Here is an 85296-nt window from a genome sequence, read left to right as displayed (position 1 = left end):
TGAAGTATTAAATCAAAAATTAGCTGAAAACAATATTCGCGACGGAATGGAAGTAGCGCTAATTGCCATTCATCAAGATAAGATTAAGTTTTCAGGTGCCGGTCGACCGCTCTACTTAAAAAATGGAACATTAGAAATCATCAAAACCGACAAACGCGGCATTGCAGGTAGTACCAAAAATGATGAATACCAATTCAATTCTGTTGAAATCGAAAAATCAGAAAATATAACACTCTACCTCACCACCGACGGATTTGCCGACCAAATGAACGAAGACGGCAAAAAATTCAGCACCCGCCGCTTTTTGGCATTACTCGAATCAATTGCCGATAAGCCACTATCGGAACAATATAAAATATTAAACAATGAACTGATTGCTCACCAAGGCGACAAGCACCAAATTGATGACATAACAATAATAGGAGTGAGGATATGAGAAATATGATAATACTATCCGTAATATTTTTTGCTGTGAATACTTAGCAACAAACAAGCTACATATTTAAAACACCCAAAATCAGTAATCTAAGAAATAACTAAGGCTATGATGTTAAATAAATAGATTAAGCAACTTATAACTTTAATTTCTATAAATAATTATTTCAAGTGAAATGTTCTCATTTACTTAATTTAATCAATTTGTTCGAGAATAATATATTTTTGTCCATTTTGATTGTTAGAATATAAGCTCCCGATATCAATTTGCTTAGGTTTAGTTGCTCGTTTATTCTATTATGATAGTATTCTTTTTGTCTTGAAAAAACTCTATTGCCTAAAATATCAAAAACAGAAAATTCGTACTTACCGAATTGACTCGTGGATATATCAAATTCTACATTTACGAAGTCTTCAAAAGGATTGGGATAAATATTGATATTTGATTGATAAATTTTGTCATCATAATTATGGCTTGTATGCAGCGAAGTATGTTTAATTGGCAATCGCTTAATCCTGATTTTGCAAGCATCATAGATAGCATTACATAACGCAGGGCTAACTGAAGGAAAGCCAAGCTCGCCAATGCCCCCGGGAGATTCATTACTTGGGAAAATATGAACTTCAATATTTGGTGATTCACGCATAGTTAGCCATTGGAAATTGTGAAAACCGGACTGTTCAATCCGTCCATTTTTTATAGTAATTTCCGATTTTATTGCAGTTGATAACCCATCAATTGCAGAGCCGACAAATTGTGCTTCAATATTTCCCGGATTAATAGCAATGCCACAATCTAAAGCAGCTACTACTCTTTCAACTTTTAATATACCTAAATTCGAGACAGATACTTCTACAACGTGAGCAGCAAAGCTCCCATACGCAACATTACACGCAATACCCCGTCCCCAATTATCAGGTAGTTTTTTGCTCCACTCAGCTTTTTCTGCTACAAGTTCTATGACTCTTTTCAATCTTGAGTTTGTTGTAATATTTAGACGAAATTCCAAAGGGTCGGCATTAGCAAGTATAGCCAGTTCATCCATAAGAGATTCATTTACAAAAACTACCTGACTACTATTGACCGAGCGCCAAGGTCCGGTTGGTATTGAATAATTACGAGACGAGCTTAGATTTTGTATGTTCGGCACTTGAAAGCTTGGATTAGAGCCATTAACCGAACCTTGAGAGGCAACTTTGTGTATCCAGCCGGTAATTTTGCCGCTATTATCAATACCTGCTTTTACAGAGTGTATGCTCATACTACGATAGTAATCATTACGGATGCAGTCTGCTTTAGTGTAGAAAAGTTTAATTGGATAACCGGACAATTTTGAAATTCTTGCTGCCATTTCAACAAAGTCATTAATATGCCCTCTTCCAAAACCGCCGCCAGCAAGTAAAACATTCACTGTAACGTCGCTTTGAGCCAATCCAACTGCACCAGCTACCCTTGTTCTTGCATTTTGAGGATTCTGTGTAATTGTCCAAACGTCACATTTATCATCATGATAATGAGCAAATGAATTCATTGGTTCCATTGTCGCGTGAGCCAGCAACGGAACTTCATAAACGGACTCTACTGTTTTGGAAGTATTCAGAGGTAAAGACGGAAGATTGCCAATGGTATTAATTAACTCTTGGGTAATAATTCGGCTGTCTTTCGTTGAAATTGGTCCGGGATTCCATTCTGCATTGATTGAGTCTGATGCTGATAATGCAATATAAGTGCTTTCGGCAACAACAGCCAAGCCTTGTGGTATTTGATAGGACGCAATATATCCGTCAATGTTTTTTGCTTTAGTATCGTCAAACGACTTTAATGATCCGCCAATCTCAGTAGGTCTAAGCACAACAGCATATTTCATACCTTCCATTCTAAAGTCAGAACCAAAAATTGCTTTTCCGGTTACTATATCAGGATTATCAATGTGCCACTTAGTTTTACCAATTATTTTAAATTCAGATGGTTGCTTCAATTTGACTGAAGAGGCAGGAGGTACCGGTAAAGTTGAAGCTATATCAATCAACTCAGAGTATGGAACACTGCGCTGACCATCAATTTCATAAACATAACTTTTTTCGGTTCTACATTTATCAATCGGAATTTGCCAGAGCTGAGCTGCAGAAGCCAAAAGCAACATTCTTGCTTGCGCCCCCGCAGTTCTTAAAATATCCCAAAAAACTCTCATACTTGTGCTTCCCCCGGTTGATTGATTGCCATATTTGCTATCTCCAACAGCATTGACTGGCAATATCAAATCCCAGTCAGCATCTAACTCCTCTGCTGTTATCATCGAGAGGGAGGTTCTTACTCCTTGCCCAAGTTCAGAGCGAGGAATAGTGATGACTATTTTATTGTCTTCTCTAATTTCAAGCCAAATATTTGGTTCAATCGAGAATGCATTTTTCTCTTTATCGAAGTCCTTAATTTGGGAAAATAAACTTGTAGCTGTGAAAACGCCTGAAACAACTCCACCAATTCCCAAAGCAGTACCTAATGCAAATCTGCGTCTTCCATTATCAATATTTTTCATTTTTTACCCCTTTGCCGCTAAATGAATTGCCTGACGTATTTTATTATAAGTACCGCAGCGACAAATATTATTCGACATTGCAGTATCAATATCGTCATCCGTTGGATTAGGTTTTTGATTTAGTAAGTCTTGGGCTGTGATTATTTGCCCGGGTTGGCAATAGCCACATTGGGATACACCAATATCAACCCACGCTTGTTGCAATTTATTAAGCCCTTCAGGCGAAAGTCCTTCAATTGTGATAATCTTGCTATTTTCTAGACTTGAAACTGGAAAAATGCAACTACGCTCTGCTCTTCCATCTATTAAAACCGCACAGGTACCACAAACACCAATGCCACAGCCATACTTAGTTCCCAGCAGCCCGAGCTCATCGCGAAGCACCCATAATAGAGGTGTTTCAGTTGATGATTTCACATTATATTCTTGGTTGTTGATGTTTAGTATCATTTTTATTCCAAATTATATATATAATCAAAAATACAAAATAAGTTGGAAATCAAAATGAAAATTTATTGATGAATACCAATTCAATTCTGTTGAAATCGAAAAAGCAGAGAATATTACACTGTATCTTACTACCGACGGATTTGCCGACCAAATGAACGAAGACGGCAAAAAATTCAGCACACGCCGCTTTTTAGCTCTGCTTGAATCAATTGCCGATAACCCAATTTCCGAACAAAACGCGATACTAGAAAATGAATTCAACAATCATCGCTGCAATCGCGAACAAATTGATGATGTAACGATAGTTGGAGTGAAGATATGAAGTGATTGATAATACACTCAAAGGTATAGTTATAGTGTTACCTATAACTATACCTTTTGAGGTGATGAGATTCCATTTGCTTTAAAATATTAAAATTAAAGCGGCTTTACCGGTACACAAATTTCAATAAAATGCTTTTTTTCGGGATGAGATTCAGGGTCATTCAGATAATTCTCGAAACAAACACCTTCCGCACATTGATATCCACTCTGAGGAAGCCAACCGGCGAATACTGCATCCCATGCCGCACCGTATTGGTCAGGTGTAATTTCAAAATACGCCACCGCATACTTACCCTTGTCAATTACCATTTTACCAATTTCTCCATCCACTGTTGTATCCGGTGGGACTGTCAGGCACACGCTGAGGCGAAGTTTTTCCTCCTCTGTAATGTCGGGATTGTCATGATACACTGACATCATCTTAGTTTCAGGAAACCTAATTAGATTTCGCGGACCAGCCCAATTCATCAATTTCCCAAACAAGTTTCCAAATAGTTCGCTATTTCCGGCATAAGGTCCGATGTGCCTAATATAAGCAACGGTCATTTCGGGAAGCTCTTTTACTTCCACTTTAGCTTTCAATCCATTTTCATTAGACATTGCAATACTCCAAATATTTTTTGAAAAATCGTCATTTACGACCTTATAAAAGTAATCAGTTTCATCAACGACAATTTTGCTTTTCTTGCTTTTGATTTGACTTATCTTGCTAAAATTTTCATTCATTTTACCATTATTATTGGCTAAGGTTTGACGCCAATCGCTCGGACTTGTATTGAAATACTTACGAAATTCTCGCGAAAATTGTGATGCTCCACCAAATCCCGTTTCGAAAGCCACGTCAAGAATAGTTTTATGAGGGTGATTGATTAAAATGTCTGCCGCACGCTCTAATCGAATTCGTCGTATAAACTGATTCAGTGGCTCTTTGACAATTGATGCGAAAACTCTGTGGAAATGGAACTCTGAAAAATTAGCAACTGAAGCAAGTTTTTTGAGAGTTAGTTCCTCGTCTAAGTGCTTATCAATATAATCAATTACCCTGTTTATTCTCGAAATATATTCTTTTCTTAACTGTACTGATGATGACATATTTGTTTCTTACTATGTGAATCTATAATCAGTACAAAATTAGCTAAAATATTAAATATACACTTAAGAAATGTTCTCCATTTAATATTATTTGAACTTAAGCAATTTTTCAATAGCTGAATTTCCTTTTTCATCGCTGATTTTTATGAGATAAATGCTTTGTTCGGTATTTGAAATATCGAGACTTATTTGATTATTTCCAATGTTATAATCCTCGTAATCTTTTAGAGTGGCTATAAATTTGCCATCATAATTGTATAATTCGAATCTTAATCTACTATTGGCTTTTAATGCAAACCTAATGTGAAGTATATTATCTGTCATTGGGTTAGGATATAAACTGATTGATTTGAATAACTCATTGTAAAGTTTACAGATACCAAGATAAGAAGTCTCGCCCTTTAATGCCTCACAAGCATTTTCAGGTGATAAATAGCCATCTTCAACTTGTGAAATTATATCAAGCTCATGCAAAATTGGCGTTCTGTATCGTTCCGGTAATAACTGTGCGAATTTCTTACTCACATGATACCAAAAATCTACTTGGTTTTTAATTGTGTCACCGTCTTCATATTCCTCCCAACTGAAATGTACAGGTATCAAGTTCCCGTAAAGTGGTTTGTATTCGCCCAAGGAGTCCATTTTGATTAGATTATCCAATTCAATATATCCTCCAAAAGCAGAATCAAATTTCAATAATGGTGATTGAGATGTATGTGTAAACATGGCTTGTAATTTTTCGCCATCTTTATATTTTACTGATTGATATGTGATACATACAGCAGCTTTTTCTGACCAAACTTCGTAGTCCCAACCAGTATAAATCTCAGGTTCGATAACGATTCCACTTGGCTCGGGATCGAACATAATTAAATACGGTTTGGATTTAAGTAAGATATTTGCTTTAGTTGTATCGTAAGCAAACATTTCACTTATCATTTCCAAACCGCCGGGTGGAATATTGTCTTTGTTTACGTAATCCTCAAAATTGCATGATAATATATCGCCGCTACGGTTAATACCAATCTTTTCAGCCTCTTCAATAGTTAAAATCAGCTTTTCAATACCGGCAATTTGTTGGATTTCATCCACATCTTTATTTTGGAGCGATTCAATATTTGCAGGTGATTTTGCACAAACATTGCCAATTTCCTGAACAGCACTCTGGAATTGATTGTTAATTTTCACTAAATCAATTTCATCTTGCAAATCATTGAACAAGTGGTTATGATGATTGCGCTTGTATCTTTCAGGCAGCATTTTGATAAAATTATCAGTAGCAAGATAGGTCACAATTATATAGCCTGTAGTGTTTGAGGATTTAACTCTCAGACAAATAGGAATTGCTCCTTTCAAATCCCTGTTTTCCGTGGCATCGAAATATACTTTGATTGAATTCGCCTCTCCATCAGGTCCCAATTTTTGGCGCAAATCCGATTGAAGATTCCCGCCTATTACGGTATTATTCGCAATGATTTTGGGTAATTTAATCAAACTTGTACCAAATGATGTTGTGAAGAAGCTTAAATTTGCGCCATTACCTTTATGAATTTGTAAAACTTCCGGAAAAATCCCGGGTGATTTGGTCATATCCCAATCAGGATTGCTCAAAATACTTACTTGTGAAAATCCTGTATCATTCACTAAATGTATCAGTCTAACCATACCCTTCTTGGGGTATCCGAAATCACTTATGTTTTTGAATTTTCTTGGGTCGTAGCTGGGAAAGATTGATTCCGTCAAAAACAGGTAGCCGCAATCAACTTTTTTGATATTAATTCTCTCAAGTTCCTCATCTGTCAAAACGAGAACATCAATTGAATCAATATTTTCACTTTTTGTGTCTTCAGCATAATAGTGAAATCTAATGTCAGTCTTTTCTGTCAATGAATTGTTTGATGATGACAACATATCTGAAGTTCTTACGCTTGCTAAATCATCGCTCGTGCTTAAATTTGCTTGCGGTGAATTAGATTGCTTTTTTTCTATTGAGGTAGAATAATCAGCTGTTATCGAGCTTTCTTTGATATTTTCTGACTTTTGCATAAAAGTCAAGTTTAGAGCTATTATTATTAATGCAGCTATGATACTCATAGTAAGTATTCCCTTTTTATTTAAAAATTTGAATTTATTGCTTTTATCAATTTCAGTAAGTCGATTTCTGATATACGTATCCTCAAGTGGGAAAGGTGGAATTTCCGTTTTGGACATTTCCTCGAATAATTTATCTAATTTTTTCATTTGACCCTCTTTGAGTTATGATTTATGATTTCATCGCTTGTTTTGATTTCTAAACTCATCAACAATTTAAGCTGAATTTTCCCTCGATACAATCTTTGCTTCAAAGTTTCAAGTTTGGTATTCTGAATTTCCGAAGCGAGATTCTGAGAGTATCCCAAAATATTACATAGCACAATTGCTTCTTTTTGCTCAATCGGTAATTTGTCTAATGCTTTGTAAAGTAACTTTATCTCGTAAATACTGTCCGGTTGTAGTTCTTCAGATTCGATTAAATCAAAGTAATCATCTGATACTATTTCAGTTCTTTTTCTCTTCACAAATCTTGCATGATTGAGCCTCGAAGCTATCGAAAACATCCATGATAAAAATGTCCTACTTTCTTTTAGCTTGTCAAACTCCTTGTAAGCCGTTTCAATCGTATCCTGAAGCAAATCTTTCGCATCCTCATAAGTAGGGGAGACCGAGATACAAAACCTCCATAAATTTTTCTTTAGAGGTTCAAATTCACTTAAAAACTTGTCTTGTTTGCTTTTCATTTAAATTCGTTTTCGTATTACTAACAGTAAGAGTGTTAAAATAGAAAAAAGGTGACAATTCCGAATCACTTTTTTTATTTTTCTTTTTCACTAAGCAATTTTCAAATAGATTTATATGATTTTCTTGTTAATTCGTCATACTGTTTTTGTTTAACTATAAGGTACTATATATTATGATTAAAATATTTGCAATTATCTCAGCCGTGCTTTTTATGAACGTTCTTGTGAGCTTCTCGCAGGACACTCCCGTCAAGGGACCGCAATACGAAATTACTGTCAAACAAATATCTACTGAAAATGGCACAGCTACTGAATTGGGCAAAATTGTAATCGAACTCATGCCTGACGTAGCACCTTTGCATGTCAAGAATTTTGATAGCCTTGTGGCAGCGAAAGCTTATGACGGCACAGCTTTTCACCGTGTAATTCCAAATTTCATGATTCAAGGTGGCGACCCGAATTCAAAAAGTAAGCCACGTAACACTTGGGGAATGGGCGACCCGAGCCAAGCACGTGTAAAAGCTGAATTTAATTCGGTAAAACACGAACGCGGTATCGTCTCGATGGCTCGCAGCAACGACCCAAATAGTGCTTCTTCACAGTTTTTTATCATGCACGGCAACTCACCTCATCTTGATGGAAAATATACCGCTTTTGGCAAAACTGTCAGCGGCTTAGATGTAGTTGATAAAGTTGTTGCAGCTAAGAGAAACGGTGAAAGCCCAATTGATAAAATTGAAATGACTGTTAGGAAGTTGAAATAATGTCCGAAAATACGAATCCAAAATATATAATAAAAGTCGCTACTAAAGGCGAAGAACTCGGCACTATCACTGTTGAAACATTACCTGAGATTGCTCCTAAGCATTCTGCTAATTTTGAAGATTTGGTTACTTCCGGTGCTTATAATGGAACAGCATTTCACCGTGTTATACCGGGATTTATGATTCAAGGCGGCGACCCGAATTCGAAGGATAAAGCTCGTGATACTTGGGGTTATGGTGACCCGAATCAAAAGAAAGTTCCTGCTGAATTTAACAGCACTTCCCACAAACGCGGGATAATCTCAGCTGCAAGGTCACAAGACCCCAATAGCGCCTCATCTCAATTTTTCATTTGTGTCGCTGATGCAACTTTTCTTGATGGTCAATATACCGTATTCGGTCGCGTTACCGAAGGTATGGATATAGCCGACAAAATTGTTGATGCTCCGCGAGACCGAAGTGATAATCCTTATGACAAAATTGAAATGACTATTGAGAAATTATAATCGCAAAATTATAATCGCAAAAAGGCTGTCCAAATGGGCAGCCTTTTTTTTGATTTTCCGCAGAGATAGCTCAATCAAATCATCTATAAACAACAAATTTCTTGGAAATTTTACCGTATTGAATGAAGTAAATTCCCGAAGGTAAAGTTGAGATATCTATTCGTTGAGTGGACTGGTCAAGCATTGTCTCTACAGACATGATTTCAATCCCAAGCATATCAAATATCTGCACCTTTTCAGATGGACTCCACTTTGAAAGTGGAGTCCATCTTTCAAGTGTAATTGTGATGAAATCGCTTGCAGGACTTGGATAAACTGTCAAATTATCTGCCGAAAGATTGTCTTCGACGCTAGTAATTTTATTCAAGTCGAAGCTCCATCCCCCAAATCCTTCGGTTCCTGCTAATAGTGTAGAACCGGAAATATGCAAACTAACCACTTTGGCATCATTTAATTCCGTTCCTAAATTCGTCCAACTTTCACCGGAATCAGATGAAACAAATACGCCATTACCATAGTTCGCAGCAAAAACATAAGTATCATAAGATAAAAGTACCATAATATCATTATTCGTAAGACCGGAATTGACCTGAACCCAATTGTTACCATTGTCTGCAGAACGGAAAACTCCACTACTTGTTCCGATAAATATATCTGTGCCATGAGAACAAATACTTTTCACATTTAAATTTGTTAAACCAGTGTTAGATGTTTCCCAAGTTTGACCATCATCACTCGAAATAAATATTCCTGAAACGCTTGTTCCTGCAAAGATAAGATTATCAATCTTTGTTAAACAATAGATTCTTTGTCCGGTTAAAGTTGTTACAGTCCAAGTATCGCCGTTGTCTTCAGAAACATAAATTCCACCACCCCAAGTACCTGCAAACAATTTATCACCAATTTTTTTGATTGTAACGATGCTCATATGCACCAAACCTTCATTGTAACCACCGGCATCTTCCCAAGTTTCACCCTTGTCTGAAGAGCGGTAAACACCACCTTGGTCCCAAGTACCTGCATACATATTATCACCTGATGATTCCAAACATGTTACTGCATTATTATACTTGTGTGAAAAGAAGGATTCCCATTTAATATTATCCTTCTTGGAACGATAAATACCACCACCCCACATAGAGGCATAAATATACTCATCGTTAGATACGAATGAAGAAATATATGCATCACTTCCGTTGAAACTTGTTTGTTCCCAAGTTGTTCCTTCGTCCGATGAAACCCAAACTCCATTTCCACCTGTACCAACAAATATTTTACCATTCAAAAATCTTATTTTCCCAATAAAAAAACTCTTCAATCCCGTTTGAGCCCAAGTCATTCCATTATCGGTGGATACAAATACACCATCACCATTAGTACCGGCATACAGTTTTTCACCATAATATGCAATTGAATATATGCCAAGATTTGTTAATCCCGTATTCATTTCTGTCCATGTATCACCATTGTCAGTAGAACCAAATATTCCCAAGTTAAATGTACCAACATAAATATTTTGTCCGAATGATTCAAAGCACCTTACATTGAATTTATTAGTTAATCCATTTTCAACAGCACTCCAATTATCACCATTATTCGTAGAACGAAAAACCCCGCCAATTGTTCCTGCGAATATGTTTGAACCGCTAACTCCAATTCTAAAAACAAATGCATTTGTTAGTCCGTTGTTGACAGATTCCCATTTTAATCCGTTATCTGACGTACGATATACCCCGGATCTGGTAGCTAAATACATATATTCATCAACGAAAGCAATATCATTAATTGTTTTATCTACCAGCTCGGTAGGTACTTCATTCCAGTTTTCACCTTTATCCGATGATATGAATATACCTCCACCCGATACCCTTGCATAGATAAATGAATCATTTGAAAATAAACTCACCGATGTATTATCAGGCAAACCATTACCTGTTTTAACCCAACTATCACCATCATCGGTTGACGAAAGGATACCTTCCGTTGCCCCAGCCACTATTTTATTATCAACTATTACCATTGAACTTACATAGCCACCATTAGGACCATTCGTACTTACCCACTGCGAATATCCCTTTACCGGAAAAATTAAACCCAATCCGATTAAAATCACAGATGTAAATAATGTCGTCAAAAATCTCTTCATAACAAAATCTCCCTAAAAATTGAAAAAAAAACATAATGTGAATTTCATACTTTAATAATAGAATATAATTGATTAATATGTTCTGCAGATATGTGAATAATTATTAATATTTTGATAATATGTCATTTACAATCCCAAGAATCTCAAATAATAATTGAAAAACAGACTAATCACAAAAAGTACGGAGTATCAGAGTAAAAGCTGAATATTTTAAAGTACGAAGATGCAAGATTCGAAAAATAATACAATTCGGTTTAACTAACAATCAATCAGAAATTCATTAATTTTCTATATATTCGTTAATTCCAACTTTTTCAAACATATGAAAAAAAAATTAAACCGAACTACTTAAATATCAAAATACCAAATTTCACTATGTCTCTAAATGAATCTTAAATATCTTATCCGTCCGCAAAATATTATTATGTATGCCGAATAGCTTAGTATTGATGGAAGATTTATAGTTTTCGGTTGAGTTTTAATCGCAAAAAAGGCTGTCCAAATGGGCAGCCTTTGATTTTGAAGTGTACAGATTTAGCTGCTTATTTTTTGAAGATTTTATAATTGTCCAATACTTGATTTTCAATTCCAATCGCTTTTAAATCAATTGAATCTTTGCTTACTTCAATCAGCCAAACATGTAAATCTTTCGATGCGAAGCCACCTTTCAGGAACCATCTTGTTGTATCGGGTTCTCTCAGAGGTGCACCCAAACCGCCTTCGCCAATGTATGTAATCCCGGATTTATTATCAACTTTTCCGCTACGAATAGGTGCTGTGCGCTTAAGACTATGACCATCTGATTCAATAACTAAGTCCACATTATTCTTTTCAATAACGGGAACCCAATTTTCTCTAACGCGTTTAAACTTGTAATTTTCCGGGTCTTTTACAGCCGGAAAAGCAGGTTTGTGATAATTTACTAATAACCACCTTGATTCAGAACGCTTCTTCGGGAATTCCTCCTGCATCCATTCAAGCTGAACGCCTGTCAGGGAAATTTCGGTATTTAAAGTTATGAGCGAAATATCATTTGTAACTTTTGAACTGTAATAATAGCTGAAAGCTATTTGTTCATTGATATTATTCTCCCCAAGATAGAAGTTCTCAATAAAGCCAATTTCAGTATCATGATTACCCATAGAGACAAAATATGGTAGAAGTCTGTTATCTTCGGGTATGGAATATTTCATATCATCGAAGAACCAGTACAGATGTCGCCAGTCAGCCGTTGTACCGAAATCGGCACCGTGTATCATAGCATAAATATCAGGATTTGTCTTAATTAATCCTCCGATAAGTTTCATCACATTCTGACGGTCAATATGTGGAGTTCTGCCTGCATATCGGGGTTTGTCACCACCAAGTCGTGAATCGCCACCTGCGACAAATTTAATTGTTTCAATTTCATCAGGTGCTGTTATAAAATAATACTCATCGGAAAACTGTCCGTCATTTTCAAGTGAGAAATAATATTTTGTATTTGGCTTTAGCTCGTTTAGTTCAACATGATAATAATAAGCTTCGGGGACTCTTTCCTGAAAATCCATTTTTTTTATCGTAACTTTCCCAAATCTTGATGCATCGGTCACAATACTATATTTTGAATTGCTTCCTTTTCGGCTCACAGTATCATAATGTACTTTTCCATGCTCACTTTGCATGAGATTATTCCATGATATAACAGCATGGTTCATGGGATTTTCAACCCAAACTACTCTTGGGAAAATCGGCTTTTTGTTAGAATCATCAATTTTGCTTGCTTCCTTATTGCACGAAATTAACAAAATTGATAATAAAATTGATACATAGAATAAATACTGTATTTTATTGGGTGAATATTTCATATTTTTTACTTTAAAATTGTTCGTTTATAATTATTATATTGACATACTATTTTTCACGGTAGTAATTTAGTGTGACATTAAGCGATTCATAACCTTGAACTTCGCTTGTAGTGTAGTATCCGGAATTTCTAAAGTCAAAGCAAATTGCTTCACCTTGCGGTTCCGGAATTAGCGGAAGACAAAGCGGATTTCGTTGGAAAGTATATTTTAGATGCTCAGTTCCATTTCTCTGCCAGTAATAAACTTTGATATAAGTTCTAACTAAAATTTCTTTGCCATCAGAGCTTATATCCGCCGCAGTTGCAGTATTAAATGGTAGTGTAGCAACATGAACCAATTCATTTATTTCATCACTGTATGGATAATTTGAGGTGAAAACTCTCGAAAATCCATCACGTTTGCTGATTATAAATAAGTCCATAGATATTGGGTCAACTATCAGCGATTCGGCGTCTTTAGCTCCATCCGGATATGTGAAGAATATATCCCGCTTGTGTTGTAATTCAATAATTTCTAAAGAACCGAATGTGACAACTTTGGGCTCTTCAATTTCAATCACCTTAATATTTGGTCTAATTGCTAAATTATCGCCGAAATCACCTATGTAAATATAAGATTTGCCATCTTTTGGGTTTTTCACGCACGCAATATCTTCCCAATCACGATTACCGCTCGTAACTCTGAATGTAGCAACCAAGTTTCCTATCGAATCTAAAAGAAATAGATTCGGTGCGTTACCGCTGTCATTATGTACCCAGTAATAGCCGGGATTATTGATGCTTGCAGCAATGCCTGAGATTTCCTCAAGGGGTGGTGATTGAATCTGATTTAGCGACTCACCCGTATGAAATAATTCATTGTTTACTTCGGTGCAATTCTCGGCAATTATGATTGCAAATTCATCCTCAGGAGCATCAAATGGAGAATCATCACACATTGTAAAAAGTATGATAATGCAAATTGCTGTTAATATTTTAAGAATATATTTTAATTTCATATTCGATATTGTATTTAAAAGAAAAGACTCTGCTTTTGTGGGGCAGAGTCTTTTTTTATAAGAGGAAAAGGAATTAGAAAGGATTGCCGCCACCTGCTGATGGGTAGCATCCAATATCCTTGCTTGGAGCAGGTGCACTTGTACCGTTAGCTGCGCTTGTAGGAGTAAATCCTGTGAAACCTTTGCCTAAAGCAGGTGAACCCGGCTTCAGTCTGAAGTTTTGCTCACCTTTAACATTAAGTTTTGCAAGGATGCCTTCTCTGAGCTGTGCTTCAGTATAGTCAACTGTGTAATTTACAAACATAGGGTCCTTATCACCGGGAGTTGCACTGTTGATATCGGTTGATTGAGGAACAGTTACACCTGCTGTAGGATAGAACTCATCAAGTAAGCTTTGGAATGTAGCATAATTGTAGTTATAACCATAAACAGTATTAACAGCATCAAAACCTTCAACCATTCTTGGTCCGAAACGGCAATTAACCATTAAGTTATTATATATTTGACCTCTTGCGCCTTCTTCAACATTGATTGAACCGCCACGACCTGCTTGTGCTCTTCTGTAACCTGAAGTAACGATTGTATTGTTGTAAATATCAATGTTTGTTTGGATAGTTTTGTCGCCGCCGTTACCTGTCTTAAGACCGTTAGTAGCGCTACCGATTATTAAATTGTAAGCCAAAATACCTACTGTGCCACCTTTGGCATTTAAACAATCACCGCCGGTTTCACCTTGGAATTCAACTAAATTGTAGCAGAAAGAAATTCTGCCGCCAAGTGGACGCCATAAGTCATCGGCAATACCGAAGAAATGACAATATTCAACGATATAATCACCATCTTGGTTGTCGTTCATAATAGTGTAGCGTGTGCTACCCGGATTTCTTAATACATAATCAGGATTAATCAACTCACCTGCAGGACCACCTGTGTATTCGATATCACAATAACGCAATACCATTTTGTCGCAAGTTTGGTAGCATTGAATACCGCCCCAATATCCGCGAGCAAAATTGTCAATTCCTTTTTTGGAATCGTCAACAGTCATAATGATTCTTTTTTGTGGAGTTCCTTCGGCAATCAAACGACCGAATACAGCGATTTCAGGGCTTGAACCTTGAATACCGTCACCATCAAAAATCAATTTTACGCCCGGCTTAATTGTAAGAGTCTTTCCGATTGGAATAATCAGATTATCAGTTACAATATACGTTCCTTCTTCAAGTACGCCCTCGATATTACCACCTAAATTTTCAGGCTCTTTATTATCCGGACCGGTTGTCTTATTGTCATCGCCGCAAGATGTCAAAGCAACAAACAAAGTAAATGCTAAAAGCATGAGTATTTTCGATAACTTCATGTTATCTCCTATATAATTAATTGAACAAATATTTAATTCCAATTTGCATATTTCTGCCAAAAATATTTCTTCTGGCAAAAGTCTCTTCTCTCGGATTATCCTGAAAAGGCATATCTACTCCAAGGTCAACAAGAGGTCTTTTGACATAGAATTCTCTCGGTGTATCTAATAAATTCCTTGACTTAAAGTAAAGTGTGTATTTCCCGAATTGTTTCTCGGCAGAAAAATCTAAGTTAATCTGCGGACGCTGCCACCAGTCAAGCTTATACTCAGGTGCAACAAACACAATTCTTTCACCTTGATAATTTAAGTCAACTTGAGCATCAAGCCCAATCTCTTGATTTTTGTATAATATAGAAAAGTTGAACAAATGGTCTGTCTGACCTTGGAGTGGTCTTGTTTCATTTCTGATAATATTTGTCAAATCTCCAACTTTAACAGTTCCGGCTTCTATGTCTTGTCTCAATCTTCCTGATACATCCATATCTACAAGATACAAATTCTCTTCAGTTAATCTGAAGAAAAATCTTTTTTGTGATTCAATTTCTGAACTTGTATATGAATAGTTAATTCGGAAACCAATTTGGCTGATATATTTGGTGAATTCTAATTCTACACCATAATTATTGGCTTCATCAAAATTTTCAAAAGTAAATGTACCGCCTCCGATATATGCTCTCTCGATAGGATTTGTCAAATGTTTGTAAAACACACCAACAAAGATTTTATCCAATGCGGACGGGTAATATTCATATCTTAAATCAAAGTTATCGGCAACTGTGTTTTTGATATTAGGATTGCCCTGAAATTTTTCGCCGTCGGAGTTGATTTCAATCGCCGGAACAAATTCATAGAAGCTTGGACGAGCAAGTGCCTGATTATAGCTCAATCTCCAGTTCGTTTTCCTGTTTGGCATATATTTGATAAAAACACCCGGCAATATATTCAAATAATCCTGCGAACCTTTTGTATTTGCCGGTGACTGTGGACCACGGTAAGCCGCTGTTTCAAATGCAATATCAGTATATTCGGCTCTCACGCCGGCAGTTATTTCAAAATCACCGATTCTGCCTTTGCTTTGGAAAAATGCGGCACCAACAAGTTCATTAATCGTATATTCATTTGTACTGCCGGTAGAACCATTTGGATTGAAAAGTCTGAAAAATGTGTTACGTATATCACCATTTCGAACATCGCCCTGATAGACATATTCTTGATTTCCGGGATACTCATTCTGGGAATTATTCAAATATGGTCTGAAAGTATATTGGTCGTAGAAATTTTCACGGTTTTTGTATCTTACTAAAGCACCAATTTTGTTCTCAAGTCTGAGCTCTGCCGTTCCTAAGGAAATAAATGATAATTGCTTGAGATTTGTTAGGAAATTTATGTCCTGGTCGGAGTTATAAGTAAATTCGCGGACATATTGATAATCATAATCCACTTTAATGTCGCCATGAACATTCAAATCATTGACATCTTTTCTGTTTAATCGCATAGTTGCTCTGTCGGGCTGATTTCTCGTAGCCAAAGCATAAGACAAAGACCAGTCCAACACATGATTTTTACCGAAATAATGGTCGCCGCGAACTGTAGAATTGTATATGTTTTGGTCAATTTGCTGTGAGAATAATTCATAGTCAACCGTGCGGACAAATGAAAGCCTGAAATAACTTGAATCAATCAAATACCAAGCTTCATTTTGTGATAAGTGCATAAATGCGTTATAAAGACTTATTCTGTGATTTGGATTGATATTGTAATCCAATTTATTATGAACACCAATTCTTGTATCGTGAATCGAATTCTCTCTTACATAGACATTGTCAAGTGTTGTTAATCCGGATTCACGCTCAGGGTCAATGTTTGAAGATGCAGAGTTTTGTCCGCGTGTAATGCTCTGATAGCTTAGCGCCAAAATAGCACCAAACTGTTTATCTCTACCAAATCTATCACCTATAGTAAAACCTGCTATTGCATTTGGATGAGCAGTTCTGTTTTCGAAAACAGAAGCTTGGAGAGGGAAATATTTGTTGACAATGTCATATTTTTCTTGTTTACCCAGATTTTCATTCCAATCCGTGATGTTTCCCGGGGAGCGACTTGACTGAACACTCGTGTTGAACCATAAGTAATCGCGGTCTAAAAACAAATCATTGTAACCTACGGCTGCATTTGCTTGAACGAGAAAATCATTCGGAGCATTTTTCATAATTAAATTCACTGTACCGCCAATTGCATCAGCTTCCATATCCGGTGTTACTGATTTGAAAACTTCAAGGCGTCCGATTAAGTCTGAAGGGAAAATATCAAGCGGGACAAATCTATTTTTGGGGTCGGGTGAGGGGATTTTTATACCATTTACTAAAGTATTGTTATATCGCTTATCCATACCTCTGATAATTGCGTATGAGCCCTCATTCGAGCCTTCTTCTTCTATAGATACACCGGGCATCTTTTGGATTAAAGTTGAAACAGTAATATCAGGCGATACACTTATTACACTCGAAGTCATAATATTTGATACACCGATATTCATTTTTTCGCTGGCTCTTGCACCTTCTTCAGATGATATGTCTTTATCCGCAAAAACAAAAATTTCATCTCCTTCTACGCTTCTTTCTTCAAGTTCGAAGTCAATATTTGCCAACCCAACACCTTTTACAGTAATCTGTTGTGAGCCCGGCTCATATCCTACATATGTTACTTTTAACGTGTATTCTCCGGGTTTGAGGTCCCTAATTCTGTATGAACCATTCAACCCGGCTATAGCACCTAAATTTGTGCCTTCAACTCTTATGTTTGCTCCAACAAGTGGATGTTTTGTTTGTTTGGACCTAATACTTCCGGTAATATCAATAGAGAAAGCTGAATAATTTAAAAATAAGACAAAAAACAAAAATAATAATAACCATTTAGATGTAATCATTTATTAATGAAAGTTTAAATTTAACATAATGTAAATGTAACATTTAAGTGTTATTTTATTATTTGTTTTGTGTTTAGTTTAGGTTAAGAATGGAATTGCTTGCAACTAAATATTCACAATGTATTAAATTTAAACGAATCCTTACTTCCGCTTTAAAACTCCAAACTTAGCCCTATCGTTGGCAATATTCCGAAGGATTCCTGGTATTCGGACACCTGGTCACGTGCATTCCATCTGACACCCGATACATTTTTGCGGGCGTAAACATTTTGAATATCAATGTAGAAAATCAAATTTGTAGTGCTGAAATTCCAACGTCTGTCTGCCCTTATATCAAGACTGTGATATAACGGCAGCCTTTCGCCTTCGTTATACCGGATGAAATCCCGCGAACCGGTCGGCAAGAATGGCGTTGTAGGAACACCCGTTGCAAGTCTGAATTTGCTGCTAACTTCCCAATGTGAGTTGATTCGCCATCCCGCAGAGATATTGAAAATAAACCTGCTGTCATATGCTCCCGGGCGTTCCAATCCGTCTAAGGCGATAAAATCAGACTCTGAGTACGTAGCACTTAGCAATCCGTAAACCGGAATTTCGCTGAATTTCTTTTGTATGAATAATTCAATTCCTCGCGACCTACCCGTCGCGGAATTTGAAAGTGGCTCCAACCCGAAAGGAATGTCGGAAGTAACATCATCGAAACCTGATGGAGATAATACTGCTTGTGGTCTGTAAACTCTGCCCGGATAATTCGCATAATCTTTGTAGAATACCTCCAGTTGGACTTTCACATCTTGCAAAGGTGTGTGAGCGTATCCTATGACTACTTGGTCGGCACGAATTGCTTTCAATTTATTATTCGGGTCGCCCAAAAGCCAAATATATGACGGAGATTGATAAAATCTACCCACACTAAATACAAATGAAGAAAGCTCATTTAGCGTATAAATATATGATAATCGGGGCGAGAAATAAAGCTCTTCTTCGGTGAAATTGTAGTAATCCATTCTACCACCGATTGTGAAACGATGATGCCCGATGGCTGAACTCAACGAAAAGTATGTCCCATTTTTGACGGATGTGAAACTCGTATCAATAGCTAATGGCTGCTCGGTACCATTATTATCAACGCGAAGAAACCCGGGAATAAGAATGCTATAATCTAAGATTGCTCCATATTTAATTTGATTCCCGAATGTTAATTCAGTTTTGCTTCCAAGCTGAAAATCCACGTCAGTTTTCAAAATCAATTCGCCTTCCTTAGATTCATTTCGGAATATTTCCACCAAATTGGAATCATTTTGAAAAGTTGAAAATCGCGTATAAGCATTACCGAGTGTGACAGTCGCAAATCCATCCTTGAATAAATGCCGCCATGTCAATCCCGAAAAATTGCGATATTGGTCCGGAACAGCAACTTGGCTATTGCTGAATCGTTTGTCGTCGTCCTCATTGTTCAATTTGACATTATTCAATGCCGTTACAAATAGATAAGTCAACTGATTTTTTTCGTTCAGCCTGTAATTTGCTTTTCCTTGGAAATCCCAATATTGCGGGACAAATCCAAATCCTGCCGCTTGGAAAATGAAATCGAGATAGCTGCGACGAGCACTGAAAAACCAAGAACCGTCATCTGCGATTGGTCCCTCGAGATTCAAACCAAATTGCGAAGCTGAAATCGTTGCTTTACCGCCAAACTGTTCCTCGCTACCATTTCTGAGTGTAATATTGGTCAGCGACGAGGTTTTATCGCCATATTTCGCTCCGAATCCACCGGACGAGAAATCTACATTCCGAACAAAATCAAGATTTATCATGGACAAAGGACCGCCTGTAGAACCTTGCGAACCGAAGTGATTGATATTGTCCACTTCGATGTTATCCACTATGAAAAGATTCTCGAACGGTGCCCCGCCACGCACGATTAAATCATTTCGTCCGGCTCCGGTTACATTCACACCGGGCAATAATGCAGTCGCCCTGATTACATCTTCTTGCACACCCGGCGAGCGCCTGATTTCTTCAAAGCTGAAACTCTGAGTACTCGTCACAGATTCAATTCGTTTAACAAAATAAGATGCACGAACTTCTGCACCTTCAAGCTCTATTACTTTTTCTACCATTTCGATTTCTAAGAAAATCGGTCGCCCTGAGCCTAATGCAATGTCCGTTTGTACGTAAGTTTCGTAGCCAATGCTCGAAAATTGGAGTTGCACGATTCCCACTGATACATTTTCAATTCTAAAATTCCCGTTGCTTTGGGAAATCGCTCCCAAATTTGTATTTAATAATCTTACAGTCACCCCCGGCAAGGGCTGTTTCGTCAATTTGCTTGTGATTCTACCCGTAATAGTACCGGTTTGCTCTTGGGCGGTAAGTATGTTAGCGAGTAATATGAAAGTCAATAAGGCATAAATTAGCCTAAGCTGCATTGTACAACTCCATAAAAAAAATTTTGAAACAAATTAGAAATTATGTATTTTACATTTAAATAAACGAATTCGGGGCACCAATATTTAAGGAAACGCACTTGTTTTGAGTTTTTAAAAATATTTTGTTCCTTTTTTGATTTTGAAGTGTCATTATAATAGTTTTGGATTACGAATTTTTAAAGTTTTGTTCCTTTTTTGATTTTGAAGTGTCATTATAATAGTTTTGGATTACGAATTTTTAAAGTTTTGTTCCTTTTTTGAATTTGAAGTGTCATTATAATAGTTTTGTTCACGGATTTTGAAAAATGTATTCTTTTAACGACAGCGAAATATTAGATATTATATATAAAGGTTCGAAACGAGACATCGAGCAAGCCTATAGGTTTTTGTATGCGAAGTACTCGAAGATGATTCATGCTTACTGTGCGTGTATTATCAAAGATAAGGACTTGGTCGAGGACATATTTCAAGAGACTTTCATACGATTTTACAATGCTGTGACTAAGGAAAAGACGATAACGAACATACCGGGATTTTTGACGATTACATCGAGAAACTTGTGCTACAATGCAATTCGAAGCAGAAAGAATAATGTCGAGCTTGAAGAAAATATGCTGGTGGATAGGGCAGAGGATAAGTACGAGAAAAAGGAATTGCTCGAAATCATCATTAGTGCTGTCGAATTTATTGATGAAAAATACCGGACGCCTTTTGTGCTGCGCGAATTCGAAGGGCTTTCGTACTCCGAAATAGCCGAACTATTGAATATTACTGCAGACAACGCAAAAGTTAAGACTACAAGAGCAAAAAAAATGATTATCAAAGTTTTACAACCGTATTTGAAAGATATTAGCAATTGAGAGGTAAAAAATGAATTACTCAGAAATTTTATATGATTTTGCCGAAGGCAATTTTGACGAAGCAGTCGAATCGGAGCTTTTCTTCGAAATGGCTTCCAATTCAGAGCTTCGCACCGAATTCAAGAACATATTGTCGGTCAATACTGCTTTGAATTCCAATCGTGGAATGTATGCCGTGCCCGAAGAATCAACAAAAGCTATCTTCAGTTCTGTTGGGTTACCGGCAGTTGCTTCTACTCTCAATCCGGCTTTTATCAGTTCTTCGGCAGCAGGAATTTCCAAAACGAAGTTCGTTTCCTCGCTTATTGCTGCTACAATTGTGACTGTACTGTTGACTTTATTTATAAGTGATAATTTTGCAAATAAAAATTTAGAACACAATTCTACTCAAGCATTTCTTCTCAACAATCAAGCATCAAACAAGCTCTCTGACTATTTTGCGGAAAATGCCCAAGATGCCTCAGAGCCAATAGCTTATAAAACTTTGGCAAAAGCCTCTTATACAAAATCGCCGAAATCGAGCAAGCCTCTGATAGCATCGGTTGATAATAACATAATTGCTGAAGTATCAGAATCGGACAAAGTGAAAATCATTGATTCCGAAAATACTTTGGAAAATTTACAAATTCTTGATTCTGAAAATACTTTGGAAAATGTTCAAGATGTTCCCGATAATCAAGAACCTTTATTGAATGATTTTAATACAATTGATAATACAATTTTAGCTGATAATGAGATTGATGTAGTCATATTTCCGCTAGAATCTGAAACATTTTGGAACAAACTCAATCTCGAAGTTAAAAATACACAAGATTGGATGTTGCCATCGCCAACAACGACACCATCTAAATTTGCAGCATTTCATAACTTATCGTTAGCGGTGAATTACGAATTTAACGATAACTTAAGCTCAGGATTTGAAGTCAGACGCGAGACTTTTTTCCAAAAGTTTGATTTCCGAGACGACGAGAATTTACTTACTATAATAGAACAACAACCCAATTTTACGACCTTTTACCTTACAAGCAAATATTCCTTTAATATGAGTGAACTAATTTCACCATATATCCAACTTAGTGCCGGCGCTAATAAAGTTGGTTTCGTGGGAAAATTCTCAGGTGGGGTAAACTATGATTTGACAAACAGTTTTGGAGTTTTGATTGGTGTCGAGTATGCCAATATGTTTTATGGGTATCGTGGCAATACTTTCAATTCTTCAAAGATTGGGTTCTTGTGGGGTTTGAATTATAAATTTTAATAATATATATAGGATTTAATTATGAAAAAGATTCTTTTAACAATAGCAGTATCTGCTATGCTATGGCTGACATCTTGCGAAGACCCGCTCGGTGTAGATGAAAATTACCGAATGACTCAAGAAGTAACATTCGAGACAGTATTGAAATCAAATCGCTCATATCAGGGCCAAACTGAAATCAAAGCTGTAATACGAAGCAAAGCTGAAGAAGAAGCTGTTTTATCGGCTTTGACATCAAAGCGTTTCGATTCTAACTTAGAAATAATTGATGTGAATTTTGGAAATATTGATTATGGTAAAGAAATGCTTGTTGTTTTCTTTGGCGGACCCAAACCAAGCAGTTCAATTTATGTCGAAATATCATCAATTATTCAAAATAATGGCAATATTGTCATCGGTACGAAAGAGTACCAACCCGAAATTGGTACAACTGATATCGGCTACCCAATTCACATAGTCAAAACAAAGCATATTTCCGGCGAAGTTGAATTCGAAGCAACGAAAGTTGTGAAACTCCCAACTGATGATGAGTTCGAGGAATTACAATTTGAAAGCATCAGAACCGGCTCGTACGGCATCGAAGCCGAAACTCCGGTCAGAATGGCTATTCGCAGTAAAGCGGAGGAAGTAGAATTTTTGAAATTGGTGCATTCAAATCAAATTGATGGAGGCGTTACGGTTCCTGTTGTTTTGCCGGACATTGACTATTCGCAAGATATGTACATTATCGTAATGAATGGACCGACAAGTAGCGGCAGTATTTATCTCAGGATTACATCAGTAATCTTGCAAAATCAAAAAATTACAGTTAATTCCACTTTGTTTATTCCGCAAATTGGTACTGATGACATTGGTTATCCATTTCATTTGATTAAACTTAAGAAACGCAGTGAACCTGTCGAATTCTCCAAAACGGATGAATTTCATATTGAAGGCGAGGGAGACCCGATTGAGGACACTAATAACAATTTAAAGTTATCGGCTTGGTCTTGGGTCTCATTCGAGGACTCTAAAGGAAATGTAGATTTCCCTGAAAATCATACAAATCCACAATTTCCATTTACAATTATATTCAAAGAAGACTTTTACGGTTCAGGAATCTCGGGTTGTAATGCCTATAGTTTTGGGTACTTTACAAACAAAAATAATGAACTCGAAATTAAGATGGGGTATTCTACATTAGTGCATTGTGAATTGACTGCAGAATTTATGGCGGCTTTAGGACAAGCTGAAAGCTACAAACTAATGGACGACAAATTAATTATTACGACTAAATCATCATCATACACAAAGATGAGTTTCCGTAAAATTGCATATGTTGAATAATTAACCTCACTCTCCAAAGTAGAAGGAGAAAGACAAAAAAAATGAGGCTGTCCCAAAAGGATAGCCTCTTTTTTTATATTTTCGCCCCAAAATCCTTTCCCCCTCTATCAAGAGGGGGTTAGGGGGTGTGTTGTTTTCTAATTCTTCATCACATCATTAACCAATTGCGCTGCATGTTCAAAATTTTCGGCTACTTTAAATGATAGCCCTGATTTTGAAAGCATTATCTTGGCTTCTTCAGCATTTGTACCGTCTAAGCGGACAATCACCGGCATATTCACATGCACCGTGTTCAGCGCTTGAATTATACCTTGAGCCACGCGGTCACAACGAACAATTCCGCCGAATATATTGATTAATACAGCCTTCACATTTTTGTCGCTCATCATTATACGGAATGCGTTCGCAATTCTTTCAGGATTTGCACCACCGCCCACATCTAAGAAATTAGCCGGTTTGCCGCCCGAAAGTTGAATCAAATCCATTGTTGCCATTGCCAATCCGGCACCGTTTACCATACATCCGACGTTGCCGTCCAATTTGATATAGTTCAGATTGTACTTAGACGCTTCAACTTCCAAAGGGTCTTCCTCGGTCACGTCACGTAATTCCATGTATTCGGGATGACGGAACAAAGCATTTTCATCAAAAGTCATTTTGCAATCCAAAGCAATCATTTTGCCGTCATTTGTGAGAACCAAAGGATTGATTTCTACCAAACTGCAATCCAAATCTTCGTATGCTTCGACCAAATTATTGATGAATTTAACGAAATTATTGAATGCTTCGCCGGCAAGTCCGAGACCAAACCCAAGACTGCGTGCTTGGAATTGTTGGAATCCTGTTGCAGGGTCAATGTGTTCCTTCAGAATTTTTTCGGGAGTCTCTTCGGCAACTTTTTCAATCTCAACGCCACCTTCGGTCGAAACCATGATAACGTTTTTGCCGGTAGTTCTGTCCAATGTGATGGATGCATAGAACTCGCGGTCAATTGCCACGCCTTCTTCGACTAAGACTTTGGAAACAACGCTTCCTTCTTCGCCGGTTTGGATGGTAACGAGACGATTGCCCAATATTTCTCTCGCATATTGATATACTTTGTCGGAAATATTGCCATTGCGAATGATATTTACACCTCTGACAGGGCTATCAAACAAGTAGATTGGTTGCCCTGTTTCGATATTTTTAACTGTGCCTTTGCCTCGTCCGCCGGCATGTATTTGCGCCTTCAGAACGACTGTGCCAATTCCTTGCGATTCAAATTCATCATAAGTAATCTTTCCTGCATCAAATGCATTGAAAATTACCCTGTTTTTCAGAACCGGTACCTTGTAACGCTTCAGCAATTCTTTGGCTTGGTACTCATGAATTTTCATGCTAAACCTTTAATAATTTTATTTCCGAAAATATGTCATATTACAAAATTAATAAATCGTTTCTAATAGCAAATTATTTTTATTATGATATGATTTTTTAATTTTCGGTATTTTTCATAGTTGTCATTTGTATAATTATTCGCTGAACAAACAGGCTTAATTATCATAATAAAAGGTCATCATAAACACTTGTCGGTGCTTATAATGACCTAAAATTATTTACAAATTATTTATGCTTATTGATTTATCTTACGATGCTAAATTTGGTTGAATATCGCTGCCCACCAATCTCGCATACCAAAAAGTATATTCCGTTTGCAAAGCTGCTCAAATCAAATGTGTATTCGAGTTTATCGCCATTTACTGTAAATAATTCGCTCAAAGCAGTTCCATTCAAATCGCTAATGTGCATTTTTTCAATTTGTCCAATATTCAAATTATTGAAATTGATATTTAGTTGACTTATTGCCGGATTGGGAAATAAAGCAACATAATCACTCAAATCGAAATCACGAACGCTATTAGGAGTCGATATCCCCTCTCCGGAAAGATTGATTTCCACCCATTTATTAGCTATATCATTGGTTTCAATGATTACAGATGCATTATACACTCTGGTTTCAGTAGGGGAGAATGCAATTTGGACTATCATATCATTACCCGGTTGAATAGTAGAAATCATAGAAGATGCAAATGAAAAGTATGATTTATCTAAACCATCAAATCCAATTGTTTCTATTTCCAAGTCTGCATCTCCAATGTTACTGATTGTAAATTGGCTTGTTCCATTTTCAGTCAATTCGACCTCGCCATAATCTATTGATTGAACTGATAGTGTCATACTTGGCGAACCCACTGCCTCAGATTGCCCGAAAAGCTCTACAAGTTCAGTAGCTGCATTCGTTGCGTTCGATTCGATTATTATCATAGCATAAAATTCTTCAGCGATAATTTTGGGATTGAAAGTTACTTCTATATCCAAAACTTCATTTGGCTGAATTATAACTCCTTCGTAGGTATCGGGAATTGAAAAAGCCATGTAATCATCATCAACCAATTCAATTAAATCAATTACTAAGGGAGCTTCTCCGGTGTTGTACAACTGAACTGTTTGTTTGGCTGTTTCATTAACATTCTTAGTCCCAAAATCCAGTACATATTGGTCAACTGTTAATTTGGGCTCTTTGGGCTTTTCTCCGAATGAATACTTGTAGAAATTTCGCGAAAATTGGAAGTCCGGCAAAGTAACACCTGTGCCGAAATAAATTTCTTCGCCAATTGTAAAACCACAAGACCAAGCTGTATTATTATACGGTAAATTCATTTCCGTCATTAGTTTCCAATTATCTGTCATTGGGTCATATTCGTAACAATCTTTGTAAGTCTCGGTGTATTGGCTTTGTCCGCCTGCGATATAGACTTTGCCTTTCATAGCATATGCAACTGCTGTTTGTCTGGCAGTTCCGGTAAATGATTTTTTGGGGATAAATTGATAGGTAGATGGATTGAATTCATACCATGTAATATATTCGGCTACACCAAATGATAAATTGCCCAAACCAACGAAAACTCTGCCATCTACAACTATTGCACTTGAAAATAATATACCATCTTCGGGATAATCTCCTATATATGTCCAAGAATCATTGCTTGGATTATACTCCCAAACGTCTCTATGAACGCCGCCACCTTCGCCGCTGAATCCGCCACCGACATAGCCTTTGCCGTTTATTGAGAAGTTAAAGCAAGCGTCACGTGGTCCACCGGGGAAATCTTTCAATTGTGTCCATTGTTGGCTCGTTGGGTCAAATTTCCAAAAATCTTTTTTTAATGTTTGAAGTGTTCCTTCTGGGTCGCCGCCTCCCACGTAAGCAATGCCGTCAATCACGAAATGAAAAGCCCAGCCTCGTTCGCCGCCACCTATGTCGGGCATCTTTTCCCAAGTTTTGGTGCTTGGGTCATATCGCCAGAAATTTTTCTCATTAGGTCCGCCACCAACGTACCCAAATCCATCTATTTCAAACGAAATGCAACCATCGGTCGCCGGTCCGCCATAATCTGCAATTCTCTCCCAAGAGTTTGCGTTAATTGTGAAGCATACCATACAAATGATTGCTGCTAAATATAATTTGTAGTAACTCATGTTAGCTCCGAATAAAAGTTTAAAATGTTGTTTATTTATACATAATCAATGTCTCCTATTGAATTTACAATAATATTAGCACGACTTATCTTCAAAGCATAGAGACTAATTTAAAAAATATCTAAAAAACTTAGCGCAAAGGAATCAATTTGGCTTATCCTTTTTGACAAAAAAAGCAACAATTACTGTGGTTATGATACCCATAACCGGTGCTCCAATAAGCCCCTGAATCATATAGCTTTGGAGATTGAAGTAATCACTTGCTGCGGCATGAGTCATTTTCCCTGATTCAACTACGTAATTGATAATAGTCGGGAAATACTCCGGTGTAATCATTGTTGATGTTATATATTGAGTCAACGGACTTAGTATTGTGACTATCAATGTTATTATCAGACCGGTGATTACGCCGTTTTTGTATGACATTATGCCATTAAAATAATTCTTTCTCTTATCGAGCAAAGCAAATACATACAATGTAATCGCAGGAATGGCAACAAAATTAGTATAAATCGCATGCTTATCAATATGCTCTGAATGTAATCCGAGTACTTTTTCTAACAACATCCAAAGCAACATCATAGCTGCAAATATTAATGCCCATTTTATTTCGATTTTGTATTTATTCATGATTTTCTCCGGCGATTAAGCTTTTAGTTCTTGCCATATACCATGAATATTCCCGTCAGGGTCAGTAAAATAGCATATCCAACCAACGCCGGGAACTTCCATTTTCGGCAATACGATTTGCCCGCCTGAGCTGACAATTTTCTCGGCGGTATCGTCAATACTTTCGACAATGATTGAATTTACCAAGGGTTGCTTGGGGTCTTTTTTTGCCATCACGGCACCATTGATGCCGGGAGTACTGTTATCGCCCGAAACTGCAAACCAATATTCATCTTCGCCAAATTGCTGGAAATTCCAACTGAAAACTTCCTCGAAGAATTTCATTGTTTTTGCAGGGCGGTCGCAAGGAATCTCGAAATGCACTACTCTATTATACATATAAACCTCATTAAAATATTGAATAAACTTAATTCAATACAAAAATAAAGTTAGTCAATCACAATAATCTTGTCATATGATAAGAAATGACGCCTATTTCGAGGAGATATACTTTCGGATGCGGCTCAATGAAGTATCGGTGATACCTAAATAAGATGCAACATGCTTTAGCGGAGCATAGTGCAGTATCTCGGGATTTTCACTCAATAAAGCAAGATATCTGTCCGTAGCCGAATCGGTAATCATCGCCAGCGAACGCTCTTTGGTAGAAAAAAGCGCTCTTGCCATCCATGTCCGTCCCCATTCGGTGAATGCATTTATGGTTTGGAACAATTCCTGAAATTCGCTGAATGATATTTTCCAACATGTGCAATCAGTCAGTGCCTGGATGTTTTCCTTAGTTTGGCTACGCAAAAATAGCGATGCCACTTCAATAACGATGTCGCCCGGACTGAAAAATGCTGTGGTTACCTCGTTACCTTCGAAACTATTTGCATAAGCACGGATTAAGCCTTCTTCCAAGCAAAAGTATTCGTTTGCAATTTGCCCTTCGCGAAGCAAAAAGTCGCCTTTTGCAATCTGCACCTTTTCGTGGCGCGAACAAATCATATCGTAATCGCTCGTTTTCAGACTCGGGTAATTATATATTTGTCTAACAGTAGTAAACTCATTCATAAATTCATCCAATTTATTTTTTTTAATTTAAACTTTTCCCTATTTGACATGACACATGAAAGGCGAAAAAGTCACCAACTTTTTTCGATTTGTTGAATTTTTATAAAAATAATCAAAATAAATTTGCATAGTTCAAAAAATTTTGTATGTTTGCATTATCCATATTGTGTGTTTAGAGCATTTTCCTACCGAAGCGAGCTGCCCATGCTCGCTTTAGTTTTTTTGTGCCCACTGTCCCGTATTTGTGTCTCGCATCCTAATACTTTCACCAACATAGCCCATGAATTTATTCGTGGGAAAAGAAGAACCAAGACGACCTCACCCCGACCCTCTCCAAAGGAGAGGGAGAAAGACAGTGAAAATCCCTCAAAAGCCGTTCCCCCTCTTGCAAGATTGGGTTAGGGGGTGTTCAGACAGCGTCCCGTCAGTTGTTCTTTCCCGTATTTGTTCTCTGTCACGTCTTTGTTCTCTGTCTCGTATTCGTTCTTTGTCTCGTTTTTGTAACAACTGACGGAACGTTAAATTTTCAAAAAAAAATTAAAAAAAAATTTGCACAATTCAAAAAATTTTGTATGTTTGTAATGCCTTTATATTTTAAAAATTGTTAATTTTTAAAAACAAAATCAAGTAGAATTTCTCTACCGAAGCGAGCTCCCCGTGCTCGCTTTGGTTTTTTTTGAGCCTCGCATCCTAAACACCTTTACAAACATAGCCCACGGTTTCAACCGTGGGAACATGGAAATTATAAGAGAATTTAAACCATTTTAATGGTTCGGGGAAATTGAAATCGTACACGGTTAAAACCGTGTTTAATAGGGTAAAAACCTAAACACCTTCCCACGAATGAATTCGTGGGCTATGGTTTTGCGTCCCGTCAGTTGTTCTGTCCCGTCTTTGTTCTCTGTCTCGAATTTGTTCTTTGTCCCGTTTTTGTTCTCTGTCTCGTTTTTGAAACAACTGACGGAACAAGAAATAATGACACACTGTTTCGTTAAAAATGTTAATTTTGTAATGTGATTTTGACTGTTGCAACAAATTAACATACGCTACATGGCTGAGAACATCAAAGACAAACTGAACAAATTGGTTTTCGATTTTAAATTGTCCAACTATCGCGATTTAAACGAGAGCCAAACAAGGATTTCATACATTGACAGATTTTGGGAACTTTTGGGATGGAATGTCCGCAATCCGCTCGAAGTCCAAGTGGAGCGCACCGACAAAAGCTATATGGGCAGAAGACCCGATTACCGCTTCATCAAAGGGAACAAAACCCTGTTTTTTGTGGAGGCGAAAAAACCTGCCGAAGATTTGACCAACCCCCGACACATCTATCAGACCAAGCTCTATTGCTGGAACGGTAAAGTGCCTATTGCAATATTGACCGATTTCGAAGAGTTCCGTCCTTTCAGGGCGCTCGGCAAACCGCTTATTGGCGATGCAAAAAAGGGGCTAATCAAAGAATTGGACATGCTTTGCGAGGAATATCCCGACAGAGTTGACGATTTGTTGGCTACTTTTGGGCGAGAAGCCGTTTTTGCGGGCTCATTGGACGAACTTGTCAAACCCACTCAGTTAGAACTTCGCGATACTGTGGATAAACATTTCCTCAATTCGCTTTCGGAGTGGCGAATCAAACTCGCATCGCTAATCGCAAAAAAGAATCATTTCGATAATGAGTTCGAGCTTGCCGAAGCCACTCAACGAATCTTGGACAGGCTTGTGTTTCTGCGGATTTTGCAAGATAGGGACATCGAAAACACCGACTTCATCAAGAGCATTCTCGAGCATCGAGTCGGCAATTCCTATGCTGCATTTCTGATGATTTGCAAGGAACTCGCACCGAAATACAACGGGCTGATTTTCAATCCGCATCCGCTATCCGAAAATCTCACAATCGAAGCATCGCTATTCAAAAATATCGTCAAAGAGCTGAATGTGGAGGATTCGCCCTACAGATTCGACGAAATCCCCGTAGAAGTGCTCGGCACAATTTACGAGCGATTCTTGGGCGACGAAATCAGCTTCGATAAGGGCAGACAAGTTGTCATAGACCAAAAGCCCGAAGTGCGGAAAGCGGGCGGCGTTTACTACACTCCTCAGTACATCGTCGAGTACATCGTCGCAAACACTGTCGGGAAGCTATTGGAGCAAGCCCGAACACCGGACGATGTCAGCCGGCTCAAAATACTCGACCCCGCATGTGGCTCCGGCTCATTCCTTTTGGGGGCTTTCGATGCACTAATCAAATGGCACGAGGATTACTACAACGCTCATATCACCGAAATTCACGAAAAGAAGGGCAGAAACACGCATTTGCTGGCATTCATGGACGAAGAGACCGGCAAGTTGAGATTGACCGCACGAAAAAAGGGCAGAATACTCCAAAACAACATCTACGGTGTGGATATTGACAAGCAGGCGACCGAAGTGGCACAGATGTCGCTCTATTTGAAAGTGTTGGAGGGCATCGCCAAGGAGCCGCTCGCAGTCTTGGGATTCCAAGATGCACTGCTGCCAAAGATGGACGACAACATCAAATGCGGCAACTCGCTAATCGGCAGCGACTTCATCAGCGATGACTTTTTCGGGATGTCCGAGCGGGAGCGGCACAAAATCAACCCATTCGATTGGGAAGTCGCATTCCCATTCTTGAAAATGACGGGTGGCTTCGATGCCGTCATAGGCAATCCGCCGTATATAAGAATACAGACAATTCAAGAGTTTAATCCTAAAACTGTTGAAGCTTTAAAAAACAAATACCTATCTGCACAAAACGGGAATTATGACATATATGTATGCTTTGTAGAACAAGGAGTTAAATTGCTCAGTGAGAAAGGACTCTTAGGATTTATTCTACCTCATAAATTTTTTAATGCAAATTATGGACAAGGTTTAAGAACTATCTTATCTAAGAATAACAATATTAGTGAAATAATACATTTTGGAGACATTCAAATATTTGATGGAGCGACTACATATACTTGTTTACTTTTTTTGAATCGGTTTAATAATGATAGTTTTAGTTTTACAAAAGTTGAAAATTTAGATAATTGGCGTTACTTTAAAAAATCTTCATCAAACGCTATTGATTCATCTATTTTGAAAATGAATGAATGGAATTTCCAGTTATTAAATGATAGAGATCTTATGCTCAAACTAAATAGTTACGAAACAAAACTTTCAGACTTTACTGAAAATATTTCCCAAGGTTTTAAAACAGGTTCGGATGAAATATTTATACACAATTTTGAGGAAGAATTTTTAGAGGAACAATATTATGTAAAAGTATTGAAAGGAAAAGATATCCAAAGATATTCAATAGATTTCTTGAATAGATTTGCGATTTTTCCTTATATAAATGGTGTCCCTATAACCGAGACTGATTTATCCAAGGATTCACCTAAAATATATAACTATCTATTGAGAAATAAAGATAGATTAATGCAAAGAGATAGAGGGAAACTAAAGGGACCAGCTTGGTTTTGTTTTAGCCGCACTCAATTTATAAGACTTGTAGATTTAAAAAAAATTATCACTCGTGATTTGGCTAATACACCATCATTTACTCTTGATGACGGTGTTGGATATGGTCTAATGGGCGGATATGGAATTACATTGTTGCCAACAGTAAAAGAGTCAATTTATTATATTTTGGGATTGTTGAATTCATCAGTATCAGGATATTTTATTTCAAAATCATCATCTTATTATAGAGGTGGATTCTATTCTTATGAAAAACGTTTTATTAAAGATATACCTATTAAGAAAATAAATTTTGAAAATAATCATGAGAAAGCACAGCACGACAAGATAGTAGAACTCGTCGAGCGAATGTTGCGACTGCACAAGGAATTGCAAACAGCCACAGAGTTCGACCGCAAGCACATAGAGCAATACATCTCCCGCACGGACAAAGAAATAGACGCCCTCGTTTACCAACTCTACGCCCTCACCCCCGAAGAAATCAAAATCGTCGAAGGAGGAGAGTGAAAGGAAAAAAATTTGCAATGACACACTATTTCGTTAAAAATGATATATTTGTAAAAAATATTATGGTAAATTTTTATGACTTGGAATAACAAAATGTTAAACGAACCAATGAATGGAGATTGGGGAGGCAGTTGGACAACAAGAAAGTTGGACGCATTTGCAAAGTATGTAAGTGCTTATCTGAAAATAATGAACAATCAAAGGCATTGGAAAACAATTTATTTCGATGGTTTTGCTGGCAGTGGTGATAGAAATATAACATCAACTGAACTATATGAATCACTCTTGTTTACTCAGGAAGAAGAAGCAGGTTACAAAGGTGCTGCAGAGAGAGTTTTGACATTACCTGATAATCTTGCTTTTGATTATTATTATTTTATAGATAACAATAAGGTATCATTAGAGAATCTAAAACAAAAAATTTCCCATTACGGAGAAGAGAAAAATATAAAATTAGTATTTCGTAAAGGCGAATGTAATGCAAATTTAGATAAACTTTCTCGAATAATGAAGGATAAACCTAATGTTTATGCATCACTTATTTTTCTTGATCCATTTGGAATGCAAATCAATTGGAATTCTATTGAAAATCTTAAAAATACTCGGTCTGATATTTGGATATTGATTCCAACAGGAGTGATTGTAAACAGACTGTTAGATAGAAATGGCACTTTGAAATATTTAGAGAAATTACAATCATTTCTCGGTTTAAATGAAAATGAAATAAAAGAACACTTTTATAGAGGGGAAACAGCAATAACCTTATTTGGCGATGAGGAAATCATCACAAAAATTTCAAAACCAATTGAACGTATTGCTGAATTATACATAAAAAGACTCCGTTCGATTTGGGAGCATGTCTCCGATAAACCATTAGTTCTGAAAAATACCCGTGGTCTGCCAATATATCATTTTGTTTTTGCATCAAATAATCAAACTGCAATTAAAATAGCTAATGAAATAATAAAGGCGATTTAATCATGTCAAAATCAAGAATTGAATGGACAGAGAGTACATGGAACCCGATTACGGGGTGTACGAAAATTTCTTCCGGCTGCCGATTCTGCTACGCAGAAATTATGGCAAGAAGGTTGCAAGCTATGGGGCAACCCAAGTATGCCGATGGTTTCAAGCTGACTATTCACCCGGATACGCTTGATGAGCCATATACTTGGAAGAAACCCAGAGTGGTATTCGTTAATTCGATGAGCGATATCTTTCATAAAGACGTTCCGATTGAATTCATTCAAAAAATTTTCAAGGTCATCAACGACAATCCGCAACATGTTTTTCAGGTTCTGACCAAACGAGCAGATGTTCTATATAAATATGACAGTGCGGGATTGCTGAATTGGTCTGAGAATTTGTGGATGGGTGTAACGGTAGAAAGTTCCAAAGTTACCAAAAGAATAGATTTTTTGAGACGAACCGGAGCACATGTCAAATTTCTCTCCTGCGAACCCTTGATTAGTGCTATTCCCAATATGAATCTTAGCGGAATTGATTGGGTAATTACAGGTGGCGAAAGCGGACGAACTCCTCGCCCAATAGACAAAGAATGGGTGCTCGACATTAAGCAACAATGCGATAATCTGGGCGTTGCCTTTTACTTCAAACAATGGGGCGGTACAAATAAGAAAAAAAGCGGAAGAATGATTGATGGCGTTACTTATGATGCCATGCCGAGAAGCGTCACAATCTCCAACACTAAAACGGCTTAAAAACAAACAAAAATCGGGTTGCAAATTCATGCCACCCGATTAAATATTATGTCAAATTCCTTCTGTCCCGTCAGTTGTTCTATCACGTCTTTGTTCTCTGTCTCGAAAATTGTTCTCTGTCCCGTTTTTGTTCTCTGTCCCGTTTTTGTAACAACTGACGGAACAAGTTTCTTACCAGCCCACTTTCATCAGGTAGCTGAGCAAAATACCCGCGGCAACTGCCGAGCCGATTACACCGGAGACGTTTGGCGCCATTGCGTGCATCAGCAAGTAGTTGGATTTGTCTTCCTTTTGTCCCAATTGATGGACTACGCGGGCGCTATCGGGCACTGCCGATACACCTGCCGCTCCAATCATTGGGTTGAGTTTGTCGTCGCCCTTCAGGAATAAGTTCATGAATTTGGCGAATAATACACCACCTGCCGTTGCAACCATGAATGAGACCGCTCCAAGCCCGAAAATCAGAATTGATTGCGGTGTCAAAAAAGTAGTCGCTTGTGTAGATGCCCCGACTGTTACACCTAGTAAAATCGTCACGATGTCAATCAATTGCTTGCTTGCGGTGTCTGCCAATCGTTTTGTGACGCCGGATTCCTTGAGCAAATTGCCAAAGAATAGCATCCCAAGCAATGGCAATGCACCGGGAGAAATAAATGTTGTGAGCAATAATCCGACGATTGGGAATATCATTTTTTCAGTCTTGGAAACTGCACGTGGCGGTTTCATTTTGATTTGTCGTTCTTCTTTCGATGTCAATAATTTGATAATCGGTGGTTGAATCACGGGCACCAATGCCATATACGAATAAGCTGCTATTGCAATCGCTCCGATGAGTTCGGGCGCCAATCGCGATGACAAGAATATCGCCGTAGGACCGTCAGCACCACCGATAATACCGATGGCAGCGGCTTGGTTGAGCGTAAATCCGAGTGCTAATGCAGTCAAAAATGTCAGAAATATACCGATTTGAGCCGCTGCACCCAACACCATCAGTCTGGGATTAGAGAGCAGTGTGGAAAAGTCGGTCATCGCTCCAATTCCGAGAAATATCAAGGGCGGATAAAGCCCTTTGAGCACGCCGTAATACAGCATATTCATTACGCTGCCGTCTTCGTAAATCCCGATTTGCATCCCCATATTTTCCAGAAACGGGATATTTCCGATTAGGATACCAAATCCAATCGGCACGAGCAGAAGGGGTTCGTAATCTTTTGTAATCGCCAAATAAATAAAAATCAACCCTACCATAATCATGATAAGGTGTCCCCAGGTAACGTTAGCAAAACCCGAGAGCTCCATAAAATGCATTACACCTTCCATCAGTCGCCACTCCCGATTTCAATCAAAAGGTCTCCTTCGAGCACCGAATCATTAACGTTGACTTTGATTGAAACGATAACACCGCTATTATCGGCTTTGATGTCGTTTTCCATTTTCATGGCTTCCATTACTAATATTGTTTCGCCAACTTGGACAGTATCGCCCTGGCGTTTTTTGATTTCGAGAATAGTTCCCGGCAAGGGTGCTTTGATAACACCAACACCTTTTTTATCGGTAGGTTTGTTGGTTTTTTGACCCGGATTATAATTAGGCGGCGCAGTAGCACGTGTCAATGTAGGAGTTTTCGTGATTTTTTGTTGAGTATGAATATCAACTTTGTAAATTGTACCATTAACTTCAATTTCAGCTATGTTGTCTTCGACGTTAATAATATCAACACCATATTTGTTTCCGTGTATTGAGAATTCAAATTTTTTCATGATTAGACCCGGTAATTATTATAAATATCTCTTAAACTAAATATCTTCGAGCTCCAAGGCGAGTATGGTCTGGGAGCTTTTTTTATAGTAAGTATAGCAGCTTCGTCGTCGTGAATTTCGCCGAAATAAAGGCTCAATGCCATAGCAATGGCAGCGTTAATTTCGCCGGAAACTGCAATTTCTTTTGTTTCAGTTTTTTCAACACCCTTAGTTTTCGATTTCTTTCTTTGTACTAAATTTATAACTTTAGGAATATTAAAAACTACAGAAGCAAGAATAAGCAAAGCTGAAAACACGACCAACATTCCAACTACTGACATTCCCATAGCATCATCCATCCATTGATTTTGCAAATCAAATTTGAGAGATGTAATGGGCGGTGGCGAAGTTTGCATCAACACGCCGGAAAGCAAATTATAAGTTTCATTTATCATTTTGTTTATCCCTCATTATTACAATGGTATATTATCATGTTTTTTGAGCGGATTTGTATCTTTTTTCGATGACAGCATTTGCAGCGCTCTGATTACTCTAAATCTTGTATTTCTCGGTTCGATAACGTCGTCAATGTATCCGTGTTTCGCTGCTACGTAAGGGTTCGCAAATTTTTCGCGATATTCTTGTTCTTTTTCTGCAAAGAATTTTGCTCTATCTTCCGGATTTTCAATTGCACTCATTTCCTTTTGGTACAATACTTCGATAGCGCCTTTGGGTCCCATTACAGCGATTTCGGCTGAGGGCCAAGCGTAATTAATGTCGCCGCGTAAATGCTTCGAACTCATTACATCGTAAGCGCCACCATAAGCCTTGCGGAGAATAACCGTAACTTTGGGTACAGTTGCTTCGCCATAAGCGAACAATAATTTCGCACCGTGAATGATTATGCCACCGTACTCTTGTGCTGTTCCGGGCAAAAATCCGGGCACATCTACTAAAGTTAGAATCGGAATATTAAAAGCATCACAAAAACGCACGAAGCGTGCAGCTTTGCGTGAAGCATTAATATCGAGCACACCTGCTAAGTAATTGGGTTGATTGGCAACTATTCCCACAGGAGTTCCGTTGAATTTAGAGAATCCGATTACTATGTTTTGGGCATAATGGCGATGGATTTCGAGAAATTCTTCGTCATCGGCAATAGTGTGAATTACATCTTTAACGTCGTAAGGCTTATTCGGATTATCAGGCACAATATAATTCAAATTATTTTCGAGTCTGTCAATTGGGTCCGAACAAACATATATCGGTGGGTCTTCGTGGTTATTTTGTGGCAAATAGCTCAATAATTTGCGAATAAGCAAGAGCCCTTCGTCTTCGCTATCGGCAACGAAGTGAGTTACGCCGGATTTTGTTCCGTGCACTCTTGCGCCGCCAAGCTCTTCGACAGTCACATCTTCGTTCGTCACGGTCTTTACGACTTTTGGACCTGTCACAAACATATAGCTTGTACCTTGGCTCATGATTGTAAAATCAGTCAATGCCGGAGAATAAACCGCACCACCGGCACAGGGTCCGAATACAGCAGAAATTTGCGGTACCACACCCGAAGCCATAATATTACGTTGGAAAATTTCGGCATATCCACCAAGACTTTTCACACCTTCTTGAATCCGTGCACCACCTGAATCGTTGATACCAATTACCGGAGCGCCGACTTTCATCGCTTTGTCCATTACTTTGCATATTTTTTGTGCAAACATTTCGGATAGCGAACCTCCAAAAATTGTGAAATCTTGCGAAAAAATAAAAACGAGCCTGCCGTCAATTGTCCCGTAACCGGTTACAACACCATCTGAAAGATACTCTTCGACGTCGCTGCCGAAATCAGTCGGTTTACTCGACACGAACATGTCGAATTCCTCGAAACTTCCTTCGTCCAACAATTTTTCGATTCTTTCTCTTGCAGTGTATTTACCCTTTTTGTGCTGCGCTTCAATCCTTTTTTCTCCACCACCAAGCCTCGCTTTTTCCCTTAATGCCATCAATTCTTTGATTTTTTCTTCTATAGCCATGAAATCCTCAATAAAGTTCTATTAAAAAAATGTAATAATTCCATATACAAAATTAAGTAATTCCATAGAATAAAAAAACGATTTATTGTGAAAAGCGTGTGAATAAATACGATTTTTTAGTTATAGTATTGACTAAAATAATGCAATAAGAAAACATAAATATAGTCTTAGTATCAAAATTTATAAATTGAGAAAAATTAATGAAAAGTAAATTCAAATCTTATGCTCCTGTATTCGGGGTTTTGGCAATCGTAATTGTATTTAGTATAATTGCTTATAAGAATTTTCGAGATGGCGAAGACATCGTAATGCCAAAGGTGATGGACGAGCTTATCAAACCATATGTCAATCTCATCGGCAATGGTGAATTCGAACAAGCATACTCCCAATATACTTCGATTGATTATAAACGCAAGTATACGACTGCTCGGTATTTAGCTGCACAAGATTCCAATTTAACGAAATTCGGCAAGATAACGGACATCAAGCCTGTTTCGGGGATTATGGTCAGCGAGAAATCACCGACTAAACCTTGGATTTACAAAGGCACTTTTGCTTATATCGGCGAGAAGGACACGATGAGGATAGTGATTGATGTGACGCTCGAAGATGGGTTTTTCAAAATTTACAACACATATAATTCCTATGTGGCAATCAGTTCGGTCACACCGGTGATATATTAGTTTTCGCTTTCGACAATTTTGTATAATTTATCAGCTTTTCTGAGGCGCTGCCCGACCGGAATCGAAACCACCATGCCTTTTCTTGCAACTTCCATATTGCCTTGCCCGTCACGCAATTCGCTGACTGTGGATTCCCATATACCCGAAGTTGGTCCAACGACCATAATTTGTTCGCCTAATGCCAAGTCACCGGCACGAATCCGAAACTCTGCGACTTCAATTTTTGAAAAATAATTTGTTACATCACCGATGTAAACCTTTTTTGTTGTAGCTTGCGAACCGTATTTGCTGCTCCATTCGCCTAATTTTTGCCCCAAATAGTATCCATCCCAAAAGCCGCGATTAAAGACTCGAGACAGTCGAGCTTCCCAGTCAGCGATTTTTTCCGGTGTGTAAGTACCTTCGGAGATTGCTGTCACAGCTTCTTTGTAACATTCGGCAACGGTTTTGACATAATCAGCCGACCTGCCACGACCCTCAATTTTCAGTACACTCACACCCGCATCAATAATCTTATCCAAAAAGTGAATCGTTTTCAAGTCTTTTGGCGACATGATATATTGATTATCAACTTCAAGCTCGTATCCCGTTTCTTTGTCCGTTACAACATAGCCACGACGGCATGTTTGGTAGCACGAGCCCCGATTTGCCGATTTGTTGAACTCGTGCAAACTCAAATAACATTTGCCGGAAACTGCCATACATAAGGCTCCGTGAGCAAAAATTTCGACCCGAATCAGATTTCCAGATGGTCCGCAAAGTTGGTTTATTTCAATTTGCTTTGAAATTTCCGCCACTTGGTCTAAGTTCAATTCTCTCGCCAAAACCATTACATCTGCAAACTTTGCCCAAAATTCGACAGCCGTATAATTGGCGATATTCAGTTGTGTCGAAATATGAATTTTTTGCTCAATTGAATTTGCATATTGAATTACCGCTATATCAGATGCTATCACAGCGTCAATCTCATTTTCTTTGGCTTGATTGACAATTTCTCGCATTAGTGATAAATCATCTTGGTAAATTTCAGTATTTAGTGTTAAATAAGTTCTGATTCCATTTTCCTGGCAACGTTCACGAATTAGCTTCAAATCTGCAAAAGTAAAGTTGACCGATGAGCGAGCTCGCATATTCAATTTATCAATCCCGAAATAGACTGAGTCCGCTCCGGCTTGGATTGCCACTGCCAGCGACTCGAAAGAGCCAACAGGTGCCATTATTTCGATTTTATTTTGCATTTCGTTTGATTAATCTTTTCAACAATTCGATTTCGTCCTTTTTCAGGAAATTCATGAAATATAAAGCGATAAAGTAAACAAATATACCAACAAAGCGGATTAAAATATTATATAAATCAACGCCAAAATCAATCACATGATTGAATATGAAATATATCGCTAATGCCAAAATGATAATAAATGTGACACGCGACCATTCGTAGCTGATTTTGTAATATTTTTGAGCATAGAAATATATGATGATTGCACTAATCAAATATCCTCCAAATTGAGCAAACGCTGCCCCATACATGCCGAAGTGGGGGATTAGGGCGAAATTCAAAATGATATTTGCCACTGCAGCGGCACCGATAGCAATTGGTAGATATTGGGTTTTCTTTTCTATCAATATCCCGGCATTGAAATTAGTAAAAGCACCGTTGAAATAATATGCTCCGAGTATAATTGGTACAATTCCAAGCCCGTTCCAATACATCGGATTTATTAATTTGCCGCCTATTCCGGGCATCGCTACGATGTATTCCAAGAAAAATGAAACGAACAAAAATATGAATGCCGAAATTAAGGTGAAATAGGTGAAGATGCGCGAATACATTTCCTTCGCGTTTTCCTCTTTAAAGGTGCTCAAGTAAAATGGTTTCCAAGCGTATTCGAAAATCGTCACAAATAGCATCATCGGAATTCCGAGCCTATGATTGGTCTGATATGTAGTCAGGAATTCGGGCGAATCGTTGAGCATTTTGATTATCGGGCGGTCGGCTACTTGCAATACGATAGCAGAAAAGTTCGCAGGAAGCGTCGGCAGACCAAACTTTAGCATCTGAATAAAGAGCTTAATATCAAAAGTAAGGTTGATGTTTTTGAAAATCAGCGGAATAAATAGCAAAAATCCTATGATAGAGGAGATTAATTGAGCGTAGAAAACTCCGGCGGCTCCTAATCCATCGAACACTACAAATTTGAAATTAAGTGCAACGGCAATCAAAATGAGCACAAACTTTGTCATTGCAAATTTCATCGCCTTGTTGGTCATACGCAAATAGGCAAAGGGGATGAGTATTAGTGCATCAAAAAATGGGATGAAAACTGCTGTCCGTATAAGAAATCCCGGGCTATCAATATCGCCGCTTGCAATGTATGCTCCAAAAGTTTCGGAGTTCAAGAAAATCAAAATTGTGCCTACAATGCTGATAAGCTGAATCGCAACCCACGAATGAGTGAACACTTTTTGCGAATCTGCGACAGTACCGCTCTTGAAAAATCTGAAATAGGAAGATTCAAGCCCGAACGAGTACAAAATGTTCACAAAGGCAATAATGGAGTAAGTATAAATCACAAAATCGAATTCGACGGGATTGAGGTAGTTTGTATAAACAGGGGTGAGCATGAAAGTCAGAAATCTCCCGATGATTGTCGAGAGTCCGTATATGAGAGTTTCCGTGCCTAATCTCTTTAATTGTCCGAACATTTCAAAATGTAATTTTAACAAACATCAAAATTACATAGAATTTATCCAACAAAAAAATTCGCTTGCATTCTAACATTTTATTCAAGTCCTCAACTCACTTTATCGCATTCAGCAATCCGTCGCGGAGCCAGTTTGCAATTGCTTGACGATTGTTTTTTTCTATAAGGCGGATTTGGTCTCTTTGATTTTGAATATTGCCGATTTCGATGAAAATCATTGTTGGAATCGTATTGCGAATCATATATAAATTGCGTGAAGTAACTGTACCGTCATAACCTCGTCCAGGCTGTGCTCTGCGATACTTATCTTCAATCGTTGTCAGCAAAATTTCGGCAACTCGTTTGCCCTCGGCGCTGGTTTCGCCATGGTAGAAAAATATATCTATCATTTTGCCTGTGTAGCGAGAATCAACATGTGTTTCTATACTATACTGCTTTTTGCCGGAAGCTTGGTTCTTGTAATACAAATTATTGATAATTTCCACTCGCTTTTTTAAGCGCTCTAATTGATTAATTGATATAGCCGAACCATCAATATAAACCTCATTGTAGGAATTATTGAGGTAATATCCGTCGCGGATGCCATCTGATGAATCTTGCACAATGACATAAACTTCGGCTCCATATTCGATTAAATTGCGAGCAAGCCGTAGCGAAACATCGTAGGCATACTCGTCTTCGTGTAATTCATGATTATCTCTGTAACCAACCGCTCCAGGGTCTGGTCCGCCATGCCCCGAAACGATATAAAAAATGCAATCTTTTAATTTGTGGCTCAGTATTTTTACATTTTTATATTTCTCACCGAATAATTCAACCACTACTTCAGTCGGAAGCTTTTTCTTTATTTTTTTAGCAGAATTAGACTTTTTGGGCGAATCAAGTTCAAATTGTGGCAGCCACAGAATATGGTCTTTGCGGTAGTTGCCTTTTTTGACAGCCTTACGGTGCATGTCGTCATTATAATCCTGGATGCTCACAGCATAGGCATAGTCATTATTTTCGATAGTAGAGCGAATTGATTTGCCGTTGTATTCGAAAACAAGAATAGGGAGTAAATAGCTTTCTGAAAGTTTCAAACCGTCTTTTCCAACGAATTTTCCTGAATTACGTTCCATAAACCAAATGAACATTTCTTCAGTTTTGGGGATGTCGTAGCGGTCGAAAATGACTTTGATGCCATCTCCGGGCTTAGGTTTGATTTCAAGATAGTTATCTTGGGCAATCAAATTGCAAAAATTTAAAATCCATATAGAAAAGACTATTACAATTTTTAGATTCATTTGTCCAAAGCAATATTCAAATAAATTCAAAGATACGGCATTAAGGTTTATAATAAAAACCTAAAACGATTAAGAGCAAATAAATATTAATGGTCTTATAACGTTTCAGAGATATTTTCCAATAAGAATTGAATATGTTAGATAGAGAAACAATATTAGATAGAATTCGGAACAGTGTGCTATTATTCGATGGCGGATTTGGCACCGAACTGTATAATCGGGGAGTGTTCATCAACCGTTGCTATGATGAGGTCAACCTCACTAATCCGACCTTGGTGAAGCAAATTCATGAAGATTACAAACGTGCCGGTGCAGACGTCATTCAGACGAATACTTTCGGTGCAAATAGATATAAATTAGCGAAATTTCAGTTAGCAGATAAATTATACACAATCAACTTTGAAGGCGCCAGGCTTGCAAGAGCTGTAGCGGAAGATGACATCAACGTGGCGGGTTCTATCGGTCCATTAGGCATCAAAATTGAACCGCTCGGACCAACTTCTCGCGAAGAAGCAAAATTAGCCTTTACTGAGCAAATTGAAGCTCTGCTCGCAGGTGGGGTGGACATGCTAATTTTCGAGACTTTCATCTATCCTGAAGAATTACAAATTGCTACTGAAGCTGCTCGTGAAATTTGTGATTTGCCGATTATCGCAGAAATGACCATTGATGAAGACGGCACATCTCTGACCGGTGCTGAACCTGAGTTCATCATCAAGCAAATGGAATTGCTCAAAGCTGATGCAATCGGAGTAAATTCGACCGTCGGACCGCAAGTCATGCTCAAATGGCTCGAAACTGTTCGCCCGTTGACCAAAATGCCACTTTCAGTTATGCCATCGGCAGGTAAGCCCAAAAATATTGACGGTAGAAATCTATATCTTACCTCGCCTGAATATATGGGCGAATACGCAAAACATTTCATCCAAGCAGGAGCAAATGTTATCGGCGGCTGTGTAGGTACAGGACCAGAGCATATCAAACGTATGCGGAATATGCTCAATGCTATCAAACCGGAAATCAGCAAACGAAAATTTGAATTTCTCGAAATCAAACGCCCTGATGATGTTGTGACAATCGAATCACCGGACAAATCCAGATTTGCCAGACGACTGAGTGCCGGGCATTTTGTGACTTCGGTGGAGCTTTTGCCTCCTCACGGACTTGGTTCCAAAGCCGTGATTGACAAAGCTCGCGAATTGTTTTATCACGGTATAGATTGCATCAATATTCCCGATGGTCCGCGTGCAAGTGCGAGAATGTCGGCAATGTCATTGGCAGTGCAAATCCAAAATATTGTCGGAATCGAAACGATTCTTCATTATGTTTGCAGAGACCGAAATGTAATCGGCATCCAATCCGATTTGCTTGGCTCATATGCTTTGGGCTTGAAAAATATTCTTGCAATTACGGGAGACCCACCCAAATTAGGCAATTACCCCGATGCTACTGCAGTTTTCGATGTTGATTCAATAGGTTTAGTCAATATTATAAACAGATTGAATCACGGGCTCGACATTGCGGGAAATCCAATTGGCGAACCTACGGGATATTTCTGTGGTGTCGGCGCCAATCCCGGTGCTGTGAATCTTGAAGAAGAATTAGCTCGTCTTGACTGGAAAATCAATGCCGGAGCGGAATATATCATCACTCAGCCTGTATTCGATTTGAATGTGTTCGAGAATTTTCTTGATAGAATAAAACATGTTGATATTCCTGTGATTGCAGGGCTCTGGCCCCTGACTTCCATCAGAAATGCCGAATTCATGAACAACGAAATTCCTGGATGCGACGTACCCGATAAAATTTTGGGTAGATTACGCAAGCATCAGGATTCTAAAGAAGATTCATTGAAAGAAGGAATTGAAATCGCTCGCGAAACGCTCGAAATCATGAAAGACTACATTGCCGGTGTGCAGATTTCCGCACCTTTCGGTCGCGTACAGAGCGTTATCAACGTACTCGACGGGATTCAGCTATACTAATCGTTGTCGGGCGTTTCGATTTCAAATGATACCAAAACCGGACAGTGGTCAGAAATCATTACTGCTTGATGTTCCCAATGACTTTGGAATATATCGTAAACAAATTCTGAGCCTTCGACGTATCTGTTTTTTGCACTTTTGTTTGCAACTATATGGTCAATCAAGTCCCATCGTGGATTTTTGCAACTGCCCATATCTTGAGTAAGAAAAGAAAATTCGCCATCATGCACTAATTGCTCTAAGTTTCGCATATTAGCACGATTCGGGTTGTCGTTAAAATCGCCAATAATAATGATGTCTTGCTCTGTTCCTGATGTAACGAGTGAATCAGCCCATTTTCTGAGAGCTTTCGATTGAAGTTGGCGTAATTGGAAGCTTTCGGCTCTTAATTCGGGTGTATTGTCAAATGAAGATGTCGCTTTGAAATGCACAACCATCATATGAAAATCGAAGTTCTTTTTTCGCACTTTTACCCAAAGACCCGGGCGTGTTTTGTTTTCCTTTACTGCCAGTGGCTGATAATTGCTTACAAACCTGACGTCAATATTTTTGCGGAAAATTATAGCCGGATTCTGTATCCAGCCCGTATTGCCCATCACATAGCTGAAATCCGGCAAATGAACCATAAGTTTGAGCAATGCCTTTTCATTTTCGATTTCTTGCACACCAATTAAGTCGGCATCCAACTTTTCAATGACTTCGGCAATGCGTAAGTAATCTGACTCCTCACGCATTTTCTTGTCATCTATACCATCGCCGAGCCATTCAATGTTGAATGTAGCAATCCGAATTGTTTCAAATTCATATTTTGCAGGCTTAGAACTGCAAGAAAATACAAACAAAAGCGACAAAGCGAAAAATATTCTATTTATCATTAGTTTTGATTTAGTCCGAAAATTGATTTTACTATATGACCTACCATTTGTGGATTTTCTTTTAAGCGGCGTGACGAATATCCATACCAATCATGTCCGAACGGTATATAAATACGAACTCTATGACCTTGTTTGAGCAATTCGTCGCGACGATTTTCTCTAACTCCAAGTAACATTTGGAATTCGTATTCATCACGATTGAGCTTCTTTTCGGCAACTTTTTTTAATCCGTACTGAATCAATGCTTCATCATGAGTTGCAATCCCGACGTAAAGCCCATTATCTAACATTAGGTCGAGCAAATTCTTGAAATTAGTCCTGATTTCCTCGTAACCCTTGTAAGCGATTGATTCCGCTTCGTTATATATGCCTTTGCAAAGTCTGATGCTCGGTTTGTATTCAAGTAATGCAGTCACATCATCCATACTGCGTCTCATATAGGCTTGGATAACGAATCCAACGTTATCGAAGCCTTCATCCCGAAGTTTTTTATAAACTTCCAATGTTGCGGTTGTATGTGGTGAATTTTCCATGTCTAAACGAACAAAAATACCTTTCGATTTGGCGATACTTATAATTTCTCTGATATTGCTCATTCCGAAATCGAAATCCAGCCCGAGACCCAATGAAGTTGGCTTCACGGAAAGGTAAGTGTCGAGTGCATTGGCTTGTACGGCATCCAATACCTCAATACTCATGTTTTTCTCGAGTGTGGCTCTGCCTTTGTCAGTTACAAATTCGCCCAGAACATCAATTGTGCTTGAGCCGTTTATTTTCATTAATTCTTGAGTTACAGTGACTGCATCTTTGAGTTCAGGTCCGGCAATATACTTCTTAGCAAACAAATAGATGATTGATTTTGGGATAAAAGGCATAGTTTTGATTATTATCTGATTCAGCATAAAAGTTCCAATGTTAAATGACAATTATTAATTTACAAAAATAATCAAAATACAAGTACCAAAATATATGTGATGAATGTATTCATAAAACTTTATTTGTTGTGGGATTTCACTTCAATAAACGACACGATTTTCCTATGTGTTTCTTCAATATCTCCCGTAGCGTCAATTATCACAAATCTTTCAGGTTCGGTTTGTGCAATTGCATCGAAACCCTCAAGTACACGTTGGAAAAATTCGCGTCCGGCTCTTTCCATTCTATCCGGCTTTTTATGTGCCGAACGTTCCAACGATTCATCTAAAGACAATTTTAGGTAGAATGTCACATCAGGCTTGATACCGAAAGTTGCTATTTTGTGGCAATTTAGCACATCGTCGAGATTTAACTCTCTGCCATAACCTTGGTATGCGGTTGTCGAATCGTAGAATCTATCGCAAAGCACATAGAACCCATTTTTCAGAGCAGGAATTATAACTTGTTGGGTGAGATTTGCTCGTGCAGCTTCGAAAAGCAATAATTCGGAAACGGGATTGATTTCGATATCTTTGTTTAGCAAAATCTCTCTGATTAATTCCGAAAAAGCCGTACCGCCGGGCTCACGTATTATGACAGTTTTATTGCCGCAAGATTCGATATAATCCTGCAAAAGTTTAATTTGTGTGCTTTTGCCACTGCCGTCTATTCCCTCAAATGTTATAAACATATTTTCCTATTTTTGATTTTTCCCATCTATCAAAATAACAAATTCTCCCTTAAATTCCGAAAGATTTTCAAAATCTTCCAATGCTTTTTGTGTAGTGGTTCTTACGTAAGTTTCGTGAATTTTGCTGATTTCCTTGGCTATTACTATCTTCCGGTCATCATCGAATATTTCTTTGATTTCCTTCAGCAATCTTGGCAATCGGTGAGGAGATTCGTAAAATACTGAAGTTAAAAGTGAATTTTTCATATTCTCGAGAAATGTTTTGCGACCTTTTTTTTGGGGAATAAAGCCAAAAAATGAAAATCCGTGTACTGCCAAGCCGGAAGCAGCAATTGCCGGAACAAATGCTGTTGCTCCCGGGAGCGAGACAATTTTGCAACCGGATTCGATAGCTTTTTGAACTAATCTATAACCCGGGTCTGAAATTAAAGGTGTGCCCGCGTCACTGACAAGGGCAACAGATTTGCCTTCCGAGATGATTTTAGCGACTTCCTCTGCTTTTTGGATTTCATTATGGTCATGGTACGAAATTAATTTTTTGCCTGAAATATTTAATAATTTCAACAAAATCCCGGTATGTCTTGTGTCTTCGCAAGCAATGAAATCTACAGATTCTAATGTCTTGACTGCTCTGATAGTGATGTCATCGAGGTTGCCTATTGGCGTTGGGACTATATACAGTGCAGTTTCAAACATTTAATGGTCCTTTTGAATACGTAATTGCTCGAAGAAATCTCTTATTAACTTTGCACAAACTTCAGACATAATACCGCCAATTACTTCTACTTTATGGTTTAAATGTGGTTCGGCAGGTATTGAGAACAGGCTTCCACATGCTCCCATTTTGGTGTCCTCAGCGCCATATACAATGCGTTTCAATCGTGCAAGAACAATTGCTCCCGTGCACATTACGCAGGGCTCTAAAGTTACATACAATGTACTGTCGTAAACAAATTTTGCTCCAATATTTTCCGAGGCTTCACGCAAGGCAATGATTTCGGCATGTAAAGTCGGGTCGCCCAATTTTTCAACCATATTATAGCCCGTGCCGATAATTTCTTCATTCCGCACAACAATTGCTCCCACAGGCACATCTCCGTGGCTGATAGCTTTCCGAGCTTGTTCCAATGCTAATAACATATATTTGTGGTGCACACTTTTCATTTTTTCTATGATTTTATAGCATTGATTAAATTTTCAGCACCTTTAATCAAAGTTTCATCCTTTTTCGCAAAGCACAGCCTGAGCAGCGTAGCGCCTTCGGAAGACTTGGAATAAAAAACTGATGGGGGAATTACTGCTACTCCAAATTCGGAAACTAATCTCATTGCTGCGTCTACATCGCCGTCAAATTTTTTGGGTACATCAATCATCATGAAATAACTTCCTTCAGGTAAGTACGGGTTGTATTCTGTGCCTTTCAGTGCATTGAACAACAAATCTCTTTTGCTCTGGTATAATGCACGAAAATCCGGCAAATATGTGTCAAGTGTGCCGAATGCATCCGCCATAGCATGTTGAGCAGGTGTATTTACGGCGAATGTTGTCCATTGATGCACTTTCCTAATAGCATCAGTCAACTCTTTTGCGGCACAAACGTAGCCTACTTTCCAACCTGTTGAACCGAATGTTTTGCCGGTGGACGAAATTGTGATGCAACGCTCTTTCATACCGTCGAGCGTTGCTATAGGAACATGTTTGACCGCATCGAATGTCAAAAATTCATAAACTTCATCACTGACAACCAGCAAATCATGCTTGATGGCAATCTTGGCAATTATCTCCAATTCTTCTCGCGAAAATACTTTACCTGTCGGGTTGTGGGGTGTATTTAATACTATCAATTTAGTTTTCGGCGTAATTGAATTTTCTAATTCATCTTGAGAAAATGAGAAATCGGGTTTGTGCAAAGTTACAAATTTCGGAATACCTCCGGCTAAAATTACATCTGCATAATGAGCATCATAGTATGGCTCAAATAAAATAGCTTCGTCTCCCGGATTCAAGAAAGCCTGCATTACGCAATACAACCCTTCTGTGGCTCCTGCTGTTATAGTTATTTCAGTATCAGGATTATACAATATACCGTAATGATTACTATTCACCTCGCTTATGACATCTCTTAGCGATTTGATTCCGGGACTTGGAGCATACTGATTTTTGCCTTCTTTCATAGCTCGGTAAGCACTTTCAAATATCATCGCATAGCCATCAAAATCCGGAAATCCCTGACCAAGATTGACTGCATTTTTCTCGAAAGCTAATTTGCTCATCGTTGTAAAAATAGATTCACCCATCGTAGAAATTCTTTCGGAACTAACTTTTTTAAGCATCATTTCAACTTTAATTTTGATTTAATAGTGACTACAAATGTAAGAATAAATGCGTTTTGATTTAGGAAAATATAAAAGAGCTGCCTCACATTAGAGACAGCTCTTTTGAAAAAAAATTTCAATTCTATTTAGTCAAATTTGAATGATTGAACAGATTTTTCAAATGGAGGCAAGAAATCAGCCTCTTCATCGGTAAACCAGTTGATAACTACTCTATAAAGTTTATCTCCGCTGATAGCAAACCAAACTTTCCCTTTCACTTTGCCGGCTGGTTTATAATCAATTCTGAATGCTTCTTTACCACCAAGTGTTGTTTTTTGAGGAGTCCCATTGCCAAAGAATTTCCTGTTTTCTTCAACAATTTCTTTCAGTTTATTGTTTTTTGAAGCATCAAAAGTTTCAATTTTGATGAAAGAATCGCCTCTGCGTTTACCTAAAAAGCTCCATGATTTCAATGCACCGGCAGATTTGCCAATATTTTCGGCACCAAAATTATCAGGAATACCTATTGAAAATCCGTCGCCGGAACGTACTGCAAGAGTCAATGAAGGTGGTTCGGCTTCTTCGGTTTGGAATACTGTGTCAGTTGTTTGGCGTGGTGTTTCGGCTAATTGCAAGGATGCAATGATTTCATCGAATTTGTCTTTATAAACTTCATAAGAGCCTGCAAATGTCTCAAAAGTCAATACTGTTGCACGTCCACCATCTTTAGTAGCAAAAATCATCAGCCCGTTAAACATTCCGTCTTCCAATTCAAACGAGTAAGATAGCTTTTTACCTTCAACTCCGCCAACAGTTGTGTTGGCAGTTTCGTACAAAGATGGGTCAAATATCTTAGAACCTGCAATAACACTATCTAAATTCCTTGTGCTATCAAGTGCTACTACAACCACATCCATTTTGGCTCCCGGGAATCCCTGCGAATCATATTGGTTGAAACGGCGGCGAACTTGGTCATGTGAAAAAGCTACGAAGCGGGCTCCTGCAACACTTTGATGATTCCAATTTGAAGGGTAGAGCACCGAAAATTTAGTTGCCGGGTCTGAATATGTTTTCAATTCCCCAATCTCGACCGGTTTCGGTCCTTGGTCGCAACTTGCAAGTATCAATATTGATATCAATGCAGTAAAAAAAATGGCATGAAAATTTTTCATCGAACATCTCCTGAATTTTTCCGTTTTACAAAATACGTTTTCAAAATATTACTTTGATTAAACACAAATATAATATCTATTTTGATTTGGAAAAATAAATCAGTTGTTTTTTGCACCTTCATCTACCCAAGTTCGCATTCCGGTCAGATGATTTTGGTTGATTCTTGAACGTTCATAATATTGGAAATGGGTCTGTTTTTCCTCGAGAATCTGTATCAATTGGCTTTGTTCGGCATTTCCGGGTATAACAAGACCGGGTACTTTCATCATTTCGAAATAGTCGTTCAAAACTATTCCTCCTGCTGCGGATTGACCATGGCACCCGACAAATGCACAGGTGAACCGCAAAAACGGCTCAACTTGGTGCAAATAACTCACATCTTTTTCGGCAAAAACTATGTCGTCCAAATTTGTCAGAGCGTTGCTATTGCAGGCATACAACAAAATGAGTGATGAAATCATAATTACAACGACACTATAGATTTTGTTTCTCATTAATAACTCTCCTTTTCATTGGGGAACTTTGAATTCCTGATGTCATCGGAATAATGTCCGACAGCTTTTTTCATTATTTCGTTCAAATTTGAGTATCTTCGTACAAATCGCGGATTGAAGTCTATAGTAATACCAAGCATATCCGTATAGACTAAGATTTGCCCGTCGCAATGAGGTCCGGCGCCTATTCCGATAGTCGGAATTGATAGTGAATCTGTAATTCTTTTACCGAGTTCGGCAGGGATTTTTTCTAAAACGATTGCAAATGCTCCTGCTTCTTGAAGCGAATGGGCATCATTGTAGATTTGATTTGCTTCTTCAGCGTTAGTACCTCTGGCTCGATATGAACCGTATTGATTGATGCTTTGAGGAGTCAGCCCCAAATGCCCCATTACGGGTATTCCGGCTTCCGTCATTCGCGATATTGCTTCAGTCACATTGCGGCAGCCTTCCAATTTGACGGCATTACATCCGGTTTCTTTCATGATTTTGCCAGCATTTGTAAATGCTTCATTAGCTGAAACTTGATAGCTCATAAAAGGCATATCCGCAACTATTAATGCGCGTTCTGTCCCATTTACGACAGCTTTTGTGTGATATATCGTGTCTTGGAGCGTTACCGATAGAGTTGTTTCGTGACCTTGAACAATATTGCCCAATGAGTCGCCAACCAACATCAAATCAATACCTGCTTCATCAAAAATTTTCGCAATAGTCGCATCATAAGCTGTCAGACAAGCTATTTTGATGCCCAACTTCTTCATTTCTTTTAGTCTAAGCGTCGTTACTTTTCTTTTTTCAAAATCGTAATGCGGAACTATACTCATTATCAATCTTTGTTTAGTTTTTTTGTAAAATTATCATTCTTTTGTACTACAAACTTAATTCAATTTAGAATAAAGATTATATGCTTAAGAAAGATTCAATTGTAATTGACGAAAATATCCCAATTATTGATGTAATTTTGTCCGATTATCATAATGTCACCAAAGTTTCGGGTCGTGAGATTTCTAATCAATTGCTGAAATCAACTGATGCAAATTGTTTGATATGCCGCTCTCAGACAAAGGTGACTGAAAATTTGCTCGACGGAACAAAAGTTAATTTCGTGGCTACAGCTACATCCGGTTCGGACCATATTGATACAAACTTTCTCGCACAAAAGGGCATCACTTTCAATTCTGCTATCGGCTCGAATGCTACTTCCGTAGCCGAATATGTCATCTTTTCCATTTTGCATTGGGCAAAAATCAATCAAATATCTCTGCAAAATAAAAGGCTCGGTATTGTTGGTTTCGGGAACATCGGCAAAAGATTAGCGGACTTTGCTGAGCAAATCGGGCTAAAAATCATTGTCAATGACCCACCGCTTCGCAAATCCGGCTTTAGTTTCCCGGAAAATTTGTCATATTGCGAAATCGAAGATTTATTCAATACATGCGACATAATCACAAATCATGTACCTCTGACCAAAAATTGTGAATTCGCCACAGCAAATTTGATAAATTCAGATTTGATTGCTAAAATTCGGAGTAATTCGCTTTTTGTTCATACTTCTCGCGGTGGAATTGTGGATGAGGCAGCATTGAAAGCAATTCAAGCCGAACATAGCATAAATTTCGTGATTGACGTTTGGAATTCGGAGCCAAATTTCGATTCCGTTCTTGCTCAAAAATGTTTGATAGCCACTCCACATATAGCAGGTTACTCGTTCGACGGGAAATTGAATGGTGCTTTGATGATGATAAATGCACTATCATTGCATACGGGTATAAAATATGATTTGAAACTGTTAGACGAAGCAATTTCGCATGAAAGCAAAATCGCGATTGAAAAACTGAATGAAAACGAGCTTTATGAGAAGCTGAACGAGAGTAGAGCTTTTTTGAGAGATAATGAAATCTTTGCAAAAACATTTGCAGGCGATTTATCAGGGAAGGCTCAAATGTTTGATGAAATAAGAAGAAAATATCCTGTCCGACGAGAATTACTAATTTCCGCTTTTGATGAACCGGCAATCAGCCAGGGGTAAGTAAATCGAATTTGGGTATTTGTCGCTCAATTCCTTGAAAAAAACAGATGCTTTTTGCTCTTTGTTCAATGCGCAATTGACATGACCAAGCCTGATTAAAGTTCTCTCGAAAATTGTATCAGGTGTCAATGCGGAATTATATAGCAGAAGCAAGTTCCGTTCGGCTTCCGCAAAATTATTTTTGACCACAAGGCATTCGCTAATATAAAAAATAGCTTCAAAATATAGTGAGTCCTTTGGGTCTAAAGTTTCACGGTATTGGGCGAACATGTCGCAAGAGGCATCATACTTTTTCTGGTCGAACAGCTTAACGGCTTGGTTGAATTCTCTGTCAAGATTTCGTTCGATTTTGCTTTCTTTCAATTCTGTAGCTACAGTGACCGGAGGCAATTCTACTACGGTTGTATCTGAAAATCGCGGACGAGGTTTGTTCACTTCCGTTGCGAGTAGTTCAGACGATTGTGGAGATTTTTTGGGTGCTTTGCCTACTGCAGAACTTCTCACAGGCGAACATGCCCATGAAGTAATTGCAAAAAAAGCTATAATCAAAAAAAAAGTATAAATAGTTCTCATCGTATGTCAATCATTTCAATTTTGTCATCAGCTTCAAATATGAAAGTATTATCGGCTATTTCGGGGTTAATCTTGAGTTTGCTGATTAACCAAGTTTCGACTACGTAGTTGTTAGTCAATGTTACTTCCGCTATCATTCTGCTATCGGGGAAGTATGCAATTTCAATTTTGCGATTAGGGTCTGCGGTCGAGACCAAATCAAGAAGCATCAATTTATTTCCCGCAGAATTTGTCGAACTTGATAATCCAATAGGCTTATGAGTATCGAGCATAGAAAAGAAGATAGTTTCGATTGAATTTTCATCGCCATGAGATTCAAAATTGCTTACGATTACGTTATTTTCGTCTTGTGAGTAATTCCAAACAGTTTTACCGTCGCATCGAATTGTTCGATTCCCGAATTGCAATTTGAATTTATTTCCGCGTTTGGCAATCAAAGAGCCATGAATATTAGGATTGTCTTGATTTGCAAAATTGAATGAAACGGTTTTGATGTTCCCGTAAATTTTCTTGATTGCATTGAATTCAGCATCGGCATTAGATTTTGCGTCAACCATTCCAAATAATACTGTAAAAATTGAAATTAATATGATTGTGTACTTTTTCATTGTTTAGCCTTTAGAGGACCTCGAAGTCCTGAATATCGTGATAATTTTGCCTCAACATATCCAATTGGGATTTTTGTGGCTACTTTGACGGGTATTTTTCGGTCGTCATCAGATAGCCATACTAAGATATTGCCCTCGCTTTTGAATAAGCCACCTTCGGTTACCATCGGCTCAATTACGATACATTTGAACGTTCCGGCATCAACCTTAATTGTTTCTCTGCCCAGAATTTTAACTCCTAAAGAGTATGTAGTGTCATCCCAAAAATTTTGTAGATAAAATATTGAATCTTTCGGCATATTCGACAAATTCAATGTACGAACGTAAAAGAACGCAGATACTATATCGTGAGTATAGTCCGGTACATTGTAGGTCTTCTCTTTAACTTTGACCTGATTGGTAGCTTGTTCAAAAACTGCTCTGAAATCTCTACGATAGTTACCCTCACGGATTCGTTGTTCAAATTCCCATGGGAAAATGCCACTGACATCGAGTACAGTCCTGTATTGGTCTCTCACTCTGTAGAGCCAATCCAAACTTGGCATAGATTGAACCTGAAAGCGTATGTCGTATGCTTCTCTACCATGTCGATAAATTGGTTTGGGCTGAATGTGGAAATATCCGGTTCCGGCAGTGATAAATTTGTACCCGACATTGTACTCGAGCTTTTCACCATATCCGTAAGCCTCATTGGTATGGTGACGGAACTTAGTTTTCCTATTGTCACTGGCTTTACTTACAAACATCGGCAATGCAAAAAGTACAAGCAACAAGACAATTGACAGCCCGTAAATTTGTTTAGATTCTATTTTTATTCTTAATTTCATTGTTTCATTTTTTATTTATCTAAAAATAATCATTAAATTGAGTATTATCAAATGTTAATTTATAAAAATATGACGGACTATTAATATGAAAGTTGCTGATGCTCATTGTGATACTTTAACCAAATTCCCCGATAACCCGTTCCATTCTGATTTAGCGAGCTGGAACCTTGAAAAATTTGCCAAATCGAACGGTGTATTGCAATATTTCGCTATTTTCACGCCCGACATTTTCTCGGGCGACTCGGCTCTTCGATTCGCCTTTGAATCCGTTGGCAACTTCATTGCTAAAAATCAAAATGAAGTAATTTGGTTGAAATCACCGTCCAATTACGACGAAAATAGAATCAATGTCTTGCTTTCGCTCGAAGGCGCCGGTCCTATTATCAACAATATTAACAATTTGTACGCATTTTACGAACTTGGAATTCGGGCAATGGGGCTGACTTGGAATCATCGCAATTATGTTGCTGACGGCATTGATACGGACTTTGGACTGACACCTTTCGGGATTGAAGTGATTAATGAAATGGAACGAATCAAAATGATTATTGATGTTTCCCATCTCAACGAAAACGGTTTCGATGATGTAGTCAAACACACCAATAAAGCTTTCATTGCATCTCATTCCAATGCTCGCACGATGCACGACCATAGACGTAATTTGCATGATGACCAAATTCGCGAAATTATCTCGCGTAAGGGCTTCATTGGGCTGAATTTCTATAACGAATTTGTTGCCCAAAGTGATGTTCAGATTACTTTTTACAAGCATATTGAACATTTCTTGAAATTGGGGGCTGAAGACGTGCTCGGAATGGGTGCAGATTTTGATGGCATTCCAATTGGAGTATATCCCGATGCTTTGTCATATGTGGAAATTGCCGAAAACATGATGAATGAAATGCAGTTAGACAGGCAATTAGTCGAAAAAATTATGCACCGCAACTTGGTTGATTACACTTTGAGAATGATTTGAGGAAGTAATGAGGTTCGATTGTGGAAGATTTCAATTTTTCAAACCATTAAAATGGTTATTAATTTCCTTATCAATTCCGTTTCCCCACGGTTGAAACCGTGGGCTATGTCTTTCTCCCTCGCCTTCGGAGAGGGTCGGGGTGAGGTTTCTTTGTTCTAATTCACCAACCAAAATTTAGCTACATATTCCTTACCACCATCCTTAATATGGAAAAAGTATGTGCCACTTTGGAGTTTTATGGGAATTCGTAACTCACCTATTGATGGATTCAAATTCATATTGCGAAGAACTCTCCCGTTTATATCAGTTATACTGCAATTGATTTGATTTGTTTCAAATGTATAATTTCGGATACTCAATGTATTATTGAGATATTCAATCGTAAACGAGTTTGGTATTTCGGGAGCTATGCTTGCACCAGATAGTATTTTTTCAAAGTCAAAACAATGGATATAAACTCTCAACACAATAAGTGATTTCATAAATGCATTATATTCTGCAAGTCCTGTAAAATCATTCCTCTTATAAATAGTTGAATTATTGTTTAAATTGATAATTTCAAAATTTTGTTGATTGTCTTCATCACTCCCAACAGCGATAAAATCATTAGCAATAAAACCAAAACCCATAACACCATTCAATATGTTATCACTACTGTAGTGCTTATAAAGACTATAATCATCTGTTTTGAAAATATACAAATCGCCCCAATACACCTGAAACCCTACCAATTTTGAATCGGGTGAGAATTTGATTGAATTGACCGGGTTGAAATACTCAAATTCGCCTAATACTCTTATTGGCTCGAGAGTTTCAGCATCCCATAATACTAATCGGGTATAATCTCTGTCCGAATTGTCAATATATTTACCTCCTGTTGCAACAAATCTGCCGTCAGGAGATACATTTATGTTCCATGCTGAGGTTTGCTCTAAAGGGCTTAGACTAAATCTATATCCTCCAGTTTCAATGTTGTATGTAGCTAATTTTGTGTTGAAGTCATTACCAACCTTCAGTAGAACATCATAAATAAGCGTTTTACTGTCCGGCATGAATCTCGGAGATGAATTTTCTTTTGTAAATCGTGCAATGACTTCTTCTGTCTCATAATCAATAACACATCTTTGGTCAGTAAGTGCAGAGATGTATTTTCCGTCAGGGCTTATGTCATAAAAGACAGCAGGATAAGGAAACTCTCTGATAATCTTACCTGTGTTGCCGTCAAGTTCAAATTCTGTACTTCCAATTCCAGCAAGTATGTTTCCATTCGGATGTACAAGAAATCGGTGAAATCCATCTTTCCAAGTCGTATCCGATACCCACAAAAGATTAGGGTCAGGTTCAGGCTCTTGAGCCAGTGTAGAGTTGCAATACAGCATTGCAACAGCGAATAACAAAAATGCTCTTTTCATAAAATTCTCCCTGAAATACATTTTCCGTATATATATACTATGACACATGAAAGTGCAATTTATCTCAAAATTAGGGAAAAAATTTGGGAAATTGGAGAAAAAAAAATACAATCCACCCCGTCTGCTTCGCAGCCACCTCTCAAGTGGGGAATTTAAGTCGTAGGCACAGAACAGCGTTCTGTCCAATTATGGTCATTCTGAGCCGAAGGCGAAGAATCCATGTATTTAACTAAAGCTTGATTCTTCGCTTCGCTCAGAATGACAGCTATTTTGTAGAGACACGGCGCGCCGTGTCCCTACTTTGTCAATATTGTCGTTTAGAATGTCAATTTAGTTGTCTTGAATGTCAATCAGGGATGATTGACCTACTATCTTGTAAACTTTTAATCATGTTCAAAACAATAAAAAACATCGGATTCAATTTGAGTCCGATGCTTTGTATTTTAGAAAAAAATAAAAAATTATTTTGCTAATTTAAACCACTTTACCATATCCTTGAATGTTGGCTTTTTGCCATACATAAGGATTCCCACTCGATAAATTTTCGCTGCAAAGTAAAGACAAGCGAAAAATGTAGCTGCCAACAAAACGACCGAAAGTGCTATCTGCCAAATTGGTACGCTTGTAGCCGCAATTCGTGCTATCATCAAAATAGGTGTGAAGAATGGTATCAGCGACAACACTACCGCCAATGTTCCATCCGGATTGGACATCACATTTGCAATGAACATAATCGGAATTATTATCGGCAATGTTACAGGTATTTGTAATTGTGCTGCGTCCGACTCTTGGTCAACTGCCGAACCCACCGCCGCAAACAATGTGGAATAAATGAAATATCCCGCAAGGAAATAAAACAAAAATGCAACAATCAGCCATGGTGAAATCGAAATATTGTTCAACATCTCAATCATAGCGTTTTGCTCTTGCATTTCAGCACCCGCTGTTGCCATATCAGGTGTGCCCATAAATCCGGCTGCAATCGAACCACCGAATGCAACAAAAACACCCATCAGCACTATCCAAAACAATACTTGAGTAAGCCCGACCGCCCCGATACCTATGACTTTGCCCATCATTATTTCAAAGGGTTTTACCGACGAAGCCAGAACTTCCACGATTCTGTTGGCTTTTTCTTCGATTACACCACGCATTACAAAGGCACCGTAAGTAAACATCAAACCGTATATCACAAATCCCATTACGTAGCCCATAATCGCAAATACCTGCGAATAATCGTCTTTTGTACCTTCTTGGGTTACTTTCATCGTTGATAGCGATATTCCGCGATTGACAAGTGCTTTGACGCTTGCGTCAGCCCCGATTTCGTCCAATCTCAAATTGACTATGATGTCTTTGGTATTTCGTTCAATCAAAGTCACAAAACCCAAACCACCGCCACCACTTGTATAAACAGTAGCTGCCCCTTTTTCCGCAAAATCCTTGGGCATAACCAAGTATCCGTCAATTTCGCCGGATAACACTTTTTCGTTTAATTCAGCTTCGGTCAAATCGGTCAAGAAAAACTTCGATGTGTCACGCTCTACGAGCATAGCGCCGATTCTTTCGGTGTAATCAACGATTGCTAGTTTTTTGGTAGTTTGGTCGGCAGACATAACAGCAACCAAAATTATAATTCCATATATTACAATTATGGCAACCGGAGCCAATATTGTACCTATAATAAAGCCTTTTGACTTGATTTTGGACAAATACTCGTGCTTAATAATTGTGCCTATTTTGCTTTTAGTTTTCATTTGTTGCCTCCTTTGTACCTAACTTTTGTTTTGCTACTTCCGTTATGAATATCTCATGTAAACTTGGTTGAACTTTCTCGAATCTAATAATGTCAATTTTATTCACGAGGTCTTTCAAAATCTCAGATGCTTTGGGAGAATTGGCGCCTAATCTGAATTCAACTCTATGATTTGACCTATCGGTGATTCTAATATCAGGAATATCATTTATAACGGAAGAATCGCCGTCAAATTCGATTATTACAGTGTCTTCGCCATAGCGGGCTTTGATTTCACTAACCTTGCCATCCACAATGATTTTGCCCTTGTTGATGATTACAATATCATCGCAAAGTTGCTCTACTTGGCTCATCACATGCGTTGAAAGTATTATCGTTTTCCCGCGTGATTTCATATCGAGAATTATTGATTTGAGCATCTCGGTATTAATCGGGTCAAATCCTGAAAACGGTTCATCAAGAATCAGAATTTTTGGGTCATGCAAAATCGTCGCAATGAATTGTACTTTTTGTTGCATACCCTTGGATAGCTCTTGGATTTTTTTATTTTCCCAACCTCCGGCGCCTAATTTCACAAGCCATTCCATAGCTGTATGTTCGGCATCTTTCGCATTGACTCCCTTCAGTTGAGCGAAATACTTGAGTTGCTCAATAACTTTCAATTTCTTGTAAAGCCCGCGCTCTTCCGGTAAATATCCGATTAGCGATTGAGTATCGTAACCATTGTTCAAGCCGTCAATTGTAATTTTGCCCTCATCCGGAATGATTATATTGGTAATCATTCTGATAGTGGTAGTTTTCCCGGCTCCGTTGGGTCCCAACAAGCCGAAAATCGTACCCTGAGCGACATCGAAACTAACGCCGTCAACGGCTGTATAGTCCCCGAATGTCTTCTTTATAGAGTTAATATTTATGATGCCCATATATTCCCTGAATATTTGTTCAAATTCTTTATCTCATTTGTCTGTTTGCACACTTCATAAATACGAAAAACTCTTTGCTCTGTTTCATTTATACAAAATTAATATATATTAATCAATAATTCACATTAAAAATCACTATAAAGTAAAAAAATCACAAAATAAACAATATTATGATACACTATCACAATAAATAATTCGTTCAACAATTTGTATTCACAATATTATTTATGGTGGGAAACATGAAAGCTAAAGATATTCTTAAAATTAAAGGTCCCGAAGTTATCACTATCGGTGCCAATCGTACATTGCCTGAGGCAATTGAAACACTTACTAAAAACAATATTGGCGTTTTGCTAGTAATAAATGAAGAAGGCAAATTGACCGGTATAATTAGTGAGCGTGATATAATCCGAGCAATTGGCAGCAATTTCGACACGTTTTCTGATATCAAAGTAAGCGACATCATGACGCGAAAAATCATATACGCTGATGCCGACGACCCCATTGAATACTTAGAAACTATCATGACAAACAACAGAATTCGACATATTCCTATAATGCACAACAAAGTTCTCGTCGGATTAGTTTCTATCGGCGACGTTGTCAAGCATATGTTGACCGATGTAATCGCCGATAACAAATACATGTTCGACATGATAAGCGGCAATGTGAAGTAGGGGAGAAGCGGGATAACTACACTTGCGTGGTTTTTGCTATTCATCCGATGACTTGGATTCAACAGATGAATTATCTATAACAAAATTGCTACACCTGAAAGCTTGGAGTCATCGGATGAATTAATCATACAGATGTGCCCAGCCTCCTAATTCTTCATAATATTCAGGACAGCTTTTAGGGAAATTTTGACGCTAACTACAGATCTTTAATCTTTCACTTTATTTGCTTGGAAATTTCACCTGCAAATTGCTTTATATGATTGCTACGATTCTCTACAAATGTAGCTTTTGCCGGTTTGAATAAATTACAATGAAGCATTTATGCTCATTGCTTTGACCTCTCACAATTTAATTCAAGCTTGTGCGATTTTTTTCAAGATTTTTTGCATAATTTTGTAAAAATTAATCAAGTTTATGATTCAAGTAATCAACTAAATCAGACTTTTTAGTTAGATTTGAATTATGGTCAAAAGCACAGCAAAAATATTACTGAGTATAACACTGGTTTTCGCTTACTTAAGCGGAACCAACCACTACTTTGTATTTTATATAACATTTCAGCTTAATCATGATTTTATTATAGAGCAGCTTTGTATCGAACGTGATAATGAAATCAATACATGCCAAGGTTGCTGCCAACAAGAAAAATTTATGGAGCAGGAAACCGAAAATCAATTTGATGATATTGCTCCGGTTTTTCCTGAACATAGCTTAGCAATCCACTTAATCAAAGATGATTTTCAACATATTCAGTTGCTTGTCATGAGTAAATTAGAGCATGTTGAAAATATTTATCCTTTATGCCAAACCATCTATTCTCCCGAAAGTCCTCCACCCGAAATTAGTTAAATACATACACAAATTATTTTTAACTTTTTTCATTCATTATAGGACATATCATGAAAAGATATTTATTCTTAATTTTTATATTTCAATGTTGTTCATTTACATATACATTTGGCTTAGATTCATTAAAGAAATTCCAATCAGAACCGTTGGAAGTAACAGCATATAAAAATATTCCGACCGGTGAAACCACGATATATGGTACGGATTATAATAGTGATTTTTTAACACGGAACGGCAATTTTCTAATCCGTCGAGGCATGAACTTTACTCAAGATATTTATTCCGACGGATTTCGTCGTGGAGATATCAAAGTAACAATTGATGGCGAACAATATCATACAGCCTGTCCGAATAGAATGGATTCACCTGCAAGCCGTATCAACCCGCTTGAAATGGAGTCAGTAGAAATTACAAAATCGAGCAGTCAACAAGGCGCAGGTTTATATGGCAAAATTGATTACCACCGTAAAAGTTATGACGAAAACTTTAGGTTGGGAGCTTATTTATCAGGCAATACCATGGCTCAACAAGACGTTGACGCCAGTGCCTCTATTAGTGCTTACAAGCAAGGGCTGATAATCAGATATTCCGGCGGGAATCCTTATGTTGATGGAAACGGGAACTCATTCAAGGATTTATACAATTACAAGGATAATTTCACATACAATAACCTATCCCTCAGTTTTCGAGGCGAGTCTCGTGATTTCTATTACGGTGTTTCGTATAATAGTTTGAACGATTTATCCTTTCCATACTTGCAAATGGACGAAATTAGCAGCAAGGTGCTCAGTGGCTTTTTTTCATTCAAAGAGCATAAACTTTACTATAATCATACTGACCATTTGATGGATAATACCTTTCGCAATTCTCCTATGTTCATGTCGTCTGAAGCAAAGAATACTACTATTGGTTTGATTGGAAAATTCTATGAATTCACGTTCAGAAATTGGGATGCTGATAACCGTATATCATCTATGCAAGGTGAGATGCCGTTGGAATTACGTAATAATATGCTGCCTGATATCAATCAGATTTATGCAGGAGTCAATTACGATTATGATATCAATTCTATAAAGATATCAGGTCGTTTATCATCAGTATATTTCTCGATTGGCAATAAAGATGTCATGGATTTTTATTCAACTTTATACCCTGATGCAAAGGACAATCGAATATTCATGACTGGTGGACTCAACGTCATGTATTCCACCGACATTAGTCAAGATATTCGGTTTGCAGCTAATGCTGAAGCCGCTCTCGAGTCACCGGAAGCCGAGCAATTATTTATTAGCGTAAGAAGATTAATGAAAAGCCCTAACTGGTCTGGTAATCCAACATTAGCACAACCTGTAAAATTTGGAATTAGAAGTATTTTCGATAGCGATTATTTCAGATTAGAAGGATTTTATAATCATATCAATAACTACGTTTACATTAATTCGACAATGATAGGAGATAAACCATACCAGACTTTCGATAATATTGATGCCTTAATAGCAGGAGTAAATTTAGCTGTTAAATATCAATTTTTCGAATCTTCATTATCCTATGTCTATGGCGAAAATTTGAGTTCCAAAACTTCATTATCCGAGATTGTACCGCTAAGTATTGCAAACAAAATAACATTCCCTGAATTCTATGGCGTCAAGACTTGGATCTCTCATAAGTATGAGAATGTGCAATTCAGAGTTGACAATACTTTGAATGAAATTCCTACTGAAGCATGGAATTCGTTTGGAGTGGGTTTGATGTTCAATCTAAATAGTTTTTGGATTAGATTAGATATTGACAATTTGCTCGACCATAGGTACTCACGATATTTGTCTTTTGCACGAAATCCTTTCTCAAGCGGCAACAGAGTATTTGAACCCGGAAGGACATTAAGGTTGAGTTTGATATTCGATAAGTTATTTGGTGAGTAAAATGAAAACGGGGCTTTGTTCAAAAAACAAACCCCGTTTAATTTATATTAGAACCGAATATTTGAAGATGTCTTCGTAAGATAATTTTTGAATCTCCCGAATTGTTTAGATAATTCGAAATCAATTTTGTAGCTATCACAGCCTCCTAATTCTTCATCAGTTTTAGGACGGCTTTTTTGTTGTCGGATTCCAATATCATTAGATAAAATCCAGGCGGAACGTCAAGATTCATGATGATTGATTTGGAGTGATAATAATCGCCTGAAAATACTTCTTCTCCGGTCAAAGTGATGATTTTAACTTCGCAAGACTCGAAAACGTTTTCAAATTCAAGCGTAACGAAATCTGTCATTGGGTTGGGGAAAATGCCAATATCAAATCCAAAATTGCTTTCCAAAACACTGAGAGTGGTTTGCGAGACCTTTTGCACAAAGACATCTGTAAATAATAATGGTTCAAGTTCAAATTTATTTTCGCCCGGATCGAAATCCGTTTTCCCTTGATAATACCCGGCTGTGACGATATTCCACTCCGAATCAATCAATATTCCCCGTGGTAAAATTGAATTGGTGCTCTCGACATATGATGTCCACATTATGTTGCCATTCGAATACATTACTAAGTTGAACATAGAATTTCCACCCATTACGGTATTTAGGTCGTGTCTCCCGGTAGCTTCAAAACTTAGTGAATTATTGAATACTCCTGCTACATAGATATTATCGAACTCATCAGTGGTAATAACTTGTGCGAATTCATTGCCCGCTCCACCCCAAGTCTGTACCCAAATCAGTTCGCCACCGGAAGTTAATTTGCTGACAAAAATATCCCTTTGCCCCCTAGAGCTTTTTAGGAGTTCATTATCACCCGGGTCAAAGTCAGTACTCCCATCAAAATATCCCGCTAATAGCAAATTATCGTCCGAATCAATAACCATATCGAAAGAAGAGTTCAAATCTTCGGAATAGAGGCTCTTGGCATATTCAAAATCGCCCGAAGCATCCAACTTAAGCAGATACGTGTTGTACATACTACCTGATTCAAGATAGAATGTTTCTAAATTCGGGTCGAAATCAACTTTACCTTTGAAAACACCGCTTAGATAAATATTATTTTTTGAATCTGTAGCAATTGTATTATTTGAAGTAAAATCTAATTCCAATTGCTTTACCCATTGAACTTCAAAATCTTGGTTCCATTTAGCTACAAAGTTATTGTATGATTTTTCAGACTTGACAATATACTCGTCAGGTCCCGGGTCGAAATCAAATTCGCCGTTAAATGTTCCTGTCATAATAAGATTGTACGCATCATCGTATGTGACGCTGAAAATATGTTTGTCGGCTTGTCCGGCGAGTTGTTTAACCCAAATAAAATTACCATCAGGGTCTAACTTCAATATGAAAATATTTTGCCCAAAACTTGAATTTAACTCATGTGGATTCTCATCAGTACCGAAATTGACATCATCGTTGAAAGTGCCAATAATATAGACATTGCCTTCATTATCAAGTAGAATTTTATGGGAATACTCGTTAAATATGCCACCATAACTTTTCGTCCATAACAAATTGCCGTCTTTGTCCAATTTTGCAACAAAAAAATCAAATTTTCCATTTGAAGTCAAATCGAATGATTCATTGCCGGCGCCAAATTCCATGGTAAGCATGTAAATACCGGTCAGATAAACATTATCTGCATCATCAATAGCAAAACTTGTGAAATAATCATTATCATAGCCGCCAAAAGATTTAGCCCATTTGAAAACAGGACTAATTGCGTTTGCATTGACAATGCTGAAACAAAGCAATAAAAATGCACATATTTTCAGGCGGGTAGTTCTCATAATCATAATTTCCTAAATGTATTCATTACCAAAGTACAAAAAATTATGCAAACTAACAAAATATTTTAGCGTGGGCTAAGATGCTCTCAAACTTCAATTGCTATCAATTCTATTTCGTGAAGTGTGTCTGTTTGTCCGGATAGCCATAATTGTTCGTTTGCGCGGTCTAAGATTACGGGCATACGTTTTTTGGAATTATGAATTTCGCGCATCAATCCGATTGCTTCCGTGGTGAGAATTGTGTAGGTGCTGATGATTTCGCCTGTGTTGCGGTCGGTCCAGTGGCTACTGACGCCAAAGCAACAGCAACGAGAATGAAAATAAATGGGTTCAATAACTGGTGCATGATTATCTGCAACAGTGTAATGTGTTTGCCTAAGGTGAGTTTGTTCTCGCCGTAAAACTGAATCCTTTCATTGGCTTCTTCCTGATTTAAGCCCGTATAAGAAGTTTTTAACTCACTAAAGATTTCTTCTTTACCTAAAGCCTTCCAATGCTCTTTGCCTAATCATCTTTATGTTTCATAAAATATCTTTTTTACTTTTTCAATTACCTTATGAATGCTTTATTAAACTATGCAAAACTAATTTACTTATATCATCTCAATGAATGATTGCATAAACACAGTATATGATTCGGTTGAATCCAAATTATCCAAAAAAAAGCTCTCCGAAAGTTCTTTCGAAGAGCATTTAATCATAGATGGAACGGCCACATAGAGCAGTCTCATCTTGGATAAAAGTTGTGGTTTGGAGCTACTTCTTCTTCAATTCTACAATTAGAACCCCAATTTTGTTATTAAAACCCATCACGGATGTAATGATTTTTACATCACCACCTTCTTTTGAAACGATTAAATTATCTGATTCAAAATCCAAATTCCCTGAGTATGTATTACCCTCAAACTTTTTATCAGATGATAATAAAACCATTTTATCCTCAGGATTTATTAATTGAACCAAGTCTGCTCCGGATTCTTTAACAAAGACTGTTAGAAGTTGACTTAGATTTTCTGTGTTATTTCTTAATAATTCACTTCTTACAGACCAAGAGAAAACTTCTGTAGCAAATTCAAGATGTTTGATTTGCAAACTATCAATTTTGCTTTCATATACAGCTATCAGTTGTGACTTTTCATTTTCAAAATTACTCTCGTTAATGCTGATTTTAACGGAAAACCAAATTACAACAGCTACAAGTATTATTGCTAAAAAGCTTGAAATTATATTGTTTTTCAAGAAAGCCACAAATTTGTTACTGATTTTTTCATCTGCACTCATAAATATCTCTTTAAATTTTATTAAATATTTTACTTATCTGTATCTTCAAGTGAAAGTATTTTAATCACCGAAAGCCCATTCCGCCTGAAATAGCATCCGGAATATACAAAATTGTGATATCAAGCGATAGTGGAATTTCTATATGTCAGTTAAAGAAACTTAGCTTAACCAATTCCATATTTTGACCTTCCGAAATAATAACTGCCCAAATAAAGAAAAAGTAATACTATAATTTTTAATAATCACATAGACTACTTATCGTTAATCGTAATACGAGAAATTTCTACACCTGCAGGATATGCAAGGTTCCCTTGTTCTTCTGCAGTTATAAAAATTTCTTTCACCTCAAATGGAGTCACTGTTTTCAGAAATGCTTTTTCAGCATTTTCATGATTTAATTGACCAACATTCTTAGTTTCACCATTTCCAACTAATACCCAAACACTATAATTGTTTTTTGGCGGATTTAACCTACTTGCAGCAGATAAATTAAGTGCAGTTATTTCAATAATGTAATTGTTGTTATTATCCTGCTTTATCTTCGCAGTTATGTCAGCTGCGGGGGTTACTTGTGATATTGGGAACTTTATAGTTGATGCACAAGAAGCCATTAATGCCACTGCAAAAATGATTGCTAAAATTCTAATTTTCCCCATTTTGTTGTTCTCCTTTTTTTGTTTTGTTTAATTTTGTACCTACTCTTAAATTAAAGATTTTCGGCTAACTCTTTTTTTAATTTTAGTCAATTTTAAAACTGATATTTGCAGGCTATACGTGTAGCCTGCAAAATCAACTATTCACGTTTAATTAAACATGGATTTAAGCTTGTTAAACTTTTCTTTGAAAGATTCCGAAGCCGAAGAAAAAACATCTTTGGCTTCTTCCCATTTTTCTTCTGTGGCATCGGCCAGCTCGTCATACTTAGTCTTCACTTCATTTCTTTTGGCTTTCAAAGCAGCCATTTTCTCTTTGTATTCAGCTTTGGTTTCAGCTTTAGCGCTTTCAATTTTGGCTTCCCAAACACCAATTTGGTCGTCCATTTCATCAATCTGCTTTTTTACTTTTTCTTTTGTGCTCATCGTTTTAAAAATTAGTGGTTAATAAATATTCAGTTAATACGTTACACGTAAAATAACCATTTTTATTGAGCTTTGCAAATTATTTTCCCAGAAAGTAGCTGATTACCATTCCGATAACCAGTAGGCTTGCCCAAATGGTAATCTCCTCAAATGTTAGGTTTATAACAGTTATAGTGATAGCCGCTGCTATCAAAAATTCCAGTGCCAGCAGCAGGTAAGAAGAAAATTGATTGTGCGCTGATTGCGTTAAAGCCCTCATATATGTTAAATTATCACATAAATAAAACAACAAGAATACCTGCCACGCCGCTTCCAACCATTACAAGAATTAATTTTACAGATACCTTAACATTGGTAATAAAAGCAAACATAAGCCCTTTAATGATTGTATTTGTCACTGCTGCAAGTACAATTCCAGTTACAGCAACTTGTTCTGTTAACTCTTCAGTTGCCATTTTTGAGAGCGAAAGCGTTATGGCATCGACATCCATCAAACCCGAAACAACAGATAAAATATAAATCCCTTCATCTCCAAACCATACCTTCATGGTTTCAGCCACCAAAAGTACTCCACCCAGCAATACAGCAAATAGTATGGCTGTTTTTATTTGAAAAGGGTTCTTAAGCTTCAGTGGCGGTTTCTCTTTATCTTCTTTTTCTCGGACCGACTTCCACAACCAAAATATTCCCAACAGTATAAATATGATCAAACTCAATACCGGGGGCCATAGAGTTTGAATCAGATTTATATTTACAACGGTTACCTCAATCATAACCCGAATAAACATAATGACAGATGCAATTAATACGCACGACATATAAATATTGCTTACGCGTGTTTTTTTGCCATATTTGCCAAACTCATAGTTACGGCTGTAGATGATGCAATCGCCCCAGTTAGTGCAGTCAAAAGAACGCCAATCCGGTCGCCAAATTCCATGGTAAGCATGAAATTACCGGTCAGATAAACATTATCTGCCTTATCAATAGCGAAACTTGTGAAATAATCATTATCATAGCCGCCAAAAGATTTAGCCCATTTGAAAACAGGACTAATTGCGTTTGCATTGACAATGCTGAAACAAAGCAATAAAAATGCACATATTTTCAGGCGGATAGTTCTCATAATCATAATTTCCTAAATGTATAATGTCCAAAATACTAAAAATTATGCAAACTAACAAAATATTTTAGCGGGGGCTAAGATGCTCTCACACCTCCATTGCCATTAATTCAATTTCGTGAAGTGTGTCTGTTTGTCCTGTTAGCCATAGTTGCTCGTTTGAGCGGTCTAAGATTACGGGCATACGTTTTTTGGAATTATGAATTTCTCGCATTAATCCGATTGCTTCGGTGGTGAGAATTGTGTAGGTGCTTATGATTTCGCCTGTGTTGCGGTCGGTCCAGTGGCTATATAGTCCTGCAAAGGCAAAGGCGTCATTGTCCGGCATGGTGATGAGGTATTTCTGCTTTTTCTTGCCGGCTTCGTCTAACCATTTCCATTCAAAAAAGCCATCGGCAAGCACCAAACAACGGTTATGGACTACGTATCTGAAGGATGGCTTCTCGTGTATGGTTTCAATTCTGGCATTCAGCGTGCTCTTTCTTATGCTGTCGTCTTTTGCCCAATGCGGAATTAATCCCCATGAGAATAGTTGGATATTGCCAACATCGCTTCTTGTGATTACGGGTGTTTTGGGGAATCGGAAACCATTGTAAACTTCGGGACGGAATTCCTCTTCGTCCTCAAATTTTGCTTTGAAACGGTGTTTTAGCTCTTGAGCCGATTTCGATTGTTGGGAATGGAAGCACATATCAGCAATGAATTTTAATGATGTCGGAAAGTTTGGTTGTGTATCGTGGTGAGAGCTTTTCTTGTTTCATTTTCCATACGCGTTTTTGGTCTTGAGTTGCCAAGCGAATTTTTTGCTGCCCGTAGCTTTTGTTGAGTGCATCCACAGCTTTCATTAGCGGAATATGTCTTTCGTCGCGATTTTCAAACAGGTGGATTTGTGGGCTGTCTTCGGGTGTGAAATCTTGCACGATTACGCCGGCTTTTTTGTAGTGGTAGCCATCTTTGAATATTTTCGATAAAGCAAATAGTGCAAATCTACTTAATTCGATGCTTGAATTGGTTGCGAAGGGCAATTTAATAACTATGTTTCGGCTGTATTGTGGCAAGTCCTTGCGGTGTCCGTTGGTATGCACAAACACCATGAGCGAATTGCAACAAGACTTTTGATGGCGCAACTTCTCGGCACACGATACGGCAAATGTCGAAATGCGTTCTTGCAGTTGTTCCAACTTGGTGTAATTTGCTTCAAATGAACGCGTAGTTGCGATGCTTTTCTTGGATTGCACTGCATCTAAGCCTAATGTGGGAATGCCCTGCAAATCGTGCTTCAGACGCAAGCCTACAATTGCCATCTGCTTTTTTACCCAAGCATCGTCAAGTTGCACAAAGTCGTATGCCGTAATTACCCCAACTGAGATTAGTCTTTTGCTGTGTTGGCGTCCAATTCCCCAGACGTCTTCGATTTTTAACCATTTAAGTGCCTTGATTCGCTTTTCATCGGTATCTATGATGTAGGCACCTTCGGTTTCTTTCGGGAATTTTTTGGCGATTCGATTTGCCACTTTTGCAAGTGCTTTAGTGGGTGCTACACCTACGCTTATGGGGATTCCTGTCCATTTTTGCACTTTGATTCGCATTTCTTTAGAATAGCTCTGCAAATTGAGATGCTCCAATCCATCGAACTTCAAGAAAGCCTCGTCAATGCTGTAAATTTCCATCTCGGGGCTGTATTGCTCCAAAATACTCATTACGCGTTGGCTCATGTCGCCATATAAAGCAAAATTTGCCGAGAAGACTTGCACATTGTGCTTGTTGAGCAGTTCTTCATATTCAAAAAGTGGTGCACCCATTGGAATACCGACTGCCTTAGCTTCGTTACTGCGCGCAATCACACAGCCGTCGTTGTTGGAAAGTACCACAACAGGCTTGCCCACGAGGTCGGGGCGGAAAACACGCTCGCAGGAAGCATAAAAATTATTGCAGTCAATGAGAGCAAACATTACAGTGGCTTTTTGATGATAAATGTTACGACGCCCCAAACTTCAAGGTTGTGATGCTCCTCGACTTTGATGGGTTTGTATGTATCGTTTTCGGGCATTAGCCAAATTCCGCTTTTGTCAATTTTGATACGTTTCAATGTAAATTCACCGTCAATGTAGCAAACTGCGATTTTTCCATCGGCGGGTTCGATGCTTTTGTCTATGACTAATAGGTCGCCATTATTTATACCTGCACCCCGCATAGATTCGCCTTGCACTCTGCCGTAGAAAGTCGCAGCCGGATGTTCGATTAAATGCTTGTTCAGGTCAATGTTTAAGTCCACAAAATCTAAAGCCGGCGATGGGAAACCTGCACTAAAAGTAAAGGGGAGCAAAGGTAATTCAAGCTCCGTAGCTGTGTTTGCGGAGTAAATTACCAATGTAGGGCTGCTATGTAATTTCAATAATGCCATTAAAATTCCTCGGTAAAAATGATATGCAAACTTATACAATAATTGGCATAATATCAAAGGAGAATGAAATTTGAACGAAAGTCGCTGTAGCATTATGCCAAAGCGATAATATTAAAACGTTTAACGACATGAATAGTTGCTGTGCCGAACCAGATTTTTTCTTAACGATAGGAAGTGTGATTGAGTATGAATACTCCTAATTTTACCAAATGTGCTTTTTCAGGATATGGGTTGATTCCCGTGTCCGACAGATAGTCATAAGTCAATCCTATTCTGAATTCCGCTTTGCCTCTAATCGCTATCCCTGTTGCAATCCCGACATTTATGTCAGCTTTCTGAAAACTGCTGAAACGGTCGAGAAATTCTTCATTTTTGCTGTAAAAATTTATCATTGAATATGAGCTAAAGTAATAATTCCAATAGTGGCTGCTAAGTTTTTTTGTAAAATTAAAGTTGAAACCAAGCGAACCGATAAGTTGTTTCCAATTGGAATTGACCGGCATCCAGCTATTAGGGTAGCGGTAGTCCTGTCTGATAGTGTATAATTCACCACGTAGAGCAAACAGCGCATTTTCTTGTTCTTCTAAAACATCGAAAGGCATCAAAAATTTGCCCTGAAGGCTACCGAAAATCAATGCACGCTCTTTGCCATACAGATAGTTATCAATATCGTGTTTGCAGCGGTGCATATAGCCCAACTGCCAGAAATTATCACCGGTTTTGCGGGTATAAACAAATCCTTCTTCCCAGAAAATTGACCTGGGTTTGAAACCAATGTCATTGTCCGAATTTGCGACAAACTCGATATGACCTACAAAAGCCAGACTTGACGAACTACCGGTACGGAAAAATTCAACAAATGTGCCAAGCTTCTGATTCCAAGCATGCTCAAAGTCTCGCTTAATGGCATAGGATGCAAATTCAGCAAATCCCCCGAAAGAATGGATATATGCAGTACTGTCGTCCGGCAGATTATCAGCAACGTTGAATAGGGGATTGAACACCACAAATCTGTCCGGCATCCTTTGAGCAGATAGCGGCGTCAATATCAAACATATCAATATCAGGTGTAAGATTGACTTCATTTTTATAAATGTTATAAATTTTTAATACTTGAATTTGTCCTCAATAAATGATATGCAAATATATAAAAAAAAGAGGCTGAAATTCATCAGCCTCTAAAAATTTTGTTCATGAAATAGCAAAAATTATGGATACACTTTTTCTGCCATCATGAAAGGTATTTTACGTTGCTTCGGTATCGAAAGTTTGCCTATAAAATAGGTGTCGTTGTCTCTGGCAGCTTGCTTTTCGGTATATTCGTCAGCATCTACCAAGATGAACAACTCTGTACTGTCCGCTCCCGTAGCTAAAAGAGCTTTGTATTCTGTCACTGTAGTGTGGAATCCGTCAAATTGATTTATGATTTCAACTTTATCAGAGGGCAAACATACAGGATTCTCAGTCAATGAATACGCAAAGAAGTATTTTCCGTCATCAGGAATGTCAATTTTCCCCGGGATGAATCCTTCAAATGAAACTTTGGGCAAACCGAGACCATTAATGGCTTGTGCCGATTTGTAGGAAAGGTCAATGACTCTTTTGCCTACATAAGGTCCGCGGTCGTTGATTCTGACAAGTGTCGAAAGTCCGTTTATAACATTAGTAACTTTCAAGATTGTCCCGAATGGGAGTTTTCTATGAGCAGCTGTATATTCGTACATATTGTATTTTTCGCCACTCGCAGTGCGTCTGTTGTGGAAATATTTCCCGTAATAGGACGCTGTTCCATTTACAGTAAGCAGGAAGTCTGATGCTACGTCAAGTTCTGCAACGTCAACTTGAGTCGTATCAGCGATAGCCACAATCTTGGAACGGAGGGTTTCCCGATTTGGCTCTTTCGCACTCACTAAAATGTGTATCGAAAGCAAGATGATTGTTATCAATGCAGGAGCTGCAAAAATATACATCTGCTTCCGTATAAAAGATATTAAAGGCATTCGGAGTTGTACTCCTATTGTGAAACATAACCTAAATCAAGTAAAATCTTTCTTATTAAAATATTGAAAATATCCAAATAAGTTTAAATAATGTGAATTATTTCAAATTATATAAACGAAATCTTAGTTTTATAATTGCAGGTATCTTGGTAATGATATGATTTATGGTTACTTACCTAAAGGTGAAGCCCCAAAACAATTGAGTATCCGGCGGTTTTTCGGGTATTAATACCGAATAGTGTCACTCGATAAATAAATTCGGCATGAAATGTCTTTTCCACCAAAATTTTGAATGCAAACCCGACTCTCATGTAAATTTCTTTATATGGATTGTGACGAGCGTCAAGTATTGCAGTCTCTTCAATCGTGTCGAATGAGTAAGCGGATTGGATGAATGCCCTCATTTCGGTATCGGGTACCGATGTCAGCATAAAATTCAGATTCGCAATCAACATATCGGAGTATTCGCCACCTCTTATTCGATAGCCGAGTTCTGTCAGAATTGCATATTTCTCACCTATGATTCCGGAAGTGATTTGGGGTGCGATTTCGAATGGGAAATATCTGGAGAAACTCGTCGAATCGCCAAAGATAGGCTCTGCAGCGGTCGGTATTGCGACATTGAGATTGAAATCCGAAAAAAAGGATTTGTAAGTATATACGTAGTTCGCTCCGAGACCTATGAAATCTAATTGGCTTATGTGGTCTTCATACCGTAGTACTTTATTAGTTACGCTGCCTGTGCTTGAAAAGTTGATATAGTTTTCATCGTAGTAAATCAGCGAGAATGGCAATCTAATACCGAAAGTCAAATTTTTGTAAACTTCATAGCCCGCGAAAAGCTCGATGTTGTGGGTCACGTCGTTGAATCCATAAGCTGTCGATTTACCGGCGACTACATTTGTATCTGCATAGTGTGTCAAATTATCACCTTCGCCATCATAAAATGATGATGAGTTGGAGGAGTTGTATTGCAGCAAGATTTTTAGACCTACTTTCTCCTCTTCAAACTGCTCTAATTCTTCTTTCTTTCGTTTTTCTTCCTCTCCGGCAACTACGTTGTAGGGTTTTTTTTGTGCCTTCAGGTCGGAATTGCCGCCAAACATAAAAATCATTGTGAATATTGCGAATAGTAAAGCTTGGTAATGTGATTTCATCGATTATGATTCCAATTGATATTATTTCTTAAAATAAGCAAAAACTAAAATACTGAAAAAAAACGGGTCATGGCACAAAATCCAATCAAAAAATAAAAAAACTGTTTTGACAATATTTAAACTTATAAATGTTCAGTAATACAAAAAAGTTACAATATTTTGCAACTAAATTATAAGTTAAGTGTATTTATAACTGATTGTAAATTTGAGCGGAAAATGGCGAAGAACTTTAGAAGTCTGTCAGATGTGGAACTCGTTTCGATGCTAAGTGGCAACAAAGCCGACGCATCGGAAGCTTTTCGCGTGCTTTACGACAGATATTCTTCGATTGTTCATGCTTACTGTGTCAGAGTGACCGGCGATGAGGACAAAGCGGATGACATTTTCCAAGATACCTTCATCAAATTTTACCAAAAGGTACAACCGGACATTGAAAATACAAATATACCGGGCTTTTTGATGAAAATCGCTCGCAATTTGTGTTTGAATGCAAAACGAGATAAAAAAAACACTATTGACATTGACGAAGTGGATTACTACGTCAGCACAGGTACAAATTACGAACAAAAGGAACTGTTAGATTTGATTACACGCTCGCTGGATTTGCTCGAGGACGACTATCGGGAAGCCTTTGTGTTGAGAGAATATAGCGGTTTGAGCTACGAGGAGATTGCCGAAGTGACGGGCATATCTCTCGGAAATGCAAAATCAAGAGTTTTTAGGGCTAAGCAAAAGATTAAATCTATACTTAACCCTTATTTGAAAGACATTAGTATGAAATAATATAATAAATGGTCCGAAAATGGAACAAGAACAAATAATATACGATTACATCGAAGGAGTTTTACCGCCTGAAAAAGAGCTTGAGCTATTCCAAATGCTTACAGCTAATGAAGAATTGCGGGCAGAACTCAAAAGTCAGATGGCGATTAAAAGTGCAGTCAAATCCGATGTTGTTGCTTATACGCCTAAAGCCCAATCGACTATGAATATTTTCAATACGATTGGTCTGACTCCTCCTCCGGGAATAGCTCCTATACCAAGTCCGGGCTTTTTCTCGGTAGTTGCCGCTAAATTTAGCAGCATTTCACCTTTATTGTTGACTGGCATGGCAACGGCTGTAGCTACTGCAGTTGTTATCTTTATGCTCTATAATTTTGGTACTTTTGATGGTGCTTTAGCTGCCAAATATGGCAACAATCAAACAAGCAATAATTCATCTATCAATAATATCAATCAAAATGCGATACCAACAATGACTTCCGAAGCGGAAGTAGCAAAGTCAAATGTCAATCAAGCTTCAGAGCCACTTGCAGTTGATAAATCGGTGGCTGAACCAAAAGTGGTTTACAAATATATTTACGTTACGAAAGATGATACGAAAGCTAATGAAAATCAGAATCACGAATTGCTAAATAATGATGCCGCCAACGACGTGTCTTCACCATCGGAAGTCGCATTGAGCAGAGCAAATTTATCATCTCCTGTCGTACAATATAGGGGAGAAGAAGCTCCTTTGAATTTGCTCAGAAGCCCGTACGGTACAAATGATATAAGAAATCCGATGATTGAAACTGCTTTTATCGGCAATGAAGGAAACGAAAATTTCGCTATTGAATTCCGTGGCTCGATTTACAATCATGGCGAAGGTGTCAAAATTGACCCTGCAAAATATGACATGGCAAACGTTGGTATTTCCGGTACATATTCATTGTTTGATGATTTGAAAGTTGGTGTTGATTGGCATAGAGAAAATTTCTACCAAACTTTTAGCGGCGTTGAAGACGGCGTATTATACACATATAACCAAAATCCAAACATCGAAACTTATGGTGTATTTTTTCGCTACCACCCGGACTTTGCGAAAATTGGTTATTTCGCTCCTTTTGCTCAAGTAAATGGTGCTTATTCGACAGTGGGACCTGTTTTTAGGGGAATGATAGGTCTCGAATTTTCAACGGATAATACTTCAAAATTCGTAGTCGCTTATGGATATAACCACTTGAGATTTAAACATGGTGGGAATTGGTTTGATTCCGGTAAAACCGGTTTGCAAATCGGATTTGGATTTAAATTCTAAGGAAAAATTGAAATGAATCAAATTTATATTGTACTTATCGCAGCATTATTGACTTTGGGACTATTTTCGTGCGAAGATTCTCTCGGGGTCAACGGTACTGATTACATCAAGGAAATGGTTTCCGGAGATACTATCAGTATTGATACAACTATGATTAATTTCAAAAAAGTAGTTATTCGCGAAATCGTTACAAAGCGTGATACTCTTTATGATACTACCTATGTAAAACAGCCTATAGTTACGTCTCATAATCGTTATTTGCAAATATTCCAACGGCACGGGCAAGGTGGCGATTTGCGTGAATTGACTTCGGACTTTGACGAATTCAGCTACAATTCAACCTTAGATTATAATTACTTGACTCCAAAATTAGATTTGATTATGTCAGTCACTACAAATCATGACTTGCAAGTAGTAAAAAACAAGGGATTTCCCGGAATTATCAGATATGCTTACATCAAAATACCGGAAATGTTTATCATAAGCGACCAGCCAATGCCGATTGCCGAACTAAAAAAAATGGGTGGTAACTTCAAACTTACTTTTACAACAACAGGTTTAGTCAATTATAACTACGAAGCAAACCAAATCAACGGAATGTTCGGCGTAAGCAAACGAATCGTCGAAGAAGGCGAAATTAAGAGTGTATCTTTATATTTCCAAGGTGAAGTTTTTGATATAAATAATCCTGCTAAAAGATTTGCCTTTGCTTTCCACCTTAGACTTGATTTCTAAACTCGGGCAATTAGTTTTTACGGACTACTGCAATTTTCTGGACTGATGTTTCTTTAGTCGTTAGCGAGGTAGCTACTACTAAAAATATTCCGCTATTGACTAAATTGCCATTCTCATCTTTGCCGTCCCATACAGTCTTTTTGCTTCCTGTGACAATTCGCCTTACGAATAAACCATCCGAAGTAAGGATTTTCAGTTCCGAATATTCTACAAGCCCGTCAATAACTAATTCAGCGTCAATACTTGGGTCGAATGGTTGCGGATAGCAAGCAATTTCGTAATTTTGAGCAGGAGTGACTGAAAGAGTGGTCGCTTCGTAAACTCCAGATCTTGTACTGAAAAACATTTTACCAAATTTGCCATCATATCCTAATGCAAAGACTTCATTTGTAGGCAAAGGTGAATTGGTGGTGTTAATATATGCAATAACTGCTGCTCCGTCGGAATCTACCACCCACACACCATCACTTGTCGCAATCCATTTATTATTCTGAGCATCCACCACAATATCGTTCACATTAATCTCGCCTAACAATCTGGATAGTGACCTGACAATAAGATTGTTTCTGTTATTTAACACTGCAGAAGGATTTATGATTACTGAAACACCTTTGGCAGTTCCAATCCAAACAGTACCTAATTTATCCACGGTTATGGAGTTATGTGTATTCTCCAACAAATTAGGTATTTGAGACGCTGTCAGCATTTCACTTACATCATCAGTAAAATCATCAGGTGTGCCATTATCATTATAATACAACAATCCCAAACCATGAACCGGAGCGCCGCCAACCCACTTAGTACCGTAAAAATCTATGCCAAGAGTCATGAATTGTCTTGAGTTAGGGCTTTGTTTGTTTATGAAGCCGTGTGAAATACCTTCGGGAGTTATCGCTACTAATGAAGGTCCCGGTGAAACAGTACCTAAACAAGCCATCCAAACCCATCCGTTTTTGTCAACTTCGCTTTCACCAACAACAATAAAATCAGGTGATGTAGCCAAACCTACTAAAGCCGAATTGCTCCTGTTGTAAAGAGTACCATTGCTTACTGTATCATTCTTATCAAAAATAAAAATACCTCTACCATAATTGCTGACAAATACTTTCCCACTTGTAGCAGTAATTTTGTGATATTCGTTAGTTTTCAGGACCGGATAAACAGGAGATGTGAAATTATGCCAATTTTCACCATCGTAGCTTGCGAATCCTCTTGAAGAAGCACCTGGCATTGTGGCTAACCATAAAACACCGTCTTCGTCAACGCTCAAACTTCTGAAACTATTGGTTATTGGGGTGTTAGGCTTATAATGAATTAAAGTATCATTTTGGTAAATTCCAATTCCGGCGTCGCGGTAATAAAAAACAAAATAAGGTTCTTCGGAATAATTTTTAGCAATTTCAAATCCTCGAATTAGCGCCGGATGATTAATATTTATCATATTACTACCAATCCGTATATCAAATTGATTTGTATATGCAAATTTGTTATCAAATTCATTTATGCTTGTCAGTTCATCCGGGGATTCGATAAACTCTTCAAAGAAATCATCTTTGAACTTTTTAACAGCTTTTTCGGACATTGCATAGATAGTGTTTTCGACTGAAGTTAGATTTAGAATTTTCTTATCATAAAGCCCATCTTGTGAGTCATAATTTGTCCATACTGCAGGATTTGCTAATTGGTCATCAAGTTTCGCTTTGGCTACTCCTACATCAGTAGCAAGCCAAATTGTATTATTTTCGATTAAAATCTTATTCGTTGGAGTTTGGTTCGGAAATTCACCATAACGCTTAATTGTCTCAAGAAAGACATAATTATTTAGGTCAAACACAGCCAATCCGAACCCGCCGGCTATATAAGCTTTATCGCCCTCAAAATGAATATCATGGATAATTGAATTAGAAAATTGTTGGTTATATATATCGGTGATATGAATCCATTTTTCATCGGGAGTGAATATTTCAATGTAGCCGTCAAATGTTCCGAGCATGACAATTTCTCGTTCTTTGTGGGCTTTAATGATAGTAATTTGACTACTTAGGAAAGCATTAATATTATCAAATTTTTGATATGAGCCCTCATTTTTGTCAAAAATAAATGCTCCACCCGAAGACCCTGCCCAAATTCTTTCTTTATGGTCAACTGCAACTGTAATGACATCCAATAGCGATGTATGAGATTTCCAGTTATCTATACGAAAATCCACAGAGAAAGCAGTAGTGAGAGTTAGAACGAAACAAGTCGTGAATATAAAGAATAACTTCATCGCTTTACCACATATAATTTAACAAAAAGGTAACAACTGCGATACAATCTCCTTTACAAAGCGTTGATTAATGAAATCATTTCGATTGCCGTGACTGCAGATTCAAAACCCTTGTTGCCTTGTTTAGCGCCCGACCTTTCAATTGCTTGTTCTATCGTATCAGTTGTCAGAACTCCCAAAATGCACGGCACACCTGTCTCAAGTGATACACGAGCAATACCTTTGCTTACTTCGGAGGCTATATAATCGAAATGTGGTGTTGAACCACGAATTACAGCACCAAGAGCAATTACGGCATCATATTTTTTGGATTCCGCCATTTTCTGGACAATCAGTGGCAACTCAAATGCACCCGGACAATATGCTATAGTAATTTTTGCGTCATCGGCTTGGTTTCGACGAAGCCCGTCTAAAGCACCATCAAGCAATTTTGAAACCACAAACTGATTCCAACGTGACACTACAATGGCAAAGGATTTGCCTTTTGCATCGAAAATTCCTTCAATTATTTGCGGCATTAATTTCTCTTATTCTTTATACAATTTTCAAATTTAACAATAAATTTCCAATTTTTACAATAATGAATCGTAAATGATTGCTGTGAAGACGTTATTTTAGTAAAATTAATTTGAAATTTATATTTTTTTAAAAATTTATTGGAGTTCTTTCAAAATGTACAAGATTTTTTCGATAACAATCGCCTTGTTTTTAATAGTATCATGCGGTGCTGAAGCACAAAACAAAAAAGACCAAACTAAGCCAATTGTGCTCAAAAATGCTCAGGATTCAATATCCTATATAATTGGGACACAATGGGGCGGTTCCTTGGCAATGGATTCGGTGAAAGTAAACATTGATGCCCTCAAGCAAGGCATTGTAGATGCTCTCAACGGAAGTCCTATTGAAATGGACCAAGCTAAAGTTGACGCAATGATGCAAGCACTCGTAGCTGAAATTAACGTAAGACGCCAACAAGGCGAAGCTTTAAAACAAGAGGAGACCAATCAAATGGCTAATGTGAATCTTCAAAAAGGAAGAGAATTCCTTGAACAAAACAAAAACAAACCGGGCGTAAAAGTTACAGCATCAGGTTTGCAGTATAAAGATATTACTCCGGGAACAGGTAAATCACCTAAAGCTACCGACAAAGTTAAAGTACATTACAAAGGTACTTTCATCAATGGTGAAGAATTCGACAGTTCTTACAAAAGAGGCGAACCTATCGAATTTCCACTTTCAGGTGTTATCAAAGGTTGGACTGAAGGTCTGCAACTTATGAAAACCGGTGGCAAAATGCAATTCGTCATCCCTTCAGATTTGGCATATGGCGAAAACGCTCACCCATCAATCGGACCGAATCAAGTTTTGATTTTTGAAGTTGAATTACTTGACGTAATCGAATAAATTCGTTTTGAGCATTAATTTTGCTCGACGTTTTTATTGCATGTGAATTATAGTTAATTTTGTGTCGGTTATTTATACAATAACCGACATTTTTATTTCAAGGAGACAATATGAAAGACATTCGTAATTACAAGCAAGAAACAATTTGCGTTCACGCAGGAACCAAAGAAAGCCCCGAAGGTTCGGTAGTAACACCGATTTATCAAACATCAACTTTCAAATTCAAAGATGTAAATCACGGAGCATCGCTCTTCAAAGGCGAATCCGATGGTTATATCTATACCAGAATGCGCAACCCCACAATTGAAGCTATGGAAGATGCCGTTGCCGCTCTGGAATGCGGAGCAAAAGCACTTGGATGCGCCAGCGGTATGGCTGCAATCCACACTTTATTTGCCACCGTTTTGAGCCATGGCGACCATGTAATTTGTAGTGAAGCCGTTTACGGACCAACCTACACCATATTACATGATTTCTTTACCAGATTTGGAGTCGAAACCACATTTGTTGATACTTGCAATATTGAAGCCGTTCAAAAGGCTGTCCAATCAAACACAAAATTAATTTTTATCGAGACACCGGGCAATCCATCAGTCGTAATGGCTGATATTGCCGCCATAGCTTTAATTGCTCACAAAGCAGGTGCGAAACTCGCTGTGGACAATACATTCATGAGCCCCATTTACCAAAAGCCGATACTTTTTGGAGCGGATTATATTGTTCATAGCATGACAAAATACCTGAACGGTCATGCTGATGTCGTCGCAGGAATTATAATTTTGAAAGATGAATCTGAGTACAAGCCTTTCCGCAAATCACTCAATCTTATTGGCGGAGTGATTGACCCATTCAATTCATTCCTCGTTCATCGCGGATTAAAAACCCTTTCAATCAGAGTCAAACAACAAGCCGAGAATGCTATTATAATAGCCGAATACCTCGAAAATCACCCAAAAGTCAAATGGGTCAATTTCCCCGGTCTCAAATCGCACCCACAATATGAAATAGGGTTGAAACAAATGACCGGACCCGGCTCGATGATAGCCGCCGAATTGCATGGTGGTATCGAAGCAGGGATAACAGTTATGAATAATATCGAGATTTTCCAACTCGCAGTAAGCCTTGGCGGAGTCGAATCACTCATCCAACACCCGGCGTCTATGACTCACGCAGGTATGGGCAAAGAATCTCGCGAACAAGCACACATTTATGACGGTCTGATTCGCATTTCCGTCGGAATCGAAGATGTGAACGACCTACTCGCCGCATTAGATAAAGCACTAGAGCTGATAGCGTAAAAATACGAAATCCCCCTTAAGCGAGCTTGCGAGCAGGGGGATTTGTATTCTTAGTCCTAAAATATGTTGAAAAAAATAGCCCATGAATTTATTCGTGGGGGAAGAAAATTGACGTCGTAGATGTGATTAATTCATCCGATGACTCCCAGTTCACAAGTGCGGCACATTTGTTAGAGATAATTCATAAGTTGATTCCAAGTCACCGGATGAAATGAATGGAAAATTTGAGAGCTTATTATCCCAACTTTGTTACAACTGACGAAACTATTTTTTGGGGAAATCTCAATAACTTTATTTAACTTTGTAAAGTAGTATTAACACTGTTTTTTTTAGATTCTTAGTAATTAAGCCTACAATTGGCTACATTTCGTTATCATATTTGGAGCTTTTATGAGAAGTATAATGTTGGTTATTATGATGTTAGCATACTCGATTGCTTATCCTTATTGGGAGGAATCAAATAATGGATTATTTGTTGGTGAAGATTTTAACTTTATTGCTGTTAACGGAGATGTAATGTATGCCGGAACTCAAATTTCGGGTCTTTATTCTTCTACTGACAATGGCATTACTTGGAATCAACAAAATACAGGCTTAAACATTAGCACAGCAACATCTATGTTGATGATTGGCGATACTATTTATGCGATTATGGATTATAAGATTTGTCAATCTACCGATAATGGTAATACTTGGACAAGGAACTATGATTCTCCAAGTTTTACTACAATGGCTGTAAATGGTCAAAACATTTATGCCGCAACTAACGATGGTGATGTATACTATTCCTATAACAATGGCAAAAACTGGCAGTTTAAGTATAGTTCGCCCTCAGTTATTAATTCGATGGTTATTAACGGTAATAACATTTTTATAGGAACAGGAGCTGGGCTTAATATTTCAGTTAACAATGGTTTTAATTGGACAAATAAAAATTTTGGAAATTCAAATCCAGATATCAGAATATTAACAATTAATGGGCCCGATATTTATGCGGGAACAGAGGAAGGCTTTTTTGTTTCTTCAGATAATGGAAATACTTGGGAAGCAAACAACATAGGTTTGACAAATACACAAATTAGAGCAATAGCAACAAACGAAAATAATATCTATATCGGTACAGAAAATGGTTTTTTCGTATCTACAGATAATGGCAATAGATGGTTAGAAAAAAATACCGGATTATTTACTACTAAGGTAAACTCTATTGTATTCAAAGGTGAAAATATCTTTATCTCTACAGCCAAAGGTGGCATTTACCAATCTACAGATAATGGCAATAGCTGGATTGATATGAATGAATCTTTTTTTAAACCAAGAGTCTGGTCAATTGCTGTTTCAGATAATAAAATTTATGCGGGCATTGATAGACAAGGCGGTATTTACCGATCCATAGATAATGGCTATAGTTGGGTTGAAAAGAGTTCAGGTTTAAAACATAAATCTGTTCACACAGTAAAGGCAAGCAACGAAAATGTTTATGTCGGTACAACAAATGGATTGTTTCTATCTACCAATAGTGGAAATAGTTGGAAAAAAGCGAACTATTTAACATTTGAAAATACGCGAGTTAATGTTATAGCCAATAAAGATGATAATATTTATGTTGGGGCATATTGTGCCGGCATACACATATCCACCGACAATGGAAATAGTTGGAAACCAAAAAACACCGGGTTCAAAGGTTGTGTAACTTCTATGGCAGTTGATGAGCAAAATATATTTGTAGGTACTTTGAGTAATGGCTTATATCTATCCACCGACGGTGGTGATAGTTGGCAAGAAAGAAATTTTGGCTTAGCCAATTCTGCAATTATGTCCATAGCAATTGATGGAAACAATGTATTTACAGGCACATTAGGTAATGGTATATATTTATCCACCGACAATGGAGATAGTTGGGAAGAAAAGAATTTTGGATTAACTCACGATACAATTTATACATTAACGGTAATTGATGATTATTTATTTGCAGGGACTTTTGGAGGAGGAGTATTCTTTTCCAAAGATAATGGCAATAACTGGATAGAAATAAATCAAGGTTTAACTAATCTTAATGTTACGTCCATAGCCAATATCGGAGACGATATTTTTGTCAGTACATGGCTGGGTGGCATTTTTAAAGCAAGTCTTAGCTTAACCTCAGTTGAAAACAATCCTTATTTATCCCAAATTGGTTTCTCCATCTACCCCAATCCCGCAACAGAATATATTGAAAT

General features: G+C 37.8%; 74 protein-coding genes and 2 pseudogenes. 23 read left to right on the top strand and 53 right to left on the bottom strand.

The features are described 5' to 3' along the window. Positions 1-436 (top strand): SpoIIE family protein phosphatase (locus tag M9949_13005; protein ID MCO5252319.1); only part of this gene is annotated, 436 nt, incomplete at its 5' end. 181 nt (positions 437-617) lie between these two features. Here the strand turns inward: M9949_13005 and M9949_13000 are convergent. After that, positions 618-2972 carry a molybdopterin-dependent oxidoreductase gene (locus M9949_13000; protein ID MCO5252318.1) on the bottom strand — a complete coding sequence of 785 codons (2355 nt, stop codon included), beginning with the start codon at positions 2970-2972 and terminating at the stop codon, positions 618-620. 3 nt (positions 2973-2975) lie between these two features. Continuing rightward, positions 2976-3422 (bottom strand): (2Fe-2S)-binding protein, encoded by a 447-nt coding sequence (locus tag M9949_12995; protein MCO5252317.1) that lies wholly within the window; start codon positions 3420-3422, stop codon positions 2976-2978. A 118-nt stretch (positions 3423-3540) separates the two neighbouring features. On the opposite strand from M9949_12995, the gene M9949_12990 reads away from it, so the two are divergent. After that, entirely contained in the window at positions 3541-3744 is a 204-nt protein-coding gene (locus M9949_12990) for a SpoIIE family protein phosphatase (GenBank protein MCO5252316.1), read from the top strand. 95 nt (positions 3745-3839) lie between these two features. Here M9949_12990 and M9949_12985 read toward each other — a convergent pair whose 3' ends face one another. The 3 genes from M9949_12985 to M9949_12975 all read right to left on the bottom strand — a co-directional run bounded on the left by M9949_12985 (position 3840) and on the right by M9949_12975 (position 7615). Further along, on the bottom strand, positions 3840-4838 hold the full coding sequence (locus M9949_12985) for an AraC family transcriptional regulator (GenBank protein ID MCO5252315.1): 999 nt from the start codon (positions 4836-4838) through the stop codon (positions 3840-3842). 87 nt (positions 4839-4925) lie between these two features. Beyond that, positions 4926-7079 (bottom strand): T9SS type A sorting domain-containing protein, encoded by a 2154-nt coding sequence (locus tag M9949_12980; GenBank protein ID MCO5252314.1) that lies wholly within the window; start codon positions 7077-7079, stop codon positions 4926-4928. Next, positions 7076-7615, bottom strand: coding sequence for an RNA polymerase sigma factor (locus M9949_12975; GenBank protein MCO5252313.1), 540 nt, complete (start codon positions 7613-7615; stop codon positions 7076-7078). The genes M9949_12980 and M9949_12975 overlap by 4 nt, the downstream gene beginning before the upstream one ends. A gap of 173 nt (positions 7616-7788) precedes the next feature. Here M9949_12975 and M9949_12970 point away from each other — a divergent pair, with 173 nt between their 5' ends. Further along, complete coding sequence (locus M9949_12970) at positions 7789-8379, top strand: peptidylprolyl isomerase (protein ID MCO5252312.1); 591 nt, start codon at positions 7789-7791, stop codon at positions 8377-8379. Beyond that, positions 8379-8885, top strand: coding sequence for a peptidylprolyl isomerase (locus M9949_12965; protein MCO5252311.1), 507 nt, complete (start codon positions 8379-8381; stop codon positions 8883-8885). Before M9949_12970 ends, M9949_12965 begins: the two co-directional genes overlap by 1 nt. A 79-nt stretch (positions 8886-8964) precedes the next feature. Here the strand turns inward: M9949_12965 and M9949_12960 are convergent, their stop codons facing one another. The 6 genes from M9949_12960 to M9949_12935 form a co-directional block, all read right to left on the bottom strand. After that, the gene (locus M9949_12960; protein MCO5252310.1) at positions 8965-11031 is read right to left on the bottom strand and encodes a T9SS type A sorting domain-containing protein; all 2067 of its coding nucleotides are present in this window, start codon (positions 11029-11031) and stop codon (positions 8965-8967) included. Between the two features lie 542 nt (positions 11032-11573). Next, positions 11574-12878: a metallophosphoesterase family protein gene (locus M9949_12955; GenBank protein ID MCO5252309.1), complete on the bottom strand. Its 1305-nt coding sequence runs from the start codon at positions 12876-12878 to the stop codon at positions 11574-11576. A 46-nt stretch (positions 12879-12924) separates the two neighbouring features. Beyond that, positions 12925-13875, bottom strand: a complete 951-nt coding sequence (locus M9949_12950) for a hypothetical protein (protein ID MCO5252308.1) — start codon at positions 13873-13875, stop codon at positions 12925-12927. A 73-nt stretch (positions 13876-13948) separates the two neighbouring features. Further along, positions 13949-15235, bottom strand: a complete 1287-nt coding sequence (locus M9949_12945) for a hypothetical protein (protein MCO5252307.1) — start codon at positions 15233-15235, stop codon at positions 13949-13951. 16 nt (positions 15236-15251) lie between these two features. Further along, positions 15252-18164 carry a TonB-dependent receptor gene (locus M9949_12940; protein MCO5252306.1) on the bottom strand — a complete coding sequence of 971 codons (2913 nt, stop codon included), beginning with the start codon at positions 18162-18164 and terminating at the stop codon, positions 15252-15254. 152 nt (positions 18165-18316) lie between these two features. Further along, a complete protein-coding gene (locus M9949_12935) occupies positions 18317-20596 on the bottom strand; it encodes a TonB-dependent receptor (GenBank protein MCO5252305.1) in 2280 nt (759 codons plus the stop codon). A 305-nt stretch (positions 20597-20901) separates the two neighbouring features. Here M9949_12935 and M9949_12930 point away from each other — a divergent pair, with 305 nt between their 5' ends. From M9949_12930 to M9949_12920, 3 genes are read left to right on the top strand one after another with little or no spacing between them, the layout of a single operon-like run. Continuing rightward, entirely contained in the window at positions 20902-21456 is a 555-nt protein-coding gene (locus tag M9949_12930; protein ID MCO5252304.1) for an RNA polymerase sigma factor, read from the top strand. A gap of 10 nt (positions 21457-21466) precedes the next feature. Further along, on the top strand, positions 21467-22714 hold the full coding sequence (locus tag M9949_12925; GenBank protein MCO5252303.1) for a porin family protein: 1248 nt from the start codon (positions 21467-21469) through the stop codon (positions 22712-22714). 21 nt (positions 22715-22735) lie between these two features. Then, positions 22736-24040 carry an META domain-containing protein gene (locus M9949_12920; GenBank protein MCO5252302.1) on the top strand — a complete coding sequence of 435 codons (1305 nt, stop codon included), beginning with the start codon at positions 22736-22738 and terminating at the stop codon, positions 24038-24040. A 137-nt stretch (positions 24041-24177) separates the two neighbouring features. Here M9949_12920 and sucC read toward each other — a convergent pair whose 3' ends face one another. From sucC to M9949_12895, 5 genes are all read right to left on the bottom strand, one after another. Further along, positions 24178-25416 carry an ADP-forming succinate--CoA ligase subunit beta gene (sucC, locus tag M9949_12915; protein MCO5252301.1) on the bottom strand — a complete coding sequence of 413 codons (1239 nt, stop codon included), beginning with the start codon at positions 25414-25416 and terminating at the stop codon, positions 24178-24180. 244 nt (positions 25417-25660) lie between these two features. After that, a complete protein-coding gene (locus M9949_12910) occupies positions 25661-27559 on the bottom strand; it encodes a choice-of-anchor D domain-containing protein (protein ID MCO5252300.1) in 1899 nt (632 codons plus the stop codon). A gap of 144 nt (positions 27560-27703) precedes the next feature. Further along, positions 27704-28189 carry a DUF4199 domain-containing protein gene (locus M9949_12905; GenBank protein ID MCO5252299.1) on the bottom strand — a complete coding sequence of 162 codons (486 nt, stop codon included), beginning with the start codon at positions 28187-28189 and terminating at the stop codon, positions 27704-27706. Between the two features lie 15 nt (positions 28190-28204). After that, positions 28205-28567, bottom strand: a complete 363-nt coding sequence (locus M9949_12900; protein ID MCO5252298.1) for a VOC family protein — start codon at positions 28565-28567, stop codon at positions 28205-28207. A gap of 93 nt (positions 28568-28660) precedes the next feature. Next, complete coding sequence (locus M9949_12895) at positions 28661-29242, bottom strand: Crp/Fnr family transcriptional regulator (protein ID MCO5252297.1); 582 nt, start codon at positions 29240-29242, stop codon at positions 28661-28663. A 1050-nt stretch (positions 29243-30292) separates the two neighbouring features. Between M9949_12895 and M9949_12890 the strand changes: the two genes are divergently transcribed. The 3 genes from M9949_12890 to M9949_12880 all read left to right on the top strand — a co-directional run bounded on the left by M9949_12890 (position 30293) and on the right by M9949_12880 (position 34956). Then, positions 30293-33235, top strand: coding sequence for an Eco57I restriction-modification methylase domain-containing protein (locus tag M9949_12890; GenBank protein ID MCO5252296.1), 2943 nt, complete (start codon positions 30293-30295; stop codon positions 33233-33235). A 93-nt stretch (positions 33236-33328) separates the two neighbouring features. Further along, positions 33329-34213: a three-Cys-motif partner protein TcmP gene (gene tcmP / locus M9949_12885; protein ID MCO5252295.1), complete on the top strand. Its 885-nt coding sequence runs from the start codon at positions 33329-33331 to the stop codon at positions 34211-34213. A 2-nt stretch (positions 34214-34215) separates the two neighbouring features. After that, positions 34216-34956, top strand: a complete 741-nt coding sequence (locus tag M9949_12880) for a phage Gp37/Gp68 family protein (protein ID MCO5252294.1) — start codon at positions 34216-34218, stop codon at positions 34954-34956. 171 nt (positions 34957-35127) lie between these two features. Here the strand turns inward: M9949_12880 and M9949_12875 are convergent, their stop codons facing one another. From M9949_12875 to M9949_12860, 4 genes are read right to left on the bottom strand one after another with little or no spacing between them, the layout of a single operon-like run. Beyond that, positions 35128-36276, bottom strand: coding sequence for a sodium ion-translocating decarboxylase subunit beta (locus M9949_12875; GenBank protein ID MCO5252293.1), 1149 nt, complete (start codon positions 36274-36276; stop codon positions 35128-35130). Beyond that, positions 36276-36716, bottom strand: coding sequence for an acetyl-CoA carboxylase biotin carboxyl carrier protein subunit (locus M9949_12870; GenBank protein ID MCO5252292.1), 441 nt, complete (start codon positions 36714-36716; stop codon positions 36276-36278). The genes M9949_12875 and M9949_12870 overlap by 1 nt, the downstream gene beginning before the upstream one ends. A 2-nt stretch (positions 36717-36718) precedes the next feature. Next, complete coding sequence (locus M9949_12865; protein ID MCO5252291.1) at positions 36719-37150, bottom strand: OadG family protein; 432 nt, start codon at positions 37148-37150, stop codon at positions 36719-36721. 18 nt (positions 37151-37168) lie between these two features. Next, positions 37169-38728 carry an acyl-CoA carboxylase subunit beta gene (locus tag M9949_12860; protein MCO5252290.1) on the bottom strand — a complete coding sequence of 520 codons (1560 nt, stop codon included), beginning with the start codon at positions 38726-38728 and terminating at the stop codon, positions 37169-37171. Between the two features lie 200 nt (positions 38729-38928). Between M9949_12860 and M9949_12855 the strand changes: the two genes are divergently transcribed. Continuing rightward, positions 38929-39411 carry a hypothetical protein gene (locus M9949_12855; GenBank protein MCO5252289.1) on the top strand — a complete coding sequence of 161 codons (483 nt, stop codon included), beginning with the start codon at positions 38929-38931 and terminating at the stop codon, positions 39409-39411. Here M9949_12855 and M9949_12850 read toward each other — a convergent pair. The 3 genes from M9949_12850 to M9949_12840 all read right to left on the bottom strand — a co-directional run bounded on the left by M9949_12850 (position 39408) and on the right by M9949_12840 (position 43399). Continuing rightward, complete coding sequence (locus tag M9949_12850; protein MCO5252288.1) at positions 39408-40649, bottom strand: U32 family peptidase; 1242 nt, start codon at positions 40647-40649, stop codon at positions 39408-39410. The genes M9949_12855 and M9949_12850 overlap by 4 nt on opposite strands. After that, a complete protein-coding gene (locus M9949_12845) occupies positions 40639-42117 on the bottom strand; it encodes a polysaccharide biosynthesis C-terminal domain-containing protein (protein MCO5252287.1) in 1479 nt (492 codons plus the stop codon). The genes M9949_12850 and M9949_12845 overlap by 11 nt, the downstream gene beginning before the upstream one ends. A 94-nt stretch (positions 42118-42211) precedes the next feature. Continuing rightward, positions 42212-43399 (bottom strand): N-acetylmuramoyl-L-alanine amidase, encoded by a 1188-nt coding sequence (locus M9949_12840; protein ID MCO5252286.1) that lies wholly within the window; start codon positions 43397-43399, stop codon positions 42212-42214. 134 nt (positions 43400-43533) lie between these two features. On the opposite strand from M9949_12840, the gene M9949_12835 reads away from it, so the two are divergent. Then, positions 43534-45384: a bifunctional homocysteine S-methyltransferase/methylenetetrahydrofolate reductase gene (locus M9949_12835; protein ID MCO5252285.1), complete on the top strand. Its 1851-nt coding sequence runs from the start codon at positions 43534-43536 to the stop codon at positions 45382-45384. On the opposite strand, the gene M9949_12830 is transcribed toward M9949_12835, so the two are convergent. The 9 genes from M9949_12830 to panB all read right to left on the bottom strand — a co-directional run bounded on the left by M9949_12830 (position 45381) and on the right by panB (position 52674). Beyond that, positions 45381-46259, bottom strand: coding sequence for an endonuclease/exonuclease/phosphatase family protein (locus M9949_12830; protein MCO5252284.1), 879 nt, complete (start codon positions 46257-46259; stop codon positions 45381-45383). The two genes, M9949_12835 and M9949_12830, sit on opposite strands and share 4 nt — an antisense overlap. Further along, complete coding sequence (locus M9949_12825; protein ID MCO5252283.1) at positions 46259-47161, bottom strand: proline dehydrogenase family protein; 903 nt, start codon at positions 47159-47161, stop codon at positions 46259-46261. The genes M9949_12830 and M9949_12825 overlap by 1 nt, the downstream gene beginning before the upstream one ends. Positions 47162-47253: 92 nt before the next feature. After that, positions 47254-47865, bottom strand: a complete 612-nt coding sequence (tmk, locus tag M9949_12820) for a dTMP kinase (GenBank protein ID MCO5252282.1) — start codon at positions 47863-47865, stop codon at positions 47254-47256. A gap of 6 nt (positions 47866-47871) precedes the next feature. Continuing rightward, the gene (rsmI, locus tag M9949_12815) at positions 47872-48561 is read right to left on the bottom strand and encodes a 16S rRNA (cytidine(1402)-2'-O)-methyltransferase (GenBank protein ID MCO5252281.1); all 690 of its coding nucleotides are present in this window, start codon (positions 48559-48561) and stop codon (positions 47872-47874) included. Further along, on the bottom strand, positions 48562-49005 hold the full coding sequence (tadA, locus tag M9949_12810) for a tRNA adenosine(34) deaminase TadA (protein MCO5252280.1): 444 nt from the start codon (positions 49003-49005) through the stop codon (positions 48562-48564). A gap of 29 nt (positions 49006-49034) precedes the next feature. Next, entirely contained in the window at positions 49035-50201 is a 1167-nt protein-coding gene (locus M9949_12805; protein MCO5252279.1) for a methionine aminotransferase, read from the bottom strand. A 125-nt stretch (positions 50202-50326) separates the two neighbouring features. Next, the gene (locus M9949_12800; protein ID MCO5252278.1) at positions 50327-51352 is read right to left on the bottom strand and encodes a hypothetical protein; all 1026 of its coding nucleotides are present in this window, start codon (positions 51350-51352) and stop codon (positions 50327-50329) included. A 99-nt stretch (positions 51353-51451) separates the two neighbouring features. Continuing rightward, positions 51452-51847 (bottom strand): hypothetical protein, encoded by a 396-nt coding sequence (locus M9949_12795; GenBank protein MCO5252277.1) that lies wholly within the window; start codon positions 51845-51847, stop codon positions 51452-51454. Beyond that, complete coding sequence (panB, locus tag M9949_12790; GenBank protein ID MCO5252276.1) at positions 51847-52674, bottom strand: 3-methyl-2-oxobutanoate hydroxymethyltransferase; 828 nt, start codon at positions 52672-52674, stop codon at positions 51847-51849. Before panB ends, M9949_12795 begins: the two co-directional genes overlap by 1 nt. Before the next feature lie 80 nt (positions 52675-52754). Here panB and M9949_12785 point away from each other — a divergent pair, with 80 nt between their 5' ends. Continuing rightward, entirely contained in the window at positions 52755-53879 is a 1125-nt protein-coding gene (locus M9949_12785) for a 4-phosphoerythronate dehydrogenase (GenBank protein MCO5252275.1), read from the top strand. On the opposite strand, the gene M9949_12780 is transcribed toward M9949_12785, so the two are convergent. The 3 genes from M9949_12780 to M9949_12770 are packed head-to-tail and all read right to left on the bottom strand — an operon-like array spanning position 53838 to position 55887. Next, a complete protein-coding gene (locus M9949_12780; GenBank protein ID MCO5252274.1) occupies positions 53838-54452 on the bottom strand; it encodes a hypothetical protein in 615 nt (204 codons plus the stop codon). The genes M9949_12785 and M9949_12780 overlap by 42 nt on opposite strands. Continuing rightward, complete coding sequence (locus M9949_12775) at positions 54449-55060, bottom strand: outer membrane lipoprotein carrier protein LolA (GenBank protein MCO5252273.1); 612 nt, start codon at positions 55058-55060, stop codon at positions 54449-54451. The genes M9949_12780 and M9949_12775 overlap by 4 nt, the downstream gene beginning before the upstream one ends. After that, positions 55057-55887, bottom strand: a complete 831-nt coding sequence (locus M9949_12770; GenBank protein MCO5252272.1) for a DUF3108 domain-containing protein — start codon at positions 55885-55887, stop codon at positions 55057-55059. The genes M9949_12775 and M9949_12770 overlap by 4 nt, the downstream gene beginning before the upstream one ends. Before the next feature lie 85 nt (positions 55888-55972). Here M9949_12770 and M9949_12765 point away from each other — a divergent pair, with 85 nt between their 5' ends. Next, positions 55973-56863, top strand: coding sequence for a dipeptidase (locus tag M9949_12765; protein ID MCO5252271.1), 891 nt, complete (start codon positions 55973-55975; stop codon positions 56861-56863). A gap of 155 nt (positions 56864-57018) precedes the next feature. Here M9949_12765 and M9949_12760 read toward each other — a convergent pair whose 3' ends face one another. The 3 genes from M9949_12760 to M9949_12750 all read right to left on the bottom strand — a co-directional run bounded on the left by M9949_12760 (position 57019) and on the right by M9949_12750 (position 60954). Continuing rightward, positions 57019-58275: a T9SS type A sorting domain-containing protein gene (locus M9949_12760; protein ID MCO5252270.1), complete on the bottom strand. Its 1257-nt coding sequence runs from the start codon at positions 58273-58275 to the stop codon at positions 57019-57021. Positions 58276-58736: 461 nt separating this feature from the next. After that, complete coding sequence (locus M9949_12755) at positions 58737-60032, bottom strand: ABC transporter permease (GenBank protein MCO5252269.1); 1296 nt, start codon at positions 60030-60032, stop codon at positions 58737-58739. Next, positions 60022-60954 carry an ATP-binding cassette domain-containing protein gene (locus tag M9949_12750; GenBank protein MCO5252268.1) on the bottom strand — a complete coding sequence of 311 codons (933 nt, stop codon included), beginning with the start codon at positions 60952-60954 and terminating at the stop codon, positions 60022-60024. The genes M9949_12755 and M9949_12750 overlap by 11 nt, the downstream gene beginning before the upstream one ends. Before the next feature lie 239 nt (positions 60955-61193). Here M9949_12750 and M9949_12745 point away from each other — a divergent pair, with 239 nt between their 5' ends. From M9949_12745 to M9949_12735, 3 genes are all read left to right on the top strand, one after another. Continuing rightward, entirely contained in the window at positions 61194-61631 is a 438-nt protein-coding gene (locus M9949_12745; protein MCO5252267.1) for a CBS domain-containing protein, read from the top strand. Positions 61632-62093: 462 nt separating this feature from the next. Next, positions 62094-62480 (top strand): hypothetical protein, encoded by a 387-nt coding sequence (locus M9949_12740; protein MCO5252266.1) that lies wholly within the window; start codon positions 62094-62096, stop codon positions 62478-62480. 50 nt (positions 62481-62530) lie between these two features. Further along, a complete protein-coding gene (locus tag M9949_12735; protein ID MCO5252265.1) occupies positions 62531-64402 on the top strand; it encodes a hypothetical protein in 1872 nt (623 codons plus the stop codon). Between the two features lie 145 nt (positions 64403-64547). Here the strand turns inward: M9949_12735 and M9949_12730 are convergent, their stop codons facing one another. From M9949_12730 to M9949_12670, 13 genes and pseudogenes are all read right to left on the bottom strand, one after another. Beyond that, positions 64548-66248: a T9SS type A sorting domain-containing protein gene (locus M9949_12730; GenBank protein ID MCO5252264.1), complete on the bottom strand. Its 1701-nt coding sequence runs from the start codon at positions 66246-66248 to the stop codon at positions 64548-64550. Between the two features lie 86 nt (positions 66249-66334). After that, positions 66335-66502: an SOS response-associated peptidase gene (locus M9949_12725; protein ID MCO5252263.1), complete on the bottom strand. Its 168-nt coding sequence runs from the start codon at positions 66500-66502 to the stop codon at positions 66335-66337. A gap of 95 nt (positions 66503-66597) precedes the next feature. Further along, a pseudogene (locus M9949_12720) lies at positions 66598-66717 on the bottom strand (cation-transporting P-type ATPase). A 286-nt stretch (positions 66718-67003) separates the two neighbouring features. Then, positions 67004-67528 carry a hypothetical protein gene (locus tag M9949_12715; GenBank protein MCO5252262.1) on the bottom strand — a complete coding sequence of 175 codons (525 nt, stop codon included), beginning with the start codon at positions 67526-67528 and terminating at the stop codon, positions 67004-67006. A 251-nt stretch (positions 67529-67779) separates the two neighbouring features. Next, a complete protein-coding gene (locus M9949_12710) occupies positions 67780-68184 on the bottom strand; it encodes a hypothetical protein (protein MCO5252261.1) in 405 nt (134 codons plus the stop codon). Positions 68185-68331: 147 nt separating this feature from the next. Further along, complete coding sequence (locus M9949_12705) at positions 68332-68607, bottom strand: hypothetical protein (GenBank protein MCO5252260.1); 276 nt, start codon at positions 68605-68607, stop codon at positions 68332-68334. Positions 68608-68879: 272 nt separating this feature from the next. Continuing rightward, positions 68880-69547: pseudogene (locus tag M9949_12700) on the bottom strand (DUF4010 domain-containing protein). A gap of 271 nt (positions 69548-69818) precedes the next feature. Further along, the gene (locus M9949_12695; protein ID MCO5252259.1) at positions 69819-70421 is read right to left on the bottom strand and encodes an SOS response-associated peptidase; all 603 of its coding nucleotides are present in this window, start codon (positions 70419-70421) and stop codon (positions 69819-69821) included. Between the two features lies 1 nt (position 70422). Further along, positions 70423-71682 carry a Y-family DNA polymerase gene (locus M9949_12690; protein MCO5252258.1) on the bottom strand — a complete coding sequence of 420 codons (1260 nt, stop codon included), beginning with the start codon at positions 71680-71682 and terminating at the stop codon, positions 70423-70425. Continuing rightward, positions 71682-72134 (bottom strand): translesion error-prone DNA polymerase V autoproteolytic subunit, encoded by a 453-nt coding sequence (umuD, locus tag M9949_12685; GenBank protein ID MCO5252257.1) that lies wholly within the window; start codon positions 72132-72134, stop codon positions 71682-71684. Before umuD ends, M9949_12690 begins: the two co-directional genes overlap by 1 nt. A 161-nt stretch (positions 72135-72295) precedes the next feature. Then, complete coding sequence (locus tag M9949_12680) at positions 72296-73219, bottom strand: hypothetical protein (protein MCO5252256.1); 924 nt, start codon at positions 73217-73219, stop codon at positions 72296-72298. A gap of 123 nt (positions 73220-73342) precedes the next feature. Further along, the gene (locus tag M9949_12675; protein MCO5252255.1) at positions 73343-74134 is read right to left on the bottom strand and encodes a septal ring lytic transglycosylase RlpA family protein; all 792 of its coding nucleotides are present in this window, start codon (positions 74132-74134) and stop codon (positions 73343-73345) included. 176 nt (positions 74135-74310) lie between these two features. After that, complete coding sequence (locus tag M9949_12670) at positions 74311-75291, bottom strand: hypothetical protein (GenBank protein ID MCO5252254.1); 981 nt, start codon at positions 75289-75291, stop codon at positions 74311-74313. 216 nt (positions 75292-75507) lie between these two features. On the opposite strand from M9949_12670, the gene M9949_12665 reads away from it, so the two are divergent. From M9949_12665 to M9949_12655, 3 genes are read left to right on the top strand one after another with little or no spacing between them, the layout of a single operon-like run. Further along, positions 75508-76074 (top strand): RNA polymerase sigma factor, encoded by a 567-nt coding sequence (locus tag M9949_12665; GenBank protein MCO5252253.1) that lies wholly within the window; start codon positions 75508-75510, stop codon positions 76072-76074. A gap of 19 nt (positions 76075-76093) precedes the next feature. Continuing rightward, the gene (locus M9949_12660; GenBank protein ID MCO5252252.1) at positions 76094-77371 is read left to right on the top strand and encodes a hypothetical protein; all 1278 of its coding nucleotides are present in this window, start codon (positions 76094-76096) and stop codon (positions 77369-77371) included. Between the two features lie 12 nt (positions 77372-77383). After that, positions 77384-78106: a hypothetical protein gene (locus tag M9949_12655; GenBank protein MCO5252251.1), complete on the top strand. Its 723-nt coding sequence runs from the start codon at positions 77384-77386 to the stop codon at positions 78104-78106. A 10-nt stretch (positions 78107-78116) separates the two neighbouring features. Here the strand turns inward: M9949_12655 and M9949_12650 are convergent, their stop codons facing one another. Next, positions 78117-80375: a hypothetical protein gene (locus M9949_12650; protein MCO5252250.1), complete on the bottom strand. Its 2259-nt coding sequence runs from the start codon at positions 80373-80375 to the stop codon at positions 78117-78119. 53 nt (positions 80376-80428) lie between these two features. After that, positions 80429-80893, bottom strand: a complete 465-nt coding sequence (gene ribE, locus M9949_12645) for a 6,7-dimethyl-8-ribityllumazine synthase (GenBank protein ID MCO5252249.1) — start codon at positions 80891-80893, stop codon at positions 80429-80431. 154 nt (positions 80894-81047) lie between these two features. Here ribE and M9949_12640 point away from each other — a divergent pair, with 154 nt between their 5' ends. The 3 genes from M9949_12640 to M9949_12630 form a co-directional block, all read left to right on the top strand. Continuing rightward, complete coding sequence (locus M9949_12640; protein ID MCO5252248.1) at positions 81048-81779, top strand: FKBP-type peptidyl-prolyl cis-trans isomerase; 732 nt, start codon at positions 81048-81050, stop codon at positions 81777-81779. Between the two features lie 110 nt (positions 81780-81889). After that, a complete protein-coding gene (locus M9949_12635; protein ID MCO5252247.1) occupies positions 81890-83077 on the top strand; it encodes an aminotransferase class I/II-fold pyridoxal phosphate-dependent enzyme in 1188 nt (395 codons plus the stop codon). A 390-nt stretch (positions 83078-83467) separates the two neighbouring features. Next, the coding region (locus M9949_12630; GenBank protein ID MCO5252246.1) for a YCF48-related protein at positions 83468-85296 on the top strand (1829 nt) is incomplete at its 3' end.

The organism is Candidatus Kapaibacterium sp. (assembly GCA_023957315.1).
Lineage (GTDB): Bacteria > Bacteroidota > Ignavibacteria > Kapaibacteriales > UBA2268 > PGYU01.
This window is presented reverse-complemented; position numbering and strand designations above follow the sequence as displayed.

Excerpts from the sequence above, each read along its gene's own strand:
- M9949_13000 (MCO5252318.1), bottom strand. The coding sequence starts at position 2,972 with ATGAAAAATATTGATAATGGAAGACGCAGATTTGCATTAGGTACTGCT.
- M9949_12995 (MCO5252317.1), bottom strand. The coding sequence starts at position 3,422 with ATGATACTAAACATCAACAACCAAGAATATAATGTGAAATCATCAACT.
- M9949_12985 (MCO5252315.1), bottom strand. The coding sequence starts at position 4,838 with ATGTCATCATCAGTACAGTTAAGAAAAGAATATATTTCGAGAATAAAC.
- M9949_12980 (MCO5252314.1), bottom strand. The coding sequence starts at position 7,079 with ATGAAAAAATTAGATAAATTATTCGAGGAAATGTCCAAAACGGAAATT.
- M9949_12975 (MCO5252313.1), bottom strand. The coding sequence starts at position 7,615 with ATGAAAAGCAAACAAGACAAGTTTTTAAGTGAATTTGAACCTCTAAAG.
- M9949_12970 (MCO5252312.1), top strand. The coding sequence starts at position 7,789 with ATGATTAAAATATTTGCAATTATCTCAGCCGTGCTTTTTATGAACGTT.
- M9949_12965 (MCO5252311.1), top strand. The coding sequence starts at position 8,379 with ATGTCCGAAAATACGAATCCAAAATATATAATAAAAGTCGCTACTAAA.
- M9949_12960 (MCO5252310.1), bottom strand. The coding sequence starts at position 11,031 with ATGAAGAGATTTTTGACGACATTATTTACATCTGTGATTTTAATCGGA.
- M9949_12955 (MCO5252309.1), bottom strand. The coding sequence starts at position 12,878 with ATGAAATATTCACCCAATAAAATACAGTATTTATTCTATGTATCAATT.
- M9949_12950 (MCO5252308.1), bottom strand. The coding sequence starts at position 13,875 with ATGAAATTAAAATATATTCTTAAAATATTAACAGCAATTTGCATTATC.
- M9949_12945 (MCO5252307.1), bottom strand. The coding sequence starts at position 15,235 with ATGAAGTTATCGAAAATACTCATGCTTTTAGCATTTACTTTGTTTGTT.
- M9949_12940 (MCO5252306.1), bottom strand. The coding sequence starts at position 18,164 with ATGATTACATCTAAATGGTTATTATTATTTTTGTTTTTTGTCTTATTT.
- M9949_12935 (MCO5252305.1), bottom strand. The coding sequence starts at position 20,596 with ATGCAGCTTAGGCTAATTTATGCCTTATTGACTTTCATATTACTCGCT.
- M9949_12930 (MCO5252304.1), top strand. The coding sequence starts at position 20,902 with ATGTATTCTTTTAACGACAGCGAAATATTAGATATTATATATAAAGGT.
- M9949_12925 (MCO5252303.1), top strand. The coding sequence starts at position 21,467 with ATGAATTACTCAGAAATTTTATATGATTTTGCCGAAGGCAATTTTGAC.
- M9949_12920 (MCO5252302.1), top strand. The coding sequence starts at position 22,736 with ATGAAAAAGATTCTTTTAACAATAGCAGTATCTGCTATGCTATGGCTG.
- sucC (MCO5252301.1), bottom strand. The coding sequence starts at position 25,416 with ATGAAAATTCATGAGTACCAAGCCAAAGAATTGCTGAAGCGTTACAAG.
- M9949_12910 (MCO5252300.1), bottom strand. The coding sequence starts at position 27,559 with ATGAGTTACTACAAATTATATTTAGCAGCAATCATTTGTATGGTATGC.
- M9949_12905 (MCO5252299.1), bottom strand. The coding sequence starts at position 28,189 with ATGAATAAATACAAAATCGAAATAAAATGGGCATTAATATTTGCAGCT.
- M9949_12900 (MCO5252298.1), bottom strand. The coding sequence starts at position 28,567 with ATGTATAATAGAGTAGTGCATTTCGAGATTCCTTGCGACCGCCCTGCA.
- M9949_12895 (MCO5252297.1), bottom strand. The coding sequence starts at position 29,242 with ATGAATGAGTTTACTACTGTTAGACAAATATATAATTACCCGAGTCTG.
- M9949_12890 (MCO5252296.1), top strand. The coding sequence starts at position 30,293 with ATGGCTGAGAACATCAAAGACAAACTGAACAAATTGGTTTTCGATTTT.
- tcmP (MCO5252295.1), top strand. The coding sequence starts at position 33,329 with ATGTTAAACGAACCAATGAATGGAGATTGGGGAGGCAGTTGGACAACA.
- M9949_12880 (MCO5252294.1), top strand. The coding sequence starts at position 34,216 with ATGTCAAAATCAAGAATTGAATGGACAGAGAGTACATGGAACCCGATT.
- M9949_12875 (MCO5252293.1), bottom strand. The coding sequence starts at position 36,276 with ATGGAAGGTGTAATGCATTTTATGGAGCTCTCGGGTTTTGCTAACGTT.
- M9949_12870 (MCO5252292.1), bottom strand. The coding sequence starts at position 36,716 with ATGAAAAAATTTGAATTCTCAATACACGGAAACAAATATGGTGTTGAT.
- M9949_12865 (MCO5252291.1), bottom strand. The coding sequence starts at position 37,150 with ATGATAAATGAAACTTATAATTTGCTTTCCGGCGTGTTGATGCAAACT.
- M9949_12860 (MCO5252290.1), bottom strand. The coding sequence starts at position 38,728 with ATGGCTATAGAAGAAAAAATCAAAGAATTGATGGCATTAAGGGAAAAA.
- M9949_12855 (MCO5252289.1), top strand. The coding sequence starts at position 38,929 with ATGAAAAGTAAATTCAAATCTTATGCTCCTGTATTCGGGGTTTTGGCA.
- M9949_12850 (MCO5252288.1), bottom strand. The coding sequence starts at position 40,649 with ATGCAAAATAAAATCGAAATAATGGCACCTGTTGGCTCTTTCGAGTCG.
- M9949_12845 (MCO5252287.1), bottom strand. The coding sequence starts at position 42,117 with ATGTTCGGACAATTAAAGAGATTAGGCACGGAAACTCTCATATACGGA.
- M9949_12840 (MCO5252286.1), bottom strand. The coding sequence starts at position 43,399 with ATGAATCTAAAAATTGTAATAGTCTTTTCTATATGGATTTTAAATTTT.
- M9949_12835 (MCO5252285.1), top strand. The coding sequence starts at position 43,534 with ATGTTAGATAGAGAAACAATATTAGATAGAATTCGGAACAGTGTGCTA.
- M9949_12830 (MCO5252284.1), bottom strand. The coding sequence starts at position 46,259 with ATGATAAATAGAATATTTTTCGCTTTGTCGCTTTTGTTTGTATTTTCT.
- M9949_12825 (MCO5252283.1), bottom strand. The coding sequence starts at position 47,161 with ATGCTGAATCAGATAATAATCAAAACTATGCCTTTTATCCCAAAATCA.
- tmk (MCO5252282.1), bottom strand. The coding sequence starts at position 47,865 with ATGTTTATAACATTTGAGGGAATAGACGGCAGTGGCAAAAGCACACAA.
- rsmI (MCO5252281.1), bottom strand. The coding sequence starts at position 48,561 with ATGTTTGAAACTGCACTGTATATAGTCCCAACGCCAATAGGCAACCTC.
- tadA (MCO5252280.1), bottom strand. The coding sequence starts at position 49,005 with ATGTTATTAGCATTGGAACAAGCTCGGAAAGCTATCAGCCACGGAGAT.
- M9949_12805 (MCO5252279.1), bottom strand. The coding sequence starts at position 50,201 with ATGATGCTTAAAAAAGTTAGTTCCGAAAGAATTTCTACGATGGGTGAA.
- M9949_12800 (MCO5252278.1), bottom strand. The coding sequence starts at position 51,352 with ATGAAAAATTTTCATGCCATTTTTTTTACTGCATTGATATCAATATTG.
- M9949_12795 (MCO5252277.1), bottom strand. The coding sequence starts at position 51,847 with ATGAGAAACAAAATCTATAGTGTCGTTGTAATTATGATTTCATCACTC.
- panB (MCO5252276.1), bottom strand. The coding sequence starts at position 52,674 with ATGAGTATAGTTCCGCATTACGATTTTGAAAAAAGAAAAGTAACGACG.
- M9949_12785 (MCO5252275.1), top strand. The coding sequence starts at position 52,755 with ATGCTTAAGAAAGATTCAATTGTAATTGACGAAAATATCCCAATTATT.
- M9949_12780 (MCO5252274.1), bottom strand. The coding sequence starts at position 54,452 with ATGAGAACTATTTATACTTTTTTTTTGATTATAGCTTTTTTTGCAATT.
- M9949_12775 (MCO5252273.1), bottom strand. The coding sequence starts at position 55,060 with ATGAAAAAGTACACAATCATATTAATTTCAATTTTTACAGTATTATTT.
- M9949_12770 (MCO5252272.1), bottom strand. The coding sequence starts at position 55,887 with ATGAAATTAAGAATAAAAATAGAATCTAAACAAATTTACGGGCTGTCA.
- M9949_12765 (MCO5252271.1), top strand. The coding sequence starts at position 55,973 with ATGAAAGTTGCTGATGCTCATTGTGATACTTTAACCAAATTCCCCGAT.
- M9949_12760 (MCO5252270.1), bottom strand. The coding sequence starts at position 58,275 with ATGAAAAGAGCATTTTTGTTATTCGCTGTTGCAATGCTGTATTGCAAC.
- M9949_12755 (MCO5252269.1), bottom strand. The coding sequence starts at position 60,032 with ATGAAAACTAAAAGCAAAATAGGCACAATTATTAAGCACGAGTATTTG.
- M9949_12750 (MCO5252268.1), bottom strand. The coding sequence starts at position 60,954 with ATGGGCATCATAAATATTAACTCTATAAAGAAGACATTCGGGGACTAT.
- M9949_12745 (MCO5252267.1), top strand. The coding sequence starts at position 61,194 with ATGAAAGCTAAAGATATTCTTAAAATTAAAGGTCCCGAAGTTATCACT.
- M9949_12740 (MCO5252266.1), top strand. The coding sequence starts at position 62,094 with ATGGTCAAAAGCACAGCAAAAATATTACTGAGTATAACACTGGTTTTC.
- M9949_12735 (MCO5252265.1), top strand. The coding sequence starts at position 62,531 with ATGAAAAGATATTTATTCTTAATTTTTATATTTCAATGTTGTTCATTT.
- M9949_12730 (MCO5252264.1), bottom strand. The coding sequence starts at position 66,248 with ATGAGAACTACCCGCCTGAAAATATGTGCATTTTTATTGCTTTGTTTC.
- M9949_12715 (MCO5252262.1), bottom strand. The coding sequence starts at position 67,528 with ATGAGTGCAGATGAAAAAATCAGTAACAAATTTGTGGCTTTCTTGAAA.
- M9949_12710 (MCO5252261.1), bottom strand. The coding sequence starts at position 68,184 with ATGGGGAAAATTAGAATTTTAGCAATCATTTTTGCAGTGGCATTAATG.
- M9949_12705 (MCO5252260.1), bottom strand. The coding sequence starts at position 68,607 with ATGAGCACAAAAGAAAAAGTAAAAAAGCAGATTGATGAAATGGACGAC.
- M9949_12695 (MCO5252259.1), bottom strand. The coding sequence starts at position 70,421 with ATGTGCTTCCATTCCCAACAATCGAAATCGGCTCAAGAGCTAAAACAC.
- M9949_12690 (MCO5252258.1), bottom strand. The coding sequence starts at position 71,682 with ATGTTTGCTCTCATTGACTGCAATAATTTTTATGCTTCCTGCGAGCGT.
- umuD (MCO5252257.1), bottom strand. The coding sequence starts at position 72,134 with ATGGCATTATTGAAATTACATAGCAGCCCTACATTGGTAATTTACTCC.
- M9949_12680 (MCO5252256.1), bottom strand. The coding sequence starts at position 73,219 with ATGAAGTCAATCTTACACCTGATATTGATATGTTTGATATTGACGCCG.
- M9949_12675 (MCO5252255.1), bottom strand. The coding sequence starts at position 74,134 with ATGCCTTTAATATCTTTTATACGGAAGCAGATGTATATTTTTGCAGCT.
- M9949_12670 (MCO5252254.1), bottom strand. The coding sequence starts at position 75,291 with ATGAAATCACATTACCAAGCTTTACTATTCGCAATATTCACAATGATT.
- M9949_12665 (MCO5252253.1), top strand. The coding sequence starts at position 75,508 with ATGGCGAAGAACTTTAGAAGTCTGTCAGATGTGGAACTCGTTTCGATG.
- M9949_12660 (MCO5252252.1), top strand. The coding sequence starts at position 76,094 with ATGGAACAAGAACAAATAATATACGATTACATCGAAGGAGTTTTACCG.
- M9949_12655 (MCO5252251.1), top strand. The coding sequence starts at position 77,384 with ATGAATCAAATTTATATTGTACTTATCGCAGCATTATTGACTTTGGGA.
- M9949_12650 (MCO5252250.1), bottom strand. The coding sequence starts at position 80,375 with ATGAAGTTATTCTTTATATTCACGACTTGTTTCGTTCTAACTCTCACT.
- ribE (MCO5252249.1), bottom strand. The coding sequence starts at position 80,893 with ATGCCGCAAATAATTGAAGGAATTTTCGATGCAAAAGGCAAATCCTTT.
- M9949_12640 (MCO5252248.1), top strand. The coding sequence starts at position 81,048 with ATGTACAAGATTTTTTCGATAACAATCGCCTTGTTTTTAATAGTATCA.
- M9949_12635 (MCO5252247.1), top strand. The coding sequence starts at position 81,890 with ATGAAAGACATTCGTAATTACAAGCAAGAAACAATTTGCGTTCACGCA.